Below are 115,343 nucleotides of genomic sequence, written 5' to 3' on the forward strand. Positions count from 1 at the left end.
CCCCGGCCGACGCCGCGAAAGGCAGCCTGCGCCTGCGCGACGGCCGCGTGGTGTTCACGCCGGCGTCGGGTGCCGCCACCTCGGTCTCGGCCGCCGGCCTCTCGGCCGTCGTCGTGCGCGGAGCCGACGGCGCCGCCGAGTTCACGGTCGACTTCTCGGGCATTGTCGGACTCTCGCTCGCCATCCAGGGCGCCGCGAAGGCGCTGCGCCTCATCGGCCTCACCGGCGCCGCGACCCTCTCGGGCGACGGCGGACGCCTCCGGCTCGACTCGCTCGTCGCGAGCCTTTCCGCCCTCGCGCCCACGCTCGCCGCGCTCGTACAGAGCTCGGGCTCGATCGCCGTCTCCGGCTCGATCTCGCTGCCCGGCGCCGACCTGACGATCGAGGGCCGCACGGTCACGGTCGCCACCGGTGCCGTCGTCGACACGACGGGCGCCGAGCGCGACGGCGACATCACGCTGGCCGCCGGCGACGTACGACAGGGCAGAGCGGATGCCGCGGCATCCGTCTCCGTCACCGGCGCGACCCTGCGCGGAGGCGACGTGACCCTCAGCGCCGCATCGGCGAACACCTCCGGCGCCCGCGGGAGCTCGGCCGCCGCGGTGAGCCTCGTCGACGCCGACATCGTCGCGAGCGGCGACGTCATCCTGCGCGCGGACTCGCTCGCCGACTTCCTCGCCTCGGGCGCCTCGGCCATCGTCAAGGGCGTCTCGACCGCGGTCGCCCGCATCGCCGGAGAATCGTCGATCTCGACCCCCGGAGCGGTGCGCATCGAAGCGCGCAACGCCGCGTCGGGCGTCGCCGTGTCGTCGAACGCGGGCGGTGCCGGTCTCGCCGAGGTCGACCTCAAGCGCCTGACCCACGCCCTCGTCGACGGCCACCAGACCATCGACGCCGCCGAGGTGTTCGTCGTCGCCACCGCCGTCGGCTCGGTCCGTGTGACCGCTGCCGGCGTTCGCGGGGCCAACGCCGGCGGAGGAGAGCTCACGACCCTCGCGGCGGGCGCCGCGCCCGGCGGCTCGATCGCCGTCGGCCGCGCCTTCGTCGAGACGGCTGCACAGCTCGGGCCCGACGCGCAGCTCAGCGTCGGCGGTGCGGACGTGACGTTCCAGGCCGACTCGTCGCTGACGGCGGTCGCCGACGCGACCGGCGCGCACGGCGGCGTCGCCGCCCTCGTCGTGCGCGATGTCGCCGCCGGCACGATCGCGCAGAATGCCGCGCTGACCGGAGCCGACGACCTGGCGCTCCGCGCCACCACGACGCACAGCACGCTGGCCGACGGGGGCACCGGCTGGTCGCTCGTGTCGTCCGCCGCAGACACGTCGGCGGCCGCCAAGGCCGGCCGCGCCCTCGCCCTCTCGGGCGACCTCGACTTCGCCGCGACGCAGGCGGCGACCGCCCGCGCCACCGGCACCGGCGCCGCGCTCGTCCTCGGCGTCCACGACGTGCGCGTGCTGCTCGACCGCGCCGCGACGACCGGCGGCGCTGTGCGCCTCGTCGCCGTCGGCCGCTCCGACACCAGCGCCCTGGTCGCTGCCGGTCCGGCCCGGCTCACGAGACTCGCGTCGCCCGTCGCCCTGCTCTCGGCGCTCGGCGGCGCGTCCGGCCCTGCCGCCGCCGCCGGCGCCCTCGCCGTGAAGGTGCTGTCGGTGCACGCCGCCGCTGCGGCCGTCGTGCTCGCCGACGTCTCGACCGCGCTCGGCCGCGGACTCGGCGGAGCCGCCGTGCCGCTGCGCTCCAACGGCGCCGTCGTGCTCACGGCGACCTCGACCGGCTCGGGCTCGGCCGGCGGACGCGGCTTCGACGGCGCCACCGCCGCCGATGTTTACGTGCTGCCGCTGCTGCAGCGCACCGCGGTCGTCGCCGTGAACTCGCCGGTCTTCGCCGGCGACGACGTGTACGTGCAGGCGGGCCGCGGGCCTCCGGCCGCCGGACAGGCCACCACGACCGCCGACGTCGACATCGACGCCGCGATCACCCTGCTCGACCCGCAGTCCACCCTCACGATCTCGACCCCCGCGCAGACGCCGGCGATCACGCCGCCTGCCGGAGCGGTCCTCGTCTCCGCCCGCACCGGCGGGACCCTGGCCCTCGGAGCCGCGACCCTCACGTTCGCGCCCGGTGCCCTCCCGGCCGACGCCTGGGTCGTCATCACCACCCGCACCGGCAGCGTCCGCGGCCTCCTCACGACCTCGTCGGTCTACGACCTGCGCGCGTTCGACGCCCGCACCGGCGCCGAGATCACGACGTTCCGCGTCGACCCCGTGCTCACGATCGCGGTCGGGGGCGCAGCATCCGGATCCCGCATCTGGTACGTCGCACCCGACGGATCGGTGCAGGCGATCGCGACCACCGTCGACACGCGGACCGGCACCATCACCGCGGCACTGCCGCACTTCTCGGACTACGTCGCCGGCTCGCCGCTCGCGGGTCTCCTCGGCCTGATCGTCGCCCAGCTCCAGTCGTACCTGCAGAGCCAGACGTTCACCCAGAACCTCGGCGACCTGAGCCTCGGCGACGCGCTCACCCTCACCGACATCACGCTCTCGATCGGCTCGCTGTCGGGCACAGGGCCGTACAGCGGCACGGCCTCGTTCAGCGCGGGCATCGAACTCGACCTCAGCGTCGGCGCGCTGCGCATCCGCGCCACGGCCGACGTGTCCGCCACCTACACGCTCACGAACGCCGCGACGCTCGACGCGGGGTCGCTGCTCATCCAGCTCGGGCCGCTCGGCTCCGACACCACGTTCGGCATCGACGTCACGTCGGGCGGCGGCGACGTCGCGTCGCTCGAGGTCACCGCGGCCACCCTCACGCAGGGCGGCGCCGACCTCGTGATCACCGCCACCGGCGTCACCGCCGTGTTCGGCGGCGAGGTCGAGATCTCGGGCGGCTCGCTCACCCTCACCTCGCGCGACGACACCGGCGACGTCGAGTTCCAGCTCACCGGCGGCACGGTCACGACGGGCGACGCGGGCCTCACGCTCACCGACGGCGCCTTCACCTACAGCGGTGCTGAGGGCGTCGTGCTGTCGGCCCACCTCGCGCTCGACGTCGCGGGCGTCGACCTCACCGGCGCGGTGCGGATCACGCGCGCCGGCGGCATCACGACCCTCGCCGTCACCGACCTCGCCGCGACGCTCGCGTCGGGGAGCGAGCAGAGCGCCGTCCTGTCGGGCGGCACGGGAACGCTGGTGCTGGGGGGCACCGGCGTCTCCGGCTCGCTCGCCGTGACGGTCGTCGCGACGGGGCTGCTCACCGCGACGCTCGCCGGCCGGCTCGACATCGACACCGCCGCCGGGACGACCGCGGTCGCCGTCGCCGCGCGCAACCTCGCGCTCGACCTCGGCGACGGGCTCCACGTCTCGGGCGCGGTCGTCGGCCTGTACCTCGAGGCCGGCGCCGGCGGCACGCACGTCGCGCTCGACGCCTCCGGCGCCGTGAGCCTCGACGAGTGGGACGGGGTCACGCTCGCCGGCACGATCCGCGTGCGGGTCAACGGCTTCACCGGCGCCGTGGACGAGACGGTCGTGCTCGCCGACGGATCGGGCGACGTCGACATCGCCTTCGCCGCCGGAGAAGAGGGCTCGTTCGCCGGCACCGGCCTGACGCTCGTCGTCGGCGGCCAGTCGATGACGGCCGACCTCGTCTTCACGTCGACCGCGACCGGCTACACCGTCGTCGTGTCGAACCTCGTGCTCGACTTCGGCGACGGCGCCACGAGCGTCGCCCGCTTCACCGGCGGCGGAGCCCTCACGATGGACGGCGGCGCCGTCACCGCCGAGCTCGACGGCTCGCTGCGCATCACCGTTCCGGGCCTCGACTTCACCGGTGCCCTGACGCTCGACGTCAGCACGGTCGAGGGCGACGAGCACGTCATCGTCACCGGCTCGCCGGTCACCCTGACCCTCGCCGGCCAGACCATCGTCTTCACCTCCTTCGAGGTCGCCCGCACCACGACCGCCGGCGTCACCAGCACCCGCATCACCGTCGACGGCGGCTCGTTCGCCATCACCGCCGACGGCAACGAGCTCCTCTCGCTCACCGCGATCACCGGCTCGTTCACGATCACCGCGGGCGGCGTCGCCGGCCGGCTCACGGCCGGCATCTCGAGCGCCAACACCGCGTTCGCCTTCGCCTCGGCCGTCGGCGTCGCCGTCAACACCGGCGCCGCCGCGGTCGGCGATCTGCCGGCCGGCCCGTACCTGCGCGTCGAGGCGCTCGACACCACGCTCACGATCGGCGGGCAGGCGCTCACGGCCGACCTCGTCTTCGAGCGGGGAGCGGATGCCTCGGGCAAGGCCGTCGTGCGGGCGGGGCTCGCCCGGGGGTCGCTCGTCATCGCCGCAGGCGGCACGACGGTCTTCTCGGTGACGAACGCCTCCGGCGCCCTGCTGCTGACGTCGACCGCCACGGGCACCGGCATCGCCGCCTCGCTGTCGGGCACCGTCGTCGTCGCCCTGCCGCAGGTGTCGTTCACGGGCGCCCTGGCTGTGCGCCTGAACACCACCGGCGCCGCCGTCGACACCACCGTCAAGGTCGGCGCGACCGACCTCGCCCTCGTGCTGCCGGCCGGGGACGGCAGCTACCTGCAGCTCACCGGCACCGACATCGTGCTCACCGTCGCGGGCCAGCGCCTCACCGGAACGGTCACGGTCGAGAAGGATGCGGGCACGGTCACCGTCTCGGTCTCCGGCGGCTCGCTGAACTTCGGCAACGGCATCGCGACCCTCTCCGGGGTGACGGCCTCGCTCACCGTCGGGGCGACCGGCGTGTGGGGCAGCTTCACCGGGGCGCCGACGCTGTCGATCCCCGGCGTCGCCGTCGACGCGGCATCCCTCACCGTCGAGATCAACACGGATGCCGCGCTCCACGGCACGATCACGGCGAACACCGTGCGCATCGGCGCCACGAGCCTGACGGTCGCCGTCGCGGGCGTCGATCTCACCGGCTCGATCTGGTTCGAGCGCGTCGTGACGTCGGGGGTCACCAGCTACCGCCTCGCCGTGACCGGCGGACGCGTCACGTTCGGCGCCGGTCCGACGCCCTACGTCGACGTGACCGGCATCACCGGCAGCTTCGTCGTGCTGCCCACCGGGGTCGCGGGCAGCGTCACGGCGAGTGCGGCCCTCGCGGTGCCCGACCTCGTCACCCTGACCACGAACGTCTCGGTCGCCGTCAACACCACGGCCGGGCCGCTCACCGTCGGCTCGGTCGATCTTCCGGCCGGCCCGTACCTGCGGGTCGAGGTCGCCGACCTCGAGGCCACGATCGCGGGCGGAAAGATCGAGGGCTCGTTCGCGTTCACGCGGGCGGTCGGCGCCGGCGGCGCGGTCGAGATCGTCGTCGCGATGACCGGCGTCGACGTGTACCTCGGCGCGAGCGACGCCGACCCGTCGCTGTACGACGGCGAGGGGGCGTTCGTCATCCGCGCGACCGGCGTCGCCGGATTCCTGTCGGGCTCGGCGTCGTTCGGCGGCGGGGGAGTCTCGGCCGCGGGCACGGTGCTCCTGCAGGTCAACACGACGCCCGCCGCGATCGACACCACGGTGCTCGTCGGAGGCAAGAGCCTCGTCATCAAGCTCGCCGCCCCCGCCGCGGGCGGCACGATCTTCGCGCTGTCGGTGTCGGACCTCACCCTCACGATCGGCGACTTCGTCACCATCGAGGGCAACCTGACCTTCAGCGACACCGTGATCGACGGACGCGTCGTGCGCGTCGTCGCCGCCACCGGCCTCACGATCTTCCTCGGGCGCGGCCCCGCCTTCCTCGAGTCGGGCGCGCTCAACCCGCTCGCGATGGGCGTGCTGCTCACGGGCGCGACGATCGGACTCATCGCGACGGAGACCGGCCACGCCCTCGTCGCGACGGGCACCGTGAGCCTCATCGGCGTCGCCGGCGTCACCATCTCGGGCACGACGAGCGTGCGCGTCAACGACACCGGCCTCGCCTGGTCGCACACGATCGACATCCCCGGCAGCACCGAGCCCGGCGTGCTCGTCGAGTTCGCCGGCACGACGACCGTCACGCAGCTCACCGTCACCGACGCGACCCTCGCGTTCGGCGGGCAATCGCTCAGCGGCACGTTCGGCTTCGACCGCTCCGGCGGCGACCTGACGGTGTCGATCGACGACGGCTCGGTCGCCTTCGGCGACGCCGTGCAGCTCGGCGAGATCACCGGCGACCTCGTCGTGCGGGCGACCGGCGTCGCCGGGACGCTGAGCGCCACCGTCACGATCGCCGCGCTCGGCGTCGACGCCGTGGTCGCGGAGGTCGCCGTCAACACGGCCGCCGCACCCGCCACCGTCGGCGGTGCGACGCTGCCCGCCGGCCCGTACCTGCGGGTCGCTCTCACCGGCCTCGACCTCGACGTGCTCGGCCAGACGATCCGCGCCGACATCGCCGTCGAGCGCCTGACGTCCGGCGGCACCACGACGACCGTCGTCGGCCTCGCGAACGTCGCCCTCTTCCTCGGCGACGACGGCGGCACGCCCGGCACGACCACCGCCGACCTCGCCGACGACCTCGGCGTGCGGCTCACCGGCGGCTCGGGCATCCTCGTCCTCACGCAGACGGGACTCGCGGGACGCATCACCGGCACCATCACGGTGCAGCTCGGCGACGACGCGGGGCTGACCGGCTCGCTCGCCCTCACGCTGAACACGACGGCGACGCGGGTGCAGGCATCCGTCACCGTCGGCACCGCCGTGCAGACCCTCGACGTCGCCGCCGGCGCCTACCTGCGCTTCGAGGGCACCGGCCTCGAGCTGACCGTGCTCGAGCAGACCCTGCGCGCGAACATCGCGATCGAGCAGGTCACGCCGCTCACCGCCGCAGGCACGCCCGACGCGACGAAGCGGATGCTGCGGATCGCCGCCACCGGCGTCGAGCTGAGCCTCGGCGGAGGAGCCCTCGAGCTCACCGGCGGAACCGCGCTCATCCTGCTGACCTCCGGCGCCACCGGGTCGTCGTTCGCCGGGCGCATCACCGGCACGCTCGCGCTCGACGTGCCGGGCGTCGCCTTTAGCGGCGGCCTCGCGGTCGAGTTCTCGAACGCGGCAGACCCCATCGACGCATCGTTCGAGATCGCCGGCGAGACGCTCGCGCTCGCGCTTCCCGCGGGCGGCTCGACCGGGTACTTCCGCCTCGCGGGCACGGGCATCGCCCTCACGATCGCAGGCCAGTCGCTCACGACCGACATCGAGGTCACCGACAGCGCCGGCGAGCTCACGCTCACGCTGCGCAACACGCGCCTCGTGCTCGGCGGTCAGACGCCGCTCGTCACGCTCGCCCAGCCGGCATCGGGCACCGGGTCGACCGCGACCATCGTGCTCACTCCGGCCGGCACCTACGGCGCGATCGCCGTCTCCGTCGCGTTCGGGGTCGCCGACATCAGCGTGACCGGCACCGTCACCGTCGCGTTCAACACCACCGCGGCCGGGCAGACCGTCGCAGGGTGGACCGCCCCGCTGGCTGCCGGCCTACTGCGCGTGGGCGGCGAGGACCTGCAGATCACCGTCTTCGGCCAGAGCCTCTCGGGCGACGTCACGTTCGAGCAGGTCACCACCCCCGCCGGAGCAAGCGTCGTGCGCGTCGGTCTCGCCGAGGTCGCCCTGACGCTCGGCCCGCTGACCGCCTCGCACGGCACCGGCCTGTTCGTCATCACGCCGACCGGCGTCGCCGGCGCCCTCAGCGTGCAGATCGCCGTCGCCGGCGGCTCGGCCTTCTCGCTCAGCGGCGCCTTCGAGCTCGAGGTCAACACCACCGACGCGCGCGTCACCGAGACGCTCGCGGTCGGAGCCGGCACCGTCTCGATCGACGTCGCCGCCGGCCCGTACCTGCGGGTCGCGGGCACCGGGATCGTGCTGACCGTCCTCAGCCAGCAGCTCCGCGCCGACGTCGCGTTCGAGCAGACCACGTCGTTCGGCGCCGACGGCGTCGCGGGCGGCACCGACGACGCGACCGTGACCAAGATCGCCCTCGCGAACGTCGAGATCACGATCGCCGCGGGCGCCGCGAAGCTCACGCTCACCGGGGGCTCGGCCCTGTTCGTGCTCACCGGCGCAGGAGGCCTGGCGGGCCGCGTCTCCGGGACGGTCGCCCTCAGCGGCGTTCCCGGAGTCGCGCTCGCGGGCACGCTCGTCCTCGAGCTCAACACGACCACCGCGCGCGTGAACGAGACGGTGCGCGTCGGCACCGGCACGCAGACCGTCGACCTTCCGGCTGGGCTCACCGGCGGCTACCTGCGCCTCGCGGGAGCCGGCGTCGTCATCACGGTCGCCGGCCAGTCGCTCGCCGGCGACGTAGAGATCGTCAAGAACGGCACCGACCTCGCGCTGACGATCCGCAACGGCGTCATCCGCTTCGGCACGCCGACCTCGCCGCTCGTGAGCGTCACCGAGATCGAGGGCGCGTTCCGCCTCACCGCGACCGGCATGGCCGGATCGGTCTCGGCCACGCTCGCCGTCACGGTGCCGGGCCTCGAGGTCGAGGGCGACGTCGCCGTGCAGATCAACTCCGGCGCGGCCGCCGTCGTGCTCGACGCCGGCGAGCCCGACGAGGTCACGCTGACGCCGGGGCTCAAGGTCGAGGTCGCGAACGCGAGCATCACCGTCGCCGGCCAGTCGCTGGGCGCCGCGCGCGTCCTCATCAGCCGCACGCCCGCCGGCGAGGTCGCCCTCGCCGTCACCGACCTCACGCTCCAGCTCGGCACGTTCGTGAACGTGACGGCCGCCCACCACTGGTCGGGGGCGCTGCTCGTCACCTCCGCCGGCATCGCCGCGAGCTTCTCGGGCAGCACCACGGGCGTCTTCACGCTTCCCGGACTCACCCTCGGCGGCGACGTCGAGTTCGCGATCAACACGACCGGCGCGGCGCTGCGCCGCACCGACCTCGGCATCGACCTGCCCGCGGGGCCCTTCCTGCACGTGGCCGTCACCGGCGGCGTGCTCGGCGTGAGCGGCGGCCCGTCGTTCTCGGGCAGCTTCCTGCTCAGCCGCTCGGTTGCGACCGGCACGACCACCATCGCGTTCAGCGGCGTCACCGTCTCGCTCACTCCGGAGGGCGAGAGCTCGGCCGTGGGCATCACCGACGGCGTCGGGGCCTTCCTGCTGAAGGCGAACGGCATCGTCGGCACCTTCTCCGGCGCGGTCGCGGTGGCCGGCGGGGGCCTGAACGCCGACGCCACCGTCGCGGTCCGCTACAACGGCACGCCGGATGCGGTCGACCAGACGATCGTCGTCGGCGGCATCAGCGTCCCGCTCTCGTTCACGGCCGAAGAGGTCGCCGGTGCCGGTGGCCCGTTCATCGCCCTCGCCGTCTCGGGCTCGATCAAGCTCGGCGACTTCGTCGAGATCGTCGGCTCGATCGCCTTCAGCGGCGCCGAGATCTCGGTCTCGGGCCTGACGGTGTTCGTGGGCCAGGGGCCCGGCTTCGTCGACGACGACGCCCCCAACCCGTTCGCGGTCGGACTGTTCCTGACGAACGTCAACGGCTTCGCGAAGGGCACCGCGGGCAGCCGCGTCGTCGCGATCTCGGGCACCGTCGCCCTCGTCGGCATCCCGGGTGTCACGCTCGGCGGCACCGCCTCGGTCTTCTTCAACGAGACGACCACCGAGCAGGTGCTCGGCTCGGGCGACGACGCCGTCACGGTCGCCGAGGGCGCGGCGGGCGCCCCGCACATCCTCGTGATCGGCGACCTCGCCCTCGGCGTCGCCGGGCAGTCTCTCACGGGGACCATGGCGTTCGAGACGCTCGCCGGCGGCGGCATCCGGATCCGCTTCGGCAGCGCCGCACGCGACGGCGGCGCTCCGCTCACCCTCAACCTCGGCGACGGCGTCGCGGTCGCCACGATCGCGACCGGCCAGCTCGACCTCACGCCGGGCGGCCTCGCGGCGGTGCTCACAGCCACCCTCACGCTCAACGCGGGCGACGCCTTCGACCTCGACGGCACGGTCGTGCTGCAGCTCAACACCGCGACCACCGCACGGACCGTGCAGGGCGTCGTGCTGCCGCCGAGCTCGGTGCGCGTGCAGGTCGGCACGCTCGCGGCGCCGGCCACCCTCGAGATCGCCGGCCAGACCCTCAGCGGCGTGTTCGTCTTCTCGCAGGTGCGCGGCCAGGTCGCGCCGGGAGCGCCTGCGGGCACCCCGGTGCCGAGCACGACCGTGCTCATCGCGACGGCGCTCACGCTCTCGCTCGGCACGGACACGGCGGGCGTGCGGCTCACCGACGGCTCGGCCGTGTTCGTGATGACCTCTGCCGGCCTCGCGGGGCGCGTGAGCGGAACCGTGCGCTTCCTCGTGCCCGGCGACCTGGCGCAGTTCAGCGGCACCTTCACTGTCGCGGTCAACTCGGGCGCCGAGGTCGACGAGGTCTTCGAGGTCGATGGGACGACCGTCGTGCTCGACCTGCCCGTCGGCCCGTACCTGCGCATCGAGGGCGCCGGCGTCGCGATCGCCGTCGCCGGCCAGCGACTGTCGGGGGACTTCACCTTCACGCAGTCCAGCGCCGGCACCGTCGTCACGATCGCGAACGCGCGCGCCGCCTTCGGCGACGGGACCACCGACTTCGTCGCGCTCACCGGCGGCAGCGGAACCTTCACGATCACCGCCACAGGCGTCGAGGTCGACGTCGAGGGCACGCTCACGGTGACCGTTCCCGGCGTGCTCATGACCGGCACCGTGCACGTCGCGCTCGACACGACGAACCCCGCAGCACCCGTCATGTCGGTCACCGGCACGGCCATCACGATCGACATCGGCGGCTTCGCGCTCACGGACGGCGAGCTCACCTTCTCGCAGCGCACGGTCGGCGGCGCGCGCATCGTCGACGTGGCGATCGAGGCGACCGCCGACTTCGGAGCGCCCATCGGCACCATCGACTTCGCCGGCGCCCTGCAGATCGGACCCGCGGGCCTGGCCGGCGTGCTGCAGATCGACGGCACGAGCATCTCGCTCGGCGGCGGCGTCACGATCTCGGCCACCTCGCTGCGCCTCGAGATCAACCGCTCCACGCAGGCCGTCGTGCTCGCCGACTCCGGCGCGACCCGCCTCGAGGCGGGCCCCTACCTGCGGATCGCGGGCGAGGACATCGCGATCGTCATCGGCGGGGTCACGCTCACGGCATCCCTCCTCTTCCAGCAGGCGACGAGCTCGACCGGCGCGACCCGCACCGTGATCGCCGTCGCAGGAGGCTCCGTCGCCCTCGGCGCCGGAGCCCCGATCCTCACCGGCGTCGACGGCCTCATCGTGCTCACGCCCGCCGGCATGGCCATGACCATCGGCGGCACGCTCGACCTCGGCGAGCTGCTGCCCGACGGCGTCACGATCTCGGGCTCCTTCGCCGTCGCCATGAACCAGTCGGCCAGTCGCGTCGCCGAGTCGGTCACGATCGGCACGCGCACCGTCGCGCTCGACCTCGCCGGCAACCTGGGCATCCGGGTATCCGGCACCGGCGTGACCCTCGCGATCGCCGGGCAGTCGCTGACCGGCGACTTCGCCTTCCAGCAGAACGGCGCCACGACCGAGATCGTCATGGCGAACGTCGGACTGCGCATCGGCGACGGATCGACCGACATCCTCACGCTGAGCGGGGGAGCGGGCACCCTGACGCTCGCCCCCGCAGGAATGTCCGGTCACCTCGACGGCACCGTGGCCCTCACCGTCCCGGGCGCCTCCGCGAGCGCGACGATGCGGCTCACGATCAACACCGCCACGTCGCAGTTCTCGATCGCCGCCACCGCCCTCTCAATCGACATCGCCGGGCAGCAGCTGCGGGGTGACTTCACGTTCACCCAGGCGGGCGCGGGCACCGCACGGGTGATCGCGGTCTCGGCGACGAACGTGTCGCTCTTCCTCGGCGACCCGAAGGGCGCCGGAGACGGCGACGACGTCGGCGTGCGCCTCACGAACGGCACCGGGGCCTTCCTGCTCACCGGGGCCGGCATGGCCGTCGACATCTCGGCGACCGTGAACCTCGTCGGGCTCGGCTCGATCCCGTTCTCGCTCGGCACGGGCCTCGTGGTGCGGCTGCAGGTCAACACCGCGCCGAACGCCGTCAAGACCGCGGTCGGGCCGGTGAACCTCGACCTGCCCGCCGGCCGGTTCGTGCGCGTGTCGGTCACCGGCGGCATCACGGTGTTCGGCCAGTCGATCTCGGGCACGTTCCAGTTCGAGCAGGTGCAGGGGGCGGGGCCCGACCGCCGGGCCGGCACAACGGACGACGTGAAGGTGCTGCGCATCGCGGCGACGAACGTCTCCCTCTTCGTCGGCGACGACGGCGGCACGCCCGGGGTTGCCGCCGTCGACGTCGCCGACGACACCGGCATCCGGCTCACGGGCGGAACCGCCCTGCTGCTGCTGACCGCCGAGGGCTTCGGCGGGCGGATCTCGGCCACCGCGTCGATCCGCCTGGGCGCCGGCATCCAGGCCGTCGCGACCGTCGGCGTCGACATCAGCAACATGCGCCGCACCGTCGGCGGCAAGCTCGTCGCCGTCGCGGTGAACGAGGAGTTCATCGTCGGCGGTGAGACCCTGACGCTCTCGCTGCCCGCGGGGCCCTACCTGAAGGTCGGCGTCACCGGGCTCGCGCTGACGATCGCCGGCCAGCAGCTCACCGCCGACGTCTCGTACGAGAAGATCACGGCGATCGGCGCCGACGGCACGCTGGGCACGGGCGACGACACGACGAGCCAGAAGATCCGCTTCGCCAACGTGGGCCTGCGCCTGGGCACGCCCGACCGCGACATCGTCGTCGTGCGCGACGGGTCGGGGGCGTTCGACATCGTGCCGAAGACCGGCTCGGTGGCGGGCGGCGTGGTCGGTCGCGTCCAGGCCACGGTCGAGCTGCTGATCCCCGGCGTCTCGTTCTCGGGCACGCTCGAGGTGCAGATCAACACGCTCGCCGCCACCTACTCGCTCGACGGCACTCCCGTCCAGAGCGGCGTCGCGGTGGCCGGCCTCGACATCGCGCTCGAGGTCATGGGCCAGCGGCTCACCGGCGACTTCGCCTTCGCGAAGAACAGCACGACGGGCGCGATCACCCTCGGCCTGAAGGACGTCGAGCTCGCGCTCGGCGACGGCACGCAGACCTACGTCACCGCGAGGATCGCCTCGGGCGCGCTCCTCGTCACGCGCAGCGGCATCGCGGGCGCCATCAGCGCCTCGATCGTGCTGAACCCGGCCGTGCTGCCGGGCGTGACGGTCGACGCCGACGTGATCGTCAAGATCAACAACACGACGGCCGACGTCAGCACCTCCGTCCAGATCGGCCCGTCGTCGGTCCCTCTCGTCGTCGCGAAGAACACCCTCCTGGTGCAGGTGGGCCGCACCGGCAAGGCCGCGGCGCTCACGATCCTCGGACAGACCCTGCGCGGCGTCGCGCTCTTCGAGCAGAAGACGACCGCCTCGGGCGCCAAGATCGTGCGGATCGCGTTCACCGAGGTGCAGCTGTTCATCGGCGACGAGGGCGGCGACGGGATCGACACCGCCACGGACTCGACGCCCAACGACGTCGGCCTGTGGCTCGATGAGGGGCGCGGCGCGTTCCTCATCACGCCGAACGGCATGGCGGGGGAGGTCTCCGGCGCGGTCGACCTGCGCGGTCTGCCCCTGACCATCACGGCCGACCTCACGCTGCAGCTCAACTCGATCCTGGTGGCAGGCCAGGGCGTGGTCGTCAACGAGGTGTTCCAGTTCGCCGGCGTCACCGTCACCACCCCGATCGACGGCACCGCCTCGCGCGCCGAGGTGCAGCAGATCCTCGTCGAGGGCACCACCGGCACCTTCACCCTCGCGATCGACGCCGACCTCGACGGCACGCTCGAGACGAGCGAGATCAGCGACGCGATCGACGTGGGAGCGGATGCCGCGGCCGTGCAGGCCGCCGTCGACGACCTGCTCGGCGCCGGCGTGGCGACGGTCGCCGAGATCGCCGGGGGCTACACCGTCACGTGGCTCGCGAACGGCAACCGTCCGCTGCTCCAGGCGAACGTCCGCGTGCTGTCGCTCCCGAAGGGACCCTTCGTCCGCGTGGCGGCCAAGGACATCGTCATCGGCATCGGCGGCTCGGGCGGCATCACGATCCGCGCGGACTTCGCCTTCGAGCGCATCGGCCAGGCCCCGAACCAGATCACCAAGATCGCCCTCGCGAACGTCTCGCTCGACTCGAGCCAGAGCATCGGCGGCACGAACCCCGGAATCGTCGGCGGCTCGGGCTTCCTCGTCGTGTTCTCGCCCGGCGCGACGACCTCGACGAGCCCGTCGGCGACCACGTCGACCGGAGGCGTCGCCGGCATCATCACCGGCAAGGCGCAGGTGGCGGCCGGATCGTTCGGGCTCAACGCCTCGATCGGCTTCACGATCAACACCACCGGCGCGGCCGTGAAGCAGTCGGTCGTCGTGGGCACCGAGACCCTCACGATCGACGTGCCGGCCGCCCCGCGCTTCCAGTTCATCGTGCAGGACCTGAGCTTCAACTTCGGCGGCGTGCTCGCCATCCGCGCCGGCCAGTTCGCGATCAGCTCCGACGCCTTCTCGGGCACCGGGCTGGAGCTCTTCATCGGGTCGGGGATCAACGACGACGGCACGATCCGCTCCGACGCCGTCGGCGTGCTCATCAAGAACGCGTCGGTCGCCTTCAAGAAGGGGGCCACGGCCGCGGACGGCTGGGCGATGCGCGTGACGGGCACGATCGCCCTCCTGGGTCTCGACGGCCTCGGCATCAGCGGCACGGTGGCGTTCCAGGTGAACACCTCGAGCTCGCAGTCCTTCACGCTCGCCGACATGGGCACGATGACCGGAGCGGTCGCCGCCGGGGCCTTCAGCTTCACCGCCGGCAACGTCGTCATCACCGCCGGCGACGTCGTCACCCTCGGCGGCTCGCTGCGCCTCGCCCGTCAGCCCAACGGCGCACTCGACATCTCGCTGTGGAATGCCACTGCGCTCGTCAAGAGCGGCGGCACCAACATCGTGAGCCTCGCCGGGTTCGCGACCTTCTCGATCTCGCCGCTCACCGGATTCCAGCTCGGCAGCTTCCGCGTCACCGACTTCGCGCTCTTCCCGAGCTCAGCGCCCACGCCGCCCACGCACGAAGACCTCCCGGTCGTCGTGTCGGGCAACCTCGCCACTCCGCTGCGGGGCGGCCTCCACACGAACACGAGCCTCACGACCCTCGAGGTGACCTTCTCGACGACCGACGGCACGATCGACCTCGCGAGCGTCACCGACGGCGGCGCACCCGAGATCGAGGTCACCGTGGCCGGGGCATCCGGAACCTGGACGGTGAATCCCGTGCCGACCGCGGTGTCGGGCAAGGCGAACACCTGGCTCTACGCGATCAGCGGCCCGGCGCTGCCGAGCACCGCCGTCGTGAGCGTGCGGTTCGTCGCGGGGACCGTGACCGCGACCCACAACGGGGTGACCGCTCCGCTGGTGGGCGAGGTCGAGACCTTCTACGTCTTCGTGCCCGCCGCGCCCGGCCAGAAGCCCGGACCGGTCGCGTCGCTCGTCACGCCGAGCGTGAGCCTGACGCAGCTCAACGCCCAGGGCTACATCGACGTCACGTACACGTCGCTGCCGGCGACGACCGGCGGCACGCCCGACCCGATCGTCAAGTCCGTCATCGAAGCCAACCCGACGGCGCCGTTCACGATCTCGGGGCTCGTCGGCGACCTCGCGATGAACGGCGCGACGCCGATCATCGTCGGTGCGCCGCTGCTGATCGCCGGCGCCGCGGCGGGCGCCACGTCGGTGACGTACCGGTACTTCCTCAAGGACAAGAACCCGAACAACACCCTCGGCCTCTTCAGCGGCTCGGGCAACGTGACGATCGCCCTCACCGCGGGACGGGTCGCGAGCGGCACCGGCGGCGCGCCGGCGTACAACACCGCCCAGACGCTCACGCTCGCCGTCACCGCCGGCAGTGCGGGGGAGATGACCGAGGGCGGGCCGATCGCTCTCGGACCGCTCACCCTGCAGGGTCCGACCGTCGGCCTCGGCGGCTTCGGATTCGCCGATGGCAAGGTGCTCGTCTCGGTGATCCTCGGCGTGCAGCGCGCATCGCTCGCGTTCGGCGGCAGCCCGGCGACCGGCGCCCCGTCGAGCGCACAGACGCAGTCCGGCGTCACCGTCGACCTGATCGGGCTCATGGGCTCGTTCGAGCTCGCCGTCGACGTGTTCGGTCTGCTCGGCGGCGACGTCGACATCCGCCTCACCGGCAAGTGGGGGCTGCAGGTCGCCGCGCTCGACGCGCAGATCCCGAACGTGGCCCGCCTGCAGGCGACCGGGATCAAGGTCAACTACGACCCGAAGGGCCCGGCGGATCAGGAGATCGTCCGGGTCAACACGGCGACGATCACCTTCCCGTCGTTCGGGATCACGGGATCTCTGCGCCCGTACGACCCGGCCGCGTCGTCGAACATCTCGGCCAACAACGACCAGGCCCTCGGCGTCGGCGTCGTCCCGGGCCTCGTGGTCTACGGCAACGGCTTCAAGCTCGGCACCGCCGAACTCGCCTACGGCCTGCCCCCGACCACCGGCACGCCCGACCCCGGCAACGCGCTCACGGCCACCGCACCCGACCGCAAGATCACGTTCGGCGGCATCCTCGAGCTCGACGACATCCGGGTCGGGGTCTCGGGACTCGAGGTGCGCTTCCCGGCGAACGGGGTCAGCGGCAGCGCCGGCTTCACGGGCGTCATCTACATCGCGACGGGCGGCGCGAAGCTGTTCCCGGGCCGGCCGTTCGGCGCGACCCTCACCGATCGTGTCACCACCGACGACCGGCGCCCCGACGGCACGATGGACGACGAGGCGTTCCGCATCGCCCTCACGTTCACCGAGGGGAGGGTCGACGCGTTCCAGCTCACCGTCGACACCCTCGAGATCCGCCTGGGCACCTACGTGACGCTGACCGCCCGGGACTTCCGCCTCGACACCGGCGCCGAGGGCACCGAGACGATGGTGTCGTTCCAGGCGGTCGGCGCGAAGGTCACGATCGGCTCGCTCGAGATCGCGGGCGAAGGACGCAACTTCGCGATCCTGGGCAACGGCTCGTTCAAGGCGCTCTCCGGCTTCGGCGTGTTCCTGTCGGTCGGCTCGGCGACGGGGGAGTCGTTCAAGTGGCCGACCTTCCTGCCGGTGCGCCTCGACGCCATCGGCATCCAGTGGGCGGACGTCGAGAACGCGCCGGGCGACTTCGTCCTCATCCTCTCGGCGAGCGTCACGGGCATCCAGGGGCTGTCGGGCCTGCAGATCAGCGGCGCGATCCAGGGCATCCGCATCCAGCCGTCGCTGCTGCTCGAGGGCAAGTTCCCGATCATCGGCATCGACTCGATCGGCGTCACGATCAAGGGCAAGATGTTCGGCGGCGACGTGTCGGCCGGGCTCGTCGGCGGCATCCTGAAGCTCGACTCGAACTACTCGATCATCGGCGTCTTCGACACGACGACGCCCGTGCACCAGCGGGTGTTCTACCTCGGGCTGGAGGGCACGATCTCGATCGCGGGGCTCGCCGGCTTCGGCATCCGTCTCGGTCTTTCCGAACTCGGACCGCTGCAGGTCTACCTCAGCGTCAACGTGCCGGGCGGCATCCTGCTCGAGCCGACGTCCGGCCTCACGATCAACGACTTCGCGGGCGGCGTCGAGTTCTTCAAGACGCTGCCGTCGATCGAGGACCCGCTCGCGCTGCGGTCCTCGGCGTTCCAGCTGCCGACGGTGCTCACCGCCGACCAGTGGCTGCTCGGGCTGCAGCAGCAGGTCGCGCTCCAGGCGAAGACGATCTCGCAGACGCCCGGCCAGAGCGGGTTCGCCGCCGCCTTCACGTCGCCGATGGTGATCACCGGATCCGCGAAGATCTTCTCGATCTACACGTCGCAGGCCGTCTTCAACGGCCAGGTCATCATCAAGATCTCCACCGACGGCAAGATCCTCATCGTCGGCAAGCTCAACTTCGCCGCCGACAACATCTCGATCAGCGGGCGCCTGTACGCCGACCTGTCGAAGGTGGCGACGGGCAACGTCGTGATCCTGTTCCTCGCCGACTTCCCCGACCAGGTGCGTCTGCTGACCCTCTACGGCAAGCTCAAGATGGGCTTCCGCAACTCGTCCGGCAACGAGGTGACCTTCGACGTCGTCGAGGGACTCGACCCCATCGCGACCGGCACGGCGCCCGGCATCGGCCTCGGATCGCCCACCACCGACGGCGGCAGCGTCGACGTCGGCGTGGTCAACGGGGCGAACGGCTCGGTCAAGCACATCGACGTCACCTACACGCCGCCGGCAGGGGCGACGCTCGACCTGTCGCGCATCCTCGACACCGACAACGAGTTCACCCTCTGGTTCGGCGGCGTGCAGCGCAACACCGTCACCGGCAAGCCCGTGCCGATCGTCGCGGTCACGACCCCGAGCGGCATCGTCTTCGTCGAGCTGCTCACCGACGCCACCGGCGCGTACTACATGCTCGCGGGCTCCCGGGTCGACGTGATCAAGGTCGCCGACCTCGAACCGGGCGCGAACCTGCTCGAGACCGCGGTGCGGATCACCGGCACGACGCGGTTCCGCTACGCGATCGGCACCGCCGCCCTCGGCATGGGCCGCTGGGAGCTGCGCTTCGCGGCCGGCGCGGTCAAGAACGCCGACCTCACCACCTCGGCCGGCACCACCACGGGCGCGAGCAGCGCCGTGACCACCCTCGCCTTCACCGTGGTGGGCGCCACCGCGACCGTGACGAACCCGATGCCCGGCGCGAAGGTCGACATCAACGTCGTGAACGGCCGCGCGTGGATCCAGGTCACGTTCACCAACCCGTCGCTCTTCCGGATCGACCCGGCTTCGATCACCGACCTCGGCGCCGAGTTCCAGCTCTCGGGCGCCGGTCTCGGCACCATCAAGGTTGACGGCGCGCAGGCTCCGATGCTCGTCTCGTCGACGGCGAGCACCGCGACCTACCGCTACTGGCTCACGGGCCGCTTCGCCACGACGGGCGCCGTCAACCTGACCTTCCTCACCGGCAGCTGGTCGTACCTGCTCACCGTGACGGGTGCTGTCGCGATCACCGACGAGCCGGTCCGCCCGACCGCGTCGAACGGCCAGCCGGCCCCGCTCCCGGTGCGCACCACGGTCGGCGTGCGCTTCCCCGTGGGCGGCGAGCTGGGCGTGCCCGCCGGCTTCTCGATCGACCCGGAGTCGATCGTCAAGCGCCTCAACGGTCTTTCGTTCGCGGGCTCGGGCTGGGCGGTCGCCGTCGACCCGTCGGTCGCGGTGACCGCGACGGGAACGCCCGGCGAGTTCCGCGTCCCCGTCATCGTGACGACCTTCGGCTCTGCCGGGGCCCTCACCGGCGCGCTGACCGCGGCGAACATCGGCTACACCGGCGCCGTCACGGCGGGCTCGCAGCCGGGTCAGGTGCTCACCGTCTCGCCGACCGCGTTCATCGACATCGACTTCGCCGCCGCCGTCAACGGCCGCGCCCTCGACCTCGCGTCGATCCTCGACCTCGCCGCCGAGTTCGAGCTCTACGGCGAGGGGCTCGGCACCATCGCCCTCGACGCCACCCGTGCACCGATCCAGGTCACCACGGTGACGCCCGGCACCATCCGCATCCGCTACTGGCTCACGGGGCAGTACGAGGCCGGGCACGCGATCACGCTGACGCGCCTCGCGGGCACGTGGGCGTACACCGCATCCGTGACGCCGACCGCGGCGATCCTCCCGCAGTCGGGAACGAGCCTGGTGTGGTCGACCGACCTCGTCGTGACCTTCCCCGACGCCGCCGCGGCGGGCTTCCCGGCGGGATACGCGCTGGACGCGGCATCCGTCCTCGCCCGCCTCGGCGCCATCGGCTTCACCGCCGCCGCCGGCTGGACGATCGACCGCGACACCACCCGGGCCGTCCGCCAGGGGTCCAGCGCACTCCAGTTCCTCATCCCCGTGATCGTCGAGCGCGCCGACGCCTCGCAGTCCAGCTCGGCCGTGACCGTCTCGGCGACGTCCGCGAGCTACGCGTCTGCGGCTGCGTCGGTTCCGGATGCCTCGACCGCACCGACCCGCGACTACATCGACGTGCCCTTCACGGCGCCGACCGGCCTGCGCATCGACCCGGCGACGCTGCTCGACGGAGGGTCCGAGTTCACCCTGACCGTGCTGCGCGCCGGCTCGCCGGTCGTGCTGACCGTCACCGGCGCGACGCTGCTGCAGGTCGTCGACGGCGTGGTCTGGATCCGCTACCAGCTCTCGGGCCCGCTCGAGGCGGGAGACGTCGTCACGGTGACGCTCGACCCGTCGGCGTGGAGCTACACCCTGCCCGACGGCACGACGCCCTACACCGGGGCGACCCCGACCGGCGGCACGCAGGCCGGTGTGCCCGCGCCGGTCACGCTGCCGAGCCGTACGATGACCTACCTCGACGTGACGTTCACGCCCCCCGTCGCCGTGGGCGGCGAGACCTGGACGATCGTGCCCGGCTCGATCACCGGCAACGAGTTCACCATCAGCGGTCCCGGTGGCGGCGGCGTCCAGATCATCGGCGTCGTGCCCCTCGGCGGAAACGTGTGGCGCTACCTGCTCGACGGCACGTTCACCGCGGGCCGCGTCGACCTCATCTTCGACCTCACGGCCTTCGACATCAGCCCGGCGCGCGCACCCCCCGCGGGCACCACCGTGACCCAGTCCTTCTTCGTCGTCGGCTCGACCGCGGACGTCATCCGCACCGGCGACGACCCGACCACCCCCGCGGTGGACCAGGTCCCGCTGCCGCTCTCGGGCTCGTCCATCGGCCGCGACCTCCTCAACGCCCTCAAGTACCTCGAGATCCGCTTCCAGGGATCGTCCGGCTTCGCCCTCGACCACTCCACGATCAACGGCGACGAGATCGAGTTCCGCGACGCCGCCGGCAACCTCATCGCCCTCTCGGCGCCCGTCCGGGTCGGCACGAGCGACGTCTACCGCTACGCGTTCACCGCGACGCTCGCCGCCGGTGCCTACACCGTCACCTTCGTCGCCGGCCGCTTCGCCGACATCGGCGGTCGCCTGAACTCCGCCGAGACCGAGGGCTTCACCCTCACCGCCCCGACCTCGGGCCTCGCCGACCCGACGCCCGGCTCGGTCGTCGACGTCAAGGACCTCGCCGGGCGCGGCTGGGTCGACATCACCTTCGGCCCCCTGGCGGGCGTGGGCATCGATCGCGCGAGCATCACGGACGCCGACGCCGAGATCAGGATCACCGCGAACGGCGTGGAGCTCGTCGTCATCGGTGCGGCCATGCTCGTCAGCGGCTCGACCTACCGCTACTTCTTCGCAGGGCACCTCGCCGGCAACCTCACGATCACCTTCATCGACGGCAGCTGGCAGAACACGGCCGGCACCGCGTACGCCGGGGCGAGCCACACGGGCGCCGCGACGACCGAGGCCGACCTGAGCGCCGCTGTCATCCTGCCGCGCATCTGGTTCGGCGTCCGCCTCACGCCGACGGCCGGTGCGCAGGTCGACGTCGGCTCGCTCGGATCGAACGACCTCTCGTTCTCCGGCGGCGGCACACAGGCCCTGGCCTACTCGGCCGTCCACTTCGCCGGCGGCCTCGCGATGTACTCGTACACCCTGTCGGGGGCGCTCAGCGCCGGCACGGTCACGGTGACGTTCAACGCCGGGGCGTGGCACGACACCGCGGGCAACCTCTCGGCGGGCGGCAGCTCCCGCTTCCGGACGATCGAGCAGGGCACCTCGTTCTACATCGAGCTGTCCGGCGGCATCATGCTGCAGGCCGGCGACTTCCTCGACGAGCCGCTGCTGCACATCAAGGCCGCCGTCGTCCTCGAGATCGACTACACGCGGCTCGTCTTCATCCTGACCTTCGCCGGGCAGATCGACGTCTACGGTCTCGGCACGCTGGGGGCGGCATCCGGTCGCTTCGTCCTCCTCATCGGCGACGAGTCGACCAACCCGATGCACCCCGTCCCGCAGTTCTGGGGCGTCGCGACGGTCGAGACCAACTTCGAGGCGCTCGAGCAGTTCGGCATCCACCTCGACGGATCGGCGCAGCTGCGCATCAACCTCACCAACGAGGTCAAGACCGAGATCATCACGCTCCCGGGCGTCGGCCCCGGCGGCAGCGACCTCACCGAGACGTTCGTGCTGCAGCCCTTCAGCTTCGGCTTCCAGATCCTCGGCCAGCTGGTCGTGGCACCGGGTGGCACCGAGCTGCTGCGGGTGCAGGGCGGCCTGTACCTCAACATCTCGGCCAACCCGCCGACGCCCTCGATGGACGTGTTCCTCACCGGAACGCTCTCCTTCGGCTCGGGCGCCGCGCGCCTCGAGTACGGCTCGGTCACCGGCGTGCTCATGATCTCTACCCGCACCGACAACGGGGCGATCCCGGGCGTCGCGGGCAGCATCCGGGTCGCCAAGGGCGTCAACATCGGCCTGCCCGACATCGGGTCGCTGTTCTCGGCCACCGGCTCGGTCAACGTCATCTTCAACACCACGCTCGCCGACCAGACGTTCATCGTGCCGAACGCCTTCCTGCCGCTCCTGCTGCCCGGCCAGTCGCCGGTCTTCTACATCCCGAAGTCGCCCCCGGGCATCGACGGCCAGCCCGACCCGACGGCGCCCCTGGGCGGTGCGGTCTACGTCGTGGCGAGCATCCAGGCCGAGCTCACGATCGGCGGGGCGTTCACGCTGGCCGGCTTCGTCGGCATCACCGCGGCGATCGACCCGAACGGCACGGCCTACCTCAAGGTCGACGGCATGGTGGGCACCACCATCCCGTACCTCGGATCGCTCACCGGCGCGCTGAACCTGGCCGTCTACGTCGGAGCGCAGACGGGTGTCGTGGGCCGCGTGCAGCTGACGCTCGGCGTCAACGCGATCCCCGGCCTGAGCCTCAACGGCCAGTTCCTGCTCGAGATCAACACCTTCTCCAGCGCGCGGCAGATCCGCACCTTCGTCGTCGAGTCGCAGACCGTCAACGGCGTCACCGTCTTCGGAGGGTTCCAGCGGTCCGGCGGCCAGCTCGTCGTGGCGAACCAGACGATCAACGTCGTCGCCGGCTTCCGCCTCGAGATGTACGGGTCGCTCAAGGTCATGAACGTGCTCGACATCAACGGGCACCTCGTGCTCACGGTCGGGGCGAACGAGATCAGCCTGCTGGTCAACGGCGGCGCCTCGCTCGCGCCCTTCGGGAACGTCGTCCTGCGCGACAGCGGATTCCGCATCAACGGCAAGGGCCTCGTCGCCCGTCTCGACCTCTCGCTCGACGCCGGCTTCGGCGGCTCGATCGGGCTCGGCTTCTCGGTGAGCGCGGTCCTCGCCATCAACACCACCGGGGCGACGGCGCTCTTCGGATCGACCTCGGTGGCCCCCGGATTCCTGCTGCGACTGGACGGCTCGATCGACTTCCTCGGCTTCGCGCGGGGGAGCGGCTTCGCCGAGATCCGGATAGCCTCGAACGCCTTCGAGATGGCGTTCGGCGTCGCATTCGACCTGGCGGGCCTGAAGTTCTCCGCCAACGGCGTCGCCGGCATCTACAGCGACGGCTTCGTGATGGCCGTGTCGGTGAGCGCGTCGGCCGATGCGTTCGTGTTCAGCCTGACGGCGAACGGCACGCTGCGCATCAACACCACCGGGATGCTGCGCAACGGCGTCGACCCCGGCTTCAAGCTCTCGCTCACCGGCTCGGTCACGCTGCTCAAGCTGTTCAGCTTCAACGCCGGGTTCACGATCGAGGTGGGCAAGACGAGCTCCGGCGACTCGACGTACGCCGCGGGCGACTGGTACCTCGACGCGTACGCGGGCCTGTCGTTCTTCGGGTTCGGGCTCTCGGGCACGATCTTCCTGAACTCCGACGGCAACTTCAGCCTGACGCTCTCGGGCCGCATGCAGCTCGGCGGATCGTTCATGGGGATCCGCGGCGACTTCCACCTCGAGATCTCGTTCCTCACCCACGAGCAGAACGGCATCGTCTGGTACACGCTGTTCATCGGCGGCGGCGCGAGCGTCGAGGTGTACTTCGACTTCAAGCTGTTCGAGATCAGCCTCGGCGTCGGCCTCGACCTGTCGGTGAGCGCCGACTCCCGCAATGCCGACTCCAACGGCGATGTGCCGCTGCGGTTCCGCATCACCGTGCGGTTCAAGGTGCTCGGCACGTGGTACTCGCGCAGCGACACCTTCACGATCGGCAGCGTGCGCTTCCCGGTCGTGCCGTACCTCGCCGGCAACGGCCAGACCTACACGGGCACGGACTCGTTCAAGAGCCTCCGCGAGTGGCGCGCGAGCGACCGCGACCTGTGGATCAACGTCGGCGGCACGGCGCAGCGCGCGGCGCGGAGCGTCTCGACCGGGGTCATCGACGAGACGGTGCGCATCGAGCAGATCGGCGCGCTCTCCAACGGGCTCGCCACGATCCGGATCACCGCGTTCGGGCACACCCGCACCTACGCGAACGTGCAGCGCATCCACGCCTACTTCGGCGACGGCGTCGACAACGTGGTCATCGACCCGAGCGTCCAGGTGCCCGTCACGATCGACGGCGGCTCGGGCAACGACACGATCCTGGTGCAGGGCTCCGGCGCGGGCATCTCGCTCAGCGGCGGCACCGAGAACGACACGATCACCGTGAGCGGCTCCGCATCGGGCACCGTGAACGGCGGCGACGGCAACGACCTGCTCCGCCACACCGGGACCGGCGCGCTCACGATGAACGGCGAGGCCGGCAACGACATCCTCATCGGCAGCACGATCCTGGACGTCCTGAACGGCGGCGACCACGACGACGTGCTGTCCGGCCCGGCGCGCCGCTACGACGGCGGCGCCGGAAACGACATCATCACCACGACGGCGGCGGTCTTCACGTCGCCCGACACCGAGGTCGTCACCGGCGGCTCCGGCACCGACCGCCTGATCCTCACGCTGACGGGCGGCTCCGAGCAGCTCGTCGTCAGCAACCCCTCGGCCGGCATCCTCACCCACACGCTCGGCGGCGCCAGCCGCAACACCTCCGGCATCGAGAACCTCGTGATCGACGCCGGTGCGGGCGCCGACCAGATCACGCTGTCCGACATCACCGGGGCCTCCTCGGGCCTGCTCACGGTCGAGATCGCGGTCGGCGCCGGCAGCACCGACCTCGTCACGATCCTCGGCTCGGCCACCGGCGGCGACACCTTCGCGATCTCGACCGACGGCACGCGCACGAAGATCGTGCGCAGCACCGCCACCGGGTACATCGCCTGGATCGACGGCACGGTGCGCGGTCAGGGCGACGCGCTCATCGTCGACGGGCGCGGCGGCGCCGACACCATCGACGCCTCCGCCGTGTCGGTCGACCGCCTCGCGCTGACCCTCATCGGGGGCACGGAGGGCGACCGCCTCATCGGCTCCCCGTTCGCCGACGTGCTCGACTCCGGCGCGGGCGACGACACCGTCACCGGCGGCCTCGGACAGGACACCTTCATCGATGCGGGCGGCACCGACACCCTCGTCGAGTCCTTCGCGACGGGTGACTTCGGCCTCTACCGCAACCTCTTCGTTCACGGGCTCGCCGTCGGCACCGACTTCGGCGTCGGCTCGATCGCCGAGGACCTGCTCGGCATCTTCGAGATCGCGCGCCTCACCTCGACCGGCACGGGCCCGACCACGGTGCTCATCGGCGACGCCGACGGCACGGTGACCGTCGCCGGCGTCGCGCGCGCGGCCGACCCGTGGACCGGCAGCGCCTATATCGACCCGGGCGACGGCGACGACGTCGTGCGCGTCGAGCTCACCCGTTCGACCGGCATGGCCGTGCACATCGTCGACACCGCCGGCAGCGACCGCCTCGAGGTCTGGGGCTCGGCGGCTCCCGACGACCTCATCGTCGACATCGTGGCCTCGCCGCCGACGGGTCCGCAGGCGAACCGCGTGCGCCGCGTGTCGTTCGACGCCGCGGGCGCCATGACCACGCTCGGCACGATCACCCACGGCGGGGTCGAGCTCGTCGAGATCCGCACCCTCGCCGGCGGCGACCGCGTCGCCGTGCGGGCCATCGCCGTGCAGCACCGCGTGTACACCGGCGAGCACACCGACCGCATCGCCGTCGGCTCGCAGGCCGCGGGCACGGGCACGACGAGCACCGTGTGGACGAACACCGGCGGCACGGTGAACGCCGTCAGCGCCCCGCTCGTGATCGTCGGCGGCACCGGACCGGGCGCGCTCACCGGAGCCGACCTGCTCTCGGTCGACGACAGCGGCGACACCGCGCCCAATGTCGGCGCGCTCACCTCGAACACGGTGACCGGCCTCGGCATGAGCCACGGCATCACCTACACCGAGCTCGAGCACCTGACCATCGACCTCGGCTCGGGCGGCGACACGTTCACCGTGCACTCGACCCACGGGGGCACCACGACGATCACCGCGGGCGGCGGCGCCGACACCGTCATCGTCCGCACCGTCTCGGGCGCGACGTCGATCGACACGGGCGCCGGTGACGACACGGTGCGCGTCAGCTCCACGGTCACCGGCATCGGCGGCGTCCTCACGGGCATCGCCGCGCCCCTCACGCTCACCGGCGGCACCGGCAGCGACCTTCTGTTCCTCGACGACGCCGCAGCCCTGCTCGACCGGCTCGGCGTGCTGACCGCGGCCTCCATCGCGGGTCTCGGCATGACCGGCGGCTCGCCGACGCCCAGCCTCGTGCAGGTCGTCACCGTGCGCGGCGCCGTCAACGGACGCTTCACCCTCACGGTCGCCGGCCTCGGCACCACGGTGCAGCTCGCCTTCGACGCCACCGCCTCCCAGGTGCAGGCGGCGCTGGCCGCGCTCGTCGGCGCCGGCAACGTCGTGGTGACCAAGGCCGGCACCCGCTGGACGATCGCGTGGACGGGCGCCCTCGCGGGCCTCGCCGGGGCGGCGCGCCTCCTCACCCTCGGTGCTGTCGCCGGCCACCCGCTGGTCGCGGCCGCCGGCGGCTCGGTCACCACCGAGGTGCTGCGGATGACGGACGGCCGGGTCGACTACACGCTGTTCGAGTCGCTCGACCTCGCGCTCGGGTCGGGATCGGATGTCGTGAACGTCGACTCGACGCACGCGGGCACGACCGCCGTGCACGGCGGCGCCGGCAACGACCGCGTGTTCGTGGAGGCCCTCGGCGGTGCGACGACGATCACCGGAGACGCCGGCGACGACTGGCTCGTCGTCAACGCGGTGCCGGGGCCCGCGGGCGTCAACCCGATGGCGGGCAAGACGCTCACGCTCAACGGCGGCGCGAACTCCGACTACTTCGTCATCGACCTGTTCGGCGTCGGCAGCAGCCGCATCGACACCGTCGACGTCGCCGACGGCGGCACCAACGTGCTCGTGGTCAACGGCTCGGCCGCCGGCGACACGTTCCTGTTCCGCCGCAATGCGACCACGTCGCTCATCGGGCTGCTATCGGCTCCCGCCGCGGGGCGGTTCACGGCCGTCGAGAAGGTGACCTACGGGGCGGCGATGACCGGAGGCGTCGTCGTCAACGGCCTCGCCGGCGACGACACGTTCGCCTTCGACGACACCGGCTCGGTGCTCACGGTCAACGGCGACTCGGGCAACGACCGCTTCCGCTTCGGCCAGCTGTACACGTCGTACGTCGCAGACGCCGAGTTCGCGGCATCCGGATTCTTCGCGTCGACCCGCGGACTGCTGACGCGCGGCGTCTCGTTCACCGCCTCGGTGCGCGGCGGCTCGGGCGACGACGTGTTCGAGGTCTTCCGCAACGTCGCGACCCTGAACCTCTACGGGGACGCCGGCGACGACACGTTCGTGATCCGCTCGTTCGCGGGCGAGTCGGAGGTCACCGCGCTCAACGCCGGCGAGGGCCGCAACTTCATCGAGTACGCCTCGAACGCGCCGGTCAACATCGACGGCGGTGCCGGCTACGACCTCGTCGTCATCATCGGCACCGAGTTCGGCGACACCTTCGTCATCACCGCGAGCGGCGTCTACGGCGCCGGCCGGGTCATCCGGTACGTCAACGTCGAGAAGGTGTCGATCTACGGCATGGCCGGCGACGACGTCTTCCACGTGCTGTCGACCAACCCGGCCGTCGAGCTCGCGATCTTCGGCGGCCAGGGCTCCGACCGGGTCGAGGTCGGCAGCGCCGCGCCCGCGGTGCAGGCGAACGACCTGCTGGGCCACACCGGCCTCGTGCGCCACTCGGTCGAGAGCACCGTCGCCAACAGCGCGTGGGCGCTGCTGCGAGTCGACGGCATCGCGACCGAGATCATGGACGACGACGAGCCGACGATCGTGCTGGCGCCCGTCGGCGGATCGCTCACGCTCAGGGAAGGCGGCGCGAGCGGCACGCTGCGGGTGCGCCTGACGAAGGCGCCCACCACGACCGTCCAGGTCACGCTCGTCGGCCCGGCGGTCGACCCCGGCTCGGCCGGCCGCGCACGTGCGATCGAGCTGTCGGTCGACGGCGGGGCGACGTGGCAGACCTCGGTGACGCTGGTCTTCGCCGCGGGCGGCACGGCAGAGCGCTCGGTGCTCGTGCGCGCTGCCGATGACCTGGCCGCCGAGGGCGAGTGGTTCTCGCCCGTCGACGTCATCGCCACCGGCGGCGAGTACGCCGGCGCCCTCGTCGCCACGACCTTCGTGCGGGTCATCGACGACGACGCCCCCGAGGTGCCGGTCGTGATCCCCGACGGCGGCGTGCGGGTCATCGAGCCCGCCGCCGGCACCGGCGGCACGACCGCGGCGTACGAGGTGCGCATCTCGTCGACCCCGCGCGGTCCGGTGACCGTCGTGCTCACCGCGCCCGCCGGCCTGCTCATCTCGGCCGACGGCCTCTCGTGGGTCTCGACGCTCACGCTCACGTTCACCGCAGCGGGCACGCGCACCGTGCAGGTCCGCGCGATCGACGACACCGCGGTCGAGGGCCAGCACGTGCAGGCGATCACCGCGGCGGTCACCTCGAACGACCGCCTGTCGGGCGTGGTCGCCGGTGCGGGCGGGCTTGCGAACGAATTCGCCTTCACGGGGATGACGGCTGTCGCCGGCGCGCTCAAGGGCCACCTGATCCGGATCACGAGCGGCGCGGGTGCCGGCCAGGTCCGGCGCATCTGGAGCAACACCGCGTCGACGATCGAGATCGAGGGCGAGTGGGACGTCGCGCCCGGCGCCGGCTCCACCTTCGTCATCACCGGGTACACCGCGCCCATCACGGCCGCCGAGCTCGTGGGCACCGTGACCGCGGTCTCGGGCGACAACCGCACCGTGACGCTCTCGGGCGTCGTCCTGCCCACGACCGGCGGCGGGCTCGCCGGCGCGCTCCTGCGTCTCGTCGACGCGAACGGCACGGCGACCTACCGCACCATCGCGAGCAACACCGCCACCACGATCACCGTCGTCGACGCGTGGGGTGCGGGCACCTTCGTGCTCGGCACGAGCCGCGTCTACGTCGCCGAGCTCGCCGGCGCGGTCGTCGAGCGGGTGAGCGTGCTCGTGCACGACGGCGACTCCGCCGGCGTCGTGATCACGCCCGTGGGCGGCGACATCCGCCTGGTCGAGGGCGCCACCGGCTCGCAGTTCGGCGCGACGGCCGCCTACACCGTGCGGCTCACGAAGGCGCCGGCGGCGGGGGAGACCGTCACGGTGCGCCTCGACGCGATCGCGTCGTTCACCCTCGACATCGGCGGACCGGACTGCGGTCTGCCGAACGGCTGCCGCGACCGCCAGCTCGAGTTCTGGAACGGCTCGGCGTGGGTGGGCGCGCTCGCCCTGACCTTCACGGCGGCGAACTGGTCGGCCGAGCGCACCGTCACGATCCGCGCGGTCGACGACGCGAAGGTCGACGGCGACGACGTGCAGGAGTTCGCCGACTCCGCCCGTCGCCTGCACCTCATCCAGGGCCCGCTGTTCGTCTCGGGCGGCGACGACCCCCACCCGCCGGTCCAGCTCGAACTCGACGACTACCTGCCGATCCTGCTGCCCGGCGAGCACTCGGGCGGCCCGCTGCCCGTGACCGGCACGACGGCCGACGCCATCGAGACCGCCCAGGTCGACCGCCTCATCGTCCACAACGAGGACAGCCCCGCTGACGACACGGGCGTGCTCACGCGCGACCGCATCACCGGCCTCGGCATGGCGGGCGACTACTCGCTCGCCGGACGCCCCGTGCTCGGCGGCATCCGCTACGCCCAGTTCGAAGACCTCACCATCCTGCTCGGCTACGGTGACGACCTCTTCACGATCGAGTCGACCCACGCCGGCACCACAACGGTGCTGGCGGGTCCGGGCGACGACCGCCTGGTGATCCGCACGATCGACGGGCACACGCAGGTCATCGGCGGCCCGACGACCGCGTCCGCCCCGCTGTACGGCAACACCGACGACGACACGTTCTCGGTCGGCACGGTCTCGGGCATCCTCGACCTGCTCGCGGCGCTCCTCGTGCTCGAAGGCGGCGTGGGCCGCGACGTGGCGAACCTCGACGACTCCGGCGACGCCGGCGCGAACCTCGGCTGGCTCACGCAGGACGCCCTCACCGGCCTCGACATGACGCCGCGCCCGGGGCTCGACGACCAGGGCCGCCCGCTCGACCGCCTGTACGCGGTGACCCCGCGCGGTGCGTCGTTCACGATCATGCTGTCGCAGGTGCGGGGCGGCGTCGCCACCGGCATCGGCGCGGTCACCTTCGCCGCCGGCGCCTCGGCCGAGGCGGTGCGCGCTGCGCTGCAGTCGCTCCTCTTCCCGACGACGGCCGGCGCCGACGCGGGCGTCTCGATGAGCTGCGGCGAGGAGGACGCCACGCGCTGCGCCGCGAGCGTCTACGTCTGGCTCGTCGGCGGGACCTACTTCGTCGGATTCCGCGGCGAGGTGAACGAAGACACCGCGCAGCCGGTCACGATCGCGCTCTCCGCGCTGGGGGCGACGGTGACGGATGCCGCGACCGACGGCACCGCGATTGCGGGCATCCGCTATCACGGCCTCGAGACGCTCAACCTGGCGCTCGGCTCGGGCCACGACGTGCTCAACATCCGCGGCACGCGGCCGGTGACGAACGTCTCGTTCGGCGCGGGCGACGATCGCGTGTACATCTCGTCGCGCGCGGACGTCGCCGTCGACGGCCGTCCGCAGTTCCTCGCGGGCGACCTCGACCGCATCGAGGGCACGCTGAACCTCGACCTCGGCGCCGGCCGGCACACGCTGCTGCTGAGCGACGAGGGAGCGGCGGCCGGCGACCCATCGGTGCTCATCACCGACCTGGCAGTCCCGGCGCGGACGCGCGACGCGAACCTCTCGGCCGACGGCGAGATCTTCGTCGTCGGGCTCGCCCCGGCGGGCATCTCGTGGCGCGCCGGCGCGACGGGCACCTTCGCCGACGGCATCCGGATCTGGACGAGCGGCTTCGCCGACACGATCACGATCGACGGCACGCACACCCGCCCGGGCGTGCGCACCACGACGTGGCTCAATACCGGGCTCGGGAGCGACACGATCACGGTCGACCTGCAGGCGAGCGAGGACGGCTTCTTCGTGCTCAACACGCAGGGTCCGAACGACAACGTGCTCGGCCTCGGCGCCGCACTCGACGACGGCGACGAGCCGGTGCGCCCCGACGTCGTGGTCGAGGTGCGCGTCAACGGGGTGGTCGTGCCGTCGGTGCGGTACGTGTCGTCGACGATCCTCGACACGGTCGGCCTCTTCGACGCGCTGAGCCCGAACGACGTGGTCACGGTGACCCTGCACCTCACGGCCTGGAGCGTGCAGGCGGCCGGTTCGTTCGACCTCGGAGCCACGGGCGACCTCGTCGGCTACCGCGTCTGGGTCAACGGGCGCCTCCTCGGGGCATCCGAGGTCTCGCGCAACGGCAGCCTGCTCACATTCGCGGCACCCGCGCAGCGCGACGGCTCGGCCGCCCACGTCGTGGTCGAGGTGACCCGCACGCGCACCGAGACGTTCACCATGCCGGCCACCGGCGCGATCCTGCCCGCAGGCACCGCCGACGACGACCTCGTCAACGCCCACGCGTCGACGCTGCCGCTCGTGATCTTCGGCGGCATCGGCGCCGACCGTCTGCACGGCGGAACCGGCGGCGACATCGTCTTCGGCGACCGCGGCGTCGTGCAGTGGGTCGACGGAGCCGGCAACGTCGTCGCGCAGTCGGGCCACGGCGGCGTCGACGACTTCACCGACGGCGTGCTCCGCCCGCTCGGCCGCATCGCGACGCTCGACCCGACGATCGGCGGCGCCGACACGATCACCAGCGGCGTGGGCGCCGACCTCGTGCTCGGCGGCGCGGGCGGCGACACCATCACCACCAACCGCGGCGAGGCGGCGGGTGCACCCGACCGCACCGGCATCGTGTTCGGCGACCACGGGTTCGTCGACTGGGTGGTGCAGGACGCCGATGCCGCCGACATCGACCGGGTATGGTCGCTCGACACCGCGTTCGGCGGCGCCGACGTCATCACGACCGGCACGGCCGACGACCTGATCGTCGGCGGCAGCGGAGGCGACACGATCTCGGCGTCCGACGGACGCAACATCGTCTTCGGCGACCACGGACGCTTCACCGCGACGGTCGGCGGGTCCACAGCCCTCTGGAGCCCGACGCTGACGCTGCCGGCCGGCGTGCTCACGACCGTCGACGCGACGATCGGCGGCAACGACGCGATCACCACAGGGGCGGGCAGCGACCTGATGCTCGGCGGCGCGGCGGACGACACCATCGCCGCCGGCGCCGGCGCCGACATCGTGTTCGGCGACCACGGCACGATGACCCTCATGGTCAAGTCCGGCCTGCTGCAGGTCGTCTTCATCGGCTCGCTCGACAACGCGACCGGCGGCGACGACACCCTCCGCGGCGAGGCCGGGCAGGACATCCTCATCGGCGGCACCGGCACCAACCAGGCAGGCAAGGCCGACCGCATCGACGGCGGCGCCGACAAGGACCTCATCTTCGGCGACAACGTCGAGCTCGACCGCCGGACCACGTTCGGCGACCACCGCAGCCTGCGCTTCCGCGTGCTGAGCGGATCGACGATCTACAGCACGGCGCTCGCGACGGCAGGCAGCGCGAACGTCACGGGCGCCGCGCAGAACAACCCCGCGGGGGCGACCGCGTGGAGCGACTTCGTCATCATGCTGCTCGACCACGCGGCGACGACGCCGCCGGCGCTCTACAACCGCGACTACATCGCGGGCGGTGCCGACGACGACACGATCTTCGGTCAGCTCGGCAACGACACGATCCAGGGCGACGGGAAGATCGGGACGGATGCCGCGCCCACCGCGTACGGAGCGCACCGCGACCCGATGACCGGCCTCCTCGTGCTGACCCCGTCGGTCGAGGATGCCACCGACGGCGACGACTACATCGAGGGCGGTGGCGGTGCCGACGTGATCTTCGGCAACCTGGGCCGCGACGACATCATCGGCGGCAGCTCGAGCCTGTTCTCGCTCATGACGAAGGACCGCCGCCCCGACGGCGCCGACCTCCTCTTCGGCGGCGCCGGCACCAAGGTCGGCCGCAACGACGACACCGGCCTGCACGGCCGCGACTCCGACACGATCGTCGGCGACAACGGCAACATCCTGCGGCTCGTCGGCACCGGCGGCGGCGCAGGCGGCGCGTACCTCGCGTTCACGTACGACAACTACGGCGAGGCGGTGCGCCTCCTGCCGCGCGCGGTCGAGCTGCTCGACTACACGCCCGGCGGCCCGACCCGCGCGGCCTCGGCGACGGCCGACGTCTACGGTGGCGACGAGATCCACGGCGAGGCCGGCGACGACACCGTCTACGCCGGCGCGGGCAACGACGTCGCGTTCGGCGACGCCGGCGACGACGACCTCATCGGCGGCTGGGGACACGACTGGATCTCGGGCGGCACCGGTGTCGACGGCATCCTGGGCGACGACGGGCGCATCTTCACGAGCCGCAACGGCCAGACCGAGCTGCTCAACGGGCTGACCACCGCGTCGGCCCAGATCGAGGTCACCACGCCCGGCCGCGTGCAGGTCGCCATCCTGTTCCCGACCGGGAAGCTCACCAAGCGCGTCGACCTCACGCCGTTCTTCGTGAACGACGACCTGCGCGACCCGCTCGCGCCGACCACGTTCCTCAACGACGTGCTCTTCGGCGGCTGGGACGGCGACTTCATCCACGGCGGGCTCGGCGACGACGCCATCTCGGGTGCCGAGGCCCTCGCCGGATCGGGCTACGGCGACAGCGGAGCCCGCAGCGACTTCGCACGGCCGTTCAACGACGGCACGCTGCTCGGATTCGACCCGACCGCAGGCGAGTTCGCCCGCTACGACGAGTACTTCCCGATGCGGAGAATCCTCGTGAACGGCGGCGAGTGGTTCCTCAACTTCGTCAGCACCGAGGGCCGCGCCGACTCGGGCGTCTCGAGCGACGGCGACGACGTGCTCTTCGGCGACCACGGCAACGACTGGATCGTCGGCGGCACCGGGCGCGACACGGCGTGGGGCGGCTGGGGCAACGACCTGCTCAACATGGACGACGTGCTCACGACGGCGGCCGGCGAGAACACGTCGCCCGACACCAACGTGTCGTACGAGGACCGCGCCGTCGGCGGCGCCGGGCTGGACGTGCTCATCGCGAACACCGGCGGCGACCGCCTGATCGACTGGGTCGGCGAGTTCAACAGCTACCTCGTCCCCTTCGCGCCCTTCGGGCTGGGCACCGTGAGCCGCCAGGTGCCGCCGGGGCTGTTCGAGTTCCTCTACGCGCTGTCGGCGGCGCAGGGGGCGGACTTCACGATCGCACAGCTGGTGGGCGACGCCTCGATCCCGCGCAACGGCGAGCCGTTCGGCGAGGCGGGCCTGGTCACCCAGAAGGACGACGCGTGGCAGGACCAGACCGGCGGCCCGCGCGACCCGCAGCCGGGCAACGTGCCCGGCGGCAAGCGCGACGTGCTGCGCTCGGCGGCGTTCAGCACGGGCACGGCCGAGGCCTTCTTCGCCGACTCCGGGGTCTTCGCGGTCCAGGACGGCACGCTCACCGTCACCGCGACCGCCACCGGCGGCGACGCCGCCGCCGTCTACTACATCGACCAGTACCTGCCGATCTACTTCGAGATCCACGCGCAGGTGTATCTCACCAAGCCGACGGGCGGATGGAAGGCCAACGCGTTCGTCATCTTCGACTACTTCTCACCCACCGACTTCAAGTTCGCCGGCGTCGACCAGTCGACCAACAAGCTCGTCATGGGCCGGCGCACCGCCTCGGGCTGGCAGGTCGACGTGCAGTCCTCGATTGGCGGCGGCGTCAAGTACAACAAGTGGTACTCGATGCTCGTCGCGGTCAACGGCACGACCGTCACCATCTCCCTCGACGGGGCCGTCGCCTTCACCCACACGTTCGCCCCGCGGGTGCTCGACGGCGTGACGGTGGCGCTCAACAAGGGCTTCGTGGGCATGGGGTCCAACGGCGCACGCGGCAAGTTCGACAACGTCTCGGTGCAGGTGCTCCCGCCCTCGATCACGCTCGACACGACAGACGAGTTCACCGGACCCGGCATGGTCGGCGGCGTGCGCGGCACCTGGAACACGGCCTCCGGCGCGCTCACCGGCACTGCGGCGCCGAGCGCCGCCGCCCTCGCCCTCGCGGCGCTCGACTCGGCGATCGCCGCGAACGCGTTCCTCGAGCTCACGACGGTCGCGACGCTCACGGCGGGCTCGCGCGCCGGCATCGTCTACGACTACTACAGCGCGACCGACTACAAGTTCATCGTGCTCGACCAGGCAGCCCAGGCGGTCCTGTTCGGTCATGTCGCGGGCGGTCAGACGGTGATCGACGAGCGCGTCGCGCGCGCAGTGTCGGCGGGCGTCGCGTACACCCTCACCGTGACGATCAAGGGGGCGTCGGTCTCGCTCACCGTGAACGGCGCGTTCGTCCTGTCCCGCGCGTACAACGCCGCCCTCGCCGACGGCCGATTCGGGCTCACGGTCGCGGCCGGGACGGCGAAGTTCGAGTACCTGCGCGTGCGCACCGACGGGTACAGTCCGCCCGCGGCACGGGCGTCGTTCGGATCGGTCGGCGGAACCTCGGCGCCGACCGCGACCTCGACGGGCGCGAGCATGCCGACGTCGACCACGACCGCCGCGCCCACGTCGACCTCCGCGACGTCGACCACGACCGCCTCGACCACCTCGACCACCACGACGACCACGGGCGTCACGACGACGACCACGGGCTCCAGCGCGCCCGCACCCGCTCCCGGGTCCGAGCCGCTGTCAGCGCCCGCGCTGACGTCGACCGCGCCGAGCCGCCAGAGCTAGCCCGGCCCCGATGGCCGGCTACCTCGCGTAGCGCTCGACGAAGGTGCGCAGCATCCGACTCGGGTGAGAGACCGCGGCGCGCCGGACCGCGGTCAGCGTGAGCTCGAGCTCGTCGGTGGCGAAGTACCCGTAGCCGGCATAGGCGTGAATGCGCGTCGTGATGCCGTCGACGTCGAGCTCGGGGTGGAACTGCGTCGCGTAGACGTTGTCGCGCACCTTGAACATCTGCACCGGGCAGTCCGGCGACGAGCCGAGGAGCGTCGCCGACGGCGGGAGCACCGTGACCGCCTCCTTGTGGCCTACGAAGGCGTCGAACACGCGCGGCATGCCCTCGAGCAGGGGATCGGATGCCCCGTCCTCGGTGAGCGTCACCGGCACGACACTGATCGGCTCGGTGTACGTCCGGTCGATCACGGCGCCCTGGTGCGCGCCGAGCGTTCCCACGCCGTAGCAGGCGCCGAGGAACGGGAAGTCGCGCGCGACCACCCGGTCGAGCAGCGTCTGGAACTCGGCCTCCACTCGGTGCTGCACGCCGGACTTCTTCTCGGCCGGGTCGGACGCGTTGAACGGCCCGCCGCCGACGAAGATGCCCGACAGCTCGTCCAGGTCGAGCGCGGGCATCGGTCCGGCCTCGAGCCGGACGCGCCGCAGGTCGCGCTCGTCGAGGCCGGTGTAGCGCAGGAAGAGCGCGTACTCCTCGTCGGCGGGGACGTCTTCGGCCCGCGTGGCGAGGAGGACGAAGGGCTTCACCCCCCAAGCCTACGGCCCGCCCCGGCTGGCGCCGGATGCACAGAATCGGAGGTTCTCGGCGACACGCCGGGGCGAGGCATCCGTCACCCGGCGTGTCGGGCAGAACCTCCGATTCTCTGTCGCCGGCTCCTCCCGAGGGCGGCCGATCGGACCGCTCATCACAGAGCGCGCCGGTCGCGCGGTGCAGCCGGGGCGGGTGCAGCAGGGTGGGCGGATGTGCACCACCCCGCACCCGATCGCCACATACCGGGAACTGGCCGCGGCGGGGCTGTCGCGGTGGATGATCGCGAGCGCTCTCGCCCGCGGATCACTCGGTCTCGTGCGGCGAGGTGTCTACGATCGCGGGGCATGCGACACCGTGCGGCGTGCAGCCGCGCACGGCGGAGCGATCGCGTGTGTGAGGGCGGCGGAGCACCTCGGGCTGTGGACGCTCGACCGCAGCGCGAGCGCGCACGTCGCATTGCCCGGCCACGGGCGCGCGTATCCCCACGCCGACTGCACCTGCGTCGTGCATTGGGTCGCAGCGCCGGACGCCGGAACGAACTCCTTCGGCATCCCGACCGTAGCCAGCGTGCTGCGCCAGATCCTGCGATGCCGCGGGGTGGAGGAGTTCTTCGTGGCGCTCGAGTCCGCGCTCCGGCAGCGGATGCTGGCGCCGACCGATCTCGCGTGGCTTCGCGCGCACACCAACGACGCTGCGCGGGACGCGATCGCGTTCGCCCGCGCGGATGCCGACAGCGGGCTGGAGTCGCTGCTGCGCTGGCGCCTGCGGCCGCACGGGCTTCGCGTTCGGACCCAGCAGCACATCGTCTCGGTCGGCCGAGTGGACTTCCTCGTCGGTGACCGGCTGATCGTGGAGGTCGACGGCATCGACAATCACGACGGACCGTCTCACCGCCATAAGGACCTGGTGCGCGATGCCCACGCCGCCGCCTGGGGGTACGTCAGCCTCCGCTTCGACTACGCGATGGTCGTGCACGACTGGCCCACGGTGGAGCTGGCCATCCTCGCTCACGTCGACCGAGGCCTGCACCGCTTCTGAGCAGCGCGCACAGAATCGGAGGTTTCCGGCGACACGCCGGGTCGCGGCATCCGCTCACCGGCGTGTCGGGGAAGAGTTCCGATTCTGTGCGACCCGCCGGGTCAGGAGGGGTAGGTCACCAGGCCCAGCTCGACGGGGGAGACCAGCTGCGGGTGCGACGGCACCACGCGCACGGTGTAGCCGAACGTGCCCGTCACGGCGAGCGGCAGGGTGCCGGTGAAGGTCGTCACGCCGTCCACCGCGGGACCCGCCGGCGAGAGGCGGTGCACCGAGTGGTCGCGCGCGAGGCGGTCGTCCTCGTCGGTGCGGCCGTACGCGAGCTCGACGGCGACGTCGTCGGGGGAGAGCCCGTCCAGGCGCACCGCCGCGCTCACCTCGAGGCTGTCGCCCGCCTGCGCCTGCGACGGGATGCCGGACGAGTCCACACCGGCGATCGACACGCGGGACCAGGCATCCTTCACCCGTGCGACGAACGTGGCCAGCGCGCGTGCCTCGGCGAAGTCGCCGGCGCGCAGCGCCACGTCGTGGGCGGCCGCGGGCACGTAGAGCCGCTGCACGTAGTCGCGCACCATGCGGTCGCTCGTGGCCTTCTTGCCGAGCTCTGTCATCGTGTGGCGCACCATCTGCAGCCAGCGCAGCGGGATACCGCCCTCGCGCTCGTAGAAGCGCGGCACGAGCTGGTGCTCGATGAGGTCGTAGAGAGCGGATGCCTCGGCGTCGTCGCGCTCCTCGTCGTTCGACGCGGTGTCGGCGGTGGGGATCGCCCAGCCGTTCTCGCCGTCGTACCACTCGTCCCACCAGCCGTCGAGGATGGACAGGTTCAGCACGCCGTTGAGCGCCGCCTTCATACCGGACGTGCCGCACGCCTCGAGGGGGCGCAGCGGGTTGTTGAGCCACACGTCGCATCCGGGGTAGAGGTCCTTGGCGAGCGTGATGTCGTAGTCGGGGAGGAACACGATCCGTCCGCGCACCTTGGGATCGCGGCTGAACCGCACCAGCTGCTGGATGAGGATCTTGCCCGAGTCGTCGGCCGGGTGCGACTTGCCGCCGATCACGATCTGAACCGGACGCTCGGGGTCGGTGAGGAGCTTCGTGAGGCGCTCGGGGTCGCGCAGCATGAGCGTGAGTCGCTTGTAGGTCGGCACGCGGCGCGCGAAGCCGATCGTCAGCACCTCCGGGTCGAGGAGGTCGTCGATCCACGCCGGCCGGTGGCCGTTGGAGAGGGATGCCGCGACCCGGCGCCGCGCCTCGGCGACGAGCTCGCCCTTCATGTGCTGGCGCACGCCCCACAGCTCGGCGTCGCTGACCGCCTCGCGGTCCGTCCAGTCGTGGGTGTCGGTGTGGGCATCGCCGAAGGCCTGCTCACTGACCGCCTTGAGCGCGGGATGCACCCACGTGGGGGCATGAACGCCGTTGGTGATCGAGGTGATCGGCACCTCGTCGGTGTCGACGCCGGGCCACAGCATCCCGAACATGCCGCGGCTGACCTCGCCGTGCAGCACCGAGACGCCGTTGGCGTGCTGCCCGAGGTGCAGGCCGAGCACAGCCATGTTGAAGACGCCCTGGTCGCCGCCCTCCCACGTCTCGAGACCGAGCGCGATCGCGCGGCCGGCGTCGAGGTTCTGGAAGAGGCCGCTTGCGAGGAAGTCGGCGATGAGGTCGCGCGGGAACCGATCGATGCCCGCCGGCACCGGCGTGTGCGTCGTGAAGACGGTCGACGCGCGCACCTGTGCGAGCGCGGCGTCGTAGTCGAGCCCGTCGTGGGTGATGAGCTCGGACATCCGCTCGAGGCCCTGGAACCCGGCGTGCCCCTCGTTCGTGTGATACACGTCGGGCGTCGGACGCCCGGTGATCGCGCACCACGCGCGCACCGCCCGCACGCCGCCGACGCCGAGCAGCAGCTCCTGCAGCAGGCGGTGCTCGCCGCCGCCGCCGTAGAGGCGGTCGGTCACCCGGCGCATCTCGTCGGAGTTCGACGGCGTCTCGGAGTCGAGCAGCAGCAGCGGGATGCGGCCGATGTCGGCCACCCACACGCGCGCGTGCAGCACGCGGTCGCCGGGCAGGTCGAGCGCGATCTCGACGGGGGAGCCGTCCGCATCGCGAAGAAGGGTGAGGCCGAGGCCGTACGGGTCGAGCAGCGGGTAGCTCTCGCGCTGCCAGCCGTCGTCGCCGATCGACTGGCGGAAGTACCCGGCACGGTAGAAGAGGCCCACGCCGGTGAGAGGCACGCCGAGGTCGGATGCGCTCTTGAGGTGGTCGCCGGCGAGGATGCCGAGGCCGCCGGAGTACTGCGGGAGCGACCCGTCGACGCCGAACTCGGGGGAGAAGTAGGCGATGTGCGCGGGCTTCTCTCCCTCGAGCTGCTGGAACCAGCGGTCGCCGTCGAGGTACGCCGTGAGGCGCTCGTCCTCTTCGCGGACCCGCTGGACGAAGCCCTCGTCGCGGGCGAGCTCGTCGAGACGGTCCTGACCGAGCGCCCCCAGCATCCGTGCCGGGTTCGCACCGATCTCCTCCCACAGCGCGGGGTCCATCGACGCGAAGAGTGCGTGGGTGGCGCGGCTCCACGACCAGCGCCAGTTCGACGCGAGACGGTCGAGCGGGGCGAGGCTTTCGGAGAGGACAGGTCGGACGGTGAACGTTCGGATGGCCTTCACGCGAGCGATTCTAGGGGGCGAAGATGAAAACGCTTGCACTCGGTGCGGCGAACATCGGTGGACGCGCTCGGGCGGCGAGGCGGCGCACGCCGGCCGCGTAGGCCTGCGCAACGCGCCCGTCAAGGGCGGGCACGCCGCCGGGCCCCGGGTCTAGGCTCGGCACATGGCTATCGCACGACTGCACGGAGGCCCGCTCGACGGTCAGCTCCTGCCCCTCGAGAACCCCGACCTCGACCGCCTCATCGTCCCCTACAGCGAGACCCAGGTGGTGTACGCGCGCAAGGGCGACCTCGAGCGCACGGGTGACTCCGACGGTCCGACCGAGGCCGAGTTCTGGTTCGTGGAGTCGCAGGACGACATCGATCCGTACAGCGACTCCGCGAGTGACCGGCGCTGACCCGCAGCCGGGCGACCGGCCCGGGCGGTCGGTGGAGATCGAGCTGAAGTTCGACGTCGACGACGGTGCCGCCGTGCCCGACTGGTCGGGTGTTCCCGGCGTCGCTTCGGTGACCGCGGGGGAGACCCGGAGCCTCGACGCCACCTACCTCGACACGGCCGACGCCTCGCTCGCACGCGCCGGCTTCGCGCTGCGGCGCCGCACCGGAGGACCCGACGCGGGCTGGCACATCAAGGGCCCGCGCGGCGCCGACGGCGGACGCGTCGAGCTGCACTGGCCGCTCGGCGAAGCCGGCGCGGTGCCCGATGGCGCCCTCGGCGAACTCGCGGCCGTCACCGCCGGTGCGCCTCTCGAGCCGCTGGCGCGCATCCGCAACGAGCGCATCGCCTACCTGCTCCTGTCGGCGTCGGGCGACATCGTGGCGGAGTTCGCCGACGACCATGTGCGCACGCGCGATGAGCGCACGGGCGCCGAACGCGAATGGCACGAGTGGGAGATCGAGCTCGGGCCGGCCGGACCCGTCGATCCCGACGCGCGCGCCGCGTTGTTCGCCGCGGTCGAACGGGCCGCCCTGGCCGCGGGCGCGCGGCACGCGGCATCCGATTCCAAACTCGCCCGCACCCTCGGTCACTGAGGGGTGGTGTGCTGGGCGCCGCGCGGTCCTAGGGTGTGCGCATGACCACCGACGCCACCCGCACCCGCACCTTCGACTGGGAGGATCCCGGCCCGCCGTTCGCGGCGTCGCAGGGGCTCGACGGACTGACCTACCTCCGCGCGCTCATCGCGGGCGAGCTCCCGCCGCCGCCCATCGCGCGGCTGATGGACTTCTGGATGGTGGCGGCCGAGCCGGGCGAGGCCGTCTTCGAATGCGAGCCGCGCGAATACCACTACAACGTTCTGGGCATGGTGCACGGCGGGCTCGCCTGCACGCTCCTCGACACCGTCGTCGGCTGCGCCGCCCACACGACGCTGCCGGCCGGGGTCGGCTACACGTCGATCGACCTGAGCGTCTCGTACCTGCGGCCGATCCTCTCGACGGCGGGTGTGCTCCGAGCGCGCGGGCGGGTCGTCAAGCCCGGGTCGCGCGTGATCTTCGCGGAGGGCGTGCTGGAGGATGCCTCGGGCAAGGCGCTCGCGACGGCCACGAGCTCGCTGCTCGTGCTGCGCCCGTGACTCCGGCTTCCCGCCCGGCCGCGCCCACGGGTCGCAGACGACCAATTCCCCTGCCGGCTGACGGTGATTCGCGACCCCTCGGCACCGCCGCGGCGGCGGGAGCGGCGAAGGCCCCGGTCTCCCGGGGCCTTCGGTGACGAGCGGATGGCGCGTCAGAGGTTGATCATGTGTCCGGCGAGGCCGTGGAAGGCCTCCTGCACGGCCTCCGACAGCGTCGGGTGCGTGTGGACGTTGCGCGCCGCCTCGAGCGCGGTGAGGTCCCACTTCTGCGCGAGCGTGAGCTCGGGGAGGAGCTCGGAGACGTCGGGGCCGATGAGGTGGCCGCCGAGCAGCTCGAGGTGCTCGCCGTCGGCGATGAGCTTGACGAAGCCGATCGGCTCGCCCAGGCCGTTCGCCTTGCCGTTGGCCGAGAACGGGAACTTCGCGACCTTCACGTCGTAGCCGGCGTCGCGCGCCTGCTGCTCGGTGAGGCCGAACGAGGCGACCTGCGGCGAGCAGAACGTCGCGCGCGGCATCATACGGTAGTCGCCCAGCGTCATGGTCTCGGCCTTGCCGATCGTCTCGGCGGCCACGACGCCCTGCGCCTCGGCCACGTGGGCGAGCTGCAGCTTGGCCGTGACGTCGCCGATCGCGTAGATGTGCGGCACGTTCGTGCGCATGTGGTCGTCGATGTCGATCGCACCGCGGTCGGTGAGCTTCACGCCGGTGTTCTCGAGACCGAAGCCCTCGACGTTCGCGGCGAAGCCGATCGACATCATGACCTTGTCGGCGTCGATCGACTGGGCCTCGCCACCCGCGGCGGGCGTGTAGGTGACGGTGACGCGGTCGCCGTGGTCGGTGACGGTCTCGACCTTGGTCGAGGTGAGGATGTCGACGCCGTACTTCTTGTACTGCTTCGCGATCTCCTTCGACACGTCGACGTCTTCATTGGGAAGCGCCCGGTCGAGGAACTCGATGATCGTGACCTTGACGCCGTAGTTCACCATCACGAAGGCGAACTCCATGCCGATCGCGCCGGCGCCCACGATGACGATCGACTGCGGCAGGTCGCGGGCGAGGATCTGCTCCTCGTACGTCACGACGTTGCCGCCGATCTGCACGCCCGGCAGCAGGCGCACCTTCGAGCCGGTCGAGATGATCGCGTTGTCGAAGGTCACCTCGTCGGTGGTGCCGTCGGCCTTGGTCACAGTGATGGCGTTCGGGCCGGTGAACGACCCGCGGCCCTCGTACTCGGTGACCTTGTTCTTCTTCATCAGGTAGTGGATGCCCTTGACGTGGGTGTCCGCCACCTTGCGGCTGCGATCCCACGCGACGCCGAAGTCGAAGTGCACGTCACCGGAGATGCCGAACAGGTCGGCCTTGTGGTGGAACTGGTGCGCGAGGTCGGCGTTCTTCAGCAGAGCCTTCGAGGGGATGCAGCCGACGTTGAGGCAGACACCGCCCCAGTACTTCTCTTCGATGATCGCGACGGAGAGGCCGAGCTGTGCGCTGCGGACGGCCGCGACGTACCCGCCGGGGCCCGCGCCGAGGATGACGACGTCGTAATGGGGCATGCCCCCAGCCTATCGCCCGGTGGGAGCGTCGGAGTCGGCGCCGGAGCCGCCCCCGAGTGCCCGCTCGCGGTTCTCTGCGAGGGCCTTCTCACGCCGCGAGCGCGAGGTCGCGAGGTAGACGATCGCTCCCACGACGGCGGCGAGGACGAGGCCGCCGATCACCCACGGCCACACGTCCGCGGAGGAGGAGTCCTCACCGGCGGGCGCGGTCGGGGAGGCGGTCGCCGTGGGCTCCAGCGTCGGCTCGGCCGTCTCGCTCGCGCTGGGGGCCGGGCTCGCCGTGTCGGTCGGGGCGGGCGCCGCGGCGGAGGTGAACGAGAGCTCGCCCGAGATCGGGTGGCCGTCGCTCGAGACGACCTTCCACAGGACCGTGATCTCACCGGATGCCTCGCCCGAGAGCGGCTGGGTCAGGACGTTGTCCTGCACGGACGGCTCGCCGTCGGTGAGCGACGTGCCCGCGGCATCCGTCACCGCCACCTCCGATGCGCCCGCGTCGGTGGCGATCGCGCCGCTGAACGTCAGGGTCAGCTCGGTGGGAAGCGCGTCGACGGTCGAGTCCGCCGCGGGGCTCGAGCCCAGAAGCTCGTCGTGCGCGCGGGCCGGTGACGCCGGGACGAGGAGCAGCGCGGCGACCGCGAGGACGGCGGCGACGAGGGCGGCGACGCGGGTGGACAGGGCCGTGTGAATTCCTTGTGACATCACCCGATCCAGCCTAGCCAAGCCTTCAAACGCGGCCCGCCCGCGAGTAGCCTGGCCGCAGGCGGGAGCACCTGCCCCCGCCGGCCGGTCTCGGAAGGACGGTGCGATGGACACCATGATGATGGACGCCATGTCGAAGGACATGATGTCGATGCCCGGCATGGGCACCATGGACATGTCGGTGATGCAGGCCTGTATGGACGCCTGCTCGGCCTGCGAGCAGGCGTGCACGGTGTGCTCCACGCAGATGATGTCGTGCGCCCCGGCGTGCATGAACTGCGCGGACATGTGCAACACGATGATGCGCTCGATGATGCGCATGCAGGGCATGGACCAGGCATCCATGATGGCGATGCTCGACGCGTGCATCGAGATGTGCCGCAAGTGCATGGACGACTGCATGGAGCACGCCGACCACAGCGAGGTCTGCAAGATGTGCGCTCAGGCGTGCAAGGCCTGCATGGACGCCTGCATGGCGGTCAAGGACATGATGATGAAGGCGGCCTGAGGGCCCGCTTCGACGGCGCGGCCCTGGTCAGGGCCGCGCGACGTTGAACCGCTCGCGGCCCACCGCGAGCACGTTGTAGCGCCCGTGCAGCGCGACCGGCGTTCCCCGCTTGAGGATCCCCGCGGCTCCGGCGCCGTTCCACAGCGCGACGGGCGCGTCGTCGTCGAGGCCGCGCACGATGATCACACCGGAGCGCGGGTCGGCGTCCTCGACGATCGCGTCCGCCCAGTCCGACGGCGTCGCCGAGGCGAGCCGGGACTGGATCAGGTGCAGCGCATGACCCGGGGCGTAGATGGAGCACGCGTCGCCGTGGTGGCACATGCACGTCGCACGCTCACGCACCTCGAGGGGCGGGAAGTGACGGTGCTGGCTCGACACGGCGGGACTCCTTCTCGTAGTTTCGGTCTCCACCCACGTTAGGGCGGCCGGCGCGCGGCGCCACGGCGGCCGACACGGGGCGAAACAAAGCCCGTCCGCGCGTCGCGCCGATTCCGGACCTTTCGCCGGGCGGGTGATCGGATAGGCTTGCACGCAGAGGAGGACCACCGTGGAGGAACACCGCCGACCCGACGAGGGCGACATCCGCCGGGCTTCCGGCGCTGGCTCGGAATCGGGTGAGTCCGACCGCGGCACCGACACGACGCAGACCTTCGGGCACGACTCCGATCTGTCGTTCGTGCCGTTCGGGAGCGAACTGGCCGACGCCGAGCTCGAAGCCATCGACGCGCTTCCCACCGGAGCCGCGCTGCTCCTGGTGCGCTCGGGTCCGACCGCGGGTGCCCGCTACCTCCTCGACACCGACGTGACGACGGTCGGCCGGCATCCCGAAGCCGACATCTTCTTCGACGACGTGACGGTCTCGCGCCGTCACGCCGAGATCACCCGCACGGGCACGTCCTTCGAGCTCGTCGACCAGCGGTCGCTCAACGGCACCTACGTCAACGGCGAGCGGGTCGACCGCGCGGTGCTGCGCAACGGCGCCGAGGTGCGCATCGGCAAGTTCCGTCTCAACTTCTTCGTCTCGCCCGCCGACCTGGCACAGGCCGCGGACGGGTGATGCCGGCCGCTTCCGCCCGCGAACGATCGTCGTCCGCGGGTCTTCTGAGCATCGGGCAGGTGCTTGCCCGGCTCTCGCCCGAGTTCCCCTCGCTCACCTCGAGCAAGCTCCGCTTCCTCGAGGTCCAGGGCATCGTGACGCCGCTGCGCACCGAGTCCGGGTACCGCAAGTTCTCGCCCGCCGACCTCGAGCGGCTCCGGCTCGCGCTCACCCTGCAGCGCGACCACTACCTGCCGCTCGTGGTCATCCGCGAGTACCTCGAGGACGTCGACGCGGGACGCGAGCCCGTCACCCCGACCGCCGTCCCGCCGCCGTCGATCGTGCCCGCGCCGCGCCGCTACCGCCGTGACGAGCTGCTGGCCGCGGCCGGCGCCGCACCGCAGCTTCTCAACGACGCGATCAGCACCGGGGTGATGGCGGGGTCCGACGCGTACACCGACCAGTCCGTCGCGCTGCTGCGCGCGCTCGTCGCGCTGGACCGCCACGGCATCGAGCCGCGCCACGTGCGTGCCCTCCGTCAGAACGCCGAACGCGACGTGGCGCTGGTCGAGCAGGCGCTCGCGCCGCTGCTGCGGCGGACGGATGCCTCGTCCCGAGGGCGCGCCGGAGAACTGGCCCCCGAGCTGGCCAAGCGGCTCGACGACGTGCGGTCGATCTTCGTGCGCTCGGCCCTCGAGCGCCTGCTGTCCTGACCGTCCGCCGCGGCCCGATCGCGCGACACGCCGGAGCGTACGAGCCGATGTCGTTGCCGGAGGGGTGCGGCTCATCTAGCGTGGAAGTATCCGATTCCGGAGGGGGGGCGAGCATGACTGCTCGAGAAGCGGCCGACAACGAGCCGTTCGTGGCTGAGCTCCTCTTCACGGACGGTCTTCCGGCGATGGACGACGAGGTCGGCTACCGCGGCGCCGTCGCCGCCCGCGCCGCCGGCATCACCTACCGCCAGCTCGACTACTGGGCCCGCACCGAGCTCGTCGAGCCGACCGTGCGCGGCGCGAGCGGCTCCGGCTCACAGCGCCTCTACGGCTTCCGCGACATCCTCGTGCTCAAGCTCGTCAAGCGCCTCCTCGACACCGGCATCTCGCTGCAGCAGATCCGCACGGCCGTCGACCAGCTCCGCGCCGCGGGCATCCGCGACCTCGCCGGCACGACGCTCATGAGCGACGGGGCCTCCGTCTACCTGTGCACCTCGAACGACGAGGTCATCGACCTCGTGAGCCGCGGCCAGGGCGTGTTCGGCATCGCGGTCGGCAAGGTCCTGCGCGAGGTCGAGACCGAGCTCGTCGCGTTCGAGGCGCAGGCGCCCGACGCACTGGACGAACTCGCCGTGCGGCGCGCAGCGCGCTCCGCCTGACCTACCCCCGCGCCGAGCTGTTCGCGGGTCGCGCTGCGAGCGCGCCTCGCCGCGCGGCGCCGCACGTGTTCTCGGAGGATCGTCCGTTCACCGGAGGATCCGCGCAGAATCCTCCGAGATTCGTGCGATCCTCCGGTGAACGACGGGTCAGTGAGCGGCGACCGCCTCGGGAACGCGCGCGCCGACGACCGCGAACGCGCGCTCGAGGTCGGCGATGAGGTCGGCCGGATCCTCCAGGCCGATCGACAGGCGCACCAGCGCGTCCGACGGCTTCGCCTCGGACTGGACCGGCCGATGCGTCAGCGCCGCGGGGTGCTGGATGAGCGAGTCCACGCTTCCGAGCGACACCGCGTGGGTGAACAGCTCCACCGCGGCGGTGAGATCGCTCGCGGCGTCGAATCCGCCGGCGAGCTCGATCGCGATCATCGCTCCGGGGCCCGACTGCTGCCTGCCCACGAGGCCGAGCGGGTCGCTGTCGGCGAACCCGGGGAAGTGGACGCGCGCGACCTCGGGCCGCGTGGTCAGCCACTGGGCCACGGTGCGGGCGCCCTCCTGCTGCACGCGCACGCGCACCGGGAGCGTGGCGAGCCCGCGGTGGAGCAGGTAGGCGGCGAGCGGATGCATGATCGCCCCGGTGATGGCGCGGGTGCGACGCAGCGCTGCCGCCGTCCTGGCGTCGCACGCGACCCCGCCGCCGACCACATCGCCGTGGCCGCCGAGGTACTTCGTCGCGCTGTGCAGCGAGAGGGTTGCGCCGAGATCGAGCGGATGCTGCAGCACCGGCGTCGCGAAGGTGTTGTCCACCAGCACCGGCACGTCGCCCGCGGCCTCGACGACCGCGCGGATGTCGACGAGCTCGAGCGTGGGGTTGGCGGGGGACTCGAGGATGACGAGAGCGGTGTCGGGCCGGAGAGCGGCGGACACGGCATCCGGCGCGCAGTATGTCGCCTCGACACCGAGCAGCCCTGACGCGAGAAGGTGGTCGGTCCCGCCGTACAGCGGTCGCACCGCGACGACGTGGCGCTTGCCCTGCTCGTGCGAGAGGGCCAGGAGCACCGCGGTCACTGCGGCCATCCCGGACGAGAAGGCGACGGCCTCCTCGGCGTGCTCGAGGGCCGCGAGGGCCTCCTCGAACCGGGCCACCGTCGGATTCCACAGCCGCGCGTAGACGTGCGAGCCGCCGTCGAACGGATGCCCGCCGGTCGCGAGCACCTCGTAGGAGAGGCCGCCGACGTCGATCCCCGGGAGCGGGTTGGTCGACGAGAGGTCGAGGGGGAGAGCGTGCACTCCGAGCTCAGCGAGGTCGTCGCGGCCGGCGTGCACAGCAAGGCTGTCAGGGTGCAGCGTCTTCGGTGCCATGCACAGATGGTCGGTGATTTCGCAGACATTGGCAAATCACCTTGCGCGGATGTTGCTGAATCGGGATGCTGGTCTGAGGAATCTGCAATCCGGAGGGTGCACGTGGCCGTATCGCCGAAGAATCCGCAACCGGTGTCGCTCGACGCGACCGACCGCGCCATCCTCGGCGCTCTGGTCGACGACGGTCGCATGACCAACGCGGCGCTGGCGGCACGCGTCGGCCTCGCCGAGTCGACGTGCGCGTACCGCGTCCGCGCCCTTCGAGAGAGCGGCGTGATCTCGAGCATCAACGCCCGCCTTGATCTCGCGGCGATCGGCCGACCGATCCAGGCGGTCGTCATGGTGCACCTCGCGAGCCACAGCCGCGTCCACATCGACGAGCTGTTCGACCGGCTCGTCGAGATCCCGGGTGCGCTGTCGGTCGTGCACGTGGCGGGTGACAACGACTTCCACCTGCACGTCGCGGTGGCGAGCCCTGAAGCGCTTCGGGACCTCATCCTCGAGCACATCACGAGTCACCCGGCAGTCACGAAGACCGAGACGCAGCTCGTGTTCGAGGTGCGTCGGGGCGCGGGCGCGATCAGCCCGCTCTGAACCCGACTACGCGCGCGCCTCGCCCGGCACCGGGATGCGGCCGGTGCGCATGACGCGGTCGAGCAGGGAGTCGAAATCGGCCGCGAGCTCCTGGGCTGAGTCGCCCGGCCAGATGTGCAGGGGCTTGGCCGCACCCTGCGCCTGCTGCAGCGACGTGCGCTCGGGCAGCTGGGGGCTGAGCACGAGCGGACCGAACATGTCGCGCAGCTCCTTGATGCGGAACTGGTGCTCGATCGACTGCGGACGCACGCGGTTCACGACGATGCCGAGCGGCTGAAGGCGGGGGGAGAGACCGCGGCGGATCTCCTCGATCGCGCGCAGCGCGCGGTCGGCGGCCGCCACCGAGAACAGACCGGGCTCGGTGATGACGATCACGCGGTCGCTCGCAGCCCACGCGGTGCGCGTGAGCGCGTTGAGCGACGGCGCGCAGTCGATGAGCACGAGGTCGTAGTCGGCCTCGATCGTGGCGAGGGCCTCCTCGAGCTTCCACACGTCGCGCACGCTGGGGTGCGGTCCGTCGAAGTTGATCGCGGAAGGGCTGCCGATCATCACGTCGATCGTGCCGGGGTGGACCTTCGCCCACCCGCTGGAGGTGATGGCCTGACGGACCGTCTTCTCCTTGGGATTCGCGAGGACATCGGCGACATTCAGGCGGCCGGCCACCTGGATGTCCATGCCCGTCGAGACGTCGGACTGCGGGTCGAGGTCGACGACGAGCGTGCGGACACCGCGGGCGAAAGCCGCCGACGCGAGTCCGAGAGTCACGGTCGTCTTGCCGACGCCACCCTTGAGCGAGCTGACGGAAAGGACGTGCACAAGGCACCACGTTACCTTCCCCTAGGCTGAGTTCACACTCAGGCCCGCCCGCACCGCCGCCTCCGGAGGTCGAATGTTCCGCAAGATCCTCGTCGCGAACCGTGGCGAAATCGCCATCCGAGCCTTCCGCGCCGCCTACGAACTGGGGGCCCGCACCGTCGCGGTGTTCCCGTTCGAAGATCGCGGCTCCCTCCACCGGCAGAAGGCCGATGAGTCGTACGAGATCGGCGAGAAGGGGCATCCGGTCCGCGCCTATCTCGACATCGACGAGATCATCCGCGTCGCCAAGGAGTCCGGCGCTGACGCCATCTACCCGGGCTACGGCTTCCTCTCCGAGAACCCCGAGCTCGCCGAGAAGGCCGCCGCCAACGGCATCGTCTTCATCGGGCCGCCGTCGAACGTGCTCGAGATGGCCGGCAACAAGGTCACCGCCAAGCAGCACGCCGTCGCCGCGGGGGTTCCGGTGCTCCGCTCGACGGATGCCTCGGACGACGTCGATGCACTCGTCGGCCAGGCCGACGCGATCGGCTTCCCGATCTTCGTCAAGGCCGTCGCGGGCGGCGGCGGCCGCGGCATGCGCCGCGTCGAGCGCCGCGAAGAGCTCGCACCGGCGCTCGCCGAGGCCATGCGCGAGGCGGGGAGCGCCTTCGGCGACGCCCGCGTCTTCCTCGAGCAAGCGGTGCAGCGCCCGCGCCACGTCGAAGTCCAGATCCTGGCTGACAAGGCGGGCGAGACCGTCCACCTCTTCGAGCGCGACTGCTCGGTGCAGCGACGTCACCAGAAGGTGATCGAGATCGCCCCCGCGCCCAACCTCGACCCGGCGGTGCGCGACGCCCTGCACGGATACGCGGTCGCCTTCGCGCGCTCGATCGGCTACGAGAACGCCGGCACGGTGGAGTTCCTCCTCGAGACGGCCGGTCCCCGCACCGGCGAGGTCGTCTTCATCGAGATGAACCCGCGGATCCAGGTCGAGCACACCGTCACCGAGGAGGTGACCGACGTCGACCTCGTGCAGTCGCAGATGCGGATCGCGTCGGGCCAGACGCTGGCCGAGCTGGGCCTCCGCCAGGAGCAGATCCACCTGCGCGGCGCCGCGCTGCAGTGCCGCATCACCACCGAAGACCCGTCACAGGGCTTCCGCCCCGACACCGGCCGCATCACCACCTACCGCTCGCCCGGCGGCGCCGGCATCCGCCTCGACGGCGGCACGACCGCGGCCGGGTCGCAGATCAGCCCGCACTTCGACTCGATGCTCGCGAAGCTCACATGCCGCGGCCGCGACTTCCCCGCCGCCGTCACGCGCGCGCGGCGCGCGCTGGCCGAGTTCCGGATCCGCGGCGTCGCCACCAACATCCCCTTCCTTCGCGCCGTGCTCGACGACGAGGCGTTCGTCGCCGGCGACGTGAGCACATCGTTCATCGACGAGCGCCCCCAGCTGCTCACGAGCAACCCGTCGCGGGACCGAGCGACCAAGCTCCTCAACTGGCTGGCGGACGTGACCGTCAACCGTCCGTACGGCGAGAAGCCGCTGTCGGTGTCGCCGGGCAGCAAGCTCCCCGACATCGACCTCGCGAGCCCGCCTCCGGCCGGCACCCTCCAGCGCCTGCGCGAGCTCGGCCCGGAGGGCTTCGCGCGCGCGCTCCGCGAGCAGACAGCCCTCGCCGTCACCGAGACCACGTTCCGCGACGCGCACCAGTCGCTGCTCGCCACACGGGTGCGCACGCGCGACCTCGTGCGCGTGGGCCCGCACGTCTCGCGCATGACCCCGCAGCTGCTCTCGGTCGAGGCGTGGGGCGGGGCGACGTACGACGTCGCGCTGCGCTTCCTCGCCGAAGACCCGTGGGAGCGTCTGGCGGCCCTTCGCGAGGCGATGCCGAACATCCCGATCCAGATGCTCCTGCGCGGACGCAACACCGTCGGCTACACGCCGCGCCCCGTCGAGGTGACCGACGCCTTCGTGTCGGAGGCCGCCGCCACGGGCGTCGACGTGTTCCGCATCTTCGATGCGCTCAACGACGTCTCGCAGATGCGCCCGGCGATCGACGCGGTGCGGGCGACCGGCACCGCGCTGGCCGAGGTCGCGCTCTGCTACACGTCCGACCTCCTCGACCCGGCCGAGCGCCTCTACACGCTCGACTACTACCTGGGCCTCGCCGAGCAGATCGTCGACGCCGGCGCGCACATCCTCGCCATCAAGGACATGGCGGGCCTGCTGCGCCCCGCCGCGGCTGCGAAGCTCGTGACGGCGCTGCGCGAGCGCTTCGACCTGCCGGTGCACCTGCACACGCACGACACGGCGGGTGGGCAGCTCGCGACCCTGCTGGCCGCCAGTGCGGCGGGAGTGGATGCCGTCGACGCGGCCGCCGCGCCGATGTCGGGCACCACGAGCCAGCCGTCCCTGTCCGCCCTCGTGGCCGCGCTCGCACACACCGAGCGCGACACCGGTCTCGACCTGCAGGCCGTGAGCGACCTCGAGCCGTACTGGGAGGCCGTGCGCCACCTCTACCGGCCGTTCGAGTCCGGTCTTCCGTCTCCCACCGGCCGCGTGTACCACCACGAGATCCCCGGCGGGCAGCTGTCCAATCTGCGTCAGCAGGCCATCGCCCTGGGGCTCGCCGACGACTTCGAGCTCATCGAGGACATGTACGCCGCGGCCGATCGCCTGCTCGGGCGCATCCCGAAGGTCACGCCGTCGTCGAAGGTCGTCGGCGACCTCGCGCTCGCGCTCGTGGCGGTGCGCGCAGACCCCGCCGACTTCGAGCAGAACCCGCAGAACTACGACATCCCCGACTCCGTGGTGGGGTTCATGGCCGGAGAGCTCGGCGATCTGCCGGGCGGCTGGCCCGAGCCGTTCCGCACCAAGGTGCTCGCCGGGCGCACGGTGTCGATCGAGGTGCCGCCGCTCACCGACGACGAGCGCGCCGGCCTCGCCGGCGACGGCGTCGAGCGCCGGCGCACGCTCAACCGGCTGCTGTTCCCGGCGCCGGCGCGCGAGTTCGAGAAGAACCGCGAGACGTACGGCGACCTCACGGCCCTCGGCACCCCGGACTACCTCTACGGGCTCAAGCCCGGCGAGGAGCACATCGCCGAGATCGATCCCGGCGTGCAGCTCTACGTGGGGCTCGAGGCGATCGGCGAGGCCGACGCCAAGGGCATCCGCACGGTCATGACGACCCTCAACGGGCAGCTGCGACCGGTCTTCGTGCGCGACCGCAGCATCCGGGTCGAGGAGAAGCAGGCCGAACGCGCCGACACGACCAAGCCCGGCCAGGTCGCAGCGCCGTTCTCGGGTGCCGTCACGCTCAAGGTGTCCGTCGGGGAGGCCGTGACGGCCGGTCAGCCGGTCGCGTCGATCGAGGCGATGAAGATGGAGGCGGCCATCACGTCGCCCGTCGACGGCGTCGTCGAGCGGCTCGCGATCACCGGCACGCAGCAGGTCGACGCAGGAGACCTTTTGGTCGTCGTCCGTCCCGCCCAGTAACCTGGAGGGTGGCACCCGCCCGAATTCCCTCTCTCTGTGTTGGAGAACGCCGCAGTGACGCCTGACCGCCCCGACCACACGCCCGACGAATCCGAGAACGGCGTGCTGTCCGACACGGGCAGCATCGAGACCACGGGTTTCGGCATCCTGGGTGGCTCGACCGCGCAGGTGAACGTCGAGATGCCGTCCGAGTCCGACGACGACCTCGGCGATGACGACGTCATCGGCGACGAGGTGCCGTTCGTGGTCGAGATCCCGGCCGAGACCGCCGAGGCCGAGATCGTGGAGCCCGCGGCCGACGCCGAGGACTGGACCGTCGAGGACACCCTCGGCGGAGGGATCGAGGACTGGGAGGCGATCGAGGACATCGCCGACGCCGACGTGGTGCTCGACGAGGCTCCTGCGGCCGGTGCCGACGCGTTCGATGTGCCGGAGGTCGCGGCATCCGTCGCCGTGGAATCGGCGTTCGACGACCTCGTGGCCGGCGAAGCTCCCGCTGCACATGCTCCGGCTCCCGCTCCCGTGCCCGCTGCCGCTGTGGCGCCCCGCCCGGTGGCGCAGGCCGCGCCCGACCGCGCCCAGGCGGTCGAGCGCTCCTACCCCCGTGCCGACGTGAACCTGACCTCGAAGCGCCTCGGCGAGTTCGAGGCCGATCGCGAGACGGCAGACCTCCTCACCGCCGACCGCCTGCTCGACCCGCACCAGGTGGTGCGCTCCGAGCCCGAAGGCTACTGGCAGCACCTCGTCTACTCGATCTCCGGCCGCCGCATCAACCTGGGCGACGGCAAGCGCGCACGCGCGCGCAAGGAGCTCGATCGCCGCATCGCGGCGCCGCTCGTCGGCGGTGCCCGCTTCGTGCCGGTGCTCTCGCGCAAGGGCGGGGTCGGCAAGACGACCGTCACCACCCTGCTCGGCATGGCGCTGGCCGATGCGCGCGACGACCGCGTGATCGCCGTCGACGCCAACCCCGACCGCGGCACCCTCGCCGAGCGCATCGCGCGCACGAGCGGCAAAACGGTGCGCGACCTGGTCCGCATCCGCGGTGACGTGGTCGGCTTCAACGACCTGTCGAACATCGTCGCGCGCGACGAGACCCGCCTCGACGTCGTGGCCTCCGACTCCGACCCGCGCGTGTCCGAGGCGTTCAGCGACGGCGACTACCGCGACGTGGCCGGCCTCGCCGCGCACTACTACTCGATCGTGCTCACCGACACCGGCACGGGCATCGTCCACTCCGTCATGGGCGCGACGCTCGAGCTGGCCGATCAGCTCGTGATCGTCGCCGGCCTCAGCGTCGACGAGGCGCGCCTCGCGTCCGAGACCCTCACGTGGCTCGAGACGAACGGCTACGCCGACAAGGTCCGGGGCGCCGTCGTGGTGCTCAACAACTCGCGCCCGGGCAACCCGCTCGTGCAGCTCGAGGAGCTCGAGTCGCACTTCCGCACGCGCGTGCGCGCCGTCATGCGCATGCCGTATGACGCGCACATCGCCGCCGGCAGCGCGATCGTCTTCCGCGACCTGCAGCCCGCGACGCGTCTCGCGGCGCGCGACCTCGCAGCGACCGTGGTCGAGGGCCTGCGCACCGTGCCGTCGGCGTCCGCCGCGTAGGTCCTCGTGGCAGTCCGTCCCATCCGGGTCTTCGGCGACCCCGTCCTGAAGTCCGCGAGCGCGCCGATCGAGCAGATCGACGACGGCGTGCGCGCTCTCGTGCGTGACCTGCTCGACACCGTGGAGCTCCCCGGCCGGGCCGGCGTCGCCGCGCCGCAGATCGGCGTGGGTCTGCGTGCCTTCAGCTACAACGTCGACGGCGAGATCGGCTACGTCCTGAACCCCGTCGTCGTAGAGGTGTCGGGTGAGCCGGAGGCCATCGGCGAAGGGTGCCTCTCGGTGCCCGGGCTCTGGCACGACGCGGTCCGCTACCCCTGGGCGAAAGTCGTGGGAATCGATCTCGACGGCAACGAGCTTGTCCTCGAGGGCGAGGGCCTCATGGCGCAGGCCCTCCAGCACGAGACCGATCACCTCGACGGGATGCTGTACCTCGAGCGGCTGTCGCCGGAAGAGCGTCGCGTCGCGATGCGCGAGATCCGCGAATCCGACTGGTTCTGAGGCGCCGCGTCTTTCCTCCGCACGACAGAGCCCGGTCCTCCGAAGAGGACCGGGCTCTGTCGTGCGATGCGCTCGTCAGCTGAGCGAGACGTTGCTCGTGCTCACGGGGACGCTGTAGAGCTCGTCGATCTCGGACGCGAAGTCGTCCATGATGACGTTGCGCTTGATGCTCATCTTCGGCGTCAGGTGCCCGCTCGCCTCGGTCCATTCGCTGTCGAGGATGGTGAACTTGCGGATCGACTCGGCGCGGGAGACGTGCTTGTTGGCCTCGTCGATCGCCTTCTGCACCTCGGCGCGGACCGCGGGGTTCTTCGCGGCGTCCGCGAGCGACATGTCGCCGGCGAGGTCGTTGTTCGCCAGCCAGGTCGGCAGCATCTCCGGGTCGAGGGTGATGAGCGCCGAGATGAACGGCTTCTGATCGCCGACGACCACGACCTGCCCGACGATCGGGTTCGCGCGAATCGGGTCTTCGAGCGCGGCCGGGGCGACGTTCTTGCCGCCGGCCGTCACGATGATCTCCTTCTTGCGACCGGTGATCTTGAGGAAGCCCTCCTCGTCGAACGAGCCGATGTCGCCGGTCTTGAACCAGTCGCCGTCGAAGGTCGCCGCCGTGGCCTCGGGGTTGCGCCAGTACTCCTTGAACACGTTGATGCCGCGGACCTGGATCTCGTCGTCCTCGCCCAGACGGATGCCGACGCCGGGGAGGACGGGCCCCACCGTGCCGATCTTGGACTTGGTCGCGAGGTTGACCGTGGCCGGCGCCGTCGTCTCGGTCAGGCCGTAGCCCTCGAGGATCGTCACGCCGAGGCTGTGGAAGAAGTGACCGAGGCGCGGCCCGAGGGGAGCCGACCCCGAGACGGCGTACTCGACGTTGCCGCCCATCGCGGTGCGCAGCTTGCTGTAGACGAGCCGGTCGAAGAGCGAGAACTTCAGCCTCGTCATCAGCGGCACCTTCCTGCCGTCCTGCAGCAGGGTCGAGTGCTCGATGGCCGTGTGCGCGGCGGCGCGGAAGATCTTGCCCTTGCCGCCGGCCTCGGCCTTCTGCTCGGCCGAGTTGTAGACCTTCTCGAACACGCGCGGCACGGCCAGCAGGTAGGTGGGCTTGAACGATCCGAGTGCGGGGAGGAGCTGCTTCGTGTCGGGCTGGTGTCCGGTCTTCACGCCCGCGTGGATGTTCAGCACCGAGATGAAGCGCGCGAAGATGTGCGCCGTGGTGATGAACAGCAGGGTGGAGGCGCCGGGCTTGGCGACGACCTCGGCCAGCGCCTTCGCGGAGTTGCGCGTGAGCTCGACGAAGTTGCTGTGGGTGAGCACGCAGCCCTTGGGGCGGCCGGTCGAGCCCGACGTGTAGATCAGGGTCGCGATGTCGGCGCCGTTGGCGAGGTTGCGCCGGCGCTCGATCTCTTCGTCGGTGACGTCCTTGCCGCCGGCGACGAGCTTGTCGAGGTCGCCGCGGGCCATCTCCCACGTCGAGCGGACGAGCGGGAGGTCGGCGCGCACCTCGTCGAGGCGGGCCGAGTGGTCGGCCGACTCGGTGATGCATGCGACCGCGCCGGAGTCGGTGAGGATCCAGCCGACCTGCGAGGGCGAGCTCGTCTCGTACACCGGGACCATGACGGCACCGGCGAAGAAGAGGGCGAAATCGACCAGGGTCCAGTCGTAGGTGGTGCGGGCGATGAAGCCGACCTTGTCGCCCGGCTCGATGCCGGCGGCGACGAAGCCCTTCGCCAGGGCGATGACCTGCTTCTGGAAATCGGTCGCGGTGATGTCGCGCCAGCCGTCACCCTCGGGCACCGCGAACAGCGCGAGGTTCGGCGTCGCCTTCACCCGCTCGACCAGCAGGTCGGTGATGTTCGCCTGGGGATCGGCGGGGACGATCGCGGGGACTTCGAATTGGACCACGGCAGCTCCTTCGGTACCGGACAAGAATCTCGGGTCGATCTCACACGAGTCTAATCCGCACGGGGCGCCGACCATCAGGCATGTGGATGCCGGGTCGTGGATAGACTTTCAGGCGCCGTCGCGCGCGCGCCGGCCGGAGGGGGAGTGCGGTGCTCAAGGTCGGTATCGACATCGGCGGGACCAAGATCGCAGGAGGGGTCGTCGATGCCGACGGGCGCATCGTCGACAAGGTCCGTGTCGACACTCCCGTCGACACCCGCGCACTGGCCGACGCCGTGATCGACATGGCGCGTCACTTCAGCGCCGGCCACGAGGTCGCCGCCGTGGGCGTGGCGGCCGCCGGCTTCATCGACCGCGACCGCGCCACCGTTATCCACGCCCCGAACATCGCGTGGCGCAACGAGCCGCTCAAGGCGACGCTCGAGGCCGGCATCGACGTGCCCGTGACGATCGAGAACGACGCGAACGCGGCGGGCTGGGCCGAGTTCCGCTTCGGCGCCGGCCGCGACGTCGACAACATGGTGATGCTGACGATGGGCACGGGTGTCGGGGGCGCGATCGTCCTCGACGGCGAGCTCTTCCGCGGCGGCCACGGCATCGCCGCCGAACTCGGTCACATCCGCTTCACGCGCGACGGCCTGCCGTGCGGCTGCGGGCAGAACGGGTGCATCGAGCAATACGCCTCCGGGCGCGCGCTGCAGCGCGAGGCCAACGCGATCGCCGACGGCGGCGGTATCGGCGAGGCCCTCGCCGAGCTCCGCGCGGAGAAGGGCTCGATCAGCGGCCCGGCCGTCTCGCGCCTGGTGCTCGCGGGCGACCCCGGTGCGACCGAGGCGCTGCGCCGCGTCGCGACGGCGCTCGGCGAGGCGTGCGGCGGGTTCCAGGCGGTGCTCGACCCCGAGCTCTTCGTCATCGGCGGCGGCGTCGCGCAGCTCGGCGAGGATCTGCTCGCGCCCGTGCGGCTCGCCTATGAGACGTCGCTCCCCGGCTACGGAGACCGACCGGTCGCCGACTTCGCCATCGCCCAGCTCGTCAACGACGCGGGCCTCATCGGCGCAGCCGACCTGGCCGGCCGGGAGGCGTAGCGGTGTTCTACTGGCTGATGAAATACGTGGTGGTCGGACCGATCGTCAAGGCGATCTTCCGCCCCTGGATCGTCGGCCGGCGCAACATCCCCGTCGAGGGCGGCGCGATCCTCGCGAGCAACCACCTGTCCTTCGTCGACTCCGTCATCCTGCCCCTCATGATCGACCGCCGGGTCGCCTTCCTCGCCAAGAGCGACTACTTCACCGGCAAGGGACTCAAGGGCTGGGCCACCCGCATGTTCTTCAAGGGCACCGGCCAGCTGCCGATCGACCGCTCCGGCGGAAAAGCCTCGGAGGCATCCCTCAACACCGGCCTGCAGGTGCTCGGCGGCGGCGAGCTGCTCGGGATCTACCCCGAGGGCACCCGCAGCCCCGACGGCAAGCTGTACCGCGGCCGCACGGGCATCGCACGCATGGCCCTCGAGGCGCACGTGCCCGTGGTGCCCGTCGTCATGGTCGACACCGACACCATGATGCCGATCGGCCAGCGGCTCCCGAACGTCGTGCGCGTCGGCGTCGTGATCGGCGAGCCCCTGGATTTCTCCCGCTTCTCCGGTATGGAGGGCGACCGCTACATCCTGCGCTCGATCACCGACGAGATCATGGTCGCGCTGCAGCGGCTGGGAGAGCAGGAGTACGAGGACGTCTACGCGTCGACCGTCAAGGACCGCCTCAAGACCAAGCGGTGAGCGTCCGTCACACGGCCGGGGCGCGTCCCGCCCGCGACTAGACTCGAGGGATGCTCCAGCAGCTCGACAGTCTCGACCACTGGCGGAATCTGCCCATCAAGCAGCAGCCCGCGTGGCCCGACGCGGACGCGGTGGCCGCGGCATCCGCTGAACTGGCCACCCTGCCGCCCCTCGTCTTCGCCGGCGAGGTCGACAACCTGCGCGAAAAGCTGGGCCGGGCCGCCTCGGGCAACGCGTTCCTGCTGCAGGGCGGCGACTGCGCCGAGACCTTCGCGGGCGCCACGGCCGAGCAGATCCGCAATCGCATCAAGACGGTGCTGCAGATGGCCGTCGTGCTGACGTACGGCGCCTCGATGCCGATCGTCAAGATGGGGCGCATGGCGGGGCAGTTCGCCAAGCCGCGCTCGAGCGACAGCGAGACGCGGGGCGACGTGACCCTGCCGGCGTACCGCGGCGACATCGTCAACGGCTACGACTTCACCGAGGGCTCGCGGCAGGCCGATCCGCAGCGGCTGCTCAAGGGCTACCACACCGCGGCGTCGACCATCAATCTCATCCGCGCGTTCACCCAGGGCGGCTTCGCCGACCTGCGCGAGGTCCACTCCTGGAACAAGGGCTTCGCGCAGAACCCGGCCAACCAGCAGTACGAGCGCCTGGCGACCGAGATCGACCGTGCGATCAAGTTCATGGAGGCCGCGGGCGCCGACTTCGACGAGCTGAAGCGCGTCGAGTTCTACACGGGTCACGAGGGTCTGCTGATGGATTACGAGCGGCCCCTCACGCGCATCGACTCGCGGACCAATTTGCCCTACAACACGTCGGCCCACTTCCTCTGGATCGGCGAGCGCACGCGCGACCTCGACGGTGCGCACGTCGACTACTTCTCGAAGATCCGCAACCCCATCGGCGTGAAGCTCGGTCCGACGACCTCGCCCGACACCGCCCTCGCGCTCATCGACAAGCTCGACCCGAACCGCGAGCCCGGCCGCCTCACCTTCATCACGCGCATGGGCGCCGGCAAGATCCGCGATGCGCTGCCCCCGCTGCTCGAGGCGGTGCGCGACTCCGGAGCCACGCCGCTGTGGGTCACCGATCCCATGCACGGTAACGGCATCACCACCCCGACCGGCTACAAGACGCGACGCTTCGACGACGTCGTCGACGAGGTGCGCGGCTTCTTCGAGGCGCACCGTGCGGTCGGCACGTTCCCGGGCGGCATCCACGTCGAGCTCACCGGCGACGACGTCACCGAGTGCCTGGGGGGCTCCGAGCAGATCGACGAGGCCACTCTCGCGACCCGCTACGAGTCGCTGTGCGACCCGCGCCTGAACCACATGCAGAGCCTCGAGCTCGCGTTCCTCGTCGCCGAAGAGCTCGAGAAGCGCTGATCCGAAGCGAGCGGATGCCTCGGCCGAGGCATCCACTCGATTCTGCGGCGTCAGCCCGACGACGTGACCTTGACCTCGGTCCCGCGCTGGTGAAGGGTCCCAGCGGCGGGATCCGTCGAACCGACCGTGAACAAACCCCAGACGAACTGCGGCACCACTGACGTCGGGCGGAATCCGGCCGCTTCGAGCTCGGCCATCGCGTCGGCCAGATTGTCGCCGACCACGTCGGGCACTTCGATCGGGGCAGGGCCGAGTGAGACGACCAGGGTCGCCTTGTCGCCGGGACGCCACCACCCGCCGCCGGGGCGGTCGCCCATGCGCACGACCGAGCCCGTCGCGACCTCTTCGCTGTACTCCTCGGGGCGCTCCGCAACCGTGATGCCGAGTTCATCGAGCGTCGACACGGCTTCGTCGATCGGCTTGCCGGCGACGCTCGGGAGCGGTCCGAGTGACACGCCGAGCGTCGCCGAATCGCCTTCGTGCACGGTGCAGCCCTCGCCGCACTCGACGTTGTCTCCGCCGGCGGCCGGCTTCACGACGGCATAGACGACAGTTCCCGACGCCGCGTCCGTGTAGTACGGAGCGCTCTCTCCGACGGCGATCTGCTTCGCCTTGAAGAGCGCGGTGGCTTCCTGCTCGCTCATCCCGTTCAGCTTCTCGAAGACGGCCTCGGCGGGTCCGGAGGAGATCAGCACCGTCACCTCGGCGTCGCGGTCGAGGCGCGTTCCCGCCGGGGGAGCGGTGCCGATCGCGAGGCCCGCTTCCACGTCGAGGCTGCTCTCGGCCTGCTCGACGGCGACGAGCTCACGCTCGGCGAGCTGCTCCTGGGCCTGCGCGAACGTCAGCCCCGCGACATCGGGCACGGCGACCTGCGATCCGGGTCCGGACCCGAACCACCAGCCGAGCCCGCCTGCGAGCGCGGCGAGGAGGAGCACGACGGCGACGATCCAGCCGCCCTTGGCCTGGCGCCGCCGGGTGGCGCGGCGGAGTGCCGTGGCGTTGTCGACCTCTTCGACGGGAAGGGTGGGCCCGGTGCCGGTGGTCGGGAGGACCGCGGTCAGATCGCCCGACGGGTCGCCGGCGTCCGTCCGCACTCCCAGCGGCGTGGTCCGGGTCACGCTCGGAGTGATCCCGAGCTCGTGCTCGATCTCGCGGAGGCGGTCCAGCATCTCGCGGGCGTCGGACGGCCGGTCGTCGGGCGTCTTCTCGGTCGCCCACAGCACGAGCTCGTCGAGCGGCTCGGGAACGCCGGGGTTCTTGACGCTCGGGCGGGGGACCGAGTCCGTCGCGTGCTGGAAGGCGATCTGCATCGGCTGCTCGCCCTTGTAGGGCTGCTCGCCGGTGAGCATCTCGTACAGCATGATGCCGAGGGCGTAGATGTCGCTGCGCGCGTCGGCGGTGCCTCGCGTGACCAGCTCCGGGGCGAGGTACGCGATCGTGCCGAGGAGCTGTGCGCCCGTGGCCGTGTTCGCGGTCGTCGCCCGTGCCAGGCCGAAGTCACCGATCTTGATGCGCCCGTCCTCGGCGAGGAGCACGTTCTCGGGCTTCACGTCGCGGTGGACGATGCCGGCGCGGTGCGCGGCGGCGAGGCCCGAGAGGATCGCGTCGAGGATGGAAACGGCCTGCGCCACGGTAAGGCGCCTCTGCTCCCGGAGCAGCTCGCGCAGCGTGATCCCCGGCAGGTACTCCATGACCAAGTACGCCATCTCGCCGTCCTGGCCCTGGTCGAAGACGTTCACGACGTGGGGGTCGGCGAGGCGGGCCGCGGCGCGCGCCTCCTGGATGAACCGGCTCTGGAAGACGGTGTCGTCGCTGAGGTGGCCGTGCATGACCTTCAGCGCGACGCGCCGCTCGAGGCGGAGGTCGGTGGCCACGTAGACGGTGGCCATGCCACCGCGCGCGATGCGAGCACGGACCCGGTACCGGCCGTCGACCAGACGGCCGATCAGCGGGTCGGTCTGCTGGCTCGTGCTCACGGAGAAAGTCTACGGACGCAGACCTGCGAGCCCGCGGAGCGGCTCACCCTGCAACGGCGACGTCTCGGCTCAGCCGAGGGCCGCCAGCCAGGCGTAGGCAGGCTTCTCCCATTGTGCGTAACGATCGGGATACGCCGAGATCTGCACCGCTTGCGCGGCTTGTGCGAAGCTCATGCTCTGCCAGCCCGGGATGTCGAGGAGCCCGCGAGTGCGTGCGCCGTTCGGGTCGGCGGCCCCGCCGTAGAAGGCCTTGATCGCCCGCACGCGGTCGCGCACCTGCGCCTCGGTGCCCCACCCGGTGCTGGGCCGCTGCTGGAAGAGGCCGAGCGAGTCGCGGTCGCCCCAGTCGAGGTTGCGGATCCACGACTCCTGCATCGCGGTGCCGAGAGCGATGGCGATGCCGCGATCGGGCACGCCGAGCTCGCGCCCGATGCGGATGATGAGCCGCGCGTTGTCGACCTGCTCGGCGTCGAGGCCGGGCGCCGAGGCGGGCGCGGCGCCCTTCGGCGGGATCGCGAGCTTCTGGCCCGGGTAGATGATCGACGCTGCGCTGAGCTTGTTCGCGGCGAGCACGGCGGCGATGCTCACGCCATGGCGGGACGCGATCGCGGTGATCGTGTCGCCCGCCTTGACGACATAAGCGCCGGCGGGAGCCGGAGCCGGAGCCGGGGCGGGAGCGGGTGCCGGAGCGGCCGGGGCGGTCGCCGCCGCGCGCACCATGCCCGAGAGCACGATCTTCTGCCCGGGGTAGATCACCGACGACCAGCCGAGGCCGTTGGCCGACAGCAGCGCGCCCACCGACATGCCGTGCCGCTTCGCGATCGCGCTGATCGTGTCGCCCTTCTGAATCGTGTAGGTGCCGGATGCCGCGACCGGCGGTGCGACAGGAGCCGCGACCGCACCGCCCCGGAGCTTCAGCACCTGACCGGGGTAGATCATCGACTTCCAGCCGAGGCCGTTGAGGGTCAGGACGTCGACCGTCCGCAGACCGAACCGCGACGCGATCGCGCTCACCGTGTCGCCCCGCTGCACCGTGTAGGTGGCGGGTGCGGCCGCTGTCTTCACGATCGCGGCCGCGGCCGCGGCGACGGCTATGGGCGCCTTGGCCGCGACGACGCCGGCGCGAGCCGCCGGCAGGGGCAGCGGACGCGGCATCCGCTCTTCCTCTGCACGCTCCTGCGCATGAGCCGGTGTCGCGCCGAGGACGAGGGCGATGGAGCCCAGCACCGCCGCGGGGACGCCGGCCGAGATGAGACGCGGCGTGGCAGGGCATGGTGAGTGATCGGTTCGCAAGAGATTCCCCCTCTTCGGACTCCCAGAACCGTGTCACGGATGTGTACAGGTGTCAACGTCTGTTATAAGTGTGACTTTTGTTGCTGGTGTGACGCGCGGGGCCGCCACCCGCGGATGCGCAGGGCCGCGCAGGAGTGCGATAGTTGCTGGGTGACCGCTGACGACGCCCCGCGCATCGAGACCGAATGGCTCACCCTTCCCGAGCTCGTGGGGGTGCTCGGCGAACCGCTCGGGCGCGTCCGCCGCTTCCTCGACGAGTCGCACCTCATCGGCTCCCGCCGCGACGGCGTCCTCAAAGTGCCCGCCGTGTTCATCCTCGACGATCACCCGATCGCGTCGCTGCGCGGGACGGCCATCGTGCTCCACGACGCAGGGTTCTCCGACGACGAGGCGATCGACTGGCTCCTCTCGTACGAGGACTCGATCGGCATGCCGCCGATCGAGGCGCTGCGCGCCGGCCGCAAGGCCGAGGTCCGCCGCGTCGCCCAGACGCTCGCCTGACCCCCAACACGCGCGCCCGGCCTGCGGGCGCCGCGTCAGGTGACGCGCACCGTGGCCGCGCGCGCCAGCTGGCGCAGCTCGGCGACGGCGGCGTTGCCGAGCCGGGCGCCCGACAGCGACCGCTCGGCCTCGCGCGCGTACTCCGAGATGAGGTTCTCCACGCGATCGAGCGCGCCCGAGTCCACGATCGTCTGCTGCAGCGCCGAGACCTGGCCCTCATCGAGGGAGGGATCGCCGACGAGCTCGTCGACGATGCGACGCGCGGTCGGCGCCAGCGCCTCGCGGGCGTAGGCGATCAGGACCGTCCGCTTGCCCTCGCGGAGGTCGTCGCCGGACGGCTTGCCCGTCTCGCGCTCGTCGCCGAACACGCCGAGCACGTCGTCGCGCAGCTGGAAGGCCATGCCGAGCGGATGGCCGAAGGCCGTGAGCGCCGCCGACTGCGCAGCATCCGCTCCGGCCAGCGCCGCACCGATCGCGAGCGGCTGCTGGATGCTGTAGCGGGCGGACTTGAGCGACGCGACCCGCAGTGCGCGCTCGGCGTGCCGCTCGTCGGGCTCGGTGAGGAAGGCGGACTCCTCAGCGATGTCGAGGAACTGGCCGATCGTGACCTCGCGCCTCATCGTGGCGTACTCGGCGCGGGCCGCGGACGCGGGGGCCGGCTGGCTCACCGCCAGCGCCTCTTCCAGCAGGTCGTCGCTCCACGCGACGAGGAGATCGCCGAGCAGCACGGCGGCGGAGCGCCCGAAGGCCTCGGCGTCGCCGGCCCAGCGCGCGTCGCGGTGCGCGGCCTCGAGGGCGCGATGGGCCGCCGGGCGTCCGCGCCGGGTGTCGGAGTTGTCGATGACGTCGTCGTGCACGAGCGCGGCGGCGTGGAATACCTCGAGCGCGGCGGCGGCGGTCACCACTTCCGCCGGCGCCGTGCCGGTGGGACGGGATGCCTCCTCCACTGCCCTCCACCCGGCGACGCAGAAGCGCCCGCGCAGCCGCTTGCCGCCCTCGACGGTGGCCGCGGCGGCCTCGACGAACTGCGCCGCCTCGAGCCCCAGGGGCGCCGCGTGGGCGCGCTGACCCGAGATGAAGATGTCCAGACGCTGGGAAATGGCTTCGACCGGGTCTGGAGAGGGTGACACGGGCCTAGCCTAGTGATCTACGGCACGCGTAGAATCGACGCAAGAGAGCTGAAGAGGGGGATGCATGCCACTCTCCGAACAGGAGCAGCGTCTGCTCGACGAGATGGAACGCCATCTGATGCGCAACGACGCGGACGTCGTCAGCGCGCCGCGCGACGGGCGGAGCCTCAGCTACCGCAACATCGTCTACGGCACGATCCTCGTGCTCCTCGGTCTCGGCGGTCTCATCGTCGGCGTCTCGCAGCAGCTCATCGCGGTCGGCGTCATCGGCTTCGTCGTGATGCTGGGCGGCGTGCTCCTGGCCGTCACGCCCACGCGCGGCCCGGGCCGCCTCAAGCCCGAACCGCAGCCGCGATCCACCGCGTCTCCTCAAGGGTCCTCCTTCATGGACCGCATGAACGACCGCTGGGACAGGCGTCAGGGAGAGCGCTGATCCGCTCAGCCTCCTGACGAGAGATCAAGCACCGACCTTCGGGTCGGTGCTTTTTTCTTTGCCCGCGTGACTCGCCCGCAGCCCCGAATGGAGCGCCGGGGGAGTGTCGCGCGATCAATGGGTGACAAAGTGGAGGGAAGTGGAGTAAAGTGGCGTACAACCCAGGGGGGCCGGGATCGAAGGGGGAGTGATGAGCCGATGCTGTTGGGCACGCACACTCCCAAGCTCGACGACAAAGGCCGCGTCATCCTCCCCGCGAAGTTCCGCGACGACCTCGGTGGAGGAGTCGTGGTGACCCGCGGACAGGACCGCTGCCTTTACGTCTTCAGTACGCAGGAGTTCGAGCGGGTGCACGAGCGCATCCGTGAGGCGCCGCTCGCCAACAAGCAGGCGCGTGACTTCCTGCGGATGTTCCTCTCCGGCGCCAGCGCCGAGAAGCCCGACAGTCAGAACCGCATCACCATCCCCCCTCCGCTGCGCGCCTATGCAGGCCTGGAGCGCGACCTCGTCGTCACCGGCGTGGGCGCCCATGCCGAGATCTGGAACGCCGACGCGTGGAACACCTACGCCGAGGCCAACGAAGAGAGCTACGCCGAGCTGGAGCAGGAGGTGATTCCGGGCCTGTTCTGAACCCTCGGTCCTGACTCCCAGCTGCTCGTGCCCTGGCATCACTTCCCCGGTGCCAGGTCGGAGCGGATGGGGATCAGGGCCGAGGGACCAGGGCCCAGAACGACCATGAACCTGCGCGACATCCACACCCCGGTCCTGCTCGAGCGCTGCGCCGAGCTGCTCGCTCCCGCTCTTCAGCGCGAGGGCGCCGTGTTCGTCGACGCGACCCTCGGCATGGGCGGTCACTCCGAGGCGTTCCTCGAGCGCTTTCCCGGCATCCGGCTCGTCGGGCTCGACCGCGACACCGACGCCCTGCGCATCGCAGGGGAGCGGCTCGCCCGTTTCGGCGACCGCGTGACCTTCGTCCACACCGTCTACGACGGCATCGCCGACGCCGTCGCCTCGGCCGGCTTCGATGCCGCCGACGGCATCCTGTTCGACCTGGGGGTGTCCTCGCTTCAGCTCGACGTCGCCGACCGAGGCTTCGCGTACTCGCAGGACGCGCCCCTCGACATGCGCATGGACCAGTCGGCGGGAACGACCGCCGCCGACATCCTGGCGACGTACGGCGAAGGCGACCTCCGCCGCATCTTCGAGCGCTACGGCGAGGAGAAGCTCGCCGGCCGCTACGCCCGCGCCATCATCGCGGCGCGCGCCGACGCTCCCATCGAGCGCTCCGGGCGCCTCGTCGAGATCCTCCAGGCGGCCACGCCTGCCGCCGCGCAGCGCACCGGACACCCGGCCAAGCGCGTCTTCCAGGCACTGCGCATCGAGGTGAACCGCGAGCTGTCGGTGCTCGAGCGCGCGATCCCGTCCGCCCTCGGCGTGCTGCCGGTGGGAGGGCGCATCGTGGTGCTGTCGTACCAGTCGCTCGAAGACCGTCTCGTCAAGCGCGCGCTGGCGGAGGCCTCGGCCTCGACCGCCCCCGCCGGGCTCCCGGTCGAGCTTCCCGAGCACGCCCCGAAGTTCCGGCTGCTCGTCAAGGGCGCGGAGCTGGCCTCCGACGAAGAGCGCGCGGTCAACCCGCGCGCGACGCCCGTGCGCCTTCGTGCCGCCGAACGACTGCGGGAGGACGCATGAGCACCGCCACCGCCACCGCACTGCGGACGTCGCCCGCCGTCGCCCCCGATCGCCGCGACAGCCCGGCACGACGCCTGCGTGCGGTCGAGGCGCCCGCACGCCGCCGCCGGCCCAAGCTGCTGTACGGCGTCGTCGCCGTGCTCGGCGCGTTCCTCATCGCCGGAGCCCAGATGGCGCTGTCGATCATGACCACGCAGAGCTCGTACGAGCTGTCCACGCTCACGCAGCAGCAGCGCGACCTGACGTACCAGAAGCAGATCCTCTACGACGATGTCGCGGGGCTCAGCTCGCCGCAGTACCTCGCGGCGAACGCCGCCGCGCTCGGGATGGTCATCGACGAGTCGCCCAGCTACCTGCGCCTCAGCGACGGCGCGCTGCTCGGCGCGGGGGAGGTGTCGCTCGGCTCGTCCTCGGTCGACGCCATCGGCCGCGGTACGGTGCCCAACGCCCTCATCACCGGCACGCCGCTCGTCACCGAACCGGACGCCACGATCGACGGCCGGACGGTGACGCCGGTGGCGCCTGAGACCGGGGCCGGCGACAGCGGAGTCGGCAACACTCCGCCGCCCATCACCGACGGACTGCCCACGCCGAGCACACACTGACTACATGACGACACGCAGCACCCGCAGCCCGCGCCGCCGTACCGTCGTCGCGCTCGCCGTCGTCCTGGCCGTGCTCGCCGGATTCATCGTGCGGCTCGTCGACATCCAGGTCGTCAACGCCGACGAGCACGTGGCGGACTCCCTCGAGATCGCCCTGCGCGGATCGCAGACGCTCCACGGCACCCGTGGACCGATCGTCGACGAGACGGGGCAGACGCTCGCGGGCAGCATCCTCGAGTACGACTGCCAGCTGGACCCGCTGCTCATCACGCAGATCGACGCCGAGGTGCTCGACGAGAAGTCGAAGGCGCGCCTGTGGGCGGACGTCTCCGACGACGTCGCCGAGATCCTGGAGCAGACGCCCGAAGCGGTGCGCGAGATCGTGGGCACCGCCCTCGCAGATGACCCCGGCTCGCGATACGCCCAGCTCGCCAACGGGGTCTCGACCGAGCAGTTCCGGGCACTGGCCGACCTCGAGACGCCGTACATCGTGTGTCTGCAGCATCCCGCCCGCGCGTACCCCGATGGCGCTGTCGCCGGCAACATCGTGGGCTTCGTGGGCACCGACGGCGACGCGCTCGAAGGCCTCGAGAAGTCGTACGACGACTGCCTCACGGCGACCGACGGAAAGCTCGCGTACCAGAAGGGCAAGGACGGCGTCGTCATCCCCGGCACCCGGCTCGAGCAGCCCGCCGTCGACGGCGGGACGCTGCAGCTCACGATCAACCGCGACCTGCAGTGGTACCTGCAGCAGCTGATCGGCGAGCAGGTGCAGGACATGCGTGCCGAGTCCGGCGGCATCCTCGTCGTCGAAGCCGCGACCGGCAAGATCCGCGCCGCCGCCGAGTACCCGACGGTCGACCCGAACGACGTCGACGCGTCGAAGGACGACGACCGCGGCAGCCGCATCTTCCGCGACACGTTCGAGCCGGGCTCGACCTTCAAGCCGCTGACCGCGGCCACGGTGATCGACGCCGGCGGGCAGAACCCGAACTCGACCGTGGTGGCCTCGGGACTGGAGTACTTCCCGAACGACGTGCGCGTGCGCGACTCCTTCCAGCACCCGGCGTACACCTACACGCTGACCGGCGTGCTCATCGACTCGTCGAACGCCGGCATCTCGAAGTTCAGCGAGAAGGTCGCCCCCCAGACCCGGTACGACTACTTCAAGCGCTTCGGCATCGGCGACGGCACCGAGTCGGGGGCCCTCGAGGAGTGGCACGGCCTGGTCTACCCCGCGAACGAGTGGGGCGCGCAGACCACCTACAACACGTCCTTCGGGCAGGCGGTCACCACCACCATGCCCGAGCTCGCGCGGGCCTACGGCGCGATCGCCAATGACGGACTCCGCATGCCCCTTTCGCTCATCGAGTCGTGCACGGCCGCCGACGGAACGGTGACGACCCCTGAGGCCCCCGAGCCGACGCGCGTCATCTCGGAGTCGACGTCGGCGCAGGTGCGGTCGATGCTCGAGAACGTGTTCCTGCAGGCCCCGTACGCGAAGGCCGTGGAGATCCCCGGTTACCGGCTGGCGGGCAAGACGGGAACGGGCGAGAAGTCCGACGGCCAGGGCGGCTACAAGGCCGGCGTGTACTACACGACCATGGTCGGATTCGCCCCGGCCGACGACCCCGAGTACGTCGTCGTCGTCACGCTCGACGAGCCCAAAAAGGTAACATCGTCTGCGGCCAACGCGAAGGCGTTCCAGAAGGCCATGACCCAGGTCCTCAAGACCTATCGCGTCATGCCCTCGACGTCGACGCCGAAGCTGTTGCCCAAGTTCGGGTGACGCTTCCGATCCGGCCGGAGAACACATGATCCCGCTCACCATCGCCCAGTTCGCCCGCGCCGTCGGAGGAGAGGTGATCCTCGCCGCAGGCGACACGCTCGACACCGTGGTGTCGGGCGCCGTCGACACCGACTCGCGCCTGATCGGCCCGGGCGACGTGTTCGTGGCCAAGCCCGGTGAGGAGACCGACGGCCACCGCTTCGTGGGCGCCGCGGCCGCCGCGGGCGCCGCCCTCGCGGTCGTCGAGCATCCGGTGGACGGCGCGGACGCGGCATCCGTCACCCAGATCGTGGTGCCCGGCGCCGTCGACGCCCTGGCCGATCTGGCTCGCGACGTCGTCGCCCAGGTGCGTGCGAGCGGCGACCTGCGCGCCGTGGGCATCACGGGATCCAACGGCAAGACCACGACGAAGAACCTCCTCGCGCGCATCCTCGAGGGCGAGGGTGAGACCGTGTCGCCGAAGGCGTCGTTCAACAACGAGGTGGGGGCGCCGCTGACGATGCTGCGGCTCACCCACGACACGAAGTACCTCGTGAGCGAGTTCGGCGCGAGCGCGCCGGGGGAGATCGCGCGCCTGGCCGGTCTCGTCGAGCCCGACGTCGGAGTCGTGCTGATGGTGGGCATGGCCCACGCCGGCGGCTTCGGTGGCATCGAGGCGACGTTCGCGGCGAAGTCCGAGCTCGTGCGCGCCATCCGGCCGGGAGGCCTCGCGATCCTCAACGCCGACGACGCCCGCGTGGCCGCCATGGCGCCCATCGCCGCCGAGCGCGGTGTCGCCGTGCGGTGGTTCGGCCGGGGCGACGCGGCCGAGGTCCGCGCCGACGACGTCGTAGTGTCGGCATCCGGCACGACGTGCGTGGTGACCGCGGACGGCGTGTCGGCTCCGCTGCGCCTGCGGGTGCTGGGCGAGCACCACGTGATGAACGCCCTCGCGGCGATCGCGGCGGCGACCTCGCTCGGCGTTCCGCTCGCCGACTGCGTCGCCCGCCTCGAGACGATCGAGATCGCCGAGCGCTGGCGCATGCAGCCGCTGGGCTCGGAGCGCGTGCGCATCATCAACGACGCGTACAACGCGAGCCCCGACTCGATGGCCGCGGCCCTGCGCACCCTCGCGCAGATCACCGGTCCCGACGAGCGGACCGTGGCGGTCCTGGGCGCGATGAGCGAGCTCGGCGAGCACGCCGAGGAGGAGCACGACCGGGTGGGACTGCTCGCCGTGCGCCTGGGCATCAAGCGGATCGTCGTCGTCGGCCAGGACGCCCGCCGCATGTACCTCGAAGCGGTCGCGCAAGGGTCGTGGGACGCCGAGGCCGTCTTCTTCGCCACCGCCGACGAGGCCTTCGACTACCTTCAGGGCGAGCTGCGCGACGGCGACCGCGTGCTCGTCAAGTCCTCGAACTCGGCGGGTCTGCGGTTCCTGGGCGATCGTCTGGGAGAATCGTTCTCGTGAGATCACTCCTGACCGCGGCGGCGATCTCGCTGGCCTTCACGCTCTTCCTCACCCCCGTCTTCCTGCGGCTGTTCCGCAAGTGGGGCTGGGGTCAGGTGATCCGCACGCCCGAGGACATCCGCAACCCGAACCACAAGGCCAAGCGCGGCACGCCGACGATGGGCGGCACGATCTTCATCGTCGGCACGATCGTCGGCTATCTCGTCGGCGGCGTCGCGGGCAACAATCCGCCGACCATCTCCGGCCTCCTCGTGATCTGGATGATGGTGGGGCTCGGCGCGGTCGGCTTCATCGACGACTACATGAAGGTGCGTCAGCAGCGCTTCATGGGCCTCAGCGGCTGGCGCAAGATCGTCGGCCAGGTCATCGTGACGGTGCCGTTCGGCATCGTGGCCCTCAACTTCCCGAACGCGTACACCGAGACGCCGGCGTCGCCGTACGTCTCGATCTTCCGCGACGTGCCGGTGCTCGGCTTCATGACGTTCGGCCTCATCGCGGGCTGGATCCTCTACCTCGCGTGGGTCACCTTCATCGGTGTCGCCTTCTCGAACAGCGTCAACGTCACCGACGGCCTCGACGGCATGGCCGCCGGCGCCGGCATCTTCGTCACCGGCGCCTACAGCCTCATCGCGTTCTGGCAGTTCAACCAGGCGTGCTGGGGCGGCGACGGGCTCTCCGCGGACGCCAAGGCCGCGTGCTACCCGACCCGCGACCCGTTCGATCTCGCGATCATCTCCGCCGCGTTCGTCGGCGCCCTGGTCGGCTTCCTCTGGTGGAACGCCCCCAAGGCGAAGGTCTTCATGGGCGACGTCGGCTCGATGGCGATCGGCGGCGTCATCGCCGCCATGGCGATCCTCACCCGCACCGAGCTGCTCGCGGTGCTCGTCGCCGGCGTCTTCATCATCGGACCGGGCTCGGTCATCCTGCAGCGCCTCTACTTCAAGGTGACGCGCGGCAAACGGCTCTTCCTGATGAGCCCGTTCCATCATCACCTCGAGCTGCGGGGCTGGTCCGAGGTCACCATCGTCGTGCGCATGTGGATCATCGCGGGCCTGCTCGCGGTCTCCGGCGTCGGCTTCTTCTACGTCGAATGGCTCTCCCGGACATGACACCCGACCGCCTGCACGCCCTCACGAGCTGGCACGCGGACTGGAAGGGCCTGCGCGTCGCGGTGCTCGGCCTCTCCGTCACCGGCTTCTCCGCCGCCGACACCCTCGCCGAGCTCGGGGCCGACGTCCTCGTGGTCACCGAGAAGGCCGACGAGGAGTACGCGCGACTCATCCCGGTGATCGGCGCGCGGCTGTGGACCGGGTCGCTCGACGACGTGCCGCAGGAGCTCCGCGACTTCGCGCCCGAGGTGGTCGTCGCATCGCCCGGGTTCGCGCCGCAGCATCCGCTCATCTCGTGGATCAGGGAATCGGATGCCGCACTGTGGGGCGACATAGAACTGGCATGGCGCGTGCGCGACAAGGTCTTGCGCCCCGACGGCTCACCTGCCGACTGGGTGCTGGTGACGGGGACGAACGGCAAGACGACGACCACCCGCCTCGCGGCGTCGATGCTCGTCGCGGGCGGCCTGCGCGCCGCGCCCGTCGGCAACATCGGCACGCCCGTCCTCGACGCCGTGCGCGATCCGGGCGGCTTCGACGCGCTGGTGGTCGAGCTCTCGAGCCACCAGCTGTGGTACCTCGGTCTGCAGGAGGGCCCCGACCCGGTCTCGCCGCACGCGGCGGTGTGCCTGAACCTCGCCGACGACCACCTCGAGTGGCACGGCTCCTTCGAGGCTTACCGCGACGCGAAGGCGCACGTCTACGACAACACGCGCGTCGCATGCGTCTACAACAAGGCGGATGCCGCGACCCGCGCCATGGTCGAGGACGCCGAGGTGGTCGAGGGCGCACGGGCGATCGGCTTCGACCTCGGCGTGCCCGGCCCGAGCGACCTGGGCGTCGTCGACGGAATCCTCGTCGACCGCGCGTTCCTCGAGGACCGCCGGACCAGCGCGCTCGAGCTCACGACGGTCGACGAGCTCGCCGGGCTCGGGCTCGCGGCGCCGCACATCGCCGCAAACATCCTCGCCGCGGCGGCGCTCGCCCGCTCGCTCGACATCGCACCCGCCGCCATCCGCGACGCGCTGCGCGGCTTCCGCCTCGACCCGCACCGGATCGAGGTCGTGGCGCGCCACGAGGGGATCACGTGGGTGGACGACTCGAAAGCCACCAACCCGCACGCGGCGGCGTCGTCGCTGACGGCGTATCCGGGCGCGGTCTGGATCGTAGGCGGTCTGCTGAAGGGCGTCGACATCGGCGATCTGGTCGCCGGCCGCGGAGCACAGGCGAAGGCGGCGATCGTCATCGGCGTCGAACGCGAAGCCGTCGTGTCGGCGTTCTCGCGACACGCGCCGGCGGTGCCGGTGTTCGAGGTGGACGCCGATGAGACTGAAGAGGTCATGACGCGGGTCGTCGAGCTGGCGGCCGGGGTGGCGCGTGACGGGGACGTGGTGCTGCTCGCCCCCGCCGCGGCATCCTTCGACCAGTTCTCGTCCTACGCGGACCGGGGCCGGCGCTTCGCGGCAGCGGTGAGGGAACGGATCGGAACGGGGGCCGGCGATGAGCACGACGCAGTCGCGGACCCGTCAGACCCCGACCACCCCGCCTGATCCCGAGGTTCGGCGCGGCCTCGCGGCGCGCGTCTCGCTCGGGCGCGTCTTCGCTCCCGTGCCGAGCGAATTCCTGCTCATCGCCTCGACGGCGATCCTGCTGACCGTCTTCGGGCTCGTCATGATCCTGTCGGCGACCTCGGCCGTGGCCGCGGCCGACGGCAAGCCGCCGTACGAGGCGGTGCTCAAGCAGGGCGTGTTCGCCGTCATCGGCATCCCGCTCATGTTCATCGCCAGCCGCCTGCCGGTGTCGTTCTGGAAGCGCGTCGCGTGGCCCGCGCTCATCTTCGCCACGGCGTTCCAGATGCTGGTGTTCACCCCGCTCGGCATCGACAACGACGGAAACCGCAACTGGATCAACATCGCCGGCATCCAGGCGCAGCCGTCGGAGTTCCTCAAGCTCGCACTCGCCCTGTGGCTCGGCTTCGTCCTCTTCCGCAAGCAGACGCTGCTCAGCAAGTGGCAGCACGTCTTCATCCCGATCGTGCCCGTGTCGATCGCCGTCTTCGCCACGGTGCTCGCCGGTCACGACCTCGGCACGGTCATCGTGCTCGTGCTCATCCTGCTCGGTGCGCTCTTCTTCTCGAACGTCAAGCTGAGGCTGTTCGTCATCCCGCTGATCCTCGCGGTCATCGGCATGGCCGCCTTCGCGGTGACGAGCCCCAACCGCATGCGGCGCATCATGAGCTTCCTCGACCAGGACTGCATCGCCGACTACCTCGATTCGTGCTACCAGCCGCTGCACGGCATCTGGGGGCTGGCGAACGGCGGGATCTTCGGCCTCGGGCTCGGCAACTCCCGCGAGAAGTACGACTGGCTGCCCGCGGCCGCGAACGACTACATCTTCGCGATCGTCGGCGAAGAGGTCGGCCTCATCGGGTGCGCCGTCGTGCTCGCGCTGTTCGCCCTGTTCGCCGTCGGCGCCTTCCACGTGATCCGCAAGACCGACGACAACTTCGTGCGCATCGTCGCCGGCGCGATAACGGTGTGGATCGTCGGGCAGGCGCTCATCAACATCGGCGTCGTGCTGCGTGTGTTCCCGGTGCTCGGCGTGCCGCTTCCCTTCATGTCGCAGGGCGGAACCTCCCTCATCTCGGTGCTCGTCGCCTCGGGTGTGCTCCTGTCGTTCGCGCGTACCCTTCCCGCCGCCGTCGCCAAGCGCGAAGCGGCGATCGCGCGCGCTCGAGCCTCGCGCGGCCGGCGGCCCGTGGGCAGTTCGCGCTGACCCCGGCCGTTAGGCTCGTCGGGTGACGACGTACCTCCTCGCCGGTGGCGGCACCGCCGGCCACGTCAACCCGCTCCTGGCCGTCGCCGACGCCCTGAAGGCTCGCGAGCCCGACGCCGAGGTGCTCGTGCTCGGCACCCGCGAAGGCCTCGAGGCGCGGCTCGTGCCGGAGCGCGGCTACGAGCTGCTGTTCGTCGACAAGGTGCCCTTCCCGCGTCGCCCCAACCGCGCGGCTGCGGCGTTCCCCGTGCAGTTCCCCCGGGCCGTCGGACAGGTGCGGGCGCATCTCGCCCAACGCCGGGTCGATGTCGTGGTGGGCTTCGGTGGGTATGCTTCAGCTCCCGCCTACGTGGCCGCGCGGCGCGCGCGCGTGCCCTTCGTCGTGCACGAGGCCAACGCGCGACCGGGCCTGGCGAACGTCCTCGGCGCGCGCACGGCGGCGCGGGTCGGAGTGGCGTTCGAGGGCACCCCGTTGAAGCGCTCCCGCGTGGTCGGAATGCCCCTGCGCCGGGAGATCGTCGAGCTCGACCGGCGCGCCCTCCGCGCCGAGGCGGCGGCGCACTTCGGTCTCGACGCCGAGCGGCCGGTGCTGCTCGTGTTCGGGGGATCGCTCGGCGCGCAGCGCCTCAACGCGGCGTTCGGCGAGGGTGAGGGCGCCGCCTGGCGCGATGTGATCGCGGCAGGCTGGCAGCTGCTCCACGTGACAGGGGAGCGCTCGACGCTCGACGATCCCGGTACGCCCGGCTACGCCGTGCGCCGCTACGTCGACCGCATGGACCTCGCCTTCGCGCTGGCCGACCTGATCGTCTCGCGCGCCGGCGCCGCGACGGTGAGCGAGATCAGTGCGCTGGGCATCCCGGCCGTATACGTGCCCTACGCGGTCGGCAACGGGGAGCAGGCGCTCAACGCGTCCTCCGCCGTCCGCGCCGGCGCCGCGATCCTGATCCCCGACGGCGAGTTCACCGCCGACCGCGTGCGTTCCGAGGTCGTGCCGCTGCTCGCCGACGACGGCCTGCGAGCGCATATGACGGAGGCCGCGGCATCCGTCGGCACGCGCACCGGAACCGAGAACGTCGTCGCTCTCATCGACGAGGCCCTCGCTGGCTGACAGGCGTCGAGGCCCTCGCGGGCTGACCGGCGTCAGGCGGTGGCGGGGTCGCCGCCTCGCAGTGCGGCGGCGACCAGCGCGAGCGCCTCGTCGGAGTCGAGGCGGAGGGCGCGGATCTGCTCGGCGAACGCCGCAGCCGCGCGTTGCGCCTGCTGGTGGGCCGGATCGCCGTGGAACGACACGAACGTCCCGTTGCGGCCGCGCGTCTCGATGACGCCGGATGCCTCGAGCTCGCGATACGCGCGAGCGACGGTGCCCGGGGCGAGACCGAGGTCGTCGGCGAGCTTGCGGACGGTGGGCAGGCGCTGACCGGCGGCGAGCTCACCCGACGCCACGGCGTCGACGAGGCCCGCCCGCAGCTGCTCGAAGGGCGGGACGTGCGCAGCGGGGTCGATGACGATCATGCGGGGCCTCCGGCGGGAGCGGCGTGGCGGAGCCAGTCCGGGTAAAGGTCGGGGCGCAGGCGGCGTCCGTTCACGGGGTAGACGAACTGGAGCGCGAGCAGTCCGAAGAGGGGCAGCTGCTGGGCGAAGGGGTGGAGCAGGGGCTCGGATGCCTCGCTCAGCGCCGCCGCCATGGCGAATGCCACGACGAGCCATACGGAGTGCGCGGCCGAAAGGCGGAGTGCACTGATCGCGGCCGTGCGAAACGCGTCGTCCCATGCCAGCTCCAGCGTGTGGGTCGCCGGCTGCGGTCGATTCAGCACGAGGCGCTCCAGGGCGGGCAGCGTCCCGCACAGGAGGGCCGCCAGGAACCCCGCGCACACGGCGGCGACCGTCAGCGTCCCATCCAGCGGGCGGGACGCGGCGGCGAAGGCCAGCGCGGCCAGGGAGGCCGCGGCCGCACCCGCCAGGAGCCAGGTGAGCCCGCGGCGGAACGGGTCGAGGTAGTCGGCCGAGCGCATCGCCCGCGACCGTGCGATGCGGATCGCGTCGGGCGCCGGGTGGAACAGTCGTTCGCGGAGGTTCACGACCGCGCCGACCACGCCGGCCGCGACCAGCACCGGCCACAGGGCCAGGAAGGGGAAATAGGGCGTGGTGGCCAGCGGCGTGAGGAGAAGAGTCGATCCGAGAAGGGCGGCGACGACGAGCGTCCACCCGCTCGCCCGGGCGCTCGCACGCATCCGCCACACGACCGACTCGCGGATCCGCGGGCTGCCGTACGGCAGCCGGACGCCCTGCGAGAACCGATCGGCCCGCGCAGATGCCGACGACGTGGTGGCCGTCGCGACGGCGGTGACGACGAAGGCGAGCACCACGATGCCCATCAGTACCGCGTTGAGCGCTCTCGCGAAATCCGGATCTGCATCCACCCGAACATTGTGACGCGGTCTGTATCAATGTGTCAACACAAAACGCCGGCGAGACGATGCGGGGACGGGCGACACTTCCTGTGCGAGAGCGCTTCGTCGAGGCATCCGGGAGGCATCATGTCCCAGCTCATCCGCACACGGCCGCTCGCGATCGGCGGGATGCTGCTCGCCGCCGTCCTGCTGTCGGCGTGCGCCGGCCCCGGGCCGGCCGCGGGCGGTGCGCCACCGGGCGACGGGAGCGGCGGCACGTCCGCGGCGACGCCCGGAGCGGGCGCTCCGGATGCCTTCACGAACCGCGACCCGCTCCCGTCGTGCGGGAGCGTCGAGCTCGACCAGGGCGAGACCATTCCGCAGGACGCGATCGACTGTCTGTCGCAGGCAGGCGCGGGCGGCGCCGAGCTGGTCGTGACGATGCCCACCGTCGAAGGCGACCCGATCACGACGTACTACCGGGCGCTCCCGGGCGGAGGCATCGAGACGTTCAGCGACATGACGCAGGACTCGTTCGGCGGCGGGTGGGGCCACGAGGTGTGCGAGGCCGCGACCACGATCGACGAGTTCGGCGCATGCGGGACCGACTCGGGGGAGTAGGTCCCGAGGCGTCGGCGGCCAGCGCGCCGGGACCCCCGCCGGCGAAGCCCAACTTAGGATTGACGGGTCATGATCAGACCCGACCTCACCCTGCCCATCCCCGAGAACATCGAGGCCGCCCACTTCATCGGCATCGGCGGCTCGGGCATGTCCGGCCTCGCGCGCATGTACCTGGAGCGGGGCATCCGCGTCTCCGGCTCCGACCGCGCCGACAGCGCGTCGCTGCGCGAGCTCGCCGCGCTCGGAGCGACCGTCCACGTCGGGCACGATGCGGCCAACCTGGGTGACGACGTCGACACGGTCGTCCACACCGGCGCGATCTGGCCCGAGAATCCCGAGTTCGTCCTCGCCAAGGAGCGCGGGCTGCACGTGATCCATCGCTCGCAGGCCCTCTTCTGGCTCATCGGCGGACGGCGTCTCGTCTCAGTCGCGGGCGCGCACGGCAAGACCACCTCCACCGGCATGATCGTGACCGCTCTGCGGGCGCTGCACGCCGACCCGACGTTCGTCAACGGCGGCGTGATCGCCCAGCTCGGCGTTTCGAGCGGCAGCGGGTCGGACGACCTCGTCGTCATCGAGGCCGACGAGTCCGACGGCACCTTCCTCCTCTACGACACGTCGGTCGCGCTCATCACGAACGTCGATCCGGACCACCTCGACCACTGGGGAACGCGCGACGCGTTCTACGACGCCTTCGCGCGCTTCGGCAACGAGGCGCGCGAAGCCGTGGTCATCTCGTCGGACGATGAGGGCGCGCGGCTCGTGACCGAGCGGCTCACGCACCCGCACGTCGTGACGTTCGGCGAGTCCGAGGGGGCGATGGTCCGTGTGACCGACATCCGCACCGACGGTCCGGTGTCGTTCGCCGTGACGCACCGCGGCACGACGGTCGACGGGCGGCTCCCTGTGCCGGGCGCGCACAACGCGGTCAACGCCGCGGGCGCGGTCGCGGTGCTCCTGACGCTGGGCTTCGACCTCGAGCCGGCCGTGCGCGCCGTCGAGGAGTTCGCGGGCACCGTGCGCCGGTTCGAGCTCCACGGCACCCTGCGCGGGGTGAGCGTCTACGACGACTACGCGCACCACCCGACCGAGGTGGCCGCCGCGCTCGTCGCGGCGCGGACCGTCGTCGGCGACGGGCGCATCATCGCGATCCAGCAGCCGCACACGTACTCGCGCACGCAGGAGATGTACCGCGAGTTCGCAGAGGTGCTCGAGACGCACGCCGACCACACCGTCGTGCTCGACGTCTACGGCGCACGCGAGGATCCGGTTCCGGGCGTCACCGGCGAGCTCGTCAGCGGCGCCTTCGCCGACCCCGCGCACGTGCACTACGTGCCCGACTGGCAGGATGCCGCCGACTACACCGCCTCCGTCGCACGCGACGGCGACTACGTCATCACGCTCGGCTGCGGCAACGTGAACCTCATCATCCCGCAGGTGCTCGAGGCGCTCGAGCGCACGACGCCGGCGGAGCCGGGGGAGTAGGAGCAGATGCGCCGCCCCTCGCCGCTGCCGCCGCCCGCGCGCGGAGAGGCGCCCGAGCGCGCTGCGCGCACGGCGACATCGACGCGGGAGGCCGTCGACTCCCGCCCGCCGACGGCGCAGGACGCCGCCGATGCCGCGGTGATCCCGCTCGCGGCATCCGTCCTCGCATCCCCGCCGAGTGCGATTGCGGATGCCGGTGACCCGGCGCATCCCGACGAGCAGGTCGGCCTGCGAGAGGTCTGGCGCGCGTCGCGCGCTCGTCGCAAGGCGCTGCGCGCCGAGGTGCGCCGCTTCACCGCACGGCAGCGGCGCCGCCGCGCGGTGTGGATCGGAGCCGGCGGGGCGGTGCTGGTGCTGGCGCTGGCGACGCTCGGCGCGGCCTACAGCCCCCTCTTCGCCGTGCAGACCATCACCGTCGTGGGCCTCCAGCAGCTCGAAGAGACCGCCGTGCGTGCCGCGCTCGACGACCAGGTCGGCACACCCATCCCGCTCGTCGACGAGAGCGCCGTCAAGGCGGCGCTCGTCACCTTCCCCCTCGTCGAGTCGTACACCCTCGAGGCCCGCCCTCCGCACGAGCTCGTCGTGCGGATCGTCGAGCGCACGCCCATCGGGCTCATCGAGACGCGTGCCGGGTACACGCTCGTCGACGCGGCCGGCGTCGCCCTGTCGACGTCGAGCGCCCCGGCTGCCGGGGTTCCGCTGCTCGACATCAGGGGCGGCGTCGACACGGACGCGTTCACCGCGGCGGGGCAGGTGATGAACTCCCTGCCCTCCGCGATCCGCGCCCAGGTGACGACGGTCACGGCGGCCACGCCCGACGACGTGACCCTGACGCTCGGGGCGACGAACACCCGCGTGGTGTGGGGGAGCGCCGAGGATTCCGCGATGAAGGCGTACACGCTTCAGACCGCGATGGCCGCTCGGCCGCCGGCCGGTGTGAGCCTCTACGACGTGTCGTCGCCCGCCACCATCGTCATCCGCTAGTCCCTTCCGGACAGTTCGGTGACGGGATGTCGCGACACGCCCACCCCGCTCCCGCCCGGGGCGCGGCATCCGCTTACTTTCAATGCAGGAATTGCATACCGGGCAATTCTTTATACCTCTACTAGAGGTTGAAGGTTTACACAGGTCCAGGGCTACGGAGGCCGGCATGAGCCAGAACCAGAACTACCTCGCCGTCATCAAGGTGGTCGGGGTCGGCGGAGGCGGCGTCAACGCCGTCAACCGCATGATCGAGCTCGGCCTGCGCGGCGTCGAGTTCATCGCGATCAACACCGATGCCCAGGCGTTGCTGATGAGCGACGCCGACGTCAAGCTCGACGTCGGCCGCGAGCTCACCCGCGGCCTCGGCGCCGGCGCCGACCCCGAGGTCGGCCGCCGCGCGGCGGAGGACCACGCCGAAGAGATCGAAGAGGCGCTGCGCGGCGCCGACATGGTCTTCGTGACGGCGGGCGAGGGCGGTGGCACCGGCACGGGCGGCGCTCCCGTCGTGGCCAAGATCGCCAAGTCGATCGGCGCCCTCACCATCGGTGTCGTCACCAAGCCGTTCTCGTTCGAAGGGCGTCGTCGCCAGCAGCAGGCCGAGACCGGTGTCGGCAAGCTGAAGGAAGAGGTCGACACCCTCATCGTCGTCCCCAACGACCGCCTGCTCGAGATCAGCGACCGCGGCATCTCGATGATCGAGGCGTTCGCCACGGCCGACCAGGTGCTGCTCGCCGGTGTGCAGGGCATCACCGACCTCATCACCACCCCGGGTCTCATCAACCTCGACTTCGCCGACGTCAAGTCCGTCATGCAGGGGGCAGGATCGGCACTCATGGGCATCGGCTCCGCCCGCGGCGCCGACCGTGCGATCAAGGCCGCCGAGCTCGCGGTCGAATCGCCGCTGCTGGAGGCCTCCATCGAGGGCGCCCACGGCGTGCTGCTGTCCATCCAGGGTGGGTCGAACCTCGGCATCTTCGAGATCAACGACGCCGCGCAGCTGGTGAAGGAGGCCGCGCACCCCGAGGCCAACATCATCTTCGGAACCGTCATCGATGACACGCTCGGCGACGAGGTGCGGGTCACCGTGATCGCCGCCGGCTTCGACGGCGGCGAGCCGCAGCAGCGCATCGAGCCGATCACCGCCTCGCGAATCGTCACCGCGCCCGCGGTGCCCGCCGTTCCCGCCGAAGAGGCGGCGTCGGCCGAGCGCGAAGCGGAGCCCGTGTCGGTCGGCGCGGCCCTGCCGGAGTCGTCCTTCGACTCGGCGTTCGGCGACGACGACCTCGACATCCCCGACTTCCTCAAGTGACCCTCGCCGGGCTCAGAGACCGACACCGCCGTGCCAGACAGCTCTGAGCCCGCCGAGGCGCTTGCCGTCCGCCTCGCCGAGATCGACGAACGGATCGCGGATGCCGCGCGCGCGGCGGGCCGGAATCCTTCCGCGCTCACCCGCATCGTCGTCACCAAGTTCCATCCGCCGTCGCTGGTGCGCGACCTGTACGCGCTCGGCGTTCGCGACATGGGCGAGAACCGGCAGCAGGAGTTCTCCGCCAAGGCGGAGGACACCGGCGACCTCGTCGATCTGCGCTGGCACTTCATCGGACAGGCGCAGACGAACAAGGCGCGGGCGATCCGCGCGGCGGCGTCCGCGGTGCACTCCGTGGACCGGGCGAAGCTCGCCGACGCGCTCGATGCGGCCGGCGAACCCGGCGCCCCCGCCCTCGACGTGCTGCTGCAGGTCAACCTGACCGACGACCCGGGTCGCGGGGGCGTCTCGCCGGACGGACTCGAAGCGCTCGCGGCGCACGCGGCGGAGCGTGCCGGTCTCCGGGTGCGGGGGATCATGGCCGTCGCTCCGCTCGACGTCCCGCCGGCTGCGGCGTTCGACCGGCTGCCGAGCCTCGGCGCCACCGTCCGTGCCGTCGTCCCGGAGGCGGACTGGATCTCCGCCGGGATGACGGCCGACTTCGCCGAAGCGATCGCCGCAGGCGCGACACACCTGCGGATCGGGTCGGCAATCACGGGCCCGCGCCCTGAGCGCGGTTAACCTCGGAACAGATGAGCACAACGGAGGATGCGATGTCGAACCCGCTCAAGAAGACCATGGTGTACCTGGGCCTCGCCGATGAGGAAGAGGTCTACGAAGAGCCCGCGCCCCAGCCGCGGAGCCGCAAGCCCGAGGCCGTCGTGGAGAAGTCCGCACCGGTGACTCCGCTGCACCGTCCCGCCGTCGTGCGCCAGCCGGCGCCGTCCGCGATCAGCGAGATCCTCACGGTGCACCCGAAGCAGTACCGCGACGCGCAGGTGATCGCCGAGAACTTCCGCGACGGCATCCCCGTGATCATCAACCTCTCGCAGATGAGCGACGCCGACGCGCGTCGCCTCATCGACTTCGCGAGCGGCCTGTCGCTCGGCCTCTACGGGCGCATCGAGCGGGTGACCAGCAAGGTGTTCCTCCTGTCGCCCGAGAACGTCGCCGTGTCCGGTGATGGAGCGGTCGCGCAGGCCGATCCGGAATCGGTTCCCTTCGCACAGCCGTAGTCTGGATCCGTGGCTGTCGTCCAACTCATCGCCTCGATCCTCAATCTGGCTCTGCTCCTCTATGTCTTCGTGTTGCTCGCGCGGCTGATCATCGACTGGATCCCGTTCTTCAACCGCGAATGGCGTCCTCGGGGGGCCGGGCTCGTCGCCGCAGAGATCGTCTACACCGTCACCGACCCGCCGATCAAGCTGTTCCGCCGCTTCATCCCTCCGTTGCGCGTCGGCGCGATCGCGATCGATTTCGGGTTCGCGCTGACCATGCTGCTGTGCTTCATCCTGCTCAGCGTCACGCGCGCCGTCGCGAGCTGACGGACACGCCGCGGGTGCGTCGATCTTCTTCGACACTCTCAGGGCCCGCGACTATGCTTGCCTGATACGACCAGCCGCCGGCCGGTCGGTCCCCGACATCGGCCAGCGACCTGAGCGCTCGAAAGAGGAATCACCATGGCATTGACCCCCGATGACGTCGTCACCAAGCAGTTCCAGCACGTCCGCTTCAAGGAGGGTTTCGACCCCGATGAGGTCGACGACTTCCTCGACGAGATCGTCGTCGAGTGGCGCAAGGCCCTCGCCGAGAACGAGGAGCTGAAGGCCAAGCTGGCTGCCTACGAGTCGGGTGCCGCTCCGGCGCGCGCCGCCGAGCCGGTCGCCGCTCCGGCCCCCGCCCCCGCTTCCGCGCCCGTGGCCGCCGAGGCCTCCGCCGGCGGCGGTGCCGCCAGCGCCGGCATCATCGAGCTCGCCCAGCGCCTGCACGACGAGCACGTCGCCGAGGGTCGCGCGCAGCGCGACCAGCTCATCGCCGACGCCAAGTCGCAGGCCGCCCAGATCGTGTCCGAGGCGGAGACGCGCGGCCGCGACGAGGTCGCCCGCCTCGACCGTGAGCGCCAGCAGCTCGAGAGCCGCATCTCCGAGCTGCGCAACTTCGAGCGCGACTACCGTGCACAGCTGCGCAGCTACATCGAGGGCAAGCTCCGCGACCTCGAGACCACGGCGACGACCTCGGGCGCGAACCAGGTCTCGGCCATCGGTCTCTAGGCCGGCCTTTTGACAGACCTGCCCCCTCTTCGCAAGGCGGCGGCCGGCGCCATCATCGCGGTTCTCGCGATGGTGGTGCTGGCCGCCGATCAGTTCACGAAGTACCTCGCCCTCGAGAACCTGCCGTACGAGCAGCCGGTTCCCGTGCTCGGCGACTTCCTGATCTTCTACCTCGTCCGCAACCCCGGTGCCGCCTTCTCCCTCGGTGAGGACGTCACCTGGATCTTCACGATCGCGCTCGCGGCCGTGGCGGTCACCATCGGCTGGCTTGCGGCGACTCGCGTGAAGTCGCGGCTGTGGGCCGTCGGCCTCGGCCTGCTGCTGGGCGGCGTCCTCGGCAACCTGACCGACCGGCTCTTCCGCGAGCCCGGCTTCGGGGTCGGCCACGTGATCGACTTCATCAACACCCCGTGGATGATGCCGGCGATCTACAACATCGCCGACATCTTCATCGTGTCGATGATGATCGGCGTCGCGCTCCTCGTCCTCGTCGGGCTGCACCTCGACGGCAGCCGTGAACCCCGCAAGGGCGAGGCTGCCGCGGCCCCCGCCGCCACCGACGCCGCCGCGGGCGATCGAGACGACGAAGCGGATGCCGCGGCATCCGGCACCCCGAAGGACTGACGTGGAGTCACGCAGTCTGCCCGTGCCCGACGGGCTCGACGGCACCCGGGTCGACGCCGCGCTGGCGAAGATGCTCGGGTTCTCGCGCACCTTCGCCGCCGACGTCGCCGAAGCGGGCGGCGTGAGCATGGACGGCCGCACCCTCGCCAAGTCCGACAAGCTCCGCGGTGGCGCGTGGCTGGAGGTCTCGTGGGCGCCGAAGGAGGAGCCCCGCGTCATTCCGGTGGCGGTCCCCGACCTCGGCATCGTCTACGACGACGACGACATCGTGGTGGTCGACAAGCCCTCGGGCGTCGCCGCGCACCCCTCGCTCGGGTGGGAGGGTCCGACCGTGCTCGGTGCTCTCGCCGCGGGCGGCTACCGCATCGCGACGACGGGCGCCGCAGAGCGGCAGGGTGTCGTGCACCGCCTCGATGTCGGCACGAGCGGCCTGATGGTCGTCGCCAAGACCGAGAGCGCGTACACGGCGCTCAAGCGCGCGTTCAAGGAGCGCGAGGTGGAGAAGATCTACCACGCCGTCGTGCAGGGCCATCCCGACCCGCTCGCCGGGACCATCGATGCGCCCATCGGCCGGCATCCCTCGCACTCGTGGAAGTTCGCCGTGACGCCCGACGGCAAGGACTCGGTGACCCACTACGAGACGCTCGAGGCCTTTCCTCGCGCGTCGCTCCTCGAGATCCACCTCGAGACCGGCCGCACGCACCAGATCCGCGTGCACATGGCCGCCCACCGGCATCCGTGCGTCGGCGACCCGCTCTACGGCGGCGACCCGACCCTCGCGGCGCGCCTCGGCCTGGTCCGTCAGTGGCTCCACGCGCATGAGCTGTCGTTGGCGCACCCGTCCTCGGGCGAGTGGGTCACCTTCCGGTCGGAGTACCCCGCCGACCTGGCCCACGCCCTCGAGGTTCTGCGGGGCGACTGAGCTCCCGGCGGTGCGCGTGTCGGCCGCCGGTGCCAGGCTGGGTGCATGACGAACTCCCTGGCCGAGAGCCTCCGTAAGCGATTCGCGCTCGCGAACGGGCTCTACGTCGACCTCGCCCGTGAGCTTCCCGCCTCGTCGCTCGGCGCGCGGCTGCGCGAGCTCCCGTCGGACTCGATCCAGAACCAGCTCCGCTGCGTCGTCGGGGCGCGCGAGAGCTACGTGAAGGCGGCTCGCGCGGGTTCGTGGCAGGGCTTCGCCTCGCCCCTCGACGCGGTGCCCACCGGCGACATCGAGGCGGTGCGAGCGGTCATCGCGACCAGTCACCGGACGGTCGACGCCTTCCTCGACGATCTCGACCCGGCCGACGACGAGGCGGTCGACCGGCTGCTGGCCCTTCTCGAGCACGAGACGCAGCACCATGGTCAGCTGATCCGCTACCTGTACGGGCTCCGCATCCCCCGGCCCGAGTCGTGGCAGCGGCAGTACGCCCTCGACGGGCACTGACGTGGCGATCGACGTTCGTCCCGCTCGCGAGTTCGCCGATGTCGCGGCGATGGTCGGTCCCAAGCGTCCCGATGCGAACGTGTGCTGGTGTCTCAGCTACCGCGTCCCGAGCAAGGAGAACCTCGCCCTCACCGGCACCGCGCGAGGAGACCGGGTGAAGGCGCTCCTCGACGACGGGCCGCCCGGCGTGCTGGCGTACGACGGCGGCGAGGTCGTCGGCTGGGCGGCCGCGCATCCGCGCGCGGACACCTCATTCGCGACGAACCGGAAGATCCCGCACGTGGACGACCTCGACGTCTGGAGCATCTGGTGCATCCGCGTGCGCCCGGGGCACCGCGGCGAAGGGATCTCGCACGCACTGCTCGAGGGCGCGGTGGATCTCGCACGGAAGAGCGGTGCGCCGGCTGTCGAGGGGTATCCCGTCGACAACAGGGGAGAGAAGGTCGATCTGACGATGGCTTACGTCGGCACGAGGAAGCTGTTCGAGAAGGCCGGGTTCCGCAAGGCGGCGGACACCGACTCGGTGGCGGGCGGGTTCGCCCGCGTGCTCATGCGGCTCGACCTCCGCTGAGCGGTCGGGCCCGCCGTCAGACGGGCAGGCCGCCCTCGAAGCGCGCGGGGTCGTCCTCGGCGAGGGCGAGGGCGATCCGGCGCACGTGGTCCTTGTCGAGATCGCCGAGCTCCTCGAGCCCCCGGAAGCCGACCTCGGTGAGCTCGCCGTCGGCGGGGTGCGGATCGCCGGAGATCCAGCTGCAGCGGAAGACGAGATCCAGGAAGTCGACCTGGTCGCCGTTGGCATACGTCACGCGCGGGACCGTCTGGACGAGCGCGAGGCGCTCGGCACGCACCGTCACCCCCGCTTCCTCGAGACACTCGCGCACCGCCGTGTCGGCAGGCTGCTCGCCCGGGTCGACGATGCCCGAGATGCACTGCAGCCGGCCGTTGTCGGCACGGCGGCCGACGAGGACCTTCTCGTCGCGGAACACGACCGCCGTCACGCCGACGAGGGGGAGAGGATCCGTGCCGATGCGCTCGCGCAGGCGGAGGACGAAGTCGGGGGTGGGCATGCCCTTCACCCTAGGTCGCGCGGGCGCGGCGTGCACAGAATCGGAAGTTCCGGCGACACGCCGGGCTGCGGCATCCGTCCTCCGGCGTGTCGCGCAGAATCTCCGATTCTGTGCCCGGCTGGTGCAACCCTCACCCTCGACTCGAGGGTGAGGCGAGGTTGCCCCCGGCCGACGGCGACACCCCGTCCGCCGAGCGATCGTGTCGCCGTCGGTTCGTAGACTCGGTCCGTGGCATCCGACTCCTTCGTTCACCTGCACGTGCACAGCGAGTACTCGATGCTCGACGGAGCCGCCAAGATCGGCGCGATGACGCAGGCCGCGGCCGACTACGGCATGCCCGCGATCGCGGTGACCGACCACGGCAACACCTTCGCAGCCTTCGAGTTCTACAACGCCGCGAAGGCGGCGGGGGTGAAGCCCATCATCGGGCTCGAGGCGTACGTGACGCCCGGCACCCACCGCAGCGACAAGTCGCGCGTGCAGTGGGGCACGCCCGAGCAGCGCAGCGACGACGTGTCGGGCTCGGGCGCGTACACGCACATGACCATGTGGAGCCAGAGCACCGAGGGCATGCACAACCTCTTCCGGCTCAGCTCGCTCTCGAGCATGGAGGGCTACTACTTCAAGCCCCGCATGGATCGCGAACTGCTCGAGACCTACGGCAAGGGCCTCATCGCGACGACCGGGTGCCCCTCCGGCGAGGTGCAGACGCGCCTGCGTCTCGGGCAGTACGACGCGGCACGCGCGGCCGCGGCCGAATTCCAGGACATCTTCGGCAAGGAGAACTACTTCGCCGAGATCATGGACCACGGGCTGTCCATCGAGCGGCGGGTGATGACCGACCTGATCCGCCTGTCGAAAGACCTCGGCATCCCACTCGTCGCCACCAACGACTCGCACTACACGCACCAGCACGAGGCCGATGCGCACGCCGCACTGCTGTGCGTGCAGTCCGGCTCGACGCTCGACGACCCCAACCGCTTCAAGTTCGACGGCGACGGCTACTACATCAAGACCGCGCAGGAGATGCGGCAGATCTTCCGCGATCACCCCGAGGCGTGCGACAACACGCTGCTCATCGCCGAGCGGTGCGAGGTCGAGTTCAACACCAGCGCGAACTACATGCCGCGCTTCCCGGTCCCCGAGGGGGAGACCGAAGACAGCTGGCTCGTCAAAGAGGTCGAGGCGGGCCTGCACTACCGCTATCCCGGCGGCATCCCCGACAAGGTCCGCAAGCAGGCGGAGTACGAGACCGGCATCATCCTGCAGATGGGCTTCCCGGGCTACTTCCTCGTCGTCGCCGACTTCATCAACTGGGCCAAGGACAACGGCATCCGCGTCGGTCCGGGCCGCGGGTCCGGGGCCGGTTCGATGGTCGCCTACGCGATGCGCATCACCGATCTCGATCCGCTCGAGCACGGTCTGATCTTCGAGCGCTTCCTCAACCCCGACCGCGTCTCGATGCCCGACTTCGACGTCGACTTCGACGACCGCCGTCGCGGCGAGGTCATCGACTACGTCACGGAGAAGTACGGCTCGGAGCGTGTCGCGCAGATCGTCACGTACGGCACCATCAAGTCGAAGCAGGCCCTGAAAGACGCGGGACGCGTGCTCGGCTTCCCGTTCAGCATGGGCGAGCGCCTCACCAAGGCGATGCCGCCGGCCGTCATGGGCAAGGACATGCCGCTGAGCGGCATGTACGACAAGGAGCACCCGCGCTTCAAAGAGGCGAGCGAGTTCCGTGCGCTCATCGACACCGACGGCGAGGCCAAGACGGTGTTCGACCGCGCGCTGGGTCTCGAGGGCCTCAAGCGCCAGTGGGGTGTGCACGCCGCCGGCGTCATCATGTCGAGCGAGCCGTTGCTCGACATCATCCCGATCATGCGCCGCGAGCAGGACGGCCAGATCGTCACGCAGTTCGACTACCCGTCCTGTGAGTCGCTCGGCCTCATCAAGATGGACTTCCTGGGGCTGCGCAACCTCACGATCATCTCCGACGCCCTCGACAACATCCGCATGAACCGGGGGGAGGAGCTCGACCTCGAGCACCTCGAGCTCGATGACCGCGCCGCGTACGAGCTGCTCACGCGCGGCGACACACTCGGCGTGTTCCAGCTCGACGGCGGGCCGATGCGGTCACTCCTCCGGCTCATGAAGCCCGACAACTTCGAAGACGTCTCGGCCGTGATCGCGCTGTACCGCCCCGGGCCGATGGGCGCCAACTCCCACATCAACTACGCGCTGCGCAAGAACGGCCAGCAGCCGGTCACGCCGATCCACCCCGAGCTCGAAGAGCCCCTCAAGGACATCCTCGACATCAGCTACGGCCTGATCATCTATCAGGAGCAGGTCATGGCCATCGCCCAGAAGGTGGCGGGCTTCTCGCTCGGTCAAGCAGACATCCTGCGCCGCGCGATGGGCAAGAAGAAGAAGTCCGAGCTCGACAAGCAGTACGAAGGCTTCTCGGGGGGCATGAAGGAGCGCGGTTACGGCGAGGCCGCGATCACGGCCCTGTGGGACATCCTGCTGCCCTTCTCGGATTACGCCTTCAACAAAGCGCACTCCGCCGCCTACGGTCTCGTGTCGTACTGGACGGCCTACCTCAAGGCGCACTACCCCGCCGAGTACATGGCCGCCCTGCTCACGAGTGTCGGCGACTCCAAGGACAAGATGGCGGTGTACCTCAACGAGTGCCGCCGCATGGGCATCAAGGTGCTCCCGCCCGACGTGGGGGAGTCCATCCGCTACTTCGCCGCCGTCGGCGAAGACATCCGCTTCGGCCTCGGAGCGGTGCGCAACGTCGGCGCGAACGTCGTCGACGGCATCGTCGCCTCCCGCAAAGACGCGGGGTTCACGTCGTTCCACGACTTCCTCGGCAAGGTGCCGGTCCACGTCGCGAACAAGCGCACGATCGAGTCGCTCATCAAGGCGGGCGCCTTCGACTCGATGGGCGACACGCGCCGCGCGCTCCTCGAGGTCCACGAAGACGCGACCGAGGCGGCGGTCGACCGCAAGCGCAACGAGGCGCAGGGCGCGATCGGGTTCGACTTCGACAGCCTGTACGACCAGGCCGAGGAGGTCGTGCCGCCCAAGGTCCCGCCGCGCCCGGAGTTCACCAAGAAGGACAAACTGGCGTTCGAGCGCGAGATGCTCGGCCTCTACGTGTCGGACCACCCGCTGGCCGGCCTCGAGATCCCGCTCGCGAAGCACGCCTCGACGAGCATCCACGACCTGCTGTCATCCGAAGACGTCGACGACGGCGACCAGGTGACGGTGGCCGGCCTCGTGACCAGCGTGCAGCACCGCGTGGCCAAGGCGAGCGGCAATCCCTACGGCATGATCACCGTCGAGGACTTCAACGGCGAGGTCACGGTCATGTTCATGGGCAAGACCTACACCGAGTTCAGCTCGATGCTCGTCGCCGACTCGATCCTCGTGGTGCGCGGGCGCGTCTCACGCCGCGACGACGGCCTGAATCTGCACGCCCAGTCCGCGTTCGCGCCGGATCTCGGGACGATGGATGCCTCAGGGCCGCTGGTCCTCGTCATGCCCGAACGGCGGGCGAACGAGGCGATCGTCGGAGAACTCCGGCAGATGCTCGACCGCCACCCGGGTGAGACCGAGGTGACGGTGAAGCTGCATTCCGGCTCGGTCGCGAAGGTCTTCGAGATCCCGCACCAGGTCCGGCTGACGGCCGATCTCTACGGCGAGCTCAAGGGTCTTCTGGGCCCGCAATGCCTCGGCTGAAACGCATCGCCATCTCATTTCCGTCTCATGAGGCGTGAGTAGCATGACAACGACGTACGCCGCCGAGCGCGGCCGGAAGGGAATATCGTGACCGACGATCAGCTGAACGAGGATTTCGACGTCGAAGAGGCGTCAGTGCACACCGAGGAGCCCCCGCAGTACGGTGTCGGACCGTTCTCGATCCGCGAGGTCGTTCTCGTCGGCGTCTGGCTCGTCGCTTTCATCGTCTCGTTCTTCTCGATCGACGAGGGCCGGTTCAACTCGGTCTGGACGTGGCACATCTTCTGGATCCTCTCGATCGGCGTGCCGACCGCAGCCGTCTTCCTCATCGTCTTGCGACGCCTGTCGCCCGAGGGGATCCGCCGTGTCGGATCGCTCGGCATCGACCAGTTCGCCTCGGTCGCCTTCTCGGTCGCCTCGATCGTGTGGCTGCAGCTGGTGTGGGAGACCGTCGCCTTCGCGATCGAGAACGGCGTCTGGGCCCGCACGTGGGTCATCTGGGTGGAACTCGTCCTGATGCTGATCGGCGTCGTGCTGACGGTCTTCGGCCCCCTCATCCCGTCGATCGAGCAGGACTTCCGCGGTCGTCCCGAGGTGCCCGCCCACCGCAACGCGCGTCCGATCCGCCCGGTGTCGCCGCGTCCCGCAGCCGCTCCGCGCGCTTCCGAGACCGACGGCTTCGCGGCGTACGCCCCTCCCGCCGACCAGCCGGCGTATGGTGCCGACGTCCCGCGAGGCGATGAGGCCCGCGACGACGCTCCCGTGACCGCGGCCACCACCGCGTTCGAGCCCGTCCAGACCCGGGACACCTTCGAGCCCGTCGAGTCGCCGACCACGACGGCCGAGCCGGCCTCCGAGCCGGCCGCCCGCCACCAGGCGTTCTGGGCGCTCGTGCCCGAAGAGCGCGACGTGGTCGATGAGATCGGGATCCCGGTGTTCCGGATCGGACCGACGGCGTGGGCGCTGGTCATCGAGGATCGCGGTGAGGCCTTCGTGGTGCGCCACGAGGACGGCCGCATCGGCTACCTGCACGACGTCTCCGGCGTCACGCGGGGCTGACGCCCCCGCGCGCACGGCTACCGTAGAAGGATGCTCCGGACGATCGACCTGCGCGGGCGCGCGCTCTCGCCCGCGGAACTGCTCACAGCGGTGCCGCGCGCGACCGCCGCGCGTGAGGAGGCGCTGTCCATCGCCGCGCGGATCGTGGCCGACGTCGCGTCACACGGCGAGACGGCGCTCCGCGATCAGGCCGAGCGATTCGACGGGGTGACGGGTCACGCGATCCGCGTGCCGGCCGATCACCTCGACGAGGCGCTGGCCTCGCTCGACCCTGCGGTGCGCGTGGCGCTCGAAGAGGCGATCACGCGTGTGCGCGAGGCATCCGGTGCTCAGGTGCCCGCCCCGCAGACGACAGAGCTCGGCCCCGGTGCCCGCGTGACACAGCGCTGGCAGCCGGTGCGGCGCGTGGGGCTCTACGTTCCCGGCGGCAAGGCGGTCTATCCGTCGAGCGTCGTGATGAACGTCGTGCCGGCCCAGGTCGCCGGCGTCTCCGAGATCGCCCTCGCCTCGCCGCCGCAGCGCGACCACGGCGGACGGGTCCACCCCGTCATCCTCGGTGCGGCCAAGCTGCTCGGCGTGGAGGAGGTCTACGCCATGGGCGGCGCGGGCGCGATCGGGGCCCTCGCGCACGGCGTGAATGCGCTGGAGCTCGACCCCGTCGACGTCGTGACCGGCCCCGGCAACAACTTCGTGGCCGCCGCCAAGCGCGCGGTCACGGGGCTCGTCGGAACGGATGCCGAAGCCGGCGCGACAGAGATCCTCATCGTCGCCGACGAGAGCGCCGACCCGCGCCTCGTCGCAGTCGACCTCATCAGCCAGGCGGAGCACGACGAGCAGGCGTCGGCGGTGCTCGTCACCGCGTCGGAGGTGCTCGCCCGGGCGGTCGCCGCCGAGATCGGCCCGCGCGCGGAGGCCACGCGGCACGCAGCGCGTGTCGCCGCGGCCCTCGCCGGGCCGCAGTCCGCCATCGTGCTGGTCGACGACCTCGCGGCGGCGACGGCCTTCAGCAATGCGTACGCGCCCGAGCACCTCGAGCTGCACCTCGCCGACCCGCGGCCGGAGGACTTCGTCCATGCGGGCGCGGTGTTCGTCGGCCCCGACTCGCCCGTCAGCCTGGGCGACTATCTCGCGGGCAGCAACCACGTCCTTCCGACCGGGGGACAGGCGCGCTACTCCGCGGGCCTGTCTGCGGCGACGTTCCTGCGCCCGCAGCAGGTCATCGAGTACGACCGGGCCGCGCTCGACGCCGTCCGCGAGGCGATCGTCGTGCTGGCCGAGGCCGAAGCCCTCCCCGCGCACGGCGAGGCCGTGGTGGCGCGCTTCGAGTCGCCCGTCGTCGACCGGGCGTAGTCTGTCTCTGCCATGCATTGCCCGTTCTGCCGCCATTCCGACTCGCGAGTGATCGACTCCCGCACCAGCGACGACGGTCTCAGCATCCGCCGCCGTCGACAGTGCCCTGAGTGCGGCGGCCGCTTCACGACGATCGAGACCGCGAGCCTCAACGTGATCAAGCGCTCCGGCGTGATCGAGCCGTTCAGCCGCGAGAAGGTGATGTCGGGGGTTCGCAAGGCGTGCCAAGGTCGTCCCGTGACCGAGGCCGACCTGGCCGTCCTCGCGCAGACCGTCGAGGAGACCGTCCGGCAGACCGGAGCCTCGCAGCTGGACACGAACGAGATCGGGCTCGCGATCCTCGGCCCGCTGCGGGAGCTCGACGAGGTCGCCTACCTGCGGTTCGCGAGCGTCTACCAGGCGTTCGACTCGCTGGAGGACTTCGAGTCGGCGATCGACCAGCTGCGCGTCGACCACCAGGACCGTCCGGTCCGCCGCGCCGACTGAGCGTCCCCTCCGGAGCCGAGAGGTCACGAACGACCGATCCGCCGGTCCGGAACCGGTGATCCGCGAGCCCTCGGCACCCAGGCGCGCAGGGGACCGCGCGTCGGTGACAGCGGGGGCGACCGGATAGCCTGGTCGGGATGTATCCCCTCCTCTTCCGGACCGTCCTCTCGCGCATGGACCCCGAGACGGCCCACCACGCGGCGATGGCCGTGATCCGCGTCCTCGGCGTCGCCCCGTTCTCGTGGGCGGCCCGCGCGGCGACCACACCCGATCCCGCGCTGACGACGACGGCGCTCGGCCTGCGCTTCGACTCGCCGTTCGGCGTGGCCGCGGGTTTCGACAAGGACGTCAAGGGCGCCGCCGGGCTCTTCGCACTCGGCTTCGGCCACGTCGAGGTCGGCACGCTCACCGCCGTGCCGCAGGAGGGGAACCCGCGCCCGCGCCTGTTCCGCCTCATCCCCGACCGGGCCGTGGTCAACCGCATGGGCTTCAACAACCACGGCGCCGAGGCCGCGGCCCGCCGGCTGGAGAAGCTCCGCCGACGTCGCCGCCGCGGCGTGATCGGCGTGAACATCGGCAAGAGCCGCGTGGTCGACGTCGATCATGCGACCGCCGACTACGTCCGCAGTGCGACGCTCCTCGCGCCGCTCGCCGACTACCTCGTCGTCAACGTCTCGTCGCCGAACACCCCGGGACTGCGCGGCCTGCAGGCCGTCGAGACCCTACGGCCGCTGCTCGAGGCGGTGCACTCCGCCGCCGGCGCGACGCCGCTCCTCGTGAAGATCGCCCCCGACCTCCCGGACGACGAGGTGACCGCCGTCGCGCAACTGGCCGTCGACCTCGGGCTCGCGGGGCTCATCGCGACGAACACGACGATCTCGCGCGACGGCCTCGCGACCGACGCCTCGGTGGTCGAGGCGGCCGGAGCCGGAGGCCTCTCGGGTGCGCCGCTCAAGCAGCGCGCCCTGGAGGTGCTGCGGCTGGTGCGCGCGGCGGTGCCGTCCGACTTCTGCGTGATCTCCGTCGGCGGCGTCGAGACCGCCGACGACGTGCGAGAGCGGCAGGATGCCGGCGCCACGCTCGTGCAGGGCTACACCGCGTTCCTCTACCGAGGCCCGCTGTGGGCCCGGCAGATCAACCGCGGCCTGTCACGGCGCGGCTGAGGCGCGGCATCCGCTCGGCTCTTCTTCGTCGCCCGCGGACGCGCCGGATCAGACCGGACGCTGACCGCGCTTGACCTGTGGCTTGGGCAGACGCAGGAAGCGCATCTGGACGGTGCGCATCGCGGCGTACCAGCCGAGGCCCTTCTCGACCTTGTCGGCGCCGAACTTCGCCTTGACGGCGCGCTTGGCGTTGATCGACGTCAGCACCATGTCGCCGACGACGAAGATGATGAAGATCCACAGCGCGACGAACGAGTAGTACTGCACTTCGGGCACGGGGATGAAAGTCGCGAGGATCACCACGACCATGGCCGGCATGACAGCCTCGCCGAGGTGCCAGCCGGCGTCGACGTAGTCGCGCACGAACTTGCGCTGCGGGCCCTGGTCGCGGGCGGGGAGGTACTTCGGGTCGCCGGCGGCCATGCCGACGCGGGCCTTCTCGCGCTGCGTCTGGAGCTCGGCGCGGGCGCGGGCCTTGGCCTCTTTGGTGTCCGGGACGAGGGGCCGCTTGCGCGCGGCCTCCTGCTCGGCGCGGGTCGGCGTCGCGCGTCCCTTTCCGCCGGCGCCGCCGACGGGCACGCCGTTGAGGACCGTTCCCTCGGAGGGGACGTCGTTGGACGCGGGTGCTGCGGAGTTCTTGGCCACGATGATCCTCGGGAGTGCGTCAGAAGGGGGTGCACTTAAGATTACCCGCATGACCTCTGACCTCTCCCGACAGGATGCTGTGCGCGACGCCGCGGCATCCGGCATCCCCTCCGCCCTCGCCGACCTCGGCGCGCTCGTGCGCATCCCGTCGGTCGCTTTCCCGGGCTTCGACCCCGAGCCGGTGCAGCGCAGCGCCGAGGCCGTCGCCGACCTGGTTCGCGCCACGGGCCTGTTCGAGACCGTGGAGATCCGTCGCGCCGGCATCCCCGGCACCGACGAGCAGGGCCAGCCCGCGGTGCTCGCGACGCGAGCCGCCCGCAACGGGCGCCCCACGATCCTCCTGTACGCCCACCACGACGTGCAGCCGGTCGGCGACGAGGCGCTGTGGGAGTCGGCGCCGTTCGAGCCGACCGTCCGCGGCGGTCGCCTCTACGGCCGCGGCGCCGCCGACGACAAGGCCGGCGTGATGGCACACCTGGCGGCGCTGCGCGCACTGAAGGAGGCGATCGGCGACGACTTCGACCTCGGCGTCGCGCTGTTCTTCGAAGGGGAGGAGGAGGCGGGCTCGCGCTCGTTCGCGCAGTTCCTCTCCGACAACGCCGACGCGCTGCGCGCGGACGTCATCGTGGTCGCGGACTCCGGCAACTGGGACGACAAGACCCCGGCGCTCACCGTGTCGCTGCGCGGCAACACGCGCTTCACGATGCGCGTCAAGACGCTCGAGCACGCCTCGCACTCGGGCATGTTCGGCGGCGCCGTGCCCGACGCCATGATGGCCACGGTGACGCTGCTCGCCACACTGTGGGACGAGGACGGCGCGGTCGCCGTCGAGGGACTCACGAAGCGGGATGCCGACACCCCGGCGTACAGCGAGGAGACGCTGCGCGACGAGGCCGGGCTCCCGGCCGGCGTCTCGCCGATCGGACGGGGCACGATCCTCAGCCGCATCTGGAACAAGCCGTCGATCACGGTGACGGGCATCGACGCGCCGAGCGTCGCCAACGCGTCGAACACCCTGAGCCCCGAGGTCTCGGTGGTGATCAGCGCCCGGATCGCACCCGGTCAGGATGCGCGCGAGGCGTATGCCGCGATCGAGGCGCACCTGCGCGCCCACGCACCCTTCGGCGCGGAGCTCACGTTCACCGACCAGGACTACGGCAACCCGTTCCTCGTCGACACGTCGGGCTGGGCGGTCGCCGCGGCGCGTGAGGCGCTCCACGAGGGGTACGGCGTGGAGTCGGTCGACATCGGCGTCGGGGGATCGATCCCGTTCATCGCCGACCTCGTGCGCGAGTTCCCCGGTGCGCAGATCCTCGTGACGGGCGTCGAGGATCCGCACGCGCGGGCGCACAGCCCCAACGAGTCGCTGCACCTCGAGACGTTCCGCAACGCGGTGCTCTCGGAGGCGCTGCTCCTCGAGAAGCTCGACGCGCGCGCCGGCCAGGGCTGACACGCCCGGCTCGGAGCCCGTTCACGGAGTACGGGCGTAGAATCGCAGCATCCCGCCGCGTCCGCGGCCCGTCCGGAGGAGTGCCATGACCGACACTGCACTGTCGACCGACCCGTCCGTCAGCGAGCACGGCGTCCAGCTGACCGATGCCGCTTCGCTCAAGGTGAAGAGCCTCCTCTCGCAAGAGGGCCGCGACGACCTGCGTCTGCGCGTCGCCGTCCAGCCGGGCGGCTGCAGCGGCCTCATCTACCAGCTCTACTTCGACGAGCGGTACCTCGACGGCGACAAGACGGTGGACTTCGACGGCGTCGAGGTCATCGTCGACGACATGAGCGTGCCGTACCTCGACGGCGCGACGATCGACTTCAAGGACACCATCTCCGAGCAGGGGTTCACGATCGACAACCCGAACGCGGCCGGCAGCTGCGCCTGCGGCGACAGCTTCCACTGATCGCGCAGAATTTCCCGCAGGCCCGGTGCCCTCTTCGGAGGGCCCGGGCCTGCGGTTTTCCGTCTGCGCGCGTCGTTTCAACCTGAGCGGATGGCCCGAATCCCCTGAGCGCTTGCCCTAGACTGGCAAGAGTCCTGTTCGCGATCCGGAAAGGCGCACCGTGCCCTCGAAACGTCGTATCCGCTGGGCCGTTCTCCCCGTCGGGATCGCAACGGCCGCAGTACTCGCCGGATGCACCCCGACGGAGCTGCACGGCTTCCTGCCCGGGTTCGTCGAGAGCGGTCAGCCCGCCACGAACCACACCGATATGGTCGCCGGTCTCTGGGTGAACTCCTGGATCGTGCTGCTCGCCGTCGGCGTCATCACGTGGGGCCTCATGGGCTGGGCAGCGATTGCGTACCGCCGTCGCCGTGGCCAGGTCGGCCTGCCCGTCCAGCTGCGCTACAACATGCCGATCGAGATCTTCTACACGATCGTGCCGCTCATCCTCGTGATCGGGTTCTTCGCCTTCACCGCGCGCGACCAGACGATCCTCGAGACGCAGACCGAAGAGCCCGACGTCTCGATCGTGGCCATCGGCAAGCAGTGGGCCTGGGACTTCCAGTACGACGGCGAGTCCGACGACGACACCGTGTGGTCGATGGGCGTCCAGGCCCAGACCGACGACGAGGGCAACATCACCAGCGAGCTGCCGACGCTCGTGCTCCCCGTCGACAAGACGGTCAAGATCAAGCTGCAGTCCCGCGACGTGATCCACTCGTTCTGGATCATCGACTTCCTGTACAAGAAGGACATGTACATCGGGAAGGACAACTACTGGTCGTTCACGCCCACTCGCGAGGGCGAGTACGCCGGCAAGTGCGCCGAGCTGTGCGGCCAGTACCACTCGATGATGCTGTTCAACGTCGAGGTCGTCAGCGAGGCCGAGTACGAGGAGTACCTCGAGTCGCTGCGCGACGCCGGCCAGACCGGTGACATCAACGACGAGTACGACCGACTCCAGAATCTGCCCGGAACGGGTGCGAGCTCCGAGGGAGACCACTGATCATGGCGACGACGCTTCCGCTTCAGGAGAAGACGCAGGGTCGCCCCACCACGCTGCCCCCTCGCCAGGCAGCGCTGCTCAGCGCCACGCGCGTCGAGCAGAAGGGCAACATCATCGTCAAGTGGATCACCTCCACCGACCACAAGACGATCGGCTACCTGTACCTCATCTCGTCCGTCATCTTCTTCCTCCTCGGTGGAGTGATGGCGCTGATCATCCGTGCTGAGCTCTTCGAGCCGGGGATGCAGATCATCCCGACGAAGGAGCAGTACAACCAGCTGTTCACGATGCACGGCACGATCATGCTGCTCATGTTCGCGACGCCGCTCTTCGCCGGCTTCGCCAACGCGATCCTGCCCCTGCAGATCGGTGCGCCCGACGTCGCGTTCCCGCGACTGAACGCCTTCGCCTTCTGGCTGTTCCTGTTCGGCTCGACCATCGCCGTCGCCGGCTTCCTCACCCCGCAGGGTGCGGCGGCGTTCGGCTGGTTCGCCTATCAGCCGCTGGCCAACGCCAGCTTCTCGCCAGGTGCCGGCGGCAACCTCTGGATGCTCGGTCTCGGCATGAGCGGTTTCGGCACCATCCTCGGCGCCGTGAACTTCATCACGACGATCATCACCATGCGCGCGCCCGGCATGACCATGTGGCGCATGCCGATCTTCTCGTGGAACACGCTGATCACCAGCATCCTGGTGCTGATGGCGTTCCCGGTGCTCGCCGCAGCGATCCTCGCCGCCGCCGCCGACCGCGTTCTCGGCGCCCACATCTACGACCCCGCCAACGGTGGCGTCCTGCTGTGGCAGCACCTCTTCTGGTTCTTCGGCCATCCAGAGGTGTACATCATCGCGCTGCCGTTCTTCGGCATCGTGTCCGAGATCTTCCCGGTGTTCAGCCGCAAGCCGATCTTCGGCTACAAGACCCTCGTGTACGCGACGATCGCGATCGCCGCCCTCTCCGTCGCGGTGTGGGCGCACCACATGTACGTCACCGGCGCGGTGCTACTGCCGTTCTTCGCCCTGATGACGATGCTCATCGCGGTGCCCACCGGCGTGAAGATCTTCAACTGGATCGGCACCCTGTGGCGCGGATCGGTCACGTTCGAGACCCCGATGGTCTTCGCCCTCGGCTTTCTGGTCTCGTTCGTGTTCGGTGGCCTCACCGGCGTGATCCTCGCGTCGCCGCCGCTCGACTTCGCGCTGTCGGACTCGTACTTCGTCGTCGCGCACTTCCACTACGTCGTCTTCGGCACCGTCGTGTTCGCGATGTTCGCCGGGTTCTACTTCTGGTGGCCGAAGTGGACGGGCAAGATGCTCAACGAGCGTCTCGGCATGGTCCACTTCTGGATGCTGTTCATCGGCTTCCACATGACCTTCCTCATCCAGCACTGGCTGGGCGTCGACGGCATGGTGCGTCGCTACGCCGACTACTCGGCCGCAGACGGCTGGACGTGGCAGAATCAGGTCTCGACCGTCGGCGCGATCCTGCTCGGCGCTTCGATGATCCCGTTCCTGTTCAATGTGTGGATCACGGCCCGCAAGGCGCCGCGCGTCACCGTGAACGACCCGTGGGGCTACGGCGCATCGCTCGAGTGGGCGACCTCCTGCCCGCCGCCGCGTCACAACTTCACGTCGATCCCGCGCATCCGCAGCGAGCGTCCCGCGTTCGACCTCAACCACCCCGAGGCGGGGATCCCCGTCGGCGTCGGCCCCGCGAAGGATGCGCCCGAAGCCCCGGTTGTCGACCTCGCCGAGGGAGAGGTGAAGTAAGTGCGCACCAACACCGGACTCTGGTGGCTGCTCGCCGCGTTCTTCGGCCTGATGTTCGTCGTCTATACGGCGTGGAACCTGCTCTCGCACTGGGACACGAATCTCACCGGCAGCCAGTCGTACTGGGACACGATCACCCTTTCGATCGAGTGGGTCGGCAGCGTCGCGCTGCTGTTCACCGCGCTGATGGGTGCCCTGATCGCGTTCTACATCGGACGCGTGCACCACGCGCAGGGCGGCGAGCTTCCCGAAGACATCCTGACGTCCGACATCGACGACGGCGACCCCGAGCTGGGCGAGTTCAGCCCCTGGTCGTGGTGGCCCATCGTGCTCGCCTTCTCGGCGGCGCTCGCGATGATCGGTCTCGCTGTCGGCGCCTGGATGGTGCCCATCGGCGTCGGGGTGTTCGTGGTCGCCATCGTCGGCTGGGTCTACGAGTACTACCGCGGGTACTTCGCGCGCTGATCGTGCCATTGCGGCCCTCCCGCGTGCGGCTCCGCGCCGCCGCCGTGTCCGACACGGGCGCGTATCGACCCGTCAATCAGGACGCCGCCTTCACCGCGCCCTGGGGCGGTGCCGTGGCGGACGGTGTCGGCGGCGGCCCCGCAGGCGACCTCGCATCGGCGGCGTTCGTGCACCGGCTCGCCGCCGGCCGCGTCGGTTCGGTCGACGCCGACACTCTCGCGGTGAGCGTCCGCGCCGCGAACTGGGACCTGCGGGCCCACGTCGAGCGCGACCCGGCCCTGCACGGCATGGCCACGACGTTCACGGGCGTCTTCGTGTCGGAGGACGACACGCTGCTGCTCGCCCACACCGGGGACTCGCGCGCGTATCTGCTTCGGGACGGTGTGATGACCCAGCAGACGCGCGATGACTCATACGTGCAGGCGCTCGTGGAGCGCGGGCTGGTGACTGAGGCGGATGCCGCCTCCCACCCACGACGCAATCTCATCACCGCGTCGCTCAGCGGCGGCGAGCGAGACCGGGTGACCGTGGTCGAGCACGAGGCCCGCGCGGGCGATCGCTGGCTCCTGTGCAGCGACGGCCTGACCGACTACGTGCCGCAGGACGAAATCGCCGAGGTGATCACGCGTCACGACGACGCCGCGCACGCCGCCGGCGCCGCGGTGGAACTCGGACTGTCGGCCGGCACACGCGACAACGTCACCGTGGTGATCTGCGACGTCGAGGTGGGGCATCCGGAGCCCTTCTCCGTGAACAGCCAGACGTCCTTCTACGGCGCGGCTGCGGCGCGGTTCACCGAGGGCCTCGAGTCGGCCTGAGACGACGGCTCACGGGGCGTGTGAGGCCGCTCAGCGCGTCACCGGCCGGCGGACCACCATGACCTGCGGGTCGAAAACGCGGGGGAGCGGACCCTCGTCGTTCTCGATCGGCTGCCCTTCGCGGATCCAGTACTCGTAGCCGCCGATCATCTCCCGCACCTGGAACCCGAGCTTCGCGAACGCGAGTGCGCCCTTCGCCCCGCCGTTGCAGCCGGGGCTCCAGCAGTAGACCACCACGGGAACCTCGCGATCGAGCTCGACGAGCGCGCGCTCCGCGATCTGCTGATGCGGGAGGTGGACGGCGCCGGTGATGCGGCCCTGCGTCCACGCCTCGTCGCCGCGCACGTCGACGAGGACGAAACCCTCGCCCGCCTTCTGCGCGGCGTAGACATCCGAGGCGTCCGTCTCGAGTGCGAGCTTGGCGGCGAAGTAGTCGAGAGCTGTCGTCGTCATGGGATCCACGCTAGGGCGGCCGCGCGCCGTGCGGCACCCGGCACCCGGACACGCACCCGCGCATTCCTGCCGAATGCCCCGGGGCTTCGGTGCGAGACAGCTGCCACGCAGAACGCCCCGGCGGCGACCCGTGAGGGCCGTGCCGGGGCGTTCAGGCAGGAATGCGACCTACTGGCCGGACTCCTTCTCGCGGTTGCGGGGCTTCTTCTCGCCGTCCTCGGGAACGATGACGTTCGTCGGGCGGACGGCGGTCTCGGTGTTGCGACCGTCGTCGATCGGCACGTGAGGTGCGTCCGGCACACCGGCGCGCTCGTGGGCGCCCTGGATCTCGGCGTCCTCTTCCTCGGCGATGTGGTCGAGGGCGTGGTGCTGGTGCGCGAGCGCCTCATCGAGCTCCGTCTGGGTGACGGGGGCGAGGCGGTCCTCGAAGAACCAGCGCGAGATGGAAGCTCGGACGTTCTCGTGCCACGGGATGCGTCCCTTGGCGTTCGGGCGCACGACGAGCGGCTCGTAGTTCTCGAAGTCGACCAGCTTGTACCGCTCGTACTCGTCGACCGGCTGGTGGACCTCGATGTACTCGCCGCCGGGGAGGCGCACGATGCGTCCGGACTCGTAGCCGTGCAGGGCGATCTCGCGGTCCTTCTTCTGCAGCGCGATGGCCATGCGCTTCGCGACGAAGTACGCCACGATCGGGCCGATGACGAGGAGCGCCTGGAGCGTGTGGATGACACCCTCCATCGTGAGCCAGAAGTGGGTCGCGATGATGTCGGACGCCGCCGCCGCCCACAGCACCGCGTAGAACGTCACGCCGGCCGCGCCGATGGCGGTGCGGGTCGGGGCGTTGCGAGGACGCTGAGCGATGTGGTGCTCGCGCTTGTCGCCGGTCACCCACGCCTCGATGAAGGGGTAGATGAGCACGACCAGGATGAAGAGCCCGAGACCCACCAGCGGAACGAGGATGTTGAACGACCACGTGTGGCCGAGGAACACGAACTCCCAGCCCGGGGGCACGAGGCGCAGGGCGCCGTCGGCGAAGCCGATGTACCAGTCGGGCTGCGTTCCCGCCGACACGGGCGACGGGTCGTAGGGGCCGTAGTTCCAGATCGGGTTGATCGTGAACAGCGCCGCGATGAGAGCGATCACGCCGAACGTGATGAAGAGGAACCCGCCCATCTTCGACATGTAGACCGGCATCATCGGGTAGCCGACGACGTTGCTGTTGGATCGGCCGGGGCCGCCGAACTGGGTGTGCTTGTTGATCACCATCAGCATGAGGTGGAGCACGAGCAGGCCGACGAGGATGGCGGGAAGCAGCAGGATGTGCAGCGAGTAGAGGCGCCCCACGATGGCGGTGCCCGGGAACTCGCCGCCGAACAGCAGGAACGAGGTCCAGGTGCCGATCAGCGGGATGCCCTTGACCATGCCGTCGATGATCCGGAGACCGTTGCCCGACAGAACGTCGTCGGGGAGCGAGTAGCCGGTGAAGCCCTCGCCCAGGGCGAGGATGAACAGGATGAAGCCGATCACCCAGTTGAGCTCGCGGGGCTTGCGGAACGCGCCGGTGAAGAACACGCGCAGCATGTGCACGCCGATGCCGGCGATGAACACGAGCGCCGCCCAGTGGTGCATCTGACGGACGAGCAGTCCGCCGCGCAGGTCGAACGAGATCTCGAGCGTCGAGGCCATGGCCGCCGACATCTCGATGCCCCGCATCGGCAGGTACGCGCCCTCGTAGTGGGTCTCGACCATCGACGCCTGGAAGAAGAACGTCAGGAACGTTCCCGTCAGCAGGACGACGACGAAGCTCCACAGCGCGATCTCGCCGAGCATGAACGACCAGTGGTCGGGGAAGATCTTGCGCCCGAGCTCCTTGACGAAGCCCGAGAGGCTGGTGCGCTCGTCGATGTAGTTCGACGCGGCGCCGACGAAGCGGCCGCCGAGCGGCTTGTCGCGGGCAGCGGGAGCCTCCGCATACGACGCCGGCTCCCGAGTGAGGTTCTCGGTGGGGTGGGTCGTGGTCATGATCAGTGACGCTCCCAGAAGCTCGGACCGACGGGTTCGGTGAAGTCGCTGCGTGCGACGAGGTAGCCCTCGTCGTCGACCGTGATCGGCAGCTGGGGCAGCGGACGCGCGGCCGGGCCGAAGATGACCTTCGCGGCGTCGGTCACGTCGAACTGCGACTGGTGGCACGGGCAGAGCAGGTGGTGGGTCTGCTGCTCGTACAGGGCGACGGGGCAGCCGACGTGCGTGCAGACCTTGGAGTAGGCCACGATGCCGTCGTACGACCAGTCGGCGCGCTCCGGCGACTCCGTGAGCTGCTCGGGCAGGAGGCGCATGAGGAGCACGATCGCCTTGGCCTTCTCCTCGAGGTAGCCGCTGCTGTGCGACAGCTCGGCGAGTTCTTCGGGGATGACGTGCACGGCGGAGCCCAGCGTGACGTCCGCTGCGCGGATCGGCTCGCCGGTCGGGTCGTGCGCGAGGCGCGAGCCCTCCTTCCACATCGTGTGCTGGAGGAGGTAGACCGGGTTGCCGCCGTTGGGGTGCTCAGGCGTGTCCTGCGGCGCGAGTCCGCGGAAGAGCACGATCGCGGGAGCGACCGAGGCCACGAGCGCGGCGATCATCGAGTTGCGGATCATCGTGCGACGGCCGAAGCCCGAGTCGTCGTTCGCGTCGGAGAACGCCTGGATCGCCGCGGCGCGCGTGGAGTCGCGGCCGCGCGTGGCGTGACGGGGCTCGACGAACTCGCGGTCGGACATGATCGCCTTCGACCAGTGGATCGCGGCGACGCCGATGGCCAGGAGGGCGAAGCCGATGCCCAGGCCGATGAAGAGGTTGTTGTTGCGGATGTCGGTCATCCGGCCGCTCTCGATGGGGAAGAGCATGTAGGCCGCGATGGCCCAGATGCTCGCCGCGATCGAGAGATAGAAGAGGGTGTACACCGAACGCACGGCGGCCTTCATGGCCGCCGGGTCCTTGTCGGTCATCCGCTCCCGGTGCGGCGGGAGCGCGGGCGGGTGCACCGGGTCGGTGACCGCGACGGCGAGCCCGGGGGAGGGCTTCCAGGAAGCCCTCTCGTGCTCGAGCGGGTCGTCCTCGTGTGCCATGCTGCTCCTCGTCAGTTCTTGCGTGTCAGTACGTTCAGTTGGACTTCGCCGTGATCCACACGGTGATGGCGATCAGCGAGCCGATGCCGAAGATCCAGATGAAGAGGCCCTCGGAGACGGGGCCGAGCGATCCGAGCGTGAAGCCGCCGGGGGACTGGGTGTCCTGCAGGAACAGCAGGTACGAGATGATGTCCCGCTTCTCCTCCGTCGTCAGCGTCATGTCGTTGAAGACCGGCATGTTCTGCGGTCCGGTGACCATCGCCGCGTACATGTTCAGCGGAGTCGTGTTGTAGAGCGCGGGGGCGTACTTGCCCTCGGTGAGCGCTCCGCCGGCGCCGGCGACGTTGTGGCACATCGCGCAGTTGATGCGGAAGAGCTCGCCGCCCTCGGCCGCGCTTCCCTTGCCGTCGAGCACCTCGTCGGACGGGTACGTGGGCCCGGGGGCGATGCTCTGGATGTAGGCGCCGACTGCGGCGATCTGCTCGTCGGTGAACTGCGCCGGCTTCTGCGGGGCCTGCGGTCCCTGCATCTGCAGGGGCATGCGGCCGGTGCTCATCTGGAAATGCACCGCGAGCTCGCCGACGCCGTACAGCGAGGGTCCGTCGGCCGTGCCCTGCACGTCGAGACCGTGGCAGGTGGCGCAGTTGGCCTGGAACAGGCGCTTGCCGTCTTCGACGGTCGAGGCGGCGGCCACGGTGGTCTCGGTCGTCGTGGCGGCGACGGCTGCCGACGCACCGGCGTACACGCCGCCGGTGATCAGCAGTCCGATGCCGATGAGCGCGGCGGCAGCCCAGGGGCTGCGGCGGCCATTCGAGCGGCGCGGGGTCTCACGTGCCATGTCGGGAATCAGCTCCGCTCTTACTTCAGGAAGTAGATGACGAGGAACAGGGCGATCCAGACGACGTCGACGAAGTGCCAGTAGTACGACACGACGATCGAGGACGTCATCTCTTTGCGCCCGAAGTTCTTGACGGCGTACGCGCGGCCGATCACCAGGAGGAAGGCGATCAGGCCGCCGGTGACGTGGAGGGCGTGGAAGCCGGTGGTCAGGTAGAAGGCCGATGCGTACGAGTTCGCGTCGATCGGCATGCCCTCGGCGACGAGCTGCGCGTACTCCCACACCTGGCCCGACACGAAGATCGCGCCGAGCGCGAAGGTCAGCCAGAACCACTCGACCATTCCCCAGCCGAGCCATCCGCGCTTGCGGGTGGAGTAGGGCTGGAAGCGCTCGGCGGCGAACACGCCCATCTGGCAGGTGACCGACGACAGCACGAGGATGATCGTGTTGACGGTCGCGTACGGGATGTTGAGCAGCTGCGTCTCTTGCGCCCACAGATCGGGAGAGGTGCTGCGGAGGGTGAAGTAGATCGCGAAGAGGCCCGCGAAGAACATCACCTCGCTGCCGAGCCACACGATCGTTCCGACGGCGACCGGATCGGGCCGCTTGACGGACCGCATGGCCTGGGCGTAGGTCGCTGAGGAGGTCGTCACGCTCCCCATTATGGCCGATCCTGAGGCGGGGTATTCGCATCGGGAGGCATGCATTGCCCCTCGTGGAACTTAGGTCAGCCTAAGAGAACTCCGTGAGAATGCCGGGAACCCGTGGTGAAGACGCAGAACCGGGCGTGGTGGCATGCCGTGTCACGAAACGATTCCGATCCGCCCGCCCCGGCTAGGCTTCTTGCTCATGGCGGAGCTGTACACCTGGCCGGACATCCTCACCACCCTCCTGGAGCGGCGCGACCTCAGCGTCTCGGAGTCGACGTGGGCGATGCGGCAGATCATGTCGGGCTCGGCGACGCCGTCGCAGCTGAGCGGATTCCTCATCGCCCTCCGTGCGAAGGGCGAGACGGTCGACGAGATCGTCGGCTTCCGCGACGCGATCCTCGAGGCCGCCGTTCCCCTTCCCGTCGACCCCGCCGTCCTCGACATCGTGGGCACCGGCGGCGACCGGTTCGGCACGGTGAACGTGTCGACGATGGCGGCGCTCGTGGCCGCGGCATCCGGAGTCCCGGTCGTCAAGCACGGCAACCGCGCCGCCAGCTCGTCCTCGGGCTCCTCGGACGTGCTGGGCGCGCTCGGGGTCGACCTGTCGCTCCCGCCCGAGGCGGTGGCCGAGGCGCTCCCGCGAGCGGGCATCACCTTCGCGTGGGCCGCGGCGTTCCACCCGGGGTTCAAGCACGCCGGTGCCAGCCGCAGCGAGCTCGGGGTGCCGACGGTCTTCAACTTCCTCGGGCCGCTGTGCAACCCGGCGCGCGCCGAGGCGAACGCCGTGGGCGTGGCACAGCTCGACCGCGTGCCGCTCATCACCGGCGTGTTCCGCACCCGCGGCGCGACCGCCCTCGTCTTCCGCGGTGACGACGGCCTCGACGAGCTGACCACCACGGGCCACAGCCGGCTGTGGGAGGTGAGCCGCGGCGACATCCACGAGCACGACCTCGACCCGCGCGACCTCGGGATCCCGCTCGCCGACATCGACGACCTGCTCGGGGGCGACCCGGCGCACAACGCCGCCGTGGTCCGCCGGGTCCTCGGCGGTGAAGAGGGGCCGGTGCGCGACATCGTGCTGCTCAACGCCGCTGCCGGCATCGTGGCGTACCGCCTCTTCCAGGACGCGACGCAGGTGCAGCGACCGATCCTCGAGCGCCTCGCCGAGGCGCGCGACGACTCCGCCGCCGCAATCGACAGCGGCGCCGCCCTCGCGACCCTCGACCGCTGGGTCGAGGTCACGCGCGAGCTCGCCTCCTGACGAGCCTTCTCCACGGCGCACGCCCTTCCGCAGGCCTCGGCGTCCCCGCTAGCGTGGCGACGAGACGCCCCGACCTACGGAGGAACCATGAGCGAGGACGTGCCCCCCACCACCGCCGACGCCGTCGAGCCCCCGGTCAAGAGCGTGGGGCTGGTGAAGGCCGTCGGCGTGCTCGGCATCATCGGCGGCATCCTGCTGATCGTCGTCGGCGTCGTCGCCTGGATCGGCGTGACCACCCAGCTCACCGCCGAGAACATCACCATCCCCGACGACGCCGCGGCCTTCCAGGGCCAGCAGGTCATGGGGCCGGTGACCGCCTACGTGCAGGCCGACATCATCAACCACCACGCGCTCGAGGCGTCCGGCGGCAAGACCTACGCCGAGCTCGATCAGGACGACCCGGTGCGCGCCACGGTGATGCAGGCGTCCTTCCTGCGGGCGTCCCTGTTCACGTCGGTCGTCGCCTACGGGGTCGCGCTCTTCGCGGCGGGGATGGGCGTGCTGGCCACCCTCTTCGGGTGGGCGATCCATCGCCTCGCGAGCGTGCCGGTCGTGGTCAAGCGCACGACCCTGGCCACCGGGTGACGCCCGGCCCGGACGCGGACGGCCGATGAATCCGCACGACGCGCTCAACGAGATCGCCACGCTCCTCGAGCGCGAGCGATCGTCGAGGTACAAGTCCAAGGCGTTCCGCGCGGCCGCCGACGCCATCGCGGGCCTGACGGACGAACAGCTGCGGGATGCCGCATCCCTCCGCCGCCGCAAGGGGATCGGCGACTCGACCTACGCCGTCATCCAGGAGGCCCTCCGCGGCGACGTCCCCGCCTATCTCGCCGACCTGCGCGAGCGGGCCGGCGTGCACATCGCGTCGCAGCTGCGCCCGCAGCTGCGCGGCGACCTGCACTCGCACAGCGAGTGGTCGGACGGGCTCACCTCGATCGACCTGATGGTCGCCGCTGCCCGCGCCCTGGGCCACGAGTACCTGGCGCTCACCGACCACTCGCCGCGACTGCGCGTCGCCAACGGGCTCTCGCCGGAACGGCTGCGCGAGCAGCTCGAGGTGGTGGCGGGCATGGGGGGCGAGGGCTTCACGCTCCTCTCGGGGATCGAGGTGGACATCCTCGACGACGGCGCCCTCGACCAGGAGCCCGACCTCCTCGACGAGCTCGACGTCGTCGTCGCCTCGGCCCACTCGAAGCTGCGGATGGAGCGCGCCCCGATGACGCGGCGACTGGTGGCCGCGGCATCCGATCCCCATGTCGACGTGCTCGGGCACGTGACCGGCCGGCTCGTCGAGGGCTCGCGGGGAACGAGGCCGCAGTCGACATTCGACGCGCGCGCCGTGTTCGAGGCGTGCGCCGCCAACGGCGTGGCCGTCGAGATCAACTCGCGCCCGGAGCGGCAGGATCCGCCCGACGAGCTCATCGCGCTGGCGCTGGAGATCGGATGCCTGTTCTCGATCGACTCCGACGCGCACGCCCCCGGGCAGCTGTCGCTGCTCGACTACGGGGCGGAACGCGCGGAGCGGGCGGGCGTGCCCGCCGAGCGCATCGTGACCACGTGGCCGCTCGACAGGCTGCAGGAGTGGACGGCACGGCACCGGTGACCCGGCGGCGCGACCGGACTACGGTGGCGTCGTGGACTACACGCATTCCGAACTGCTCGCGCGCAACGACGCCGAGTTCGCCGAACTCCTCGCGCTGATCGACGCTCTGCCGCAGGATCGGCTCGACGAGGAGTTCGCCGGCGACGGGCGCGATCGGAACGTGCGCGACGTCGTGGCGCATCTGCACGCGTGGCACATCCTGCTCGAGCGGTGGTACTCGGACGGGACGGTCGGCGGTTCGCCGGAGATCCCGGCCGAGGGCTACAGCTGGCGCGACCTCGCCGCGCTCAACGAGGAGCTCCGGCAGCAGTGGCAGGACACGGGCCTCGCCGAGCTGCTCGCCCTGCTGCGCGCCTCGCACGAGGCGCTTCAGGCCATGGTGGCGCTCCACACCGACGCGCAGCTGGCGGAGCCGGACGCCTTCGCATGGACGAAGGGCACCCCTCTCGGGGAGTTCGCGTGGGAGTGCGGCGGCAACCACTACGCGTGGGGGCGCGGGGTGATCCGCGACGGGCTCGCGCTGGGCGATCGCGGCTGACGCCTACCGCCAGGAGACGACGACCCGTCGCACGGACGGGGTCGCCGGGTGCGTCAGCCGGCGTCGAGGTGGTCGAGGGCGTCGATGATCCTCGTCATCGACGACCCCAGCGACCAGCGCTCGGCGAGCGAGGAGGCGTCCGCGCGACCCTGCTCGTCGAGCGGGCGCAGCCGCGCGTCGACGTCGGGGAGCGGCAGGTCGCGCACCACGGCGACGACCTGCGGGGCGACCTCGAGGTAGTCCGCTCCCGCGGCGAGCTTCGCGCGCACGCCGGCCGACATGCCGTCGCCCGCCTCGGCCGCGGCGAGGATGCCGGCGAGGTCTCCGTGCGCCGCGAGGAGGCCGGCCGCGGTCTTCTCTCCGATGCCGGCGACCCCCGGAAGGCCGTCGGACGAGTCGCCGCGCAGGGTGGCGAAGTCGGCGTACTGGCTCGGGAGCACACCGTACTTGGCGACCACGCTCGCGTCGGTGAGCACCTCGAGGTTGCTCATGCCGCGGGCGGTGTAAACCACGCGCACGTCACGCGCGTCGTCGACGAGCTGAAAGAGGTCGCGGTCGCCGGTGACGACGTCGACCGGAAGCGTCGCGCGCGTCGCGAGGGTGCCGATCACGTCGTCGGCCTCGTGCTCGGCGGCGCCGACGATCGTGATGCCCAGCGCACCGAGCGTCTCGCGGATCACCGGCACCTGCACCTCGAGCGGGTCGGGCACGATCTCGACGTCGGGGCCGACCGCGACGACCTCGGCGACGCGGTGCGTCTTGTAGGTCGGGATGAGGTCGACCCGCCACTGCGGGCGCCAGTCGTCGTCCCAGCACGCGACGAGGTGGGTCGGGCGGTACGTGGTGACCAGGCGCGTGATGATGTCGAGGAAGCCGCGCACGGCGTTGACGGGGGTGCCGTCGGGCGCGCGGACGGTGTCGGGCACGCCGTAGAACGCGCGGAAGTACAGCGAGGCGGAGTCGAGCAGCATCAGGCGGTCGGTCACGGGCTTCATCCTGACACGGGCCGCGGACGCGCGGGGGTCGGCGGATGCGCGGGGGACGCGGCATCCGTTCGCCGTCAGCCCACCCGGTACGTCACGTGCGTCACCTGCGGGGTCGAGCGCACGCGCACCGGCTCGAGCACGAGCGGCGGAACGCCGTCGAACAGGCGGACGACGTCGGTGCGGCCGCCGAGGCCCAGCGTCAGCGGCGTGACGTGGAGGCGCAGCTCGTCGATGAGTCCGGCGGCGAGCGCCTGGTTCAGCGTGTCCGCGCCGCCCGCGACGGCGACGTCGCCGCCCGCCGCGGCCTCCTTCGCCTGGGCGATCGCGGACTCCACGCCGTCGGTGACGAAGAAGAACGTCGTGCCGCCCTCCATCTCGACGGGCTCGCGCGGGTGGTGCGTGAGCACGAAGACGGGGCCGTGGTAAGGCGGCTCGGGCCCCCACCAGCCCCTCCAGTCGCCCGTCCACTCGCCCCGGACCGGGCCGAACATGTTGCGGCCCATCACATAGGCCCGCGCCTCGAGGATGCCGTCGAGCTCTTCTCGGTGCTCGTCGGCGTGATGGAACATCCAGCCGTGGAGCTCCTCGATCGCGCCCTCGCCGAGCGGGTTCTCCTCGGACTGGAAAGGGCCGGCGGAGTAGCCGTCGACGGAGACGGCGATGTCTGCGGTGACTCGAGTCATGCGCACCACCCTGCCGTGTGCGCCGACGTCGCGCTACGGGCGGGCGGGCCAGGGTCGTCCGCCATCGGCCGTTCACCTGCCCGTCGCGCGCCGTACCCGTGCCGTCCTGCCCCCCGTTCACCCTCGCGCCTCACCGTGAGGAGACGACCGGACCAGGAGGTGGCATGGCTCGCAACGACGTCCTCGCGTGGGTCGAGTCCCCGCTGCAGCTCGTGGGCGCGGCCGAATGGGCGGCCGCGCACCGCACGACCGTGCCGGTCGCCGGGCGCCTCACCGCCCAGATGTCGGCGACGGCCGACGAGCTGCTCGCCCGCCGCGCACGCTTCGGCGACCTCGAGCCGTACCTCGGCATCCCGTTCTCCCTCCTCGCGCGCCACGGCCACTGGCTGATCGGCGACGGCTTCTCGGGTCAGTTCCGGCTCGCGGCATCCGTCCTCCGACCCCACCGCATCACCTTCCTCGACGACGGCGCGCACGCGATCGCCTACGCGGGCGCTCTCCTCGGTCGGCGCCCGTACGCGCGCCCCGGCGTCGCGGAGCGGGGTCTCACGACCCGGATCGCACCCGTCGCGCACGAGAAGGTCATGCGGCGGGCGCGGGCGGGACGCGCCGATTTCTTCACGGCCTTCGATCTCGGTGCCGACCGCCTCGACGCGCTGCACGAGCACGGGTTCGGCGTGCGCCGGCACGGCTTCGAGTGGACGCGCGCCACCGCGCCCGCCGCGCCCGAGCTCGGGCGGAGGGTCGTGCTGGGCAGCGCGCAGCCGGTGGACGGTCGCATGTCGCTCGAGGCGTACCTCGACTGGGTGACGGATGCCGCGGCCGCCGGCCCCTCGGTGTACCTGCCGCACCGTCGCGAGACGCCCGAGCAGCGCGCCGCGGTCGCCCGCATCGACGGCGTCACGATCCGCGACACGAACCTCCCGGTGGAGCTCGTCCTCGCCGGAGCAGCAGAGCCGCTCGACATCCGCACGCTGGCGTCGAGCACGACGACCACGCTGCCGCTCGTGCTCGCGGGCACCGGATCGATCCTGCGGGTCGGCCGGACGGCGGTCCCGGCCACGGAGGCGGCGTCATGAACGAGGCCGTCGCGATCATCCCCGCGCGCGGCGGGTCGAAGGGCGTCCCCCGCAAGAACCTGCGGAGGGTCGGCGGGATCCCGCTCATCGCGCGTGCCGTCGACGCCGCGCGCCGCTGCCCCTCCATCGACCGTGTCGTCGTCACCACCGATGACGGCGACATCGCGTCGGTGGCAGAGGAGTGGGGCGCCGAGGTCGTGATCCGGCCCGCCGAGCTCGCCGATGACACGGCGAGCTCCGAGAGCGCGCTGCTGCACGCCCTCGAGCAGCTCGAGCAGCGCAAGGTCGACGTCGGCGTCGTGGTCTTCCTGCAGGCGACCTCGCCTTTCATCGACGTCGCGGCGCTCGACGACGCGGTGCACCTGGTGCGCTCGCGGCGCCGCGACAGCGTGTTCTCCGCCATCGAGACCTACGGCTTCCTGTGGGCGAAGTCCGCGGGATCGGCAGCCGAGGCCGTCAATCACGACGTCGACGTGCGCCCGCGACGGCAGGATCGCCAGCCGCACTTCCTCGAGACCGGAGCCTTCTACGTCATGCGTGCGGCGGGCTTCCGCGCGATCGGCCACCGCTTCTTCGGCAGCATCGGCATCGCCCAGGTCGCCGAGCGCACCGCCATCGAGATCGACAGCCCGGCCGAGCTCGAGATCGCCCGCGCCCTCGCACCCCTGATCGACACGGCGGCGCCGATCGACGTGGACGCCGTGGTGACGGACTTCGACGGCGTGCACACCGACGACTCGGTGCGCCTGTCGCAGGACGGCACCGAGTCGGTCACCGTCAGCCGATCCGACGGGATGGGGGTCGCGCGTCTGCGCGCGGCCGGCGTCCCGCTGCTGATCCTCTCGACCGAGGCCAACCCCGTCGTCTCGGCGCGCGCGCGCAAGCTGCAGGTCGACGTCGCGCAGGACGTCTCCGACAAGACGGTCGCCCTGCGCGCGTGGGCGGAGCGCATCGGCGTGCCGCTGTCGCGCATCGCGTACCTCGGCAACGACGTGAACGACCTCGCCTGCCTGGACCTCGTCGGATGGCCCGTCGCCGTCCCCGACGCCCACCCGCTCGTCCTCGCCGCGGCGCGCGTCGTGCTCGACGAGCCGGGCGGCGCGGGCGCCGTGCGCGACCTCGCCGAACGGGTGCTCGCAGGCCGGGCTCCGGCATCCCACCCCCTCACCGCAGCACAGGAGACACCATGACCGTCACGATCGGATCGCGCGTCATCGGAGGCGGCCGTCCCGCCTACGTGATCGCCGAGATCGGCCTCAACCACAACGGCGACGTCGAGCTCGCCAAGCAGCTCATCGACGTCGCCGCCGACGCCGGCGCCGACGCCGTGAAGTTCCAGAAGCGCACGCCCGAGCTGTGCACGCCGGAGCACATGCGCGACATCCCGCGCGAGACGCCCTGGGGCACGATGAGCTACCTCGACTACCGCCGGCGCGTGGAGTTCGACCGCGACCAGTACATCGAGATCTCCGACCACGCGCTGCTGCGCGGCCTGGAGTGGTTCGCGTCGCCGTGGGACGAGCCGAGCGTCGCGTTCCTCGAGGACCTCGGCGTCACCGCGCACAAAGTGGCCTCCGCATCGCTGACCGACCACTCGCTGCTCGGCGCGCTGCGCGACACCGGCAAGACGATCATCCTCTCGACGGGCATGTCGACGATCGAGCAGATCGACGCCGCCATCGACGTCGTCGGCACCGAGCGCCTGCTGCTCATGCACGCGACCTCGACGTACCCGATGGAGCCCGGCGAGGCCAACCTGCGCATGATCCCCGCACTGCGCGACCGCTATCCGGGCGTGCCGGTGGGCTACTCGGGTCACGAGCGCGGACTCCAGATCTCGCTGGCCGCCGTCGCGCTCGGCGCCGTCGCGGTCGAGCGGCACATCACCCTCGACCGCACGATGTGGGGATCCGATCACGCCG

General features: G+C 71.0%; 79 protein-coding genes (1 of these 79 running past the window's edge). 57 read left to right on the forward strand and 22 right to left on the reverse strand.

Annotated features, from left to right (window positions below):
• The first annotated feature begins 47 nt into the window (after positions 1-47).
• Positions 48-36,251 carry a beta strand repeat-containing protein gene (locus OB08_RS01345; protein ID WP_461471333.1) on the forward strand — a complete coding sequence of 12,068 codons (36,204 nt, stop codon included), beginning with the start codon at positions 48-50 and terminating at the stop codon, positions 36,249-36,251.
• A gap of 18 nt (positions 36,252-36,269) precedes the next feature.
• On the opposite strand, the gene OB08_RS01350 is transcribed toward OB08_RS01345, so the two are convergent.
• Positions 36,270-37,001: a glutamine amidotransferase gene (locus OB08_RS01350; RefSeq protein ID WP_461471335.1), complete on the reverse strand. Its 732-nt coding sequence runs from the start codon at positions 36,999-37,001 to the stop codon at positions 36,270-36,272.
• Between the two features lie 214 nt (positions 37,002-37,215).
• Here OB08_RS01350 and OB08_RS01355 point away from each other — a divergent pair, with 214 nt between their 5' ends.
• Positions 37,216-38,043: a DUF559 domain-containing protein gene (locus OB08_RS01355; RefSeq protein WP_461471337.1), complete on the forward strand. Its 828-nt coding sequence runs from the start codon at positions 37,216-37,218 to the stop codon at positions 38,041-38,043.
• A 101-nt stretch (positions 38,044-38,144) separates the two neighbouring features.
• Here OB08_RS01355 and glgP read toward each other — a convergent pair whose 3' ends face one another.
• Complete coding sequence (gene glgP / locus OB08_RS01360) at positions 38,145-40,697, reverse strand: alpha-glucan family phosphorylase (protein WP_461471339.1); 2,553 nt, start codon at positions 40,695-40,697, stop codon at positions 38,145-38,147.
• Positions 40,698-40,860: 163 nt separating this feature from the next.
• Between glgP and OB08_RS01365 the strand changes: the two genes are divergently transcribed.
• Genes OB08_RS01365 through OB08_RS01375 form a run of 3 tightly spaced genes read left to right on the forward strand, consistent with a single transcriptional unit; the run spans position 40,861 to position 42,267 of the window.
• On the forward strand, positions 40,861-41,094 hold the full coding sequence (locus tag OB08_RS01365) for a response regulator (protein ID WP_461471341.1): 234 nt from the start codon (positions 40,861-40,863) through the stop codon (positions 41,092-41,094).
• Positions 41,081-41,728 carry a CYTH domain-containing protein gene (locus tag OB08_RS01370; RefSeq protein ID WP_461471343.1) on the forward strand — a complete coding sequence of 216 codons (648 nt, stop codon included), beginning with the start codon at positions 41,081-41,083 and terminating at the stop codon, positions 41,726-41,728. Before OB08_RS01365 ends, OB08_RS01370 begins: the two co-directional genes overlap by 14 nt.
• A 41-nt stretch (positions 41,729-41,769) precedes the next feature.
• The gene (locus OB08_RS01375) at positions 41,770-42,267 is read left to right on the forward strand and encodes a PaaI family thioesterase (RefSeq protein ID WP_461471345.1); all 498 of its coding nucleotides are present in this window, start codon (positions 41,770-41,772) and stop codon (positions 42,265-42,267) included.
• Between the two features lie 152 nt (positions 42,268-42,419).
• Here the strand turns inward: OB08_RS01375 and lpdA are convergent, their stop codons facing one another.
• Positions 42,420-43,820: a dihydrolipoyl dehydrogenase gene (lpdA, locus tag OB08_RS01380; protein WP_461471347.1), complete on the reverse strand. Its 1,401-nt coding sequence runs from the start codon at positions 43,818-43,820 to the stop codon at positions 42,420-42,422.
• Between the two features lie 9 nt (positions 43,821-43,829).
• The gene (locus tag OB08_RS01385) at positions 43,830-44,519 is read right to left on the reverse strand and encodes a copper resistance CopC family protein (RefSeq protein ID WP_461471349.1); all 690 of its coding nucleotides are present in this window, start codon (positions 44,517-44,519) and stop codon (positions 43,830-43,832) included.
• Positions 44,520-44,625: 106 nt separating this feature from the next.
• Between OB08_RS01385 and OB08_RS01390 the strand changes: the two genes are divergently transcribed.
• Entirely contained in the window at positions 44,626-45,027 is a 402-nt protein-coding gene (locus OB08_RS01390; RefSeq protein WP_461471351.1) for a hypothetical protein, read from the forward strand.
• A gap of 27 nt (positions 45,028-45,054) precedes the next feature.
• Here the strand turns inward: OB08_RS01390 and OB08_RS01395 are convergent, their stop codons facing one another.
• Positions 45,055-45,405 (reverse strand): hypothetical protein, encoded by a 351-nt coding sequence (locus OB08_RS01395; RefSeq protein WP_461471353.1) that lies wholly within the window; start codon positions 45,403-45,405, stop codon positions 45,055-45,057.
• Positions 45,406-45,574: 169 nt separating this feature from the next.
• On the opposite strand from OB08_RS01395, the gene OB08_RS01400 reads away from it, so the two are divergent.
• The 3 genes from OB08_RS01400 (at position 45,575) to OB08_RS01410 (ending at position 47,435) form a co-directional block, all read left to right on the forward strand.
• Entirely contained in the window at positions 45,575-46,084 is a 510-nt protein-coding gene (locus OB08_RS01400; protein WP_461471355.1) for an FHA domain-containing protein, read from the forward strand.
• A complete protein-coding gene (gene ftsR, locus OB08_RS01405; protein WP_461471357.1) occupies positions 46,084-46,776 on the forward strand; it encodes a transcriptional regulator FtsR in 693 nt (230 codons plus the stop codon). The genes OB08_RS01400 and ftsR overlap by 1 nt, the downstream gene beginning before the upstream one ends.
• A gap of 113 nt (positions 46,777-46,889) precedes the next feature.
• Entirely contained in the window at positions 46,890-47,435 is a 546-nt protein-coding gene (locus tag OB08_RS01410; protein ID WP_241110866.1) for a MerR family transcriptional regulator, read from the forward strand.
• A 147-nt stretch (positions 47,436-47,582) separates the two neighbouring features.
• Here OB08_RS01410 and OB08_RS01415 read toward each other — a convergent pair whose 3' ends face one another.
• On the reverse strand, positions 47,583-48,794 hold the full coding sequence (locus tag OB08_RS01415; RefSeq protein ID WP_461471359.1) for a trans-sulfuration enzyme family protein: 1,212 nt from the start codon (positions 48,792-48,794) through the stop codon (positions 47,583-47,585).
• 102 nt (positions 48,795-48,896) lie between these two features.
• Here OB08_RS01415 and OB08_RS01420 point away from each other — a divergent pair, with 102 nt between their 5' ends.
• Positions 48,897-49,388, forward strand: coding sequence for an Lrp/AsnC family transcriptional regulator (locus OB08_RS01420; RefSeq protein WP_461471361.1), 492 nt, complete (start codon positions 48,897-48,899; stop codon positions 49,386-49,388).
• A gap of 6 nt (positions 49,389-49,394) precedes the next feature.
• Here OB08_RS01420 and OB08_RS01425 read toward each other — a convergent pair whose 3' ends face one another.
• Complete coding sequence (locus OB08_RS01425) at positions 49,395-50,204, reverse strand: ParA family protein (RefSeq protein WP_056119365.1); 810 nt, start codon at positions 50,202-50,204, stop codon at positions 49,395-49,397.
• Positions 50,205-50,277: 73 nt separating this feature from the next.
• Between OB08_RS01425 and OB08_RS01430 the strand changes: the two genes are divergently transcribed.
• The 3 genes from OB08_RS01430 to def are packed head-to-tail and all read left to right on the forward strand — an operon-like array spanning position 50,278 to position 55,791.
• On the forward strand, positions 50,278-53,685 hold the full coding sequence (locus OB08_RS01430) for a pyruvate carboxylase (protein ID WP_461471364.1): 3,408 nt from the start codon (positions 50,278-50,280) through the stop codon (positions 53,683-53,685).
• Positions 53,686-53,739: 54 nt separating this feature from the next.
• The gene (locus tag OB08_RS01435) at positions 53,740-55,293 is read left to right on the forward strand and encodes a MinD/ParA family ATP-binding protein (RefSeq protein WP_461471366.1); all 1,554 of its coding nucleotides are present in this window, start codon (positions 53,740-53,742) and stop codon (positions 55,291-55,293) included.
• 6 nt (positions 55,294-55,299) lie between these two features.
• Entirely contained in the window at positions 55,300-55,791 is a 492-nt protein-coding gene (def, locus tag OB08_RS01440) for a peptide deformylase (RefSeq protein ID WP_461471368.1), read from the forward strand.
• Between the two features lie 75 nt (positions 55,792-55,866).
• Here def and OB08_RS01445 read toward each other — a convergent pair whose 3' ends face one another.
• Positions 55,867-57,693, reverse strand: a complete 1,827-nt coding sequence (locus OB08_RS01445) for an AMP-dependent synthetase/ligase (RefSeq protein ID WP_461471370.1) — start codon at positions 57,691-57,693, stop codon at positions 55,867-55,869.
• 149 nt (positions 57,694-57,842) lie between these two features.
• Here OB08_RS01445 and OB08_RS01450 point away from each other — a divergent pair, with 149 nt between their 5' ends.
• Genes OB08_RS01450 through OB08_RS01460 form a run of 3 tightly spaced genes read left to right on the forward strand, consistent with a single transcriptional unit; the run spans position 57,843 to position 60,855 of the window.
• Complete coding sequence (locus OB08_RS01450; protein ID WP_461471372.1) at positions 57,843-58,778, forward strand: ROK family glucokinase; 936 nt, start codon at positions 57,843-57,845, stop codon at positions 58,776-58,778.
• Between the two features lie 2 nt (positions 58,779-58,780).
• Entirely contained in the window at positions 58,781-59,467 is a 687-nt protein-coding gene (locus tag OB08_RS01455) for a lysophospholipid acyltransferase family protein (protein WP_461471374.1), read from the forward strand.
• A gap of 50 nt (positions 59,468-59,517) precedes the next feature.
• Positions 59,518-60,855 carry a class II 3-deoxy-7-phosphoheptulonate synthase gene (locus OB08_RS01460; protein WP_461471376.1) on the forward strand — a complete coding sequence of 446 codons (1,338 nt, stop codon included), beginning with the start codon at positions 59,518-59,520 and terminating at the stop codon, positions 60,853-60,855.
• 50 nt (positions 60,856-60,905) lie between these two features.
• On the opposite strand, the gene pknB is transcribed toward OB08_RS01460, so the two are convergent.
• Both pknB and OB08_RS01470 read right to left on the reverse strand, forming a co-directional pair.
• Positions 60,906-62,831 (reverse strand): Stk1 family PASTA domain-containing Ser/Thr kinase, encoded by a 1,926-nt coding sequence (gene pknB / locus OB08_RS01465; RefSeq protein ID WP_461471378.1) that lies wholly within the window; start codon positions 62,829-62,831, stop codon positions 60,906-60,908.
• Between the two features lie 69 nt (positions 62,832-62,900).
• Positions 62,901-64,058: a LysM peptidoglycan-binding domain-containing protein gene (locus OB08_RS01470; protein ID WP_461471750.1), complete on the reverse strand. Its 1,158-nt coding sequence runs from the start codon at positions 64,056-64,058 to the stop codon at positions 62,901-62,903.
• Positions 64,059-64,238: 180 nt separating this feature from the next.
• On the opposite strand from OB08_RS01470, the gene OB08_RS01475 reads away from it, so the two are divergent.
• The gene (locus OB08_RS01475; protein WP_461471380.1) at positions 64,239-64,625 is read left to right on the forward strand and encodes an Rv2175c family DNA-binding protein; all 387 of its coding nucleotides are present in this window, start codon (positions 64,239-64,241) and stop codon (positions 64,623-64,625) included.
• Between the two features lie 35 nt (positions 64,626-64,660).
• Here OB08_RS01475 and OB08_RS01480 read toward each other — a convergent pair whose 3' ends face one another.
• Positions 64,661-65,755, reverse strand: coding sequence for a polyprenyl synthetase family protein (locus OB08_RS01480; RefSeq protein WP_461471382.1), 1,095 nt, complete (start codon positions 65,753-65,755; stop codon positions 64,661-64,663).
• Between the two features lie 64 nt (positions 65,756-65,819).
• Here OB08_RS01480 and OB08_RS01485 point away from each other — a divergent pair, with 64 nt between their 5' ends.
• From OB08_RS01485 to OB08_RS01530, 10 genes are all read left to right on the forward strand, one after another.
• Positions 65,820-66,188 carry a DUF3040 domain-containing protein gene (locus OB08_RS01485; RefSeq protein ID WP_461471384.1) on the forward strand — a complete coding sequence of 123 codons (369 nt, stop codon included), beginning with the start codon at positions 65,820-65,822 and terminating at the stop codon, positions 66,186-66,188.
• 198 nt (positions 66,189-66,386) lie between these two features.
• On the forward strand, positions 66,387-66,818 hold the full coding sequence (gene mraZ / locus OB08_RS01490; protein ID WP_461471386.1) for a division/cell wall cluster transcriptional repressor MraZ: 432 nt from the start codon (positions 66,387-66,389) through the stop codon (positions 66,816-66,818).
• 105 nt (positions 66,819-66,923) lie between these two features.
• On the forward strand, positions 66,924-67,877 hold the full coding sequence (rsmH, locus tag OB08_RS01495; protein WP_461471388.1) for a 16S rRNA (cytosine(1402)-N(4))-methyltransferase RsmH: 954 nt from the start codon (positions 66,924-66,926) through the stop codon (positions 67,875-67,877).
• On the forward strand, positions 67,874-68,482 hold the full coding sequence (locus OB08_RS01500) for a hypothetical protein (RefSeq protein WP_461471390.1): 609 nt from the start codon (positions 67,874-67,876) through the stop codon (positions 68,480-68,482). Before rsmH ends, OB08_RS01500 begins: the two co-directional genes overlap by 4 nt.
• Before the next feature lie 4 nt (positions 68,483-68,486).
• A complete protein-coding gene (locus OB08_RS01505; RefSeq protein WP_461471392.1) occupies positions 68,487-70,271 on the forward strand; it encodes a peptidoglycan D,D-transpeptidase FtsI family protein in 1,785 nt (594 codons plus the stop codon).
• 25 nt (positions 70,272-70,296) lie between these two features.
• Entirely contained in the window at positions 70,297-71,721 is a 1,425-nt protein-coding gene (locus OB08_RS01510; protein WP_461471394.1) for a UDP-N-acetylmuramoyl-tripeptide--D-alanyl-D-alanine ligase, read from the forward strand.
• A complete protein-coding gene (mraY, locus tag OB08_RS01515) occupies positions 71,718-72,830 on the forward strand; it encodes a phospho-N-acetylmuramoyl-pentapeptide-transferase (RefSeq protein WP_461471396.1) in 1,113 nt (370 codons plus the stop codon). The genes OB08_RS01510 and mraY overlap by 4 nt, the downstream gene beginning before the upstream one ends.
• On the forward strand, positions 72,827-74,380 hold the full coding sequence (murD, locus tag OB08_RS01520; protein WP_461471752.1) for a UDP-N-acetylmuramoyl-L-alanine--D-glutamate ligase: 1,554 nt from the start codon (positions 72,827-72,829) through the stop codon (positions 74,378-74,380). Before mraY ends, murD begins: the two co-directional genes overlap by 4 nt.
• A complete protein-coding gene (gene ftsW, locus OB08_RS01525) occupies positions 74,331-75,605 on the forward strand; it encodes a putative lipid II flippase FtsW (protein ID WP_461471398.1) in 1,275 nt (424 codons plus the stop codon). Before murD ends, ftsW begins: the two co-directional genes overlap by 50 nt.
• 22 nt (positions 75,606-75,627) lie before the next feature.
• A complete protein-coding gene (locus OB08_RS01530) occupies positions 75,628-76,713 on the forward strand; it encodes a UDP-N-acetylglucosamine--N-acetylmuramyl-(pentapeptide) pyrophosphoryl-undecaprenol N-acetylglucosamine transferase (protein WP_461471400.1) in 1,086 nt (361 codons plus the stop codon).
• 32 nt (positions 76,714-76,745) lie between these two features.
• Here OB08_RS01530 and OB08_RS01535 read toward each other — a convergent pair whose 3' ends face one another.
• On the reverse strand, positions 76,746-77,117 hold the full coding sequence (locus OB08_RS01535; RefSeq protein ID WP_461471402.1) for a GntR family transcriptional regulator: 372 nt from the start codon (positions 77,115-77,117) through the stop codon (positions 76,746-76,748).
• Entirely contained in the window at positions 77,114-78,025 is a 912-nt protein-coding gene (locus OB08_RS01540; RefSeq protein WP_461471404.1) for a hypothetical protein, read from the reverse strand. The genes OB08_RS01535 and OB08_RS01540 overlap by 4 nt, the downstream gene beginning before the upstream one ends.
• Before the next feature lie 117 nt (positions 78,026-78,142).
• Between OB08_RS01540 and OB08_RS01545 the strand changes: the two genes are divergently transcribed.
• The 12 genes from OB08_RS01545 to OB08_RS01600 all read left to right on the forward strand — a co-directional run bounded on the left by OB08_RS01545 (position 78,143) and on the right by OB08_RS01600 (position 87,282).
• Positions 78,143-78,616, forward strand: coding sequence for a hypothetical protein (locus OB08_RS01545; RefSeq protein WP_461471406.1), 474 nt, complete (start codon positions 78,143-78,145; stop codon positions 78,614-78,616).
• Positions 78,617-78,685: 69 nt separating this feature from the next.
• Positions 78,686-80,101, forward strand: coding sequence for a UDP-N-acetylmuramate--L-alanine ligase (gene murC / locus OB08_RS01550; protein WP_461471408.1), 1,416 nt, complete (start codon positions 78,686-78,688; stop codon positions 80,099-80,101).
• Positions 80,102-80,107: 6 nt separating this feature from the next.
• On the forward strand, positions 80,108-81,085 hold the full coding sequence (locus tag OB08_RS01555; protein WP_461471410.1) for a cell division protein FtsQ/DivIB: 978 nt from the start codon (positions 80,108-80,110) through the stop codon (positions 81,083-81,085).
• Positions 81,086-81,251: 166 nt separating this feature from the next.
• Complete coding sequence (gene ftsZ, locus OB08_RS01560; protein ID WP_461471412.1) at positions 81,252-82,394, forward strand: cell division protein FtsZ; 1,143 nt, start codon at positions 81,252-81,254, stop codon at positions 82,392-82,394.
• A 30-nt stretch (positions 82,395-82,424) separates the two neighbouring features.
• Positions 82,425-83,132 (forward strand): YggS family pyridoxal phosphate-dependent enzyme, encoded by a 708-nt coding sequence (locus OB08_RS01565; RefSeq protein WP_461471414.1) that lies wholly within the window; start codon positions 82,425-82,427, stop codon positions 83,130-83,132.
• Between the two features lie 32 nt (positions 83,133-83,164).
• A complete protein-coding gene (locus OB08_RS01570) occupies positions 83,165-83,626 on the forward strand; it encodes a cell division protein SepF (RefSeq protein WP_461471754.1) in 462 nt (153 codons plus the stop codon).
• 9 nt (positions 83,627-83,635) lie between these two features.
• Positions 83,636-83,935: a YggT family protein gene (locus OB08_RS01575; protein WP_461471416.1), complete on the forward strand. Its 300-nt coding sequence runs from the start codon at positions 83,636-83,638 to the stop codon at positions 83,933-83,935.
• A gap of 135 nt (positions 83,936-84,070) precedes the next feature.
• Positions 84,071-84,661 carry a DivIVA domain-containing protein gene (locus OB08_RS01580; protein ID WP_461471418.1) on the forward strand — a complete coding sequence of 197 codons (591 nt, stop codon included), beginning with the start codon at positions 84,071-84,073 and terminating at the stop codon, positions 84,659-84,661.
• Positions 84,662-84,670: 9 nt separating this feature from the next.
• Positions 84,671-85,285 (forward strand): signal peptidase II, encoded by a 615-nt coding sequence (lspA, locus tag OB08_RS01585; protein ID WP_461471420.1) that lies wholly within the window; start codon positions 84,671-84,673, stop codon positions 85,283-85,285.
• 1 nt (position 85,286) lies between these two features.
• Complete coding sequence (locus tag OB08_RS01590; protein WP_461471422.1) at positions 85,287-86,207, forward strand: RluA family pseudouridine synthase; 921 nt, start codon at positions 85,287-85,289, stop codon at positions 86,205-86,207.
• Positions 86,208-86,252: 45 nt separating this feature from the next.
• Positions 86,253-86,711, forward strand: coding sequence for a hypothetical protein (locus OB08_RS01595; RefSeq protein WP_461471424.1), 459 nt, complete (start codon positions 86,253-86,255; stop codon positions 86,709-86,711).
• Between the two features lies 1 nt (position 86,712).
• A complete protein-coding gene (locus OB08_RS01600; protein WP_461471426.1) occupies positions 86,713-87,282 on the forward strand; it encodes a GNAT family N-acetyltransferase in 570 nt (189 codons plus the stop codon).
• Between the two features lie 16 nt (positions 87,283-87,298).
• Here the strand turns inward: OB08_RS01600 and OB08_RS01605 are convergent, their stop codons facing one another.
• Entirely contained in the window at positions 87,299-87,778 is a 480-nt protein-coding gene (locus OB08_RS01605) for an NUDIX hydrolase (protein WP_461471428.1), read from the reverse strand.
• A 276-nt stretch (positions 87,779-88,054) separates the two neighbouring features.
• On the opposite strand from OB08_RS01605, the gene dnaE reads away from it, so the two are divergent.
• The 5 genes from dnaE (at position 88,055) to OB08_RS01630 (ending at position 95,583) form a co-directional block, all read left to right on the forward strand.
• A complete protein-coding gene (gene dnaE / locus OB08_RS01610) occupies positions 88,055-91,525 on the forward strand; it encodes a DNA polymerase III subunit alpha (RefSeq protein WP_461471756.1) in 3,471 nt (1,156 codons plus the stop codon).
• An 87-nt stretch (positions 91,526-91,612) separates the two neighbouring features.
• Positions 91,613-92,584 carry a hypothetical protein gene (locus OB08_RS01615; protein WP_461471430.1) on the forward strand — a complete coding sequence of 324 codons (972 nt, stop codon included), beginning with the start codon at positions 91,613-91,615 and terminating at the stop codon, positions 92,582-92,584.
• A 30-nt stretch (positions 92,585-92,614) separates the two neighbouring features.
• Positions 92,615-93,934, forward strand: a complete 1,320-nt coding sequence (hisD, locus tag OB08_RS01620) for a histidinol dehydrogenase (protein ID WP_461471432.1) — start codon at positions 92,615-92,617, stop codon at positions 93,932-93,934.
• A gap of 12 nt (positions 93,935-93,946) precedes the next feature.
• Positions 93,947-94,420 carry a transcriptional regulator NrdR gene (gene nrdR, locus OB08_RS01625; protein WP_461471434.1) on the forward strand — a complete coding sequence of 158 codons (474 nt, stop codon included), beginning with the start codon at positions 93,947-93,949 and terminating at the stop codon, positions 94,418-94,420.
• A 137-nt stretch (positions 94,421-94,557) separates the two neighbouring features.
• The gene (locus OB08_RS01630; protein WP_461471436.1) at positions 94,558-95,583 is read left to right on the forward strand and encodes a quinone-dependent dihydroorotate dehydrogenase; all 1,026 of its coding nucleotides are present in this window, start codon (positions 94,558-94,560) and stop codon (positions 95,581-95,583) included.
• Positions 95,584-95,631: 48 nt separating this feature from the next.
• Here OB08_RS01630 and OB08_RS01635 read toward each other — a convergent pair whose 3' ends face one another.
• Entirely contained in the window at positions 95,632-96,228 is a 597-nt protein-coding gene (locus OB08_RS01635) for a DUF3043 domain-containing protein (protein ID WP_461471438.1), read from the reverse strand.
• Positions 96,229-96,277: 49 nt separating this feature from the next.
• Between OB08_RS01635 and OB08_RS01640 the strand changes: the two genes are divergently transcribed.
• The 6 genes from OB08_RS01640 (at position 96,278) to OB08_RS01665 (ending at position 102,223) form a co-directional block, all read left to right on the forward strand.
• The gene (locus tag OB08_RS01640; protein ID WP_461471440.1) at positions 96,278-97,678 is read left to right on the forward strand and encodes a M20/M25/M40 family metallo-hydrolase; all 1,401 of its coding nucleotides are present in this window, start codon (positions 96,278-96,280) and stop codon (positions 97,676-97,678) included.
• 85 nt (positions 97,679-97,763) lie between these two features.
• Positions 97,764-98,129: an iron-sulfur cluster insertion protein ErpA gene (gene erpA, locus OB08_RS01645; protein ID WP_461471442.1), complete on the forward strand. Its 366-nt coding sequence runs from the start codon at positions 97,764-97,766 to the stop codon at positions 98,127-98,129.
• A 160-nt stretch (positions 98,130-98,289) separates the two neighbouring features.
• A complete protein-coding gene (ctaC, locus tag OB08_RS01650) occupies positions 98,290-99,174 on the forward strand; it encodes an aa3-type cytochrome oxidase subunit II (protein ID WP_461471444.1) in 885 nt (294 codons plus the stop codon).
• Between the two features lie 2 nt (positions 99,175-99,176).
• A complete protein-coding gene (ctaD, locus tag OB08_RS01655; protein ID WP_461471446.1) occupies positions 99,177-100,940 on the forward strand; it encodes an aa3-type cytochrome oxidase subunit I in 1,764 nt (587 codons plus the stop codon).
• Positions 100,941-101,405 (forward strand): cytochrome c oxidase subunit 4, encoded by a 465-nt coding sequence (locus OB08_RS01660; protein ID WP_461471448.1) that lies wholly within the window; start codon positions 100,941-100,943, stop codon positions 101,403-101,405.
• A 2-nt stretch (positions 101,406-101,407) separates the two neighbouring features.
• Positions 101,408-102,223 (forward strand): PP2C family protein-serine/threonine phosphatase, encoded by an 816-nt coding sequence (locus OB08_RS01665; protein WP_461471450.1) that lies wholly within the window; start codon positions 101,408-101,410, stop codon positions 102,221-102,223.
• A gap of 30 nt (positions 102,224-102,253) precedes the next feature.
• Here the strand turns inward: OB08_RS01665 and OB08_RS01670 are convergent, their stop codons facing one another.
• The 5 genes from OB08_RS01670 to ctaE all read right to left on the reverse strand — a co-directional run bounded on the left by OB08_RS01670 (position 102,254) and on the right by ctaE (position 107,280).
• Positions 102,254-102,676, reverse strand: coding sequence for a rhodanese-like domain-containing protein (locus tag OB08_RS01670; RefSeq protein ID WP_461471452.1), 423 nt, complete (start codon positions 102,674-102,676; stop codon positions 102,254-102,256).
• A 168-nt stretch (positions 102,677-102,844) separates the two neighbouring features.
• Positions 102,845-104,698 (reverse strand): cytochrome bc1 complex cytochrome b subunit, encoded by a 1,854-nt coding sequence (qcrB, locus tag OB08_RS01675; protein WP_461471454.1) that lies wholly within the window; start codon positions 104,696-104,698, stop codon positions 102,845-102,847.
• A gap of 2 nt (positions 104,699-104,700) precedes the next feature.
• Positions 104,701-105,780, reverse strand: coding sequence for a cytochrome bc1 complex Rieske iron-sulfur subunit (qcrA, locus tag OB08_RS01680; RefSeq protein WP_461471456.1), 1,080 nt, complete (start codon positions 105,778-105,780; stop codon positions 104,701-104,703).
• Positions 105,781-105,814: 34 nt separating this feature from the next.
• Positions 105,815-106,618, reverse strand: a complete 804-nt coding sequence (gene qcrC / locus OB08_RS01685) for a cytochrome bc1 complex diheme cytochrome c subunit (RefSeq protein ID WP_461471458.1) — start codon at positions 106,616-106,618, stop codon at positions 105,815-105,817.
• Between the two features lie 20 nt (positions 106,619-106,638).
• Entirely contained in the window at positions 106,639-107,280 is a 642-nt protein-coding gene (gene ctaE, locus OB08_RS01690; protein ID WP_461471460.1) for an aa3-type cytochrome oxidase subunit III, read from the reverse strand.
• A gap of 187 nt (positions 107,281-107,467) precedes the next feature.
• Between ctaE and trpD the strand changes: the two genes are divergently transcribed.
• The 4 genes from trpD (at position 107,468) to OB08_RS01710 (ending at position 110,673) form a co-directional block, all read left to right on the forward strand.
• Positions 107,468-108,529 carry an anthranilate phosphoribosyltransferase gene (gene trpD / locus OB08_RS01695; RefSeq protein WP_461471462.1) on the forward strand — a complete coding sequence of 354 codons (1,062 nt, stop codon included), beginning with the start codon at positions 107,468-107,470 and terminating at the stop codon, positions 108,527-108,529.
• An 87-nt stretch (positions 108,530-108,616) separates the two neighbouring features.
• Entirely contained in the window at positions 108,617-109,114 is a 498-nt protein-coding gene (locus OB08_RS01700; RefSeq protein WP_461471464.1) for an aromatic ring-opening dioxygenase LigA, read from the forward strand.
• Between the two features lie 25 nt (positions 109,115-109,139).
• Positions 109,140-110,135 (forward strand): PHP domain-containing protein, encoded by a 996-nt coding sequence (locus OB08_RS01705; protein ID WP_461471466.1) that lies wholly within the window; start codon positions 109,140-109,142, stop codon positions 110,133-110,135.
• 31 nt (positions 110,136-110,166) lie between these two features.
• Positions 110,167-110,673 (forward strand): ClbS/DfsB family four-helix bundle protein, encoded by a 507-nt coding sequence (locus OB08_RS01710; RefSeq protein ID WP_461471468.1) that lies wholly within the window; start codon positions 110,167-110,169, stop codon positions 110,671-110,673.
• A gap of 53 nt (positions 110,674-110,726) precedes the next feature.
• On the opposite strand, the gene OB08_RS01715 is transcribed toward OB08_RS01710, so the two are convergent.
• Entirely contained in the window at positions 110,727-111,659 is a 933-nt protein-coding gene (locus OB08_RS01715; RefSeq protein WP_461471470.1) for a 5'-3' exonuclease, read from the reverse strand.
• 74 nt (positions 111,660-111,733) lie between these two features.
• The gene (locus OB08_RS01720; protein ID WP_461471472.1) at positions 111,734-112,342 is read right to left on the reverse strand and encodes a dihydrofolate reductase family protein; all 609 of its coding nucleotides are present in this window, start codon (positions 112,340-112,342) and stop codon (positions 111,734-111,736) included.
• A gap of 164 nt (positions 112,343-112,506) precedes the next feature.
• On the opposite strand from OB08_RS01720, the gene OB08_RS01725 reads away from it, so the two are divergent.
• The 3 genes in view from OB08_RS01725 to OB08_RS01735 are tightly spaced (each overlapping or abutting the next) and all read left to right on the forward strand, a layout consistent with a single transcriptional unit that may run on beyond the window.
• On the forward strand, positions 112,507-113,421 hold the full coding sequence (locus tag OB08_RS01725; protein ID WP_461471474.1) for a hypothetical protein: 915 nt from the start codon (positions 112,507-112,509) through the stop codon (positions 113,419-113,421).
• Entirely contained in the window at positions 113,418-114,611 is a 1,194-nt protein-coding gene (locus OB08_RS01730; protein ID WP_461471476.1) for a cytidylyltransferase domain-containing protein, read from the forward strand. The genes OB08_RS01725 and OB08_RS01730 overlap by 4 nt, the downstream gene beginning before the upstream one ends.
• A protein-coding gene (locus OB08_RS01735) for an N-acetylneuraminate synthase family protein (RefSeq protein WP_461471478.1) crosses the window boundary here: on the forward strand, positions 114,608-115,343 show its 5' portion. Its footprint extends 137 nt past the window's final position; only the first 736 of its 873 coding nucleotides appear in the window; it begins with the start codon at positions 114,608-114,610; its stop codon lies beyond the right edge, outside the window. The genes OB08_RS01730 and OB08_RS01735 overlap by 4 nt, the downstream gene beginning before the upstream one ends.

This window comes from Microbacterium sp. HJ5, assembly GCF_054824025.1.

Bases quoted from the DNA above. Each gene is read 5' to 3' on its own strand.
- OB08_RS01355 (WP_461471337.1), top strand. From the start codon at position 37,216: ATGTGCACCACCCCGCACCCGATCGCCACATACCGGGAACTGGCCGCG.
- OB08_RS01365 (WP_461471341.1), top strand. From the start codon at position 40,861: ATGGCTATCGCACGACTGCACGGAGGCCCGCTCGACGGTCAGCTCCTG.
- OB08_RS01375 (WP_461471345.1), top strand. From the start codon at position 41,770: ATGACCACCGACGCCACCCGCACCCGCACCTTCGACTGGGAGGATCCC.
- lpdA (WP_461471347.1), bottom strand. From the start codon at position 43,820: ATGCCCCATTACGACGTCGTCATCCTCGGCGCGGGCCCCGGCGGGTAC.
- OB08_RS01385 (WP_461471349.1), bottom strand. From the start codon at position 44,519: ATGTCACAAGGAATTCACACGGCCCTGTCCACCCGCGTCGCCGCCCTC.
- OB08_RS01390 (WP_461471351.1), top strand. From the start codon at position 44,626: ATGGACACCATGATGATGGACGCCATGTCGAAGGACATGATGTCGATG.
- ftsR (WP_461471357.1), top strand. From the start codon at position 46,084: ATGCCGGCCGCTTCCGCCCGCGAACGATCGTCGTCCGCGGGTCTTCTG.
- OB08_RS01410 (WP_241110866.1), top strand. From the start codon at position 46,890: ATGACTGCTCGAGAAGCGGCCGACAACGAGCCGTTCGTGGCTGAGCTC.
- OB08_RS01415 (WP_461471359.1), bottom strand. From the start codon at position 48,794: ATGGCACCGAAGACGCTGCACCCTGACAGCCTTGCTGTGCACGCCGGC.
- OB08_RS01430 (WP_461471364.1), top strand. From the start codon at position 50,278: ATGTTCCGCAAGATCCTCGTCGCGAACCGTGGCGAAATCGCCATCCGA.
- OB08_RS01460 (WP_461471376.1), top strand. From the start codon at position 59,518: ATGCTCCAGCAGCTCGACAGTCTCGACCACTGGCGGAATCTGCCCATC.
- OB08_RS01475 (WP_461471380.1), top strand. From the start codon at position 64,239: ATGCGCAGGGCCGCGCAGGAGTGCGATAGTTGCTGGGTGACCGCTGAC.
- OB08_RS01485 (WP_461471384.1), top strand. From the start codon at position 65,820: ATGCCACTCTCCGAACAGGAGCAGCGTCTGCTCGACGAGATGGAACGC.
- mraZ (WP_461471386.1), top strand. From the start codon at position 66,387: ATGCTGTTGGGCACGCACACTCCCAAGCTCGACGACAAAGGCCGCGTC.
- rsmH (WP_461471388.1), top strand. From the start codon at position 66,924: ATGAACCTGCGCGACATCCACACCCCGGTCCTGCTCGAGCGCTGCGCC.
- OB08_RS01500 (WP_461471390.1), top strand. From the start codon at position 67,874: ATGAGCACCGCCACCGCCACCGCACTGCGGACGTCGCCCGCCGTCGCC.
- OB08_RS01505 (WP_461471392.1), top strand. From the start codon at position 68,487: ATGACGACACGCAGCACCCGCAGCCCGCGCCGCCGTACCGTCGTCGCG.
- OB08_RS01510 (WP_461471394.1), top strand. From the start codon at position 70,297: ATGATCCCGCTCACCATCGCCCAGTTCGCCCGCGCCGTCGGAGGAGAG.
- murD (WP_461471752.1), top strand. From the start codon at position 72,827: ATGACACCCGACCGCCTGCACGCCCTCACGAGCTGGCACGCGGACTGG.
- ftsW (WP_461471398.1), top strand. From the start codon at position 74,331: ATGAGCACGACGCAGTCGCGGACCCGTCAGACCCCGACCACCCCGCCT.
- OB08_RS01535 (WP_461471402.1), bottom strand. From the start codon at position 77,117: ATGATCGTCATCGACCCCGCTGCGCACGTCCCGCCCTTCGAGCAGCTG.
- OB08_RS01545 (WP_461471406.1), top strand. From the start codon at position 78,143: ATGTCCCAGCTCATCCGCACACGGCCGCTCGCGATCGGCGGGATGCTG.
- murC (WP_461471408.1), top strand. From the start codon at position 78,686: ATGATCAGACCCGACCTCACCCTGCCCATCCCCGAGAACATCGAGGCC.
- OB08_RS01555 (WP_461471410.1), top strand. From the start codon at position 80,108: ATGCGCCGCCCCTCGCCGCTGCCGCCGCCCGCGCGCGGAGAGGCGCCC.
- ftsZ (WP_461471412.1), top strand. From the start codon at position 81,252: ATGAGCCAGAACCAGAACTACCTCGCCGTCATCAAGGTGGTCGGGGTC.
- OB08_RS01570 (WP_461471754.1), top strand. From the start codon at position 83,165: ATGTCGAACCCGCTCAAGAAGACCATGGTGTACCTGGGCCTCGCCGAT.
- OB08_RS01580 (WP_461471418.1), top strand. From the start codon at position 84,071: ATGGCATTGACCCCCGATGACGTCGTCACCAAGCAGTTCCAGCACGTC.
- OB08_RS01595 (WP_461471424.1), top strand. From the start codon at position 86,253: ATGACGAACTCCCTGGCCGAGAGCCTCCGTAAGCGATTCGCGCTCGCG.
- OB08_RS01605 (WP_461471428.1), bottom strand. From the start codon at position 87,778: ATGCCCACCCCCGACTTCGTCCTCCGCCTGCGCGAGCGCATCGGCACG.
- dnaE (WP_461471756.1), top strand. From the start codon at position 88,055: ATGCTCGACGGAGCCGCCAAGATCGGCGCGATGACGCAGGCCGCGGCC.
- hisD (WP_461471432.1), top strand. From the start codon at position 92,615: ATGCTCCGGACGATCGACCTGCGCGGGCGCGCGCTCTCGCCCGCGGAA.
- nrdR (WP_461471434.1), top strand. From the start codon at position 93,947: ATGCATTGCCCGTTCTGCCGCCATTCCGACTCGCGAGTGATCGACTCC.
- OB08_RS01630 (WP_461471436.1), top strand. From the start codon at position 94,558: ATGTATCCCCTCCTCTTCCGGACCGTCCTCTCGCGCATGGACCCCGAG.
- OB08_RS01640 (WP_461471440.1), top strand. From the start codon at position 96,278: ATGACCTCTGACCTCTCCCGACAGGATGCTGTGCGCGACGCCGCGGCA.
- erpA (WP_461471442.1), top strand. From the start codon at position 97,764: ATGACCGACACTGCACTGTCGACCGACCCGTCCGTCAGCGAGCACGGC.
- ctaD (WP_461471446.1), top strand. From the start codon at position 99,177: ATGGCGACGACGCTTCCGCTTCAGGAGAAGACGCAGGGTCGCCCCACC.
- OB08_RS01670 (WP_461471452.1), bottom strand. From the start codon at position 102,676: ATGACGACGACAGCTCTCGACTACTTCGCCGCCAAGCTCGCACTCGAG.
- qcrB (WP_461471454.1), bottom strand. From the start codon at position 104,698: ATGACCACGACCCACCCCACCGAGAACCTCACTCGGGAGCCGGCGTCG.
- qcrA (WP_461471456.1), bottom strand. From the start codon at position 105,780: ATGGCACACGAGGACGACCCGCTCGAGCACGAGAGGGCTTCCTGGAAG.
- qcrC (WP_461471458.1), bottom strand. From the start codon at position 106,618: ATGGCACGTGAGACCCCGCGCCGCTCGAATGGCCGCCGCAGCCCCTGG.
- ctaE (WP_461471460.1), bottom strand. From the start codon at position 107,280: ATGGGGAGCGTGACGACCTCCTCAGCGACCTACGCCCAGGCCATGCGG.
- trpD (WP_461471462.1), top strand. From the start codon at position 107,468: ATGGCGGAGCTGTACACCTGGCCGGACATCCTCACCACCCTCCTGGAG.
- OB08_RS01700 (WP_461471464.1), top strand. From the start codon at position 108,617: ATGAGCGAGGACGTGCCCCCCACCACCGCCGACGCCGTCGAGCCCCCG.
- OB08_RS01705 (WP_461471466.1), top strand. From the start codon at position 109,140: ATGAATCCGCACGACGCGCTCAACGAGATCGCCACGCTCCTCGAGCGC.
- OB08_RS01720 (WP_461471472.1), bottom strand. From the start codon at position 112,342: ATGACTCGAGTCACCGCAGACATCGCCGTCTCCGTCGACGGCTACTCC.
- OB08_RS01725 (WP_461471474.1), top strand. From the start codon at position 112,507: ATGGCTCGCAACGACGTCCTCGCGTGGGTCGAGTCCCCGCTGCAGCTC.
- OB08_RS01730 (WP_461471476.1), top strand. From the start codon at position 113,418: ATGAACGAGGCCGTCGCGATCATCCCCGCGCGCGGCGGGTCGAAGGGC.